Genomic DNA, 85,073 nt, shown 5'->3' on the forward strand with positions numbered 1-85,073 from the left:
GAAGAAGACGAGACTGCGCAATTGCCGGCCCGCATGCCATGGGTGCTGCTGCGGGCAATTGCCGTCATCGAGCTCTATATCCGCGAGAGATGGGTAGAGCCGCCTTCGCTGCGCAAAAAGCCGATTGGCGTGCTCTATCACCAGACGATGAGCACGCTCAAAAGCATCGGCGAAGCCGAGCCCGCCGAGCTGGCGCGGGCGGTGTTGACCCTGCCGGCTTTCCGCGGCGTCGAGCCGGAGGAATACCGGAAGCTGCTGCAATATTTGCTGGCGACCGATCATATCCAGCAGACGGAGGAAGGCACGCTGATCATCGGGCTCGGCGGCGAGAAGATCGTGAACAATTTCCGCTTCTATGCGGTGTTCAAGGATGATGAAGAGCATGTTGTGTACGACGGCTCCGAGGAGATCGGCAGTATCACGACCGTGCCGCCGCCGGGCTATTGCTTCACCTTGGCCGGGAAGCTGTGGAAGGTCGAGGAGGTCGACAACAAGCACAAGGCAGTGTACGTGAAATCTTCACGAGGCAAGGTGGACACGCTGTGGGTTGGCGGCGGCGGGGATATTCATACCCGGGTACTGCAGAAGATGCGGCAGGTGCTGGAGGAGTATACGCTGTATCCTTATCTGGCACCCGGCGCGGTGAACCGGCTGGAGCGTGCACGGCGGCTGGCCCGGGAGAGCGGACTGCTCACCAGTCCGGTTATTCCAGCAGGCGGGGATTCGCTGTTCATTTTGCCATGGGCGGGAAGCAAGCAATTCCGTACCCTGGAGCGGCTGCTGAAAAATAATCTCCACAGCTCCATGGGGCTGCGGCAGGTTGTGCCAATGGAGCCTTACTATATGGTGGTCTCCGGCAGAGCGGAAGCAGAGGAGTTGCTGTCGGCGATTCATACGGAGCTTGCTGAGATGGAGGATACCGAATCGATCCTTGCCGCTGGAGAAGCGCCATATCTGGGCAAATATGATGAATTCGTGCCTCCGGAGCTGGTGCGGCGTGCTTTTGCGACAGACGGGCTGGATGCGGAGGGCTTGAGCAAGGCGTTGAAGGAGCAGGGGCAGGAGAGAAACCAGTAAAAGAGCTTGTAAAAGGAGCATGTAAAGGAGCTTGTAGAGAAGTTGGGGCATCCGATGTTGCGCTGTTTGAACCAAGGATCGAGAGGGAAAGGAAGATCCCGTACCTTGTGGATTAAAGATAGATGGGGAGGATAATCAATGGCTGGAAAAGTAAAGCTGCTCGCGCCGCAATTGCCTGCAGAGGAGGATCTGGCTGTCCGTGATTGGGAGGATTTGCTGGACGATCCGGATTATGAGCTGATAGAAGCTAAAATTAGCGGGGCAAAATATGAGCGCGCGAGTTTGGAACGCTGTATTTTGGCAAAAACAATGTTAGTAGGGTGTTCATTTGCCGGGACGGTATTTGAACGTCTGGATTTGACGGATGTAGTGCTGGAGCATTGTGACTTATCGAATGCCAAATTCAGCAGAGGTGTTATTCACCGGGCGCATTTCAAAGACTGCAAGCTGACAGGCATCGATCTGACCAAGGTCAATCTCGGGCATGTGACCTTCGAGAACTGTGTGATGAATCTGACGGATCTGGCGGAATCGTCGTTGAAGCAGGTGCGATTTACCGGATGTGTATTGGAAAATGCCAGCTTCTATGGCTGCAAGCTAAAGGATGTGGAGCTTGAGCATTGCGACTTGAATGATGCTGATTTCAATCAGACGATCTTGAAGGGAATTGACATCAGCACCTGTACATATGACCGGATCGACATGCCGATTCAGGCCTTGGCCGGATGCACTGTATCGCCTGCCCAAGCGGTCGGTTTCGCCAAGCTGCTGGGGTTAAAAGTGAAGGAGTAGCAAGTAGATTAATAGGATGATGAAGGAGATATGACGTGACTTTTTGAACACAGGCGAAGCATTGTGCGTTGGTAACTGCGTGCGGTGTAAAGTCTCTTGCTTCTTGAGTCCGAAAGCATCGGAAGACAGAACTCCAATGGGAATTGGGGCGCTGTCTTTTTTTGTACTATTTTTTAATGGAAGAACATTTGGTGAAAGGGGAGAGGCAGAAGATGAGGTTGTTGCTGGGAAATACGGGTGATGGAGCAATATGGGCGAAAATGGATCGGTTCAGTCATGAAGGACTGGTACGGATTCGCAAAATTTCTGGCGGAAAATGGGTCGAGCAGGCAAAGCATTGGCGATTTGGCTACAGCAAGGAACTGGTGGAAGAGATTTATAGCTTGTTTGCTGAGCAGGAGGTTGTTCCGAGTAAGGAACTGCTGCGGGACGCTGTCTTTCAGCGGGGGAGAAGGGATGGAATCGAGAAGAAGGCTGGAGAGGCTGCTGTCAATGAGGGAATGAAGGAAATGACGGGACAGATAGGAACGAGGAGAATGGAGAGACTGATAGGACTAATAGGATCAATAGGACCGGTGAGAATAGAGAGATTAATAAGAGTAAACCCAGTAATATCGACCTTATCGATATTACCGATAAGATCGGTGGTGCTGAAGAGACGGGAGAACTTGATGAGCTTGAAGAGGCTATTATGGGATGTACAGGTCAACTCTGGCGGAGCTTGGAGAAAATATTAGTATTAGGGTTGAAGGCTAAGGGATACAGTGCGAAGACCATCAAAGCCTATCGCGGACATATGCGGCGGTTTGTGGAGTATTTTTGCAGGAGATATATTGAAGAATTATGTGCTGACGGCCCACTAGTTACGAAGAAGATATTTGCAGATAAATTAGACCGTGAACAAGTGCAAAGATATGCCATCCAATTACTCGAACAAGGGCATTCGCATGCTTATGTGAACCAGGCGATCAGTGCATTGCGGTATCTGGTTGCTGATATGCTGGAGATGCCCACTGAACAGGCCAAGTACATCCGACCAAAGAAGGAAAAGAAGCTTCCTTACGTGCTCTCAGAGCAAGAGGTCTTGAAGATTCTGCGTTCGCCGGACAACCTTAAGCATCGGACAATGCTGTATTTGGCCTATGCATCCGGCCTACGGATTAGTGAGGTCGTGAGACTGCGTCCAGAAGATTTGGATTGTTCACGCGGAATCATCACTGTTCGTCAGGGAAAAGGGAAGAAGGATCGGCATACACTCTTGTCACAAGCTGCTTGGAGCCTGGTGCAGACCTATATCCGGAAGGAACGACCCGGTAAATGGCTGTTCCCGGGACAATATCCCGGCACACACATGCACGAGCGTTCCCTGCAGAAGGTGTTCACGGACGCTCTTCATCGTTCCGGGGTCAACAAAAAAGCCGGTATCCATGTGCTGAGACACTCCTTTGCTACGCACCTACTGGAGAACGGCACCGATCTGCGCTTCATTCAGGAACTGCTCGGCCACGCCAACCCAGCCACCACCGAACGCTACACCCATGTCAGCACCAAAAGCATCAGACGTATTCAGAGCCCGCTGGATCGTATTATGGGGGAGGAGGAGAGAAGGATAGAATAACGGAGAGAAGATAGGTAGAGCGGAAAAAGGAGATAGATAAAGCTGAGAAAGGAGCGAACTCATATTCCATAATCATGCAATTGAGTTATAATCAAGATGTGACGTGAGAGATGCGTAAATCCCTGCTTTATGGGGGATTTACGGCGTGCAGAGATAAGGGAGTTATCAGAAATTGGCGTAAAACTTTATAGAAGGTGAATCAAAGTGAGCAATAAGAAAGATGAAAACAATAAGGAAATGATTATACCGGAACATCATAGTGCTGTTAGGCATATTATTAATGAAGCCAACGGAAAACCGAATGATATGTTTGTTGAAAGTTTTCTACAAGCCCAAAATACTGTTGGTACATATGTGATTATGGAAGGTGATTGGGGTGGGCAGATTTATCTTTCTTGTCCAATGAACATAGTTAAATGCAATGAAGACACATTAAAAAACTTACTTATTGATTTAGATATCATAGCTTGGGATTGTAACGAGGGTGAAGGTACAGGACTATATTATGAAGTTCGCGAACCTGGAGAAGGAATTGGCGGAGGTATGGGTGGTGGAGAAATAAAAGAGGAATTGTGGATCCATAAAGAACTTAGTGATTTAAATTTATATGAAGAGATAGAGAATGTATTATCTGGAGCTAAAGAAAAAATAAAATGAATAATTTGAGGTTAATTCGAAGAAGCGCCAACATCTGATAACACAGTATTCACGCTGCGAGGGCTGACACCCCTTGGTCCACTAGAGGCATTTCGAAGAAGAGGATTCAGGTGGACAACCCTGCGAGGCTAAGTCTTCGACCCGGCGCTTCGCGCCTTAAGCCTCTCGGGTTCGTGAATACAAGAACGTTAGCCGCCACCTTTGCAAACTACATAATTAAGTAAGAAGAACCAGGAAGCAATATGTATTAATAGAAGCAGATCGATGATGATCGGTGTGTGTGGAAGTAATTCAAGAGGGCAAAGGCGGCGTCTAACATAATGTTCCCGCAAGCGGCTGTGGCCGCTGGTCCGCAAGAAGCAGTAAGAAGAATAATCAAATCGGAGTTGAATCAGTAGCGGTGGAGTCTCAGACGGACACGTCTGCAAGGCTAAGTGGCGTAGCCACCCGGCGACCCGCACGCTGCACTCGATGGGTTAGCAACTTAAGCCTTTCGACGTCGTGAACACAAATCGTTATATGAAATTCCGGCAAAACATATCCAAATACAAAATACGAACGAACATTCTATTAACAAATGGGTATATGTGGTAGAATGAGGAAGTACAATTGAATCTTGGGTGGGCATGGTTTCCCTTCGAAAGGAGGTGAAGCCATGGAAGTGAAAGATGCATTAACGATCATGTTCCTCTTCGGAACATTCATTCTTGCTCTTTTAACATACATCAATAATAACAACAAGAGAAAGTAAAAACCCACCCCAAGGTTAACGGCCGAAGGTGGGTTTTTGTTTCCTTATATGACTTAGAGGGGAATAAACCATCCAAGCCAATTGTATAGCCGAGTGTTCACAGCACTCGGTTTTCTTATACAAATGATACCATATCAAAAAGGCAATGAAAACTCCAAATGCAAAGAAATGATAAAGATCTGTATAAGACCCCTACCCATCTAAAGCAGACTTGTAAGCAAATCGATGACGGCCTGAACATCCTATAACATCGTATTCACGCTGCGGTCCCTGGCGGGGCCGTGGTCTGCAAGAGGTTTATCAGCGAAGTGGACTCAGCAGACAACCTGCACTGGCTAAGTCCGTCGGACCTGGGGCATGCGCCCCTTAAGCCAGTGAGGGTTCGTGAATACAACAACGTTATACGATAGAATCAAATGAAAAGAGAGCCGTTTGGCTCTCAATTAGAAGTTATATTTAATTCATTATGTAATTGAAGAGCATCTTTAAAACCTTGCAAGTAGATTTCACGTTCTAGGATTGTTTGAACTGAGAGGCCTGCATCATCGTAAAGAAATAGAGTTTTATGCATATCCTGAGGTAGAAGTTCATGTAACTGTTTGAAGTAAAGATTTCGATCAGATGAGAATTGATTATAAATGGTGTTGTTCTTGAGAAGGTCGCTATATAAGGCTTCAATTCGATTACGAATCAACGAATCAAGTAAGACTTCTAAAGAATTGTACATAAATGATCACCGTCCGTTATGTTTTATTTTGCGAACAAAAGTTTAACTTATTGAATATTATTTTATCATGACGAAAATTGTAGTCAAGACATATCAAAGATAATTTTGATTAAGAAAAAATATTTTCATATAATTAAAGAAAAATTCAATTCGGATATGAAGGGATACCAGATGATAAGTTATAAACCATTTCAAAAATTATTGATTGATAGGGAGATTAAGAAGCAGGATTTATTGAAAATGACGGGGATTTCTTCGGCAACGATGGCAAAGCTCAATACGAATGAATATGTATCGTTAGAAGTAATTGATAAATTATGTACGGCATTGGGATGCCAGCCTGGAGATCTTTTGGAACATGTAACAGACCAATGAAAGAATAGAATATAAGAGGATGCTGGTTAACTCGAAGATGTGATTCCGTCGTATAACATAATATTCAAGCAGCGGCTCCTTCGGAGCCTTGGTCTGCGGATGGATTTCGAAGAGGGATTTCAGCAGACAACCCCTTTGGGGTTCGTGAATACAGGAACGTTAGGCGAAACCGCTTTAGATTATTTTGTAGTAATATCTCGGGAGTGTTTATTAGAGGAGGATTTCATGGAGCAATTAGAATTATATCCGATTGAATTATATGGATTAGTTCGATCCGTTATTGGACCATTTCAATTAATAAATAATTATAGACCTAATAGCACGAGGACTGGGGTTTGGAAGATCAGTTCTAATATCGATAATAAATTTTATTATTTGAAGACTTATACTAGAAAACAGAGATGGCACCCTGAAGTTTATGCTTATAATAACTGGGTTTACCACTTGAAACCATATGTACCGGAATTAATCAAAGTTTTTGAGGGTGATGGTTGGCAAGCAATATTAATTACATCAATTGCTGGTACGATTATGAGAGAAACAGAATTGGATTTTGAAGCCGTTGATGCCGCTTATTTTAAGGCTGGTGAACTAACGAGATCAATACATAACTCGCGAGCTGGGGAATGGTTTGGCCGACCTGATAAAGATGGAAATCCAATTGAGTTGTTTCATCATAGAGATCCTGTTAACTATGTTAATAAATCAATCAGTGATATTGCAAGTAAATGCATACAAGAAGGGTTATTAGAATCTTCGGAAGTTGAATTATTGGACTGGGCACTTCAGAATGTGGATGCTTTTGAATATACAAAACCTGTCCCTATAAGTTGGGATTCAACTCCTGGGAATTGGTTAGTTGATGAAGTTGGAATTTTTACCGGAATGATCGACTTCGAAAATATGCTATGGGGTATAGATGTGGACAATTTTTCTATATTATTTGAGAGATATTTCACAGGCAATGAATCAGCTATGAAAGCTTTTTTCAAAGGCTATGGTCTTGAAGTAATTAAGGAGAAGAACATACAAATAAAAATTTGCTGCATTAAGATGGCACTGGGTGATATCTATTGGGGAACCCAATATAACTCACCAAGAGTTATAGAGTATGGAAGGAATCTGATGAATCAAATATATAATAATAGATTTATAAATTTGTGAGTTGTTCAACGAAGAAGCGGCATCGCCTAACATCGTATCTACGCTGCGGTTCTTACGAACCTTGGTCTGCAAGAGGGATTTCTAGGATGCGGATTCAGCAGACAACCCTGCACCACCTAACCGCGTCGCGGCCAGTCGCTTTGCTCCTTTAAGGTGGTGAGGATCGTAGATACCCTAACGTTAGTTGAAATTGGCTAAGTGTGTAAAGAAAGGAGCTGAAATAATTGAAAGTATTTCATATTGAAGCATTCACAAATACTCCGAACCTTGGCAATCCAGCGGGAGTAGTTTTAAGTGCTGATAATTTACAAGAAGATGAAATGTTGAATATAGCTAAACGAGTAGGGTTTAATGAAACTGTTTTTGTACACCAATCTACAGTAGCAAATTTTAAGTTGAAATATTTTACACCAGGTCATGAAATCAATCTTTGTGGGCATGCGACAATGGCAGCAATGCATTGTTTAAAGAGCAATGGTCTAATAAATGAGAATCCAATTTCAATAGAAACCAATGTTGGGATTTTACCTATTTTTTTTGAGGGTAGTAGCCAAGAATTAATTAGAATGCAACAAGGCAATCCTGAGTTTATGCCCTTTACTGGGAGTATTGAGCGATTAATGAATGCAATTGGTTTATCAATTCATGATTTGGATTCGAGGTATCCTGTAATATACGGTAGTACTGGGACTTGGACTGTATTAATACCAATTAAGAAGCTTGAGTCTTTTAACAGGATGGTTCCTAATAACAAGGAGTTCCCCAACATACTATTAGAGAACTCTCGTGCTTCTATACATCCGTTTTGTTTAGAGACTAAGTATCCGGATTCATTAATGCATGCAAGACATTTTTCTTCTCCATATTCAGGGACAGTTGAAGATCCGGTAACAGGGACTGCATCCGGAGTAATGGGAGCATATTATCTGAATTATATTATGTCAGGAACAGATTCAGTTAAATTTACTGTTGAACAGGGTCAAGAAATAAATCGAGATGGAAGAGTATTTGTGGAAGCCAATAGAATAGATCAAGAATTAATGGAAATCTATATTTCAGGCAATGCGGTGTTTGTCAAGGAAATAGAAATTTGAGAGTGTTTCGAAGAAGAGCCAACATCACCTAACACCGTATTCACGCATCGGGCCATTCGGCCCTTGGTCCGGCAGAAGTTAGAAGCGGATTCAGCGAGGCATTTCAGCTGCGAGGAAGTAGATTCCGCCGGACACACCCTCACCACCTAACCGCATCGCGGCCGGTCCCATTGGGACCTTAAGGTGGTGGGGCGTCGTGAATACAAGTACGTTAGCTAAATCATTGCAAAGAGTAATGAAAGCGGTGACATAGTAGTGATGGAAACTATATTGTATTTTGTCAGACATGCTGAATCTATATATGTTGAAGGTAAAGAAAGAACTTTTTGGAAATCGACTTCAATGCCTGATATTTATAAGCTCAGAATCAGAGGAAACGACTTAATTCAAGTAATAAGAATGTGGGAGTAGTTCGAAGAAGGCAATGACTTCAGCTAACACCATATTCACGCATCGAGCCATTCGGCCCTCGGTCCGGACAGAGGAATTTCGGAGAAGTGGGAACAGCCGGACAACCCTGCACTAGCTAAGTCCGTTGGACCCGGCGCTGGCGCGCCTTAAGCCAGTGAGTGTTCGTGAATACAATAACGTTAGTCGAAATTATTGCAATTAAATAAAATACTCTGCTGGAGGTCATTATGAACTGTACCATCCCAAACACACACAAAAGATTATTTGAAGCTCACCGTTTATGGCACCAAAGTCTTGAGAATTATTTTGATCCAGAAGGATTTAGAGTAAATATTAATGCTACTATACAAGCTTTACGAAATCTAACTTTTGCTCTTCAAGCCGAGAAAGAAAAAATTAAGGATTTTGATTCTTGGTATCCATTCTGGCAATCAAGAATGAAAAATGATCAAATTATGAAGTGGCTAAATGAAGCTAGAGTTCAAATTGTTCATCAAAGAGATCTAGAAACACAGAGTCAAGCCAATGTTCTTATTCATAGCTATTTCAATCTTATGGAGTATAAATTTACTGTACCTCCACTACTTCCGTCTGAAATAATTGCCCGCAGAGCAAAGATTTTAATTAAAGAGAAAGTCGATATACCTGAACATCAATTAAAAGAGTGTGTAGCAGTTGTTGAGAGAAGATGGGTTGCTGAAGACTTACCTGACTGGGAGATCCTTGACGCTCTTTCATATGGATTTAATTTTGTGAAGGACATCGTTCGTGACGCGCATAAACAATCGGGTAATGAATATTTTGAATGTCCACTACATGATTCATTACATTCACTTACATATGATGATATAACAGGACACTATAGCTGTATGAAAGTGAGTACAACATTTAGGACACAAAATATTGTTTTAGGCAATTTTCAAGAAAGAACATTTGAAACACATCCAGTGAAAATGACTGATGAAATGATATTAGCAGCTAAGAAAAGATATTCACCTAAAACGTTTATGCAACTTCCTGTAAACTCAAGTCCTGAACCATTTATATTTGCGGATAGCTTGAATCAAACGGCATTGCAAGTTTTGAAGAAAGACAAGTACCACCAATGGATTCAATTCATAAGAATTCCAGGGAAAGGCTGGGAATTACATTCAGTTCTACCAGAAGATAAATCAGATAAGTTTTTAATAATGAAAGAGCTTGCTCAATATGTTAAGGAAACAGAAGCTGATTGTATTATCGATATTAATGAAGCTTGGATATCTGGAGACTTGGATGCTATAAAGAGTGGCACTCCGGTTAGTGAAACAAAAGATAAGGAGGAGGCTCTGTGGATTTCTGTAATCACTTCTGATGGGAAATCAAGAAATTATACAACGAAATTTCAAAGAGGTTATTTTGGTAATATCAAATTCTCAGAAACCCAAATCTCTGAAGGTAATCCAGGATATTATTTAAAACCAATATTAGAAGTATGGCAGGATAGAAATGAAAGTAAGTCCAAATAATTTGGATTTCGAGGAAGGCAGAAACTTCGACTAACAATATATTCACGCATCGGGGCAAATCCCCTTGGTCCGGATGGAAGAGAAAAGCAAGGAAGTTGAATCAGCTGGACACATCGATCTCCCTAAGATAAGAGCTATCTAAGGGAAATCGACGTCGTGAATACAGAAACGTTAGGCGCCACCATTGCAATGATACATATTCAAGTAAGAAGAACAAGGAAGCAGTAGCATGAACATGCATCAATTGGAGCAGATCCAAAGAAGAGATGTGTGTGAAAGTAATTCAGGAGGGCAATGGCGGCGTCTAACACAATATTCCCGCAAGCGGCTGTGGCCGCTGGTCCGCAAGAAGCAGTAAGAAGAATAAGCAAGTCGGAGTAAAATCAGTAGTGGTGAAGTGTCTCAGGCGAACACGTCTGCAAGGCTAAGTGGCGAAGCCACCGGCGACCCAATTGCTGCGCAAGATGGGTTAGCAACTTAAGCCTTTCGACGTCGGGAACACAAATCGTTACCCGAAATCAATGAGATAAAATAAGAGAATGGAGAAATCTTATGTTCCGAGAAGAAGTCCTAATTTCTCCTAATTACAAGATTCGAGATTATACCGAACTTGATTTAAGAATAGATAGTGATCAGGAGACTTGGGATAAGGCGATAGATATTTTTAAAGATCGAATTGAAGGACGATTTTTATTACTAATTCAAGAGTTATCACATAAAGCTGGATTTGATTATAAGTCCTTTGAATATAGTTTTAGCTCAATGGCTCTGTGTTGTTTGCTTATAGAAACTTTATTTCAATTTTATAAAGGACTCAATGAAACGAGAAGAGGGTATAATTGGCAGGGTATGAATGTAGACGCTTTTAAACATTTTTTTAGAGAAAGTGAATATTTTAGCTCGTACATCTCTGATAATGAGTCGGAAGTCTTTTATAGAGACATCCGTTGCGGAATTTTGCATCAAGCACAAACTAAAAGAAACTCACAACTTACTATTGATCAAGATCAAATGATACATTCTATTGACAATGGAATTAGAGTTGATATAGGGATTTTTACCGATGCATTAATTCAAGAATATGAATCATATACTAGAAGAATAAAATGTGCTCAAGATGGGTCAATAACTTTGAGAGAGAACTTTATAAGGAAGATGAATTTTATTACAACAACTGTGTGAGCAAATCACATAGACGTCATTGACTTCGTGTAACAATATATTCATGCTGCGGGCATACGCCCTTGGTCCGGCAGAAGTGGATGAAGGGAAGTGGAGTCAACCGGACACACTCGGCGTTCGCCGAGCGTCATGAATACAGGAACGTTAGGTGAAATTAATGCGAAATATCAACACTTTCACTTCGGAGGTTGCAATATGGATATTTTTAGCCTGATAGCTTCACTGGTTGATTCATTGATCTGGCCAATAGTAATAGTAATTATAAGTATTAGATGAATTTAGAATGCTAAGGAATAAAGTGTCTCATGCTCATGACTTTACACAAATCTCTTACGTCGAAGCAATATATTATTACGAGGTTGCTTTAAAGATTATATCTCAACTAAAAGCTATAAAAAGATAGTTTTCAAGGTATTCAAGAAGGCATTAACTTCATCTAACGCCGCATTCACGTATCGGGGCGTTCGCCCCTCGGTCTGCCGGTAGTAGATTCATGGAAGCGATATCAGCAGACAACCCTGCACCGGCTAAGTCTAACGACCCGCGCTACGCGCTTAAACCGGTGAGGATTCGTGAATGCCTGAGCGTTAGGTGAAATTCACAAGAGAATTATATTGGGGAGGCATTTTCATGGGAGAATTGTTTAAGAGAAATCCGGACATTAACAAGAACGCTTATCCTAACTGGAGAAGAAGCGATTATTCAAGTTGGGAATTCAAAACTTATTCTGAGATGTATAAGAAAAGTGGAGATCTATTAATAAGTTCTATTGGAAGTAATATTACAAAGCAAGCTGATGAAGTAATTATTCCAAGTATTTTTCTATACCGTCATTCAACGGAGCTGATTTTGAAGGCGATTCTTTTGACACATTATTTAATGGATCAGAGTATGACAAGGGAGAAAATTCAAGAAAAAATAAAAGGACATAATTTAAAATCTTTGTGGAATAAAACAGAAAATATACTTCGCGAATATTTGAGCGAAGCTATTAAAAAAGATAAATCTCCACTTGTAACGATGAAGATTGTTATTGAAGACTTAGATAACATCGATTCGTCTTCTATGATGTTTAGATACCCTTTTGATGATAAATATGAGAATGCACAAATGATAGGAGACAAAGAACACAATTATGGTATTGATTATGAACATCTAAAACTAACTTTTAATGAAGCATATAATTATTTTGAAGGCTGTTTTTATACTATTTTCAACAAGTATGAAAATTTAGATACTATACCAATCTTGTAAGTATGCTCGTAGGAGTGTGAACATCACCTAACATAATATTCACGCTGCGGGCATACGCCCTCGGTCCGGCAGAAGTTAGAAGAGGATTCAAAGAGGCAATTCAGTAGCAAGGAAGTTTATTCAGCCGGCACACCCGTACCACCTAACCCATCGCGACCGATCACTTCGTGACCTAAAGGTGGTGGGGCGTCGTGAATACAGGAACGTTAGGTGAAAGTAATGCGAACTCAACATTAAAGGTGATGTGATGATGTCGGAAGAATTAATTGAAACAATACAATCAATGCAGGATCGAAAAGTTCGATTTGTTCGATTGGCTGGGAATTCACTAATTATATATTGTGATTGTGAACCGGGTGATCTGAACCAAGGATGTAGTATTTGGTTAGAACCAACATGGCATTTTAGGAATACTGAACGAGTGATTACCGGATCAAGAGAAGCTCAAACCGAAGATGAAGTAGAACATTCCAATATTATAGAACAATTAAGAACACTATATTTCAAGACAATAAAGAAATTATCTATAGAACCAATAACGAATGATGTAGTGATCGAAATAGATGAAGGGAGTATATTAAAAACATTTGTATCAGATCCGAATGATGAGGAATCATGGCAGATTAGAAACTTTAATAAAGGCTTAAGAATTATTGGAAACCCAAGGGCTATTCAAATTATTAAAGACCTACCGTAAGTAATTTTAATGAAGGCATTACCATCGCCTAACAACGTATTCACGCTTCGGGCCATCCGGCCCTCGGTCCGGACGGAGGAATATCGGAGAAGTGGGAACAGAGCCGGACAACCCTGCACTGTCTAAGTCCGTCGGACCCGGCGCTGGCGCGCCTTAAGCCAGTGAGGGTTCGTGAACAACGTTATAGGAAATCAGCGCAAAACATTAATTACACAATAAAAACTACTATTAAGGAGAGAAGGAAAATTTCTAAAAGCAAAAAAGTGAAAGTTTTATATATGACATCAGCAGTAATTGTAGGAGTTGGGGTTTTCTTTGGGTTATTAACAGTGCTTTTTAATAGTGGTGATGGATTTCTAAGTGAAGACAATAAGCCATTTGCTATATTTATTGCATTGGTAACTCTTGTCGGGGTAACTTTATTTATATTTCTTGGAAAGATACTATTTAAATCGTTCAAACATGTACCACAAACTGTAGGAATAATAATTATATGTTGTATATTAACTTTTCCAGCAATTCAAGTCGGATATGAGTTGAAAGATTCTTATAGAAAGTTTTATGCAAAACAACAATCAGATAAATATGTTTCTCAATTGCGAGATATCTTCTTAGAAGACAAATCTACTTTTAAATTTGATTATGAGCAGAGCAATTATGAAACCCTGTACTATGGTGATTTAAATCGGCTTGAATTTGATAAAAATGATGAAAATACATTAACAACAGATGAAATTGATAAACTATTGTTAAGTTTACCACCTAATAATAAAGGATATAGAGTTTCTATTGCATTCGGAAAGTATAAACAAGAGTATGAGAGAAAGATATCATCAATAGCAATATTCTTAGATCAGAATAAAAAGCCTACGAATTGTTATGTTGATTATGAATATTATTCATTATGTGACAAGTATAAGAAGGAGTAATTTTGTATGCATATCTACGAGGGCGCTGACATCCTATAACACCGTATTCAAGCTTCGGGCCAAAAGGCCCTTGGTCTGCAGAGGATTTTTGGGGGAAGTGGATCAGCAGACAACCCTGCACTGGCTAAGTCTTACGACCCGGCGCAAGCTCCTTAAGCCAGTGAGGGTTCGTGTATACAAGAACGTTAAGCGAAATTCCTGAAAATCATTATAAAATATTTTATGGGGGACAATTTAATGACATTGATATTAGCACAGAAGTACGATCAAGGAATAGTTATTGCAGCAGATATGCTGAGATTAATTTTAGATAACCAAAAAAACAATGTTGGTGTGTCAAATGATAGAATTCTCAAAATTCAAATACTTCATAAAGGTATAGGTATAGCTGTTTCAGGGCTTGGAAGCTTAAGTGATGCTTGTATGATAGCGATACAGAGCATCTTCAAAGCAAAACTAGACACTTCTTTTGAAGAAGTGAAAAGATGTACTCTTGAATACTTCAGATTTGCTCAGAAACAGTTCTCTACTTATGTTCCAGAACATTCAGTAGGGATGTCGTTTCTATTATTTGGAATTGATAAGAGCGGAGATATCATGATGTTCCATTACAATAGTAGGAATGGGTTTAATGAAGTTGCATTGGAATCTCATGTTGGTTTTGGAAGTGGAATAGATAAGGCAAGTAAATTTTTAGAGGAGTGCGAACTGGCCGATCCTAATAATCCCCAGATGATAGGAAATAACTTTATTCATGTAATACGTGAAACTGCAAAATTGGAAAGCACAGTTGGTGCAAATGCCCATGTTGTAATTTTCAATAAAGAGAAATGGTTTGAAATGGCCATGAATGAAAAAGATGAATTTTTAATAAAACCTCAAACTACCTCAATGCTATAAGTAAGTTATCCAAGAAGTCAGGAACATCGCTTAACATAATATTCACGCTGCGGGCCATACGGCCCTTGGCCTGTATAAGGATTTTCGAGGAAGTGGAATCAGCAGACAACCCTGCACTGGCTAAGTCCATCGGACCCGGGGCTAACGCCCCTTAAGCCAGTTAGGGTTCGTGAACACAAGAACGTTAACTGAAATACCTGCAAAAATATTAAAGAGCAAAAAAATCAATAATTCCAAATAAAATAGGAAGGTGTGGGTTCTATGGAAGTTAATTTTTATGAATTAGACATCATAGATGATGTGAAGTTAAAATATGCAGTAATTTTAACCAAATATAATGACCAGTGGATATACGTAAAACATAAGGAGAGACAAACGTGGGAGATTCCTGGAGGAAGAAGAGAACCACACGAATCTATTGAAGATACTGCAAGAAGAGAACTATATGAAGAAACAGGTGCGTTGACCTATAATTTATCTCCAGTGTGTGTGTATTCAGTAAAGCGCGAAAATGACGATGAATCTTATGGTGCTTTGTTCTGTTCGGAAGTTTTTGAACTTGGACAATTGCCATCTGATAGTGAGATAGGGCAAATTAAAATTATTCAAGGACTACCGAACGAATTGACTTATCCAGCTATACAACCAAAATTATATGATAAAGGTATAAAAAAGCTATCTATAAAAGAGTAAAAACAAATGACTAACCAGATTTATGCAGAATAATCAAAGATGGCAGGTACATCAGTTAACACCGTATTCACGCTGCGAGGCTACCGCCCTTGGTTGTCAGATGTATAATCATGGAAGAAGCTCAGACAACAAACGCCCTAGCCTAAGATAAGAGCTATCTAAGGCTGGGGCGCTTCGTGAATACAAGAACGTTATATGAAATATCTGCAAAAACTAATTTTATGAAATAAAGAGAGGAAGTATGAATGAAAAGGTATATTGAATTCTCTTTTTATCTACCGTTTTTCGATTTGATAGATGATGCATTTGAAGTGTCTAATTTAGAAGAATTAATGAATCAATTAAACATAAAGATTAATTTTATGGAATTATATGATCATTATTTATCATATGGTGAAGGAGCTAGCAGAGCAGGAAAGGGAGATATTTTTGTATTCTTTGCGAAGGATGATAGTGACGATTTTATATTAATCGATTTGTTTAGTGACTTTACTGACCAGCATAACATAGTAAAATTAGGAGTTCGCTGTGAGATTAAACATGATAATGAAAAGCGGATAAAGAATATACTTAATAATTTACATTCAAGGGCAGAGATTAAAAGTAAAATAGAAGAAAGTAATGAAGATTTACTAAAGTTAGAGATTAAGAACGAAGAGTACCCGAAAGAGATTCGTTATGGGGACCAAACATATGTGAAAAACATTCATTATAAGACCTTATAAAGCTTATGCCAGTAGTTCAAGAAGGCAGATATATCATATAACATAATATTCACGCAGCGGGCATACGCCCTTGGTCCGACATACGTCGGACACCCAGCATGCGCTGGGTCGTGAATACAGCAACGTTATGTGAAATTACCGCAAAAAATATGTAAATATAAAGGGGATAAGCATGGATAAAATCAAAGAGAATTTCAAGTTCCTTATTGATAACATAAAAAGAAAATGGAGTAATATTAGTACGGAATTAGAATCACTATTGGATGTCCTACCAGATGAATTTGAAATCGATGTTTTCAATAGAACAGTGTTAAATACTTATTTTAAACCTGATACTGAAGCGGAATTAAAGGAGTTTGAGGGGTATTTTTCTTCATTTGGAGAAATGCTAAATAAAACACTACTAGAAGAATATTCAAACGTATATTCTTTCATTGAATCTAGTACGAAATTAATCATTAAAGAAACGAACAAAGAATTAGAATACAAGAGATATAAACCAAGCCGGAAATTTAGTAGTAAATCCGAATTTTATAGAATGATTAAATTCATTGAAAATAATATTTATGAATTTAATCAGAGTGAATATACAACCATTGAAGTTATAGAGAAATACATAAGAAAGATAAGAAACAATGCGGTACATACAAATTATGATAGTATAGGGGATGAGGTAAAAAGTATGATTCTAGTTGACTACACCAATGTTGATCAAAGACTTAGAACTGTCTATTCCATTTTTGCTGATAATATTAATTCTTTATATCAAGTGGCAGAAGATTATAAATCTATTTTATTAAAGATGGCTCCTGCTAAATAATAAAAATTTATATCGTCAGTAACTCGAAGAAGGCGGCAAGATCACATAACATAATATTCACGCTGCGGGCATACGCCCTTGGCCCGGCATTCGCCGGACACCCGACATGTGTCGGGTCGTGAATACAGGAACGTTATGCGAAATCTCCTAAAAAATAATACAGGAGGAAAACATGAAGAAGAATTCTAAGAAAAGTAGGACAGAAGAAATTATTCAAGAGTATGATAATATTCGCCCTATATATGTTCAACTAACAACAAAAATAACAAGATTGTTGGAAGATCTACTACATGTGAATCATATTAAATACCATGCTATTGAATCACGCACTAAAGAAACTAGTAGTTTTAGAGAGAAGATTATTAGAAAATCAGAAAAATATATCAACCCTATTAATGAAATAACTGATTTTACTGGAATAAGATTAATTACATACTTTGTAGATGAAGTAGATAAAATTTCAGAAATTATCAAAGATGAATTTGATATTGATTTTGAGAATTCAATCGATAAGGGTAATTTACTTAATGACAATGAGTTTGGATATAGATCAGTGCATTATGTAGTCACTTTATCAAATAAAAGATCTGTATTACCTGAATGGGCTCATCTAACGAATAGAAAGTTTGAAATACAAATAAGAACTGTTCTACAACATGCATGGGCTGGAATCTCCCATACATTACAATATAAACATGAAACTGAAGTTCCTACTTCATTAAAAAGACAACTATTTCGTCTAGCTGGATTATTTGAACTCGCTGATGAAGAATTTGTTGACATAAAAGATCAACACTTTAAGATAGCAAGTCAGGTTTCCAATACTGACCAACAAGCAATAAATGATGAAATAAACTATCATACAATTCAAAGATTCTTGTATGAATCGAAACTTGTAAAAGATATACAAAACAAAGCTAATAAAATTGGATTCATATTTGAGAATCCATATGAAGAGGAAGAAGAGGAAGATGATAAGTTTGATTCTATGATAATTATTTATTGTGATATTGCTGAGATTAAAACTATTAAACAACTTGAAGACGAGTTAAGAAAGTCATATGAGCTCTCCATTTACTTTTTACGTAAGCAACGAGAAGAAATGGGGGGGGAATGGATTGTATCTAACAGTTTTTTAATATGCTTAATAATAATTTTCCTCCACTATAATAAATTCACATTAGATAAATTACAAACCCTTGGTTGGCACACACAGAATGCGAAAAGAATATTAGAAGTAACTAAAAATTTTTTGAAGGATCATCGAGAAGAAGGAGACATCGCATAACACAGCATTCACGCATCGGGCCTGATGGCCCTCGGTCCGCGCGATGTGGACAGCAATGGAAGCATAATCAGCGAACACATCCGCACTGGCTAAGGTTCCTGACGGAACCTTAGCCAGTGGGACGTCGTGAATACATAAACGTTATCCGCCACCTTTGCAAAATACATATTTAAGAAAGAGGAAGCAGGAAGCAATATGTATTAATAGAAGCAGATTGATGAAGATCGGTGTGTGTGTGGAAGTAATTCAAGAGGGCAAAGGCAGCGTCTAACCCAATGTTCCCGCAAGAGGCTGTGGCCGCTGGTCCGCAAGAAGTAGTAAGAAGAACAATCAAATCGGAGCAGAATCAGTAGCGGTGGAGAGTCTCAGGCGGACACGTCTGCAAGGCTAAGTGGCGAAGCCACCCGGCGACCTGAATCGCTGCGCTCAATGGGTTAGCAACTTAAGCCTTTCGACGTTGTGAACACAAATCGTTATAGGAAATCAGCGCAAAACAAAAATATAAACATAGCTAAACCTAAGATGAAAGGAGAATACTGATGTATGAGAACTCTGAAAGAAAGATATGATTCTTTAGAAAGATACAACTGTTTCATTGGTGGTAATGATGTGTGGCGTAGCGGGCTCTGGTAAAACTACTTTTACTCAGCAGTTAGAGAAAGATGGTTAAAAAATAACCAAATTCAATTTGAAAAAAGACTCAGGGCGTAGAATAAGCAACCCTGAGCCTTTGTTGCGTTCAATAAAATCGTAAGCCTTGGACGATAATTAAGCCCTAGATTGCCGCTGGTATAGTAGACTGTCGTTTTCCTATCCCAAAAGGCCATATTATTTAGTGCTATTGTCTTATAATAAGAATGTCTCGAGGCGGTCTTCCAGTGCTTTGAATTTGAGATATTTCCGTGTTAGTAAGATTGCGGCCTACCAAGATTAACGAAGATGTGACGTTGTTGAAATTGAAATTACCCAAGTTAGCCACATTTTGACTGCCACGGAACACCCGGAATGACCCCTGAAAGTTAATTCCCGAAAACAGTACAAGTGTTACTTGAGTGCTTTGCACAACATTTCTGAGTCGAAAGCTTGAAAGCGCATTGTCAAACCGAAACGCTCCAAGATCACGAACCGCAACCCCTCCACGTCTGAAGAGGATCCGACGACCAGAAAAATTGGTACCAGACCAAAGTGCAAGACGTACATCACTGTTTGCCAACTAAATCACTCCTTTTCTAAGGTTGATATAGTGTATTGCGGTTTTTATGAATGGTATAGACAAATAGAGCGGGGTGATAGTCTGATTTTACTAAAATAGGATAGGTGTCGGTCGTATGACAAAGAACGCTGATTTAGTCGAAGAATTCAATGAATTTTTTATGGAAGTAGAAAAAAAGTATTACCAAAGGGCTTATGTCGGAGGAGGAGGAAACCTTAAAAAAAGTTAAAACAACGATATGGAAAAGGCATATTTTTACCCTCAAGAGAAGGTTCCTACCCTGTGGCGAAAGAAGGAGATTCGATAAGGAACAACAAGCTTCCAATAGTTTTTCGAAGAAGATGTTGATATCCTATAACACCGTATTCACGCATCGGGGCTACCGCCCCTCGGTTGCCAGATGTATAATCATGGAAGAAGCTCAGACAACAAACGCCCCAGCCTAAGATAAGAGCCATCTAAGGCAGGGGCGTTTCGTGAATACAACAACGTTATCTGAAATCCCAGTTTAAAGGAGTACATAATGATACGTATTGATGATCTCGTGGGTGAAGAACAATTCTATTCTGTATCTGGACTTATTGAGTTTGAAATATTTTACAATCGAATAACGCATTTAGTAAAGTACTATAATCATTCATTGATGAGTTACTATGATTATCTCGATAAAAAGAGTCAAGAGAGAAAGTTTATTAAGGACAACATTCAAGAGATTTTAAAGTCTGCTGATTCTCAAAATATCTCTGTTACTGAGGATGAACTATTCACTTCAATCGATGATGAGATTCTGGGGATAAAGTTCAACTATCAAGAATATCAGAAAATGACATTAATTATTATTCTTTTTTCTGAAGTTGAAAAGCTTATTGACAATATCATAATTTCAGATAACACAAATAGCAGTAAGAAGATCAATGGAAAGATAGAAAAGATATTTGAAGAAAACGGTATATACGGGGAAGAGAAAACCCAAATCCTAAGTAGTATAAATTCTCTAAGACTTGTAAGGAATAAGCTTGTCCATAGATACGACCATTGGGATGACGAATTTGAGATACGTGGTCATTTATACAAGGGATTGAATCAGTTGAGTGAAGAAATTCTAGGAGACATTATTAATAATATTATCAGTTCAATTAAGAAAATAGATGAATGTTATATAAAAAATGAAATTGATTGATGAGCTTCGAAGCCTGGGACATCACATAACACCGCATTCACACATCGGCCGCTGTCGCGTCCCTCGGTCGCCCGAGGAGGAAGCAGGGGAGTATATTCAGGCGACAACCCTGCACTGGCTAAGTCTATGACCCGGCCGACCGATCCAGCGGAGCGATCGGTCGGCATCTTAAGTCAGGAGGGTTCGTGAATGCCGAAACGTTATGCGAAACCCTTGCAAATTGCTAGAAACCTTTGAAGTACATTAAAACCACATATGTAAAGGAGTTAAAGAATATATGCTGGTTAAGATGTCTCATGTAAATATGAATGATTTTAATAAGTCAAATGAGAGTTTAACTGTGTTCGGGAGAATAATCCCTAAATACGAAAATGATAAATGGAGTTATACCGAAGAGATATATTCGGAATCATATGAAAAACGATATGTCGATGAAGACATTGATAAAAGTTATGTTGATGATGCTAGCAAAGCAGTTTTTTTCTACTATGATGACAAAGACTGCGTAGGGCGGATACGACTTCGTTCTAATTGGAATGGCTATGCTCTAATGGAAGATATATCTGTCGCCAAAAAGTGGAGAGGAAGAGGCATAGGAAAAGAACTCTTGAAAGAAGGAGTTGAATGGGCGAGGAATAATGACTTTGCTGGTCTAATGCTCGAGACACAGGATGTTAATGTATCTGCATGCAGATTTTATGCAAAGAACAATTTTGTACTCGGCGCAGTAGATACTATGCTATACACTAATTTTCAGACAGCTAATGAAAAAGCGATTTTTTGGTATTTGAAATTTGAAGAAGAATAATGAATTAGGGTTTATTCGTAGATCGCATAACACCGCATTCACGCATCGGGCATTCGCCCTCGGTCCGCAAGATGGATTTTCGGGGAAGTGATTCAGCGGACAACCCTGCACTGGCTAAGTCTCCGACCCGGCAAGCCGATCTCTACGCTAGTTCGGCCAGCAGCTTAAGCCAGTGAGGGTTCATGAATGCCAGAACGTTGTATGCAATTGGGGCAAATTCGATACTGAAAGGTTGATCAGATGATGAGTAGTTACACAGACCCGAACTTTAAAAAATGCGCGATCATTACTATCGATACTCAGAACGATTTTAGTTTACCAGGAGCTGTTGCAGAAATTGCAGGCACAGTTAATGTACTGCCACACATGAAGCGAGTATTGGATGCATGTAGGAGTAGAAATATTCCTATTATGCATGTAATTCGATTATATAAGAAAGATGGCTCGAATGTTGACATTTGCCGTCGAGAATTAATTGAGACAGGTGTGCCAATTGTAACACCAGGATCTATGGGAGCAGATTTAGTTGAAATGATTAGCCCACAAAATTCAGTTCAGATAGACGACGAAGGGCTGCTCCAAGGAAGAATTCAATTAATCGCAAATAATGAATGGGTAATGTATAAGCCAAGATGGGGGGCATTTTATCAAACCGATTTAGAAGTATTTCTAAAAGAGAAGAATATAGATACGCTAATCTTTCTCGGGTGCAATTTTCCGAACTGTCCAAGAACAAGTATATATCAAGCAAGTGAAAGGGACTTTAAGGTGGTCATGGTCGAGGATGCTATATCAGGTGTTTATGATAAGGGTATTCATGAAATGATTAATATAGGAGTTAAAGTAACAAGAACAGAGGAACTTATTAGACAATTTGCAAGCACATACGAAGAAGGCCCCAACAGCATATAACAACGTATTCACGCATCTGCCATTCGGCCCTCGGTCCGGCAGAAGATTGAAGTGATTCGGTGGGGCATTTCAGAGCAGGGAAGCTCATTCAGCCGGACACACCCGCACCACCTAACCGCATCGCGGCCGTCCCTTACGGGACTCAAGTCGGTGAGGGTTCGTGAATACAAGAACGTTATATGAAATCAGCCAAGACCAATAATAAATTTATGGGAGTACTTGCGATGGAGCGGATCTATAAGCATATTGAAGAATACTCCGATCAAGAAATTGAAGAAATGCTTGAAAGACAAGAAGTAGAAGAACTAATGTACTTATCTCTTTCTGTTGGGATGTATCATCACAACTGGAAATTTGCACAAGATATTTGTCTTAGGTTAGCTCAACATGAGAACCCAATTGTAAGATCTAATGCAATTATGGGAATAGCACATGTTGCAAGAACGAAAAGGAAGTTAGATAAAAGACTCGTTAAACCAATAGTACTTAAAGAACTAAGGGAAAATAAAGAGAATAAAGGGACAATATTAGATGCAATAAGTGATATTAACCTATTTTTAAAGTGGAATCTTGCAAAAAAGCATAATTAGTAAGTCATTCGAGGAAGTGGCTGACATCATATAACATCATATCCACGCATCGGCCCTGACGGCCCTCGGTCCGCGAGAAGCTATTAGCAGAGGAGTGGTATCGCTGACACATCCGCACCGACTAACCGCATCGCGGCCGGCTGCTTTCGCAGCCTTAAGTCGGTGGGACGTCGTGATACACGAACGTTATCAGAAAGATATGCAAATTAACGTTGGAGGTAACTTATGAAGCAGAATGATAAAGTAATCGAATTGACAGCCAACGCTTACTTCGAGTCATACAAATGTTTAATGGATAGTCATATTTCGGTTTGGGACAAAAACAGAGAATCATATTCTGTCTTTTTTGTTCCAGCAATTACAACAGCTGCATTTTCATGCGAGCTTGCAATTAAGAGCATGATTCAAAAAGAGAGTGAGACTATTCCAAAGACTCATGATCTAAATAAACTCTTCTATCAACTAAATAAAAATACCAGGAAAGAAATCATAAAAAACTATTATTGCTTATAACATTAAGGCAGATTTATTTAATTCAACTGATAAAATTAATGAAGATAAATTTAAAGTTCTTCTTTTGAATTACAAAGATACTTTCACTGATTGGAGATATTTCTTTGAAGCTTTACCAAGTTTGGATTTGGATTATACGAAACAGCTTGAAGAGAGGTTTCATATGGAGAGATCAATTAGTTCTAAAATAACTCAATTTATTATATTAATGATACTTTCAGTATTTTGTTTTATATCTGGCCGTAAAGTTATTGCAATACTGGATGCAGACTTCATAAGTCATTCAGCAGTTCCCCTTAAATATTCTTTAATATTTGTCTTTTTGTTGATTGGTATTGGAATAATATTTGGATTCTTAATCAATGTTACATCTGTGTTTAGTAAAGTCATTTTGTGGTGGCCATTTATCCATTTTGCAATTCTATTGCTATGTTATTATTTGGGACAGGTATGGGAAATACTTTTAGGATTAGCCTTGTATACTGTAATAGTATTGCCAATAAACTTAATTGGTGAAGGTGTATCCTTAGGATTTCAGACGAACTGGTTAATATTTCAAAGAAATAACAAAAACATAGTTGTGGTTTTAATTGGATTGCTTTTGAATATTATTGTTATTATTTATGTTATTAATAAGATATCTAAAGATTATCTTGCAAATCTATTCATGTAATCAGAATGCCAAGGTGCTTCGTATAACACCGTATTCACGCATCGGGACTATCGTCCCTTGGTTGACAGTTGTATAATCATGGTAGTAGCTCAGTCAACAAACAACCCAGCCTAAGATAAGAGCTACCTTGGGCTGGGTTGTTTCGTGAATGCAACAACGTTAGACGAAAATTACAGAAGCATGATTTTATTGGAGGTTAATCAGGGATGATAAGGTTAAAGGAACTCGAAATTAATGTTGCTGAAAGACTGGCGGAAATTGACCGATCGGAACAAATTGATTTAATTTATGAGATTCAAGATGGCCAGATGTTAGAAGTTGCAGCAGGGCATGAGTGTCCGAATTGGAATCAACATCAGATTAGAGAAATAATAGAACGATTTAAATATGAACTTTCCAACGGTGGTAAAGCTTTTGGAGCATTTGATAAAGATCTTCTTGTTGGGTTTGCTGTACTGGCACATAAATTTAGAGGGAAGAAGAAAGACCAACTACAATTAGATCTCATGTATGTATCACGGACATATAGAAGACAAGGAATTGGTACCCAACTGATGGAGAAGATAAGTCAAGAAGCTAGAAAATGGGGAGCTGGATCGTTATATATATCATCTACGGAAACGGAATCTGCAGTCAATTTTTATAAGAGTGCTGGCTCTGAGTTGACGGATGAAATTGATCAAGAGTTATTTGAACGAGAACCTAAAGACATACACATGATAAGGATTCTTTGAGAGTAACTCAGGTAAGCTTCGTCTAACACCGTATTCACGCATCGGGTCTATCGCCCCTTGGCTGTCGGATGTATAATCATGGAAAAAGCTCAGACAACAAACGACCCAGCCTAAGATAAGAGATATCTAAGGCTGGGTCGTTTCGTAAATACAAGAACGTTATACGAAACTGGATGAAAGGATTTAAAAAATATGAACATTCAAGGAATAAATCATTTTTGTTTTTCTGTTTCCGATTTAGATAAATCTATTGAATTTTACTCGCAGGTATTTGAAGCAAAGCTTCTAGTAAAAGGAAGAAGACTGGCATATTTTGATTTGAATGGATTGTGGGTTGCATTGAATCAAGAAGATGTTTTTAGAGACCCTAGTAATAGAACTTACACCCATATAGCTTTTACAATCGATAAAGAAGACTTTGAACTAATGATAACTAAACTGAAGAACTTGAAGGTTGAAGTTTTGCCAGGGCGCGAAAGAGAAGAAAGAGATAAGAAATCGCTTTATTTTTTGGACCCAGATGGGCATATGTTTGAATTTCATACTGGGCAATTACAAGATCGTCTAGATTATTATAAAGAAGAAAAAGACCATATGTTATTTTATGAATAATATAAATTTTTGGGGTTATTCATCTAGCTTCGTATAACACCATATTCAAGCATCGGGCCATCCGACCCTCGGTCTGGCAGAAGGATTTTGGGGAAGTAGGGCAGCCGGACAAACCTGCGCTGGCTAAGTTCGTCGGACCCGGGGCATTCGCCCCTTAAGCCAGTGAGGGTTCGTGAATACAAGAACATTAAGCGAAATAACCCGAAGTATTTTCAGAGAGGAGATCTTAATGAAGTTTCCAATAATAGTTTTAGATTTAGATGGTACACTCCTCAACTCCAAAAAAGAAATATCAGATCGAAATTATAATGCCATTATGGATTGCTCGAATTTGGGGATGAAATTTATCTTTGCAACAGCACGCCCTCCAAGGGCAGTGAGATCGTTTATGAACGAGGAAATACTCAAAGTAGGTTCATTTGTTTATTACAATGGAGCCTACATTGATTGTAAACATACAGGAATTAACAAACATATATCAATTGAATCTGAAGTTACAGCAGAACTCATAGATTACTGTCTCAATTGCAATCCGGATCTTGACTTAAGTTTAGAAGTGAAAGATGAATGGATAACTTTAAGGGAATATGACTATTCAACAGTGATGCAAGTTAAAGACAATCCTATTGTAAAACCATTGGAAGAACTTAAAAGGCTTGAGGCATCAAAAATCTTGTTTTCAGGAAAAATTGATATGATTTCATTTCAAGAGAAATTTAAAATGAAATTAAACATTCTGATTACAGACAATGGAAATCTTGTTCAAGTTTCATCACCGAAGGCTTCTAAGGAAAATGCAGTAGCAGCTTTGTGTAAGGTGATGAATGTTTGTCTCGAAAACGTCATGGTTTTTGGTGATGATATTAATGATATAGGATTATTTAATATTTGTGGCTGGCCCGTGGCAATGGGGAATTCAATAGATGAATTGAAGTTAAGATCTAGAGAGATTACAGAAACTAATGATAATGATGGAGTGGCAATGATCTTGGAAAGACTTTGTGGGTAATTCATGGTTACTTCGCCTAACATCGTATCTACACTGCGTCACTGACGCTCCTTGGCCTGCCCGAGGATTTCCGAACAAGTGGGATCAGGCAGACAAACCTGCACCACCTAACCGCAATGCGGCCGGCGGCTACGTTCCCTTAAGGCTCTCGGGCTCGTGAAAACATGGTTTCCCTTTGAAAAGGAGGTGAAGCCATGGAGGTTAAAGATGGATTGACAATCATGTTCCTTTTCGGAACGTTTATCCTTGCCCTCTTAACATACATTAATTCCAACAACAAGAGAAAGTAAAAACCCACCCCAAGGTTGACGGCCAAAGGTGGGGTTTTGTTCCCTATATGACTTAGAGTGGAATAAACCATCCAAGCCAATTGTATAGCCGAGTGTTCACAGCACTCGGTTTTCTTATATAAATGATACCATATCAAAAAGGCAATGAAAACTCTGATTGCAAAGAAATGATAAGGGCATGAATAAAGACCAAACAACCTTATAAGGGCAGTATGAAGCAACTCGAAGATGGCTGGAGCATCATTAGCCTAACGTTCAGTGGTATATTTTTATGGCTCACCACAGATGCAGTCCTATCCAAAATGAGATTTTGGGTGTTTATGAGTTTGCCATACATAGTTCTATCGGTTGTACCTGCAATAATATCTTATTACTTAACAGGAAACGGAAAAAGCATTATCTTATTTGTATGCTGGATAAATCTTGTAATATCAGCTTCCGACATTATTAATTCTATTCTGATTGCTTTGAAACCTAGGCATACATTATTTTATAGAGGTCATTATAAAGTAAAGTAGAAATAATGTGGATTTTAAAGAACTTTAATAGTAATTAGAAGAAGTGGCTGACATCCGATACCATTATATTCACGCTGCGGGTCTTACGACCCCTGGTTCGCCCGATGAGGATGAACCTTGAACGAATCCAGGCGAACAACCCTGCGAGACTAACTGCGAAAGCGCAGCTGGCGACTTAGTTTCCTTAAGTCTCTCGGGATCGTAAATACGACAGCGGTTATCAGAAATTGGGGCAAGAATCAAAGACAGGGAGGTGACGTCTTGAAGCCTTTTTTTCACTTTGATACAGAAGAAGCAAGACAAAGTTTACTTGCGAGAGCAAGGAATGTTGCGCTTTGGGCAATTCAACAGTATGAATTTGATTGGAATTGTTTACGCTTCATTCAATTGTCAGATACCATTACTTACAAAATAGAAACCAATACAATGGGAAATTATTTACTTCGCATACATTCAGAAAGGGTAAACAAAGAAGAAATCATTTCTGAGATTATGTTCCTTAATGAATTAAGGAAAATAGAAGATTTAATAGCGCCTGAAGGAGTTATTAGCCGGAATGGCTCTTATGTTTTGGAATGTGAAACGGAGGATGGGTATCGGAATACCTGCGTATCAATAATGAAATGGGTCGAGGGAGAGCATTGGAGAGGGGAATTTACAGATAGTCATGTATTTAACATTGGCGTTATGATGGGGAAACTTCATGAAGTTTCTTCGAGTTTAGATGCACCATATAATTTTGTTCGACCTCACTGGGGGATTCCTAGTTTCAGGCAAGAGGTAACCAAACTAGAGCATTATTATCCCCGATTTCTATCGGGCGGATCATGGATACTTTATCAAAAAGCCATAGAAAAGATCATCCATCAATTGGGAAGCATGCAACGAGATGCTCGAAACTACGGTCTAATTCATGCGGATTTGCATTCCGGGAACATTGTATTTAACAACACGCTCCCATACCCGATTGATTTTGGGCGATGTGGTTATGGATACTTTTTGTATGATATGACAGCGGCATTGTTGGAGCCTTATCCAAAACACCGATGGTTATTAATTCAAGGCTATGAGAGTGTTATCAAACTTGATAAGGATTACATTCGCGATCTAGAATGTTTTTTCATCATGTTCATGATAGAAAACTATTGTCACCACTCGTCGGATGTTAGAGAAACTCCCAGTTTAATCGAAGAACAAAAATATGCTCTGGCTTATATCACAGAATATATAAATGACAGGTCATTCTTATTTAAAGTGATTGAACCTATAGTTCCCGAAGAATTATAGCCTTTTAGCGAACTCGGGGAAGGCCCCACCATCTGATAACACCGTATTCACGCATCGGGCTGATGCCCTCCGTCGCAGACGTGGATTCGAAAAAGCGGCTGCTGTGACAACCTCCTTCGGAGGTTCGTGAATGCGGGAGACGTTATAGGAAATTCCGGTAAAACATATTCAAACATAAAACACGAACGAACATTCTATTAATGAGTAGTTATATGTGGTAGAATAAGGAAGTACAATTGAATCTTGGGTGGGCATGGTTTCCCTTCGAAAGGAGGTGAAGCCATGGAAGTAAAAGATGCGATAACGATTATGTTCCTTTTTGGAACGTTCATTCTTGCTCTTTTGACATACATTAATAATAACAACAAGAGAAAGTAAAAACCCACCCCAAGGTTGGACGCCGAAGGTGGGTTTTTCCGTTCGCAAATGACTGAGAAGGGATTACCCATCCAAGCCAATTGTATGGACCAAGTGTTAGCGCACTTGGTCTTTATTAAATATATAGTACCACAATTGAAAAGATGTATCAAAGATTCGAAGAGTGCCCCCAACAGATAACACCATATTCACGCGGAGGGGCCATGCGGCCCCTGGGATCACCAGGAGTTAAAAACCAGAAGTGGAGTCATGCGATCAACCCTGCGAGCCTAAGTCTTCGACCTGGCGCTGGAGTGCCTTAAGGCTCTCGGGTTCGTGAATACACCAACGTTATGTAAAATTCCGGAAATACAAATAAAATATGAATAAAGAAAGCGAGAATGATGAAACATGGGAGCTTGGGGTTATGGAATTCTTGAAAATGATACTGTGTTAGATTGGGTAGAGGATCTTTTAGAAACACAAGATTTAAGTTTAATTACTGAAGCAATTGAAATGGTGCTTTCTGATAGTGAAATAGAATCATATACTGCAGAAATTGCACTAGGAGCGATAGAAATACTTGCTGCCTTGCAAGATAGACCAGGTAATGAAGAATATGATGAAGAACTTGAAAACTGGATAAACCGTCATAATGGCCAAGGCAAAGAATTATTAGTGCATTCCCAAAAAGCATTGGGGAAAATCTTAAACGAATCAGAATTAAGAGAATTAAGGGAAGGATCCGAAAAGTTTGAGGAATGGGTAAAGATTATCAAAGAATTAGAAGGAAGATTAATGTGAGGTTGATTCAAGATGTCGAGAACCTCACATTACATCGTATCTACACTGCGGGCTACGCCCTTGGTTCGCAAAAAGAGGTAATCATAGAAGTAGAATTAGGCTCACAACCCTGCGAAGCTAAGTCCGTTGGACCCGGTCGTGTACGCTCCCTTAAGCCGGAAACCCAGTGAAACCAATATTTCAAACCATATAAATTAATCATATTAGGGGGAATTTTCATGATAAAAATAAGAGAAATGACAATTAATGATTATGATGGCTCTATTGAATTATGGAAACGTACTGAAGGTATGGCACTAAGCAATGCGGATTCTAGAGACTCAATAAATTACTATTTAAATAGAAACATCGGCATGAGTTTTGTATGTGTGGACGAAGAAAAAATAATAGGAACAATATTATGTGGTCATGATGGCAGAAGAGGATATATTTATCATGTAGCAGTAGACCCTAAATATCGGGGACAATCTCTCGGTAAGAAATTAGTTGAAAATAGTCTGAAGAAAATTGAATTGGCAGGAATCGATAAGTGTCACATAATGGTCATTGCTGATAATGAAATAGGAAATAAATTTTGGACAAGAACAGAATGGATAAGAAGAGATGGAATAATATTATATTCAAGTAAGTAAAGCGAAATTAATCCAGGGAAGCGTAATCAGCTGGACAACCTTGCACCCCAACAGCGTCGTGGCCGTTCCCTCCGGTCACTTAAGCCAGTGAGGGTTCGTGAATACAGAAACGTTATGTCAAAATCATTGCAACCTGTCAGCCCTAAATAAATGGTATTCAAGGAGGAGAACAGTATCAAGATCCGCATTATTGGAGGCTGCGGTAGTGGTAAATCCTATATAGCTAAAGAATTATCAAATACATATGGAGTAAAATACTATGAACTTGACAATTTGGTATGGGATAGAAGTGCAGAAAATTTTAGATTCCCGATTGAAATCAGAGATTCAAATTTAAAGAAGATCGTGAATACAGAAGAATGGATAATCGAAGGGGTACACTATAGATGGGGGCAGGAGAGTTTTAAGGAGGCAGATTTGATTTTTATAATACAACCTAATAGAGTTTTAAGAGATTATAGAGTGATCAAAAGATTTATTAAATCAAGACTTGGTATAGAGCCATGGAATTATAAACAAACACTAAAGGATTTGTTTCAAATGCTATTTATTAGGAATAAGGACTTTGATAAGAAAAAAATAAAAGACATTTTAGAATTAACTGAGATTTACGCAGAGAAGAGATTTGTAGTACAGAATAATAAAGAAGTATTGAAGTACGTACAAGGGCATTTGGAAGTAGCTTCAAGAAGGCAATGACTTCACATAACATTATATTCGCGTCGGCGGGCTGGTTGGCGCCGTCCCTTGGTCCACCAGGGGCATTTCGAGAAGTGGAATCAGGCGGACAACCCAACACTGCCTAACCGCATCACGGTCACTCCCTTTGGTCACTTAAGGCCGTGAGGATTCGTGAATACAGGAACGTTATGCGAAAGATCCTTGCCAAAGTTAAATTTGAAAGGAAGAACAAAATGAAAAACATAAAGAATATAGTTGAATGGTGGAACAGCATTTCTGACGTGGAAGAAAAAGATATTGATGACGAATTAATCAATAGATTATTACGATGGAAAGAGATAAGACGAAATCTAGAAGGTGTTTCTACTATATTAGATATTGGTGGGGCTACAGGGGCATTTTCCATCCCATTAGCTAAAGAAGGATTTGAAGTTACCCATGTTGATATTTCACCAAGTATGTTGGAAGTAGCAAGAGAAAAAGCAAGGGGCATATCCAACATTAACTTCATTGAAGCAAATGCATGTAATTTGGATATGTTTCAAGATGCTCAGTTCGATCTTGTATTAAATATGGATGGAGCAATTTCTTTTTCTGGTGATAACGCAAGTAAGGTCATTAGTGAAAGTTGTCGTGTCGCACATAATAAGTTAATTGTTACTGTCTCAAATAGATCTTGTATGATTGCAACTTGGATCAATTACAGCCTTAGATCAACTGGCACGTTAACTCCAGCTGTATATGAAATGCTCGAAAATGGCTATTGGAATAAACATCAGTTCCCGGAGAATGAAGATATGAGTTGTTCTATACCAATGTTTAAAGCCTTTACTCTTAAAGAATTGGAGAATGAGCTTCGTGCAAATGGTATGAAAGTAATAGCAAATAGAAGTCTCGGTTCCTTGTCACATATATTTTTAATGCATTTACGAAATTCTGAATTAAGGATTAATGATTTACAAGGCGATGCATTGAATCAATTCATTGAAATCTCTGAAAAATACGACATCGAAATTATGCCAGACGGTCCAGGCTCTTTTAGAAGATCTGGAATAATTGCTGTAGCTGAAACTAGTGGTAGGCAAGGATCCTTCGCATAACACCGTATTCACGCTGCGGGCCTGACGGCCCTTGGTCTGCAAGAGGCATCTCGTGGAAGCGGATTCAGCAGACAACCCTGCACTAGCTAAGTCCGTCGGACCCGGCAACTGAAGCTGCCTTAAGTCAGTGAGGGTTCTTGAACTCAACACGTTATCGGAAATTGTTGCAAAATAAAATACAAAGGAGTCAAGTGATGATTGATATTTCAAGTACTATTCCTCATAGGTATCCGTTTTTATTTATTGATAAGGTATTGGAGGTTGAAAAAAACAAATGGGCAAAGGGATATAAACTTGTTACAAGAAATGAATGGTTTTTTTATGAAGAAGAAGCCTCTGTTCCAAGCACCTTGATAGTTGAAGCACTTGCTCAATTGGGAGCATTTGCTACGATATCTGCAGATAAGGGGCTTGGATTTCTATCTGCGCTTAAAGGAGTAGAAGTGCTAGGACAAGCGTATCCAGGGGATCGGATAGATTTATATTATGAAATTATCAAGAACAAACGAGGGTTTGTAATCGGAAAAGGAATTGCGTCAGTAAACGAACAAGTCATTTTAAAAGCAGACGAAATTATGATTTACTTACAAGCCATTTGAATGTAACTCGGAGAAGGCAACAGCATCCGATAACACAGCATTCACGCATCGGGGCTAGCGCCCCTCGGTCCACGGGAAGCAATTGCTCAAGTAGCGAAATCAGCGGACAAGAAATAACGGAGGTGAATATAATGAAGGTCATAACACTTTGTGGGTCAACAAAGTTTAAGAGAGAATTTGAACAAGCGAATAGATATTTAACCCTTAAAGGAAATATTGTTATTAGTTTAGCTTTTTTTGAGCAAAGCGAAGGAATTGAGATTGCTAAGGAACAGGCAGCATTATTTGGAAAAATCCATTTTCGTAAAATTGATATGTCAGATGAAATATTTGTTATCGATGTTGGTGGTTACATTGGCAGTAGTACAAGAAAAGAAATTGAATATGCAATTGAAAATGGAAAAATAGTTAAGTTCTATTCAAAAAGCGAATTAGTAAAACATGACAAGACAAACGAATTAATTCTGAAATAATATTGGTGGTAGTTCAAAGAAGTCGCTGACATCTCATAACATAGTATCTACGCTGCGGGCTGTTTGGCCCTTGGTCTGCAAGATGTGCTTCAGGAAGTGAATTCACAACAGACCCTGCGAGTCTAAGTACGTTGGACCCGGCGCGATGCGCCTTAAGCCTTTCGGGTTCGTGAATGCCTGAACGTTATAGGAAATCAGCGGGGAAGCTTTGAGAGAAAGGGAGTGATCAAAATCAAATTTATTCTTTTATTCGGTCCCCAAGCCGTTGGAAAAATGACAATAGGCCATGAATTAACAAAAATCACTGACTTAAAATTATTTCACAATCATATGTCAATCGAATTATTCCATCCTTTCTTTGGCTTTGGTAGTGAAACGTGGAGGCTTTCTAATCTTATAAGAAGAGAGTTGTTTGAATCATTTTCTAGTAGTAATCAATATGGACTTATTTTTACATATGTATGGGGATTTGATCTTCAAGGAGATTGGGAATTTGTGAAACAAACCTGTGATATTTTTGAATCAAAAGGATCAGAGGTTTATTTCGTTGAATTAGAAGCAGATATTGATGAAAGACTAAAAAGAAATAAAACTAGTTTTAGACTTGATCAAAAGCCAACAAAAAGAAACATCGAACAATCTGAAAAAGACATGTTGAATACTATGGAGAAACATAGACTGAATTCTTACCAAGGAGAAATTCAAAGAGAAAACTATTTAAGGATTAATAACACACATTTAAGTGCCAAAGAAGTTGCAAATCAAATAAAAGTAAAATTCAATTTGTAACAACACGATGTGAGTGGTTCGAAGAAGCCGCTAACATCCTATAACACAGTATTCACGCGGCGGGTCGGCTGGTGCCGTCCCTTGGTCCGCCAGGGGAATACGAGAGATGTTAAGTGAAATCCCAAAGGTAAACTCGGAAGTGATTATACTACTGAAGAAGGATATGACTTTTGCGCGATTAACTGGCATTGAGGTGCTCGCAGTTGTTAAAGATGCACTGGGTACCAATAATAATCGATTCAATATTTCAAGTGGAAGAATGATAGCTTTATTCTGGGGCAGCTCGAAGATGGCTGGGACATCACATAACAATGAAATCACTGCGTTCTCTGAGTCCCTGGGTCGCCAGAGGAATTTTGGGGAAGTGGTTTCAGTCGAAACCTGCACCTACTAAGCGCATGGCACCCATAGACCCCACGGCTTTTAAGTCGGTGAGAAATCGTGTGTGCGGAAACGTTATGTGGCAAGCTTAATTAATGAAGTTACCTAAATATTATGGAGGTGAAGTCATGAATAACATAAAAGAATACTACATGGGTTATGATGAAGAAAACAGGCTCAATAAAGACAATGCACATAGAGTCGAATTCGATACAACTATTCATTTGTTAAATAGATATATAAACAAAAACTCAAGAATACTCGATATTGGAGCAGGGACAGGCCGGTATACTTTTTTTTATGCAAACAAAGGTGCTTCGGTATTCTCAATGGATCTTGTTGAAAAGCATGTTGAAATAATAGAAGATAAACTAAATAAGAGCCGTGGATTGAAAATTAAGGTAGAACAGGGAGATGCTTTAGATTTATCCAGATTTGCTGATGGCGAATTCAGTACTGTACTCTGCATGGGTCCGCTATATCATTTGCATGAGCAAGAGCAACATATGAAGTGTCTAAATGAATGCAGAAGAGTATTACAACCTAATGGTATCTTGGCAGTAGCTTATATAAATAAAAGAGCGCTTATGGAGTTTGATGAGAACCCTCATTTTGTTGGTTTGGAATCAAATTATATGGAAGCTATTCTAAATGGAATGGATTTCAGAGTTAGAGAACATATTGCTACAGATGGTGTTACCCCAAAGATCGGGAGATTAGTTAATGAATTAAGTGAAAAACAATATAAACGTTGGTTAGATTTCCATATAGAAATGTATAATTCGAAAGCCGCAATTGAAAATACACTCCATGCTTTGATAATAGCAGAAAAGGTTTAGCTCAGACAACAAACGCCCCAGCCTAAGATAAGAGCTATCTAGGGCTGGGGCGTTTCGTGAATACAAGAACGTTAGCTGATATCGTCGGGATAAAAACATGTTAAGAATATCCATAATGGAGGTATGGAAATGGATCTACGCTTAACATTCAATGAGGATGCTAGACCCGCAAATAAAGCAACAACAACTTGAGAAAAAACGTTTGGGAAGATTAAATGCATTAAGACATTTCGGATTTGTTGATGTTACTGATAAGCTTTATTATGGCACAAGGACATTTAACGCAAAAGATTATACTACACTAATCAGTACATATTCAGACCACAAGGCAATGCCTGAAGAGATCCGAATACCATTCTTGAAAGAAATCGCTGATATAATTGACCGCTGTGGTGGAAAATTTACCCTTTCTGATACTATGTTATTGTGCATGGGATCAAACCATAACCACTTTAATGCTAATAAGCTTACTCTACAGTATAAGCATAATCAGAAGTTGTCTTGTTTAATAATTTTTGTATATTGCGTAAGATAAAATAAAAAGGAGATAAGAGTTGTATGACAAACCCTATTCAAAACCAAATCAAAGGTGTATTTATTCCGGTTAAAAATATTGAAAGTGCTAGGGATTGGTATTGTAGTTTACTTGGATTGTCTACCGATGGGGAGATCTATTTTGGCCATATTTATGTTTTAATGATGCAAGGAGAAACCAGCATTGTACTAGATAGCAAGATATATTCGCCAGAAAATGTATATAGAATTCCTGTATTACAATTAGCCACTGATAATATTAAAAAGGCATATCAATTTATGAGATCAAGGAATGTTGAAGTTATTACTGAAATTCAGAATGGACATTGGTTTAATATTAAAGATCCAGATGGGAATGTATTAATGATTTGTAAGTAAAGATATTTGCGGGTGAATTCCAAGATGTCGTCAGCATCAGATAACAATGCATTCACGCGACGGATCGGCAGGCGATCCTTGGTCGCCGAGAGGCATTTTGAGGAAGCGAATTCAGGCGACAACCCTGCGACCTAACCGCGTCGCGGCCACCCCCTTTGGGAGCTTAAGGTCCTTGGGTTCGTGAATGAAAGAATGTTATATGAAATTAATTTGAAATTAGTTATGGGGGGGAAGGGATTTGAGGGCTACCCAAGATGTACTTAGTATTTGGAGGAAGTTTGACAATTTTCCCATGGAAACAATAACAAAAGCTTGGTATTTTCAATTAGCTTCGGAATTTAAGCAACGAACAATTGAACAAATGAAAACACATAGAGGGCAGTATGGAACTTCAGGAAATTGTTTTGATTTAGCAATGTGGTTAATTCATGAATTCAGACAAGAGAAATTTACTAGTTATGCAATATTAACGCCAGACTCCCACGTTGCTGTGGTTGCATTAAACGAGAATGGAGATAGGTACTTATGTGATTTAGGTGATCAATGGATTGAACCGATATTAATAGAACAAAATAATGAAGATTATACGGAAGAGTTCATGGATAACTTCTTTCCAGGTGCACAAGTAAAATTGGAATCACAAGTGAATAGCCTATTAGTGACATATAGAAGACCGAACGGTAAAGAAAGTAAGCAAAAGTATATCCTAGATCCTATATCGGATGAAAGATTAATCGCTGAGGGTGAGAAGACTCAACGTTCTCTAAGGACAGCACTTGTTGAAAGGAGAATTTTTACTGATAGTCAGGTAATCCATTGGGAGTTTGACAACTATATTAGTTTCTTTAGTTCAATGGATGGAAAGCAGATTGAGAAAAAACTTCAAACTATAGAAGAATGGGCAGAACGAATCGGTAACGTAAGTGGTATAGATAAGAGGATAATAAGAAATGCTTTGGAAGTGTATACGAAGAAGTCCCCCCAGAATTAACATCATATAACACAGTATTCACACGGCGGGGCTTTCGCCCCTTGGTTGCCGGATGTATAATCATGGTAGATATAGCAGGCAACACACGACCTAGCCTAAGATAGGAGCTATCTAAGGCTGGGTCTTTTCGTGAATACAAGAACGTTATACGAAACCGGCGAGATCGAAAGGAGAAAAACTATGATACTTGGATTATATGAAGCACATTTACCAGTGAGTAATTTACATAAATCAATTGAATTTTATTCTAAATTAGGATTAGAACTTGCCTGGAAAGATGAAGATACAGCTTTCTTTTGGATTGAAAAAGAAAAGAGCTGGATTGGTCTGTGGCAAGGAGAAGAATATAAAACTTCTTATCATCCGTCATTGAGACATATAGCATTTAGGGTTAGTTATACTGATCTTAAAGATATCTTAAATTGGCTTCGATCTATCGAAATAGAACCTGTACCATTCGGAAAAAGAGATTCAGTAAATCCATTTATTCGACCAAATCAGGGAAATGCTTCAGTCTATTTTAATGATCCAGATGGAAATAGTTTAGAATTGATGTGTTTTATAAATGTCCCTGAAAAATTAAAGAATGTATCAAAAAAATTATCAATAGAAGAATGGGAGAATCTATTGAAAGAGATGAATTAATAGATCGTGTGTTGTTGGTCAGGCAGACAATACTGCGAGGCAAAGTGGCGGAGCCACCCGCTCCCGATGGCCACTTAAGCCACTCGGGTTCGTGAATGCCATAACGTTATAGAAAATAGGCATAGGGAGGAAAACATGAGTAAGTATTCTTTTATAGTTTCAAATATTCCATTACCAGAGGTAGACTTCACAGCAGCAAAGAAAATGAAATATAGAGAATACAAAAAAATAAACAAGGAAAAGGAAAGTAATTCTATTCTAAGTCAATTGGATGATGAAGCAGTGGTTCTAATTATGGACCCAACAAAGATGAATTATCTTAGCATAACCAATTGTACCAACCCACCCTATGGTTTAGAAGAATATACACAGAAAGATTATATTTATTGGCTCGAGGGTGACTCAGATAACGAAATATGGCAAGAACAACTCTATGAGTATTTGAAAGGGCTGAATAATAAAGATGGACTAGAAATATGGTCGATATGGTTCGGAGATGGACCTCAAGATATTAATGAAATGAAAATTAAATTATCAGAATCTAAGATAGCCGATTTAGAAGTATTGAAGAATTTGAGTATGAATTACTGCATAAAAATTGAATGAAGTTGATTAGCTGATTCCAGAGAGATGCCCACATTCTCTGCACCTAAGGGACATAAACATTACTACCTAATAAAAGAATTGAATTAAAGTGGAATTTGGAGGGGAAAGTCTATGATTATTAAGTACCATTGTGTGAATATTTCATCTATTAACCCGAAAGCGTTGGTTGAATTCTATAATGAAAAGTTAGGAATTCCTATAATAGAACCTGATGAAAATTATGATGGTGTTTCTTTGGGTTTTATCGGAGACGCTCCAGTCATAGTAATTTGGGATGAGTCGAAATGGGGAAAATCAAGTGAAGGGAAAGTAAACTTCGTATTCAATTGTGATGATCTTGATAGAACATATGTAGAATTGAAAGAGAAGATCGTTAATATACAACCGCCAACAACGGCAGCATGGGGAGGCAAAGAACTTACTTTTTGTGATCCTGATGGAAACAAAATACTACTTTTATAAGGGTAATCATGGAAGAAGCTCAAACAACAAACTAATTTTCTTTACATATTTTGCGCAGTAATTGTAAAGATCTATTGCGAAAAAATCCTACAATTATAGTTAAAGGAGGTGGCTAATGGATAACTTTAAAGCCCTTGAAAGCGTAGTTGAATATCTGGAGAATGAAATTTCCGGTTCAAATGAAGTTGACTTTACTGTCATTTCAAAAATTGCATGTTGCCCGGCCCCTTTATTCCAGCGAATTTTTGTATATATTACCGGAATAACAATATCCGAATACTTGATGCGTCGTCGATTGACATTGGCGGGTTATGACATAAAAAATAGCAAGGAAAAAATAATTGACATAGCTATGAAGTACGGATTTAATTCTCATTCTTCGTTTACTAGAGCATTCAAACAGCACCATAAGATTTCGCCCTCCAGTATTAGAAAGGGAGGAGTTAAGCTTAATGATTATCCTAGAGCCTCCTTCACCAATATCAGAATTGTAGGAGGAAAACGAATTATGGCAGATTTAAAAAGAATTGAATACATGGAATATGGTCCTCGAAAAATTGTGGGCATGATGAAAATGACTTCATTTCAAAAAGCAGGGGAAGAATGCTGGGGTTCAGCCTTTAATGAAGGTTTGTTTGACAAATTCTCCGAAATTGAAAATTGGATCTGCAAAGACATTGATAATTATGTTGGGCTTGGTCACATGAGTAAATTTATCGGAAAGGATAGCTTCCAGTATATCATAGGTAAATTTGTTCAACCTGATGCACCAATCCCAGAAAATATGTATTTTCAGAATATTTCAGCAGGAACAGTGGCTAATGTATGGATCGAAGCAGATAATCTTAACGATATTATTGATTCTGCATATTTAATTTGTTCCGAGGCGATTGAGAAAACAGGATATAAAATTGATCATGAAAACTTTTATTGGTGTGATGTTTACACATACGATAGATACTGCACCCCGCTAGAAAAGGGAGAGAAAATTATTCTTGATTATTTATTGCCTGTTATTAAACGTAAATAGCAAATAAACTCGGTCATCACCATAGAGCATTTCGAGGGAGCGGATTTCAGGACGGATCAACTTTTATTTGGTTGGCTCCTTTTTGAGCCGGACATTTTTTTCAGCAAATGAATTACAACCACGATCAACAAAGGAACTGTGAATCCGGTCAACTTCCATAGGGGAAGGATTACCGTGATGTGCTCCGTCAATTTTGTTTCGCTTCGGTGCATAATAAAAGCGAATAGCATATTGATGAAAGCCAGCGGAAGTATAAACACGTTCTCATCTTTTAATTTGCATGTACGTACAATTAATTGATTTAATATGAAAAGTGTAAGGCAGGCTTTCATGTAGGAGCTTACAATTAAAGCTATCCCAACAATGAACTCCACCCGCTGAATAATAGGTTGTACATTAATCACTCGCGCAACTTCTACCATCGAATACTTTCTTTCCCCGGCTAAAGGTCCGAAAACAAGGATGGTTGATATCGTGACCGCAATCAAGGTGACCAGAGCGATAACAAACGTAACCGTCAGCTTTTTAGGTAAACCCCGGGCCGGCCGGCGAACAAAAGGAAGGAGCAGGGCAAGCAAGACCGGTTCTGCGTGGGTGAAACCATAGGAAAGGTAGGCGCCATGCAGTACAGGTTTGATTCCGTCAGGGAGAATAGGTAATAGAAATTCGCCGTGATAATTGGGAAAGGATAACAGCATGGTCAAGATGATGAACAGCATTACGGCGAAGATCAAAATGGTAAACATTCTGCTCATGACTTCAATCCCTGCCCGTACCGTCATGGCCACTGTCGTGAAGATCAAGAAATCGAATATGTATTGGGGAGTTTGCCTCATTAAAGAGCTGTTGGCATATTTGCCTACTTCAAACACGATATCCGTACTCATTTCGAACATCAGCGAAATAAACGGGATAGCAATCACAATGGCTGGCAAGGTTCCCAAAATCGCTTGGCTATATTCACTAAAGGATTGTCCGGGATATTCTTTATCCAAGTAAAGGACAAGCAGCAATTGAAGCATGGCAACCGCGCCGGAGAGCAACAGAGAAATCCACACCCCGTTCTTGGCGAATCCAATTAACGGCCCGGGAAGGTTGACAATAACCGAGCCGGTTAAATAAACAAAAAACAATACGATCAATTGTTCTTGACTTACGATTTGTTTATGTTTATTCATCAAGATGCTGCTGCTCCTTTTCTAAGACTGTACGTCCAAATACTCGACAATCCGATGCCCCCAATCTTTATACAGCCATGCTGCAAGGGTATGAAGAATCGGCATTCCAAATCCTCCAATATACTCAATCCCAAGATAAATGGAGACAATAACGGTCACTCCATAGGCGATCTTGTCGCGAAGCACCATTTTCTTTATTGTGGCAAGATTATAGAACGTCATTAACAAATAACTCGAAATCACAACGATCATTTTTTCGGCCATTCGTGTGAGCTCCTTTGCTACTTATCCTGAGAAAGCGGTTTTGGCGTGGCGGTTCCGCTATTTTTGATTTCAACGTTTGCTTTAATGTCGATTTGAGTCTCAGCAAAGCGCGCTTCCCAATTCTTCTTCCACCGTTTCCATAGGGCTGGATCTTTACGATAAATCCGGTCTCCTAATCCAATCAGGTCCAATTTCTTATGTTTCATTCGGTTAAAAGTTTCTCTTAAAGATTCTTCAACGGTCCGTGCTGCCGCTTCCGTGAATTTTTTTTCATCTTCCGGAGTTTTTAATTTTGTGCACTTCATCTCTCCAAGAGCTCCCGAGATTTGAACGAATACTTGAAGATGGACGGCTTCATCTTCAATATGTGGTTTTAGTCTGGAATGGAAAGATAAGACTTCCAGAGAATTGTCATTATCACCGCTCGAATCGCTCTGAGTTTCGCACGGAACGCGGATAATTCCACCCTTGTATTTATTAAGCAGCATATGAATCGATCGGGAATCTTGAGAAGAAACGGTCCCCTGCCATTTTCCTTTTTTTAGGACGGCCATTCCGTCAGCTACTAGCTCTTCTCCTTTTTTTTCGTCTTTTGTGATATAAGGAACTAACGAAATCCCCGTCTGGCTGCGAAGACCAAGGAAGAGATCAAGTAAAGAAGTGTCGGTCGTCTTGTGATTGAACCGGTTGGAATATTTGGTGATCTGCAATAACTGTTGACTTACCGTTTTTTCGATTAAAGGCTTCATTTCCAAATATTGCGATGCTTTCCCGCGGGTAATAAAAAACGAAGAACTAAGTCTAGCCTCATGATCCCGATAAAAGAAATCTAAAATCTCACCGATCGGATAAACTTGCACTAATTGATCTTCGACAATGATGGCCTGCAAATGGCTCCATTGTGCTTTGCGTCCGGTATGAAGGATAATATCCCGAATCCCGTCAAACATCGTTTCGCCCTTTGTTTGCACATTGACATAGGAAATTGCGCCACCGCCTTCCGTTCCCGGCGAACCGCCGGAATGCACCGGCTTGTAGATTTGCACGGTAAGATCAACCATTCCGTTATCGGCTTTGTCGACAGCAAGTCCTAAGATAAAGGAACGATCCGTAAGTTCTGCCTTGTCCCAGCAACCCGGCAGCAATAGAAGGCAGACCATCAGACAGCCGGCAACCGCGATTCTTCGCATCATAAGCCTTCTTTCGAGAAAATTGCCCGTTATTTTTTGGATCCGAATATTTCCTTGCTGCGTGGTGAACGGAGTAACATTTTTAATGGGGCGCGAATGATCGTATCCAACAGTTGCTTAGGTTGAAGAGGCGCTAAAGGGGTTAGATACGGCTGGCCGAGGGATCTGAGACCCGTTAAATGCAGCAAGAGCCAGAGTAAACCGATCATCAGACCGAATCCGCCCAGAATCGTGCTTAAAATCATGAGCGGAATCTTGATAATTCTTAAAGCGGTAGCCATGTTGTATTGAGGAATGGCAAAAGAAGCGATTCCGGTTAAGGCAACGACCACGACCATCGTCGGAGAAGCAATACCCGCGGATATGGCTGCTTCACCAATAACGAGAGCGCCGACAATACTTATCGTGGCACCAATCTGTCTTGGTAAGCGCGCTCCGGCTTCCCGAAGAAGCTCAAAGAAAAATTCCATGATAGCGGCTTCAATAAATGCAGGGAAGGGAATTCCCTCGCGCGCATTCATGATGGCAAGCAAAAGGACGGTAGGAATCAATTCCGGATGAAAAGTCGTTAGTGCAATATAGATACTGGGCAAGCTTAAAGCAATAAAAAAAGCAATGATCCTCATTAAGCGAATTAGAGAGGAAATGATGCTTCTTTGGTAAAAGTCTTCCGAGGATTGATACATTTCCGTAAAAAGCCCCGGACATATCAAAATCGAACCTGTGCCTTCGACAAGCACGATGATTTTGCCGTCCAGCAAAGCCGCCGCGGCGGTATCCGGCCGTTCTGTATAGCGGTATTGAGGGAATGGAGAATACGTCGAATCCTCAACCCACTCTTCAATAAAAGAGGTATCAAGCACATTAACCTGCTTCATTCCGGAGACCCGCTTTTTTAACTCAGCCAAAACCTCCATGTTAACTGTATTTATCAAATAAGCGATCGCAACTTCCGTTTTGGTGTCCGCCCCAAACGTAAACCTTTCCAATTTTAAATTAGGCGTTTTTAGCCGCTGCCGTAGCATACCGATATTCTTTTGCAGATTTTCGACCGTACTCTCGCGCGGACCATGAACTACGGATTCCGAAACGGGTTCGGTTACTTGCCTGGTGATTAGCGAAGCAATTTTGTAAGACAAAGCCTGATCCCAGTCATTTAAGAAGATAACAAGATGCCCTGTAACAATATCATCAATGACTTCATGCAGATCGCTTACAAGCTTGGCAGAATGCGAGGAAACACCGTGGTTGCTGAAAAAGCGAATGACATCTTCGGGAATGACGGAAATTGCCGGACCTACTTCGTGGGGGACAAGGTCTTGAAGCGATGCTTTCATATAATTTAATGTCTTATTTTCGCTTAATGATTCGAAATAAGCGGAAAATGCTTTGTGTCGAAGCTCCGGTCCAAAGTGCCACTGAAAAACGGAAAAATCACCGCAATATTCAAAACGCGTTTCGAGCCACTTTAAATTAAATTCCAATTCGGGTGAAATCGGCTGGGTATCCGTTTCTGAGCGGGCACCCTCAAAGCTCGTTTGGCTCATGCTGCTAACCTCCGGAAGTGAGAACTACGCAAAATTATTTCCAGCCCAAAGGGGATTCATTCATGTTAATTAGATGACGAATCAACCGCTGCTCGTGCGGATTTTGGATTTCCTGACATAATAAACGATTATCAGCAGCAGAGGGATCGCAAAAGAAACGGTAAAATCCCAATCTACCCAGGTGGATGGGATTTTTTTCATATAAAAGACAATATCCTTCGATACCAGCTGCGAAAGTCCAAACACGAGAAAACCAACCGGGAATATCAAGGAACGGAAGCTTTTCAGGTTAAACAGTTGGGCGGAACCAAGCGTAAAGGCATAGAAATACAGGGCGGTTTTGAAAAAGGTGGTGATGACCCACACAATGGCCATTAGGGCTTCGATTCGCTGCAGAAAATTGCCGATATTGATTTTTTGGGCCAGAATATAGGCGGCGTAAAATTGATGCTCGGGTAGATAAGCCCCCAAAACGGTTATGGAAAGAAACAAAATCAGATTCAGGACGGCCGCTCCGATAATCAAGATGAGAAAGATATCCCGGTTGGTATGTTTGCTCTTTTTAACGTACGGGTACACCATTAGAAATACGATCATCTCGCCAAACGGATAACTGATGCCAAACAACACGGAGTGCAGCAATTTGGGCAAAGGCGTATGCATGATCGGGAACAGATTTTCCAGTTGGATCTGCGGAAGCAGCAGAATCATCAATGAAGCGAAAAACAGAATAAACAGCGGCAAAAATATTTCAGCGGCCCTGGCAAGCGTCTCGAGACCAAGGCGGAGGCCGTATATCACCAGGAACAGGGTCATGAAGCGAAAAACGGCGCCTGGAGTCTTTTCAAAAATTTGCGTACACATGAAATCCTCGATTTCACGAATGTAGATGGCTGTTGCTATTAGAAAGAAAATCAAATAGAACAGGCATACTGCGGTCCCGACCCATTTTCCTAATATTTTGTTAATTTTTTCGATGAGGTTCATCTGTGGATAAAAATAATGTAATTTAAGCGGAATCAGGATGCCGGCAAGCCCCAGCGGCAAGCTAATTAAACCGGCTATCCAGGCATCCTGATGCGAATCGGCTACCATGGTTAAGGGATAAATCAGCGCCATGTCGCCGACAAACACAAACAGGGCAAGCACAATCAGTTGTCTTGAAGATAAGCGTCCTTTTTCCAAGCTCATGTCCTATCATCCTTCCTCCTATAGCCTACTTTCCGACCCCGGTACGCGAATTTAAGCGCCAGTCTGTGCTAGTATGCCGGTAATGAATTGACAGTATGCTCCCGTTCTGGATTTTTTCGGAATAATAATGAGCGAATAGATTAAAATAAGCAAAAAACGCCTATTGGCGGAGAACCCGGGGGAACGAGTGTGGATAACACAATAAAGTTTGAAGGTCAATTATCGGCCTGCTTGCAGGAGAACGAAACCCTGCTGCAACAAGCGCTTGGCGGGAGCACGGATCTGGTGAAAAAGAAACTCATTTTAGGGACAAACCTGGAGATGTCCTTGTTTTTTATCGATGGTCTGGTGGATACCAGCACCCTTCACAATTCCATCCTTTACTCGCTGACCGAGCGGGGATTCTCCGCATTTGATGAACCGGAAAAGATGGATCCTGCTCAGAAACTGCAAATTCTCAAGGATTGCATTCTGATGGCCGGAGATATAACGGAAATCGCCGATTACGACAAGTTGCTTCATGAGCTTTTATCGGGGTGCATCATACTGCTGATGGAGGGAGCAAACACCGCGCTGCGGATCGCCCTACCCGGTTGGGAGGACCGCAATGTCAGCGAACCGAGCTCACAATCGGTTGTACGCGGACCGATGGAGGGGTTTACCGAGCGATTGCGGACCAACACGGCGCTGATTCGGCGGAAAATCAAGGATAGACATCTATGGCTTGAGACGTTTCAAATCGGCAAAGTAACCCAGACCGATGTGGCTATTATGTATCTGGACAACATTGTCAATGCGGAAATCGTGGCTGAAGTAAAACGGCGTCTGGCCAAGATCGACACGGACAGTATTTTGGAAAGCGGCTATATCGAAGAATTCATTCAAGATACGGCCGCTACCCCGTTTCCCACGATCTATAATTCCGACCGGCCCGATACGATCGCGGCGGGAATTTTGGAAGGAAAAGTGGCCATCCTGGTGGACGGGACGCCGTTTGTTCTGCTTGTTCCTTCCTTCTTTTTGAATTTCTTTCAATCCGCCGAAGATTATTATCAGCGGGCGGATATTGCCACTTTGCTGAGATTCATCCGTTTTTTGGCCTTATTTATCGCGATGCTGGCTCCGGCGCTCTATGTGGCCATTACTACGTATCACCAGGAAATGATTCCGACCACCCTCGTGATCAGCCTGGCCGCTCAAAGGGAGGCAGTTCCTTTTCCGGCTTTTGTCGAAGCGATGCTCATGGAGGTCATCTATGAAGTTTTACGCGAGGCAGGCGTAAGAATACCGAAGAATATCGGCCAGGCCATTTCCATTGTGGGGACCCTGGTTATTGGACAAGCTGCCGTAGAGGCGGGTTTTATCTCATCCGCCATGGTCATCATTGTGTCTGTGACGGCGATCTCCAGTTTTGTGATTCCGGAGACGGGAATGTCCATCGCCGTCCGGATCATCCGCTTTGCCCTCATGGGGCTGGCGGCGTTTATGGGATTGTTCGGCATTTTGTTCGGACTTTTCATCATCGTGCTGCATTTGGCCGGGCTACGCTCATTCGGAATGCCTTATATGAGTCCGATCGGACCTTATATTCAAAGCGATTTGAAGGATTCCGTTTTCCGTTTTCCTTGGCCGAAGTTAACAACGAGACCTAAGCAAACGGAGCCGGACGACGTGATCCGGCAAGGACAAACCGAGCGAGAGGAGTCGTAAGCCATGATGAAAACGTTGAAATCAACGCTATGCGGGTTCATGCTGATCCTTTTGCTGCCTGCCTTGCTTAGCGGATGCTGGGAAAGAAGAGAGCTCAATGAGCTGGCTTTTGTCCTGGGGTACGGATTAGATAAGGAGGGAGACCAATATAAAGTAACGATGCAGGTGGTCGTTCCTGCGGAAATCGCAACAACCACCTCAAAGGGAGGTGGAACACCGGTCACCGTTTACGAATTTAAAGTCCCAACCGTTTTTGAAGCGCTGCATAAATTTACCTTAATGAGCTCCAGGTCCAGTTACTTGGGGCATATCCGCGTGTTGGTGCTCGGTGAGGAGTTGGCCCGTGCCGGCATTGGCCCGGTGCTGGATGTCATTACAAGAAGCCGCGAGCCGCGGACGGACTTCTTCATCATCGTTGCGCGGGATGCCAAGGCCTCCCAGGTGCTACGGATATTGACGCCGCTGGACAAATTGCCGGCCAACCGGCTGTTTTATTCCTTGCAGACCTCGTCCGAGAGTACGGCCAGAACGTCACCCGTCACGATCGATAAATTGATTGCCCGTCTGGTAGCTGAGGGGAGAAACGTTGCATTGTCAAGCGTAGAGATTGTTGGAGACCGTTCCGTGAACGGGTCCGTCAAAAATCTGGAAAGCACGGTGCCCAAAGCAAGTTTGAAGATTCACGGCCTCGCTGTATTCAAGAAGGATAAGCTGATCGGATGGCTCAATGAAGAGGAAACGATTGGCTATAACTATATTATGGGTGAAGTTAAATCAAGTGCGGGCCCGGTGAAAGGAGAGGATGGAAAACCCATCGTGATGGAAGCGCTCCGGACTTCAACCAAACGTAAGGTCAAAATCATCGATGGGGAGCCGAATATTTACATTTCCGTACGCGCCACCGTTAATATTCAGGCTTCGCAGAGCACGGATAAGCTGGATGACGATCAGGTGATCCGGGAATTGGAGAAAAAGGCGGAAGAACGGATCATTTATCTCATGGAAAATGCGGCCGATCAAATTATTGAAAAATACAACTCCGATATTCTGGGGTTTGGCCAACTGATTTACCAATCCCATCCGAAGGTGTGGGAGAAGCTGAAGGAACAGAAGGAAAATTACCTGAAAACGCTGCCCGTTCATTATCAGGCTTCCGTGCATATCAACCGGATTGGGCTTATTGATAAATCATTTCAGGGTGACATAAAGGAGTGAGGCCGAATGGCAAACATGCTGGTCGTTCTGCTGGTTGCCGCATGCTGTATAGCTTTTGACCTGCCGTCCTTGCTTCGCTCCCGTCAATTCGGCCAACTTGCCGTGTTCATCTTGCTCTGGTTGGCCGGGATTGCGGCGACGTTATGCACTGTATTCAAGGTGCAGGTCCCCAGCCCGCTCTATTTGATCATTTGGTTATATACGCCCGTCAATGATTTTTTTCAGCGAATCGTGGGATAGTTACCGAAGAAGCTCGGATTACAAACGACCCAGCCTAAGATAAGAGATATCTAGGGCTGGGTCGTTTCGTGAATACAAGCAACGTTATCTGAAACCGGCGAGGAATATTTTTGCAACCAATCAAACCACACATTCGTTAGTATAAGACTACCAACATCTTATATAAGGGAGAAAATCATGAGAACTTTCGAAATATTATTAACTCTTCTGTCTTTTATCATACTGTTTCAGCAAAAAATCCCGAGAAAGATTGCGGCAGCAGCCGGAATTGCGAGCATTAGCGTATTGGCGGGACAGCTTTTTTTTGAGGGGGACAGATGGCAAATGGTTTTGATTTATCTGATCTCCGTCGCCCTCGCCTTTATCGCGATCTTCGGAAAAAGGCTTCATATCAGGATGTGGAAGCCGTTGAAATATGGCTTGTATGTTCTAACATTTGCCATGCTGGCGGTCTCCGTCTTCCTGTCTGTATATCTGCCCGTTTTCGATTTGCCTAAGCCTGACGGCGCTTATTCGGTCGGGACGAAGACGTTTCATTTGACCGACTACGGCAGAGAAGAAACGCTGACAAAAAATCCGCATGATAAAAGAGAACTGATGGTCCAAGTATGGTACCCCGCACAAGGTTTGAATGGACAGAAACAGGCACCTCTCTTTCCCGAAGACGCAAGGACATTTCACGAATATATCGAGAGGTTCGCAGATGGATTCGGCCTTCCCGCGTTTGCTTTGGACTATTGGCGCTACATCAAAACCAACTCATACGAAAACGCCACGATTTCATCAGCTGAAGCTCGATATCCAGTCGTCGTAATCAGCCACGGCTTCGGAACAAGCCGGCTGCTGCACGCTTCCCAAGCCGAGCATCTGGCAAGCCATGGATTTGTCGCAGTGGCGATCGATCATACTTACAGCACAATGGCAACGGCTTTTCTAGACGGACGGGTGACAGGCTTAACAACCGAGCAATATATGAACGGGGTTTCCGAAAACAGCAGCAAGCTCGGGAACATTTGGACACAGGACGCCGGCTTTGTCATCAACCAGTTGGATCAGTTGAATCGTGATGCCTTTGAGGGAAAACTCGAAATGGACAACATCGGGATGATGGGTCACTCATTCGGCGGTGCCACGGCGTTTAACGCCGCATATTCAAATCACAGAATTAAAGCCGGAATCAACATGGACGGCTCACTGTACAATGTCGACGGCAAGCAGGCAATTTCAAAACCGTTTCTGTTCATAGAATCGAGCAGCTTTATGAACATCAAAAACAAGGCGCTCAGCGGAAAGATTTCTGATGAAGAAATCAAAAATTCGGGTTTAACGAAAGAAGAATTCAACAAGATGATTGAGGAACTAAAGAAGGAATACAAAATCATAGATCAAGCATCAATGGTGTATATTGAAGGTACGGAGCATTACAACTTCACCGACTTGCAGCTTTATTCAAAACTTTTGAAGCAGCTCGGCATGACGGGCGACATTGACGGCGAACGAAGCGCAGATATCGTGAACCTGTACGTTTTGGATTTTTTCAACAAGCATTTAAAAGAAACCGGCGGCGGCTTGATCAGCAAGCCGAATCAGTCATATCCGGAGGTGGAGTTTCCGAAGGAATAAACCGAAAACTACAGAAAGGGTGCTGGCGGCGGCACCCTCTTTGTCTCATTAACATATACACCATGGATTGCAAGAACTAAATATTTTTTGTTCTGGTATGATACATAGACGCCGTTTCACTGAATGGGCGCTAAACTCGACATATCGAACTGTGCAGCTTGTAACTCCGCTTCATGCGTGGCGTCGCTAATATTAGCGGGAGGTTAGTTACAAATGTTGTCACACTCTGGACCGGAAGTAGTGTTTGGACAAAAGATAATCGCGAAAGTTTTTCTGCCTATTTTTAAAACTCAAACGTATGACAGGGACATTGAATGCCTTTAATCTTGGCTGCATGGCAGTAGCAGGAAACCATGATTCGGGTGCCGCCAGCTCGAAAAGGTTCATTCTCCAAGGTGAGATTTTAAAAGACTGATATACATAGAGAGAAAAGTAGCTAGAGAAAGTCGTTGACCTCAGTTAGCACGATATTCACAGAGATGCTTTTACCCCCGGGTTATCAGATGAAAAATCATGGAAGAAGCGCAGATAACAAACGCTCCAGCCTAAGGCAAAAGCTATCTAAGGCTAGGGCATTTCGTAAATACGAAAATGCTGAATCCAATAAAATCCAGACAAGAAAGAGGAACCTCATGTATAAAGTTTTTAAAGTCATATGTTTTTCTGTCCTTTTGGTATTAATGAGCGGATGTGGACATGATACACTCCAAGATGCAGTCCAAGCTAAATGGAAATCACCAGTTTTTGTGAAGAACATCGATCAAGAAAATCAATTAGTAATTTACTTGGATCAGACGAAGTATGTCTTTGGAGTTTACGAGAAAAAGAATGGGAAATATTTTTACGATAATAGTCAAAGTTCAGGATGGTCAGCAAGCACTAAGGATGGAATCCCATTCTTTGTAAGTGCTGAATACAAAAAGAATATTGGCAATTTCATATGGGGAGCAGTCTATACTGACATTCCTATTGAGAAGATATTTATTGAGTATGAGAACGGACTAACACAGGAAACGGTGGCAGTGAATAACACATTTATGCTAGAAATGCCCAGCACCTTCAATAGCACTGAGCCCATAATGTTTATGGGAGAGTTGTATGATGTAACTGCTTACGATAAGAAAGGGAATGAGATTGTAAGCTGGAGAAATTAATTTTTCAGGTCTTATTTAATACGATGACTAAAACATGGCAAAATGATGCTTATTGCTTTTAAGTGGTATGTTATTTTTTCCTTATTCATAATTTATTGTCCTTTCAAATTTACGCAAGAGAAAAGTTGCTCCTGCTTCTTGTCAAAATTATAATAGATTTTAAATAACTTAGACAATGGAGGCGGGAAGAGTGTCGGCAAGGGATCAGATGATACTTTGGGCACAGGCTGATCTGCATATTGCAGATATCCGCTTTGGACGGCTGCAGCCTGGCGAACGGTTCAGCTATCGCGCTCCGGCGGGGCTCTTTCTCATTTCGGCTTCCGGAGAGGCGCGCATTGAAGCAGGGAGCCTGCGGCATAGCTCGTTGGCTGCTCCGGTTGTTCATGCCGGAAAGGGGAGTGAAATGCGGATTGACGCCTCGCCGCAAGGCTACGAGTATTTCCTGTTCTTATATAAAGCGGTGCTGCCAACTGTTCTGCCCGGAGAGCTTGGTGATCCAGAGCAAGCTTTGCGGGACTTCCATTCGTGCTATTTAGTTCCGGCGGGAGCGGAGAGTTACTGGCGCAACATAGCGGGCCAAATCTATCAGCTATGGCAAGAGAAGCACCCGCTGTCACGGCTGGATGCCAAGCAGCAGTTCTATTCCTTCGTGTCATTGCTCCTAAAGGAACTGGAGCAGCGGGAGGGGAGAGCAGAGCAGCCTAAGCAGGCGGAAGCGAATCTGGTCGACACCGCCGTGCGGTATATGGAAGCCCATTACAGTGAGCTATGGACGCTGGCATCCTTAGCGGAACGCCTTGGAACAAGCCCACGGCAGCTGCAAAGGGGGTTCAAAACGCGCTTCGGTCACAGCCCCATGGAGCATTTAATCAGCATTCGGCTGGAGCAGGCCAAGCTGCTGCTAAGTAAGAATGAACTGCCTATCTCCCGGATCGCCGAGGAGGTTGGGTATTCGGATACCTATTATTTCAGCCGCTTGTTCAAAAAATACATGAGTTTGTCGCCCCGCAGCTACAGACAAATAGGGCTGCAGGAGCATAGACCTTCAAATGAAGCCTGTCGGATTTCTCCAACTTTTCCGTCGCAAACGGTCATTGTCCCGTTTGGTGAGGATCGGTATCATCAAGGGGGGAGTGCTTTGCAGGCGTTCCAGGCCTTATTGTCGTTGACCTTGGCATGTACAAGCGGGTTCGCCTACATGGATGCGGCCGGCAAGCTGCTGGTTCCTCATTTGCGGGGTGTGCTTGAGCTTGAACGCCAGCCGCAGCGGATTGCCGTGCTTGACTACCAATATGCCGACCAGCTGCTGGCCCTCGGCATTGTCCCGGTCGGCAGCGCCATGTGCACCATTGAGATCGGCGGATTGCCGGCCGATCTGCAAAAGCCTTTGGGGCGCATTGCGGATCTCGGGAAGAAGGAGCAGCCCGATTTGTGGGCGCTGGCGGCGCTGGAGCCGGATTTGATCGTGTGCACCTCCTTCCAGGAGGAACATTATACCGACATATCCGCGATTGCGCCGACCGTCATGCTGGACCGCAACGAAGACTGGCGACTGTCGCTGCTCCGCTTTGGAGAACTCGTTGGTCGAACCTGGCAGTCGCTGGAGCAGATCGATGCCTATAACGCCAAGCTGGAGGGGCTGCGACGCAGGATTGGCAACGGCCGGATTCGCAACGAAGGCGCTCCGGAGACGGTGGCTCTGATCCGGCCCCGGGATGGCGGAATTCGTCTGCATTCCGAAAGACATCGTACGGCACGGCTGCTGTATGATGATTTGGGCCTTGCCCTGCCGTCGCTTGCTTCGCAACAGCAGGGTACCAGCTCGCTGATTCCGCTGCAGGAGCTCTCTCAACTCAGCGCGGACCGCCTGTTCATATTGACTGACAATACGAATAGAGAGCAGATTCGGCAATGCCAGGAAAGCCAGGTCTGGAGACAGATGAGCGCGGTGCGCGCCGGTCAGGTTCGCCATTTCCATACGGCTCTCTGGACGGGGTATTATGGTCCGCTGGCTATGAGCAGGGTTGTTGACGAAATCGCCGAGGCATTGTTGCCTTCCCGCTAGTGCTTTACCAGTTGGGCCTATTAATTTGCACAATGAAGCTAGGGTGCCGGACGGAGCAAATGAAATCATTTTGTTGCAAGGGGGATATAGCAATGAACGGGGATCAATTTATCAATTCACTACGGGACAGGCGCTTATGAGCCGCCTAGTTACGCTCTCGCCGCAGGAAGCGGCGGAGCTGCAGCAGCAGTTCGGGTTAACCGCCGCTGAGGAGGCCTGTCCTCCGGATGATCCGGAGGCTTCTCTGGCCTACTCGCCATCGGCATCGATCACTGCAGCGGCGCTATTGAAGCTAGAGAGCTGCCTTCTCTACCTTGATGAACTGGCAGCCCGACTTGGCACCGATTCGCGGCCGATCGCCGCTTCGATGCTGGCCAAACGGTACGCGGCCCTGTCCGCTGTGCCGTTTTTCTATGCACTGACCTGCTATGACCGGGCGCTGGAGCTTCCGCTGGAAGCTGTGCAGCTGCGCGTCGGAAAGGGCGCTGGTGTTCCATGGCTGGAGGGGCTTTTAGTGAGCGGGGAGCTGTTTGCTACCAGCCCTGCCGGAAGGATGCGGGAGCCGTGGCGTCTTGAAGCGGCCGAGCGCTACCTCCGCCTTCATCTGACCCCGCTGTGGCAGGCGCTCTCCCGCTATTCGGGCTTGCCGGAGTTAATTCTATGGGAGAACGCGGCAGTGCGCATTTATTCCTTGTATGAAAAAAGATTGCCCGCTGGCAATAAGGCCGCAACAGCCCGTATTGCCGAGGATTTACATTTTCTGCTGAAGGAGCTGCCCGCAGAGCCATTTGGGCAGCGGCGTCAGCCGTTGGCGTTTTTTTACGGAACCGAAGGTAACACAGAAACAGCACCGAAGAGTAAATCGCCGCAGTCCCGGGTGCGGAAGACCTGTTGCTTGTACCATTGCGTATCCGCCAAAGCGGATTACTGCACGGCTTGCCCCAAGGTGGCTCGCCCGGCAAATAGTCGGCAGCTTGCTGCGGAAGCTGGAGAAGTCCGGCAGAGCAAGACGGATACGGCGTCGCAAATATGCAAAAGGGATGACGCATAAGTTCATTTTCAAGCAAGTACCCTCATGCGATAATGATAATCAATATCACTCATGATCAACTATTGATTATAGAGAACTAGGGGGAATCAGGTTCATGCAACATCTCAATAAGGACAAGCAGCACAGAGGTTTTGGGTTAAAAATGCTGTTATTATGGACGACTATGCTGGCGCTGCTGGCTGGCTGCGCGCAAAACGGAGGCAACACGGCTGCGCCGCCGCCGGCAGAGCAAACACCGACAGAGCAGACGGCAGCGCCTGCAAGCACGGATGCAGAACGGACGATCAAGCATGCGATGGGCGAAGAGGTTGTCTCCGGAACGCCGCAGCGGGTCGTTACCCTGTTCCAAGGCGCGACGGATTCGGCGCTGGCGCTTGGTGTTAAGCCGGTAGGCGCTGTGGAGTCGTGGATTGAACAGCCTTGGTACAATTATATCCGCGAGCAAATGGACGGCGTTGTAAATCTGGGCTCGGAGAACCAGCCGAATCTGGAGGAAATTGCTGCGCTTAAGCCGGATATCATTATCGCTTCCAAAACCCGGCATGAAGAAATCTATAGTCAGCTTGAGGCGATTGCTCCGACGGTCATGACCGAAGAGGTGCATATCTGGAAAGATTCACTGACCTTGACGGCTGCGGCATTGAACAAACAGGAAGAAGAAAAGGCGTTCTTGCAGCGTTGGGATAGTGAAGTCGCCGACTTCAAGGAGCAAATGGGCGACAAGCTGAAGCTGGAAGCCGGGATCGTTGATTTCCGCGCCGACCATGCACGCATTGTCTACACAGGCTTCTCCGCGCTGGTGCTGGATGAGCTGGGGATTGCCCGGCCAGCGAAGCAACAAGGCGAGGATTGGGGTGTGAAGCTGGTGTCCAAGGAGAATATTCCGCAAATGGACGCAGACATTATTTTTGACCAAACCAGCACTTCACGGGATGACGGCCGGCTTGATCTGCGCAAAGATTGGACTCAGCACCCGCTCTGGAGCAATATTAAAGCTGTCAAAAACAACCGTGTCTACGAGGTGGATACCGCGATTTGGAACAATGGTTCCGGTCCGTTGGCCGCTGAGGGAATGCTTGAGGATCTCAAAGAAATTTACGGGCTGAATAAATAGAGACTGTTGATTCTTATAGTAGATGCGGCGGCAAGCGCCTGCGGCCTTCCTTGTAGAGGAGCTGCGGCTTGCCGTTTCCGTGTTTTTGGCTCAAGGAGCCATACAAGTCAACAAGAAGGAGGATCATGGTGAAGCCACTTTTTAAACATAATAGCGGCAGACTGCTCGGGCTTCTGGCCGCGCTACTGCTGCTATTGCTCGCCTTCGTCGCCAGCATTGCGCTGGGCACAACATCGATCGCCCCCCTCAAAACGCTGCAGGCACTGATTCGTTACGATCCGACCGACAGCGATCAGATTATTATCGTTACGACACGGCTGCCGCGCGCGATGTTCGCGTTGACTGTCGGCGCTTCGCTGGCGATGGCCGGAGCGATGATGCAGGCGCTGACGCGCAACCCGCTCGCTTCGCCGGGGCTATTCGGCATCAATTCCGGCGCGGTGCTGGCCGTCGTGCTGGCGCTGACGCTATTGCCGCTGACCTCGCTGTCTCAGCTCATCTGGGCTGCTTTTGTCGGCGCAGCCGTGGCCGCGTTGCTGGTATATGTGCTCGGTTCCTTGGGCGGTGGCTTGACGCCGATCCGCTTGATCCTGGCCGGCTCGGCGCTTAGCGCGCTCTTCGGCGCGCTGACCCAGGGCGTGCTGGCGCTGGATGAATCCGGGCTGCAAAATGTGCTGTTCTGGCTGGCCGGCTCCGTTGCGGGCAAAGATATGGACACCTTGCTCCAAGTGCTGCCCTATATGCTGACCGGCGGTGTCCTGGCACTGACGCTGGCCTATTCGTTAACGATTCTCAGCGCCGGTGAGGAAGTGGCCAGAGGTCTCGGGCAGCGCACCTCGCTGGTGAAGACTCTGTCAGCGGTGGCAGTCGTCCTGCTTGCCGGCAGCGCGGTTTCCGCCGCCGGTGCTATCGGCTTCGTAGGGTTGGTTATGCCGCATTTTGCCCGCTATTTTGCCGGCAATGATTACCGGTGGGTCATTCCTTATAGCGCTGTATTCGGGGGGATTCTGCTGCTGCTGGCCGATCTTGCCGCCCGCTTCCCGGTGCAGCCGGGCGAGTTGCCGCTAGGTGTCGTCACCGGCTTGATCGGCATGCCGTTCTTCATCTATATTGCCCGCACCGAGTTCACACAAAGGAGGGGAGAGCATGACGAATCCCGTACCGATGCCTAACCGCAAACTGCCTGCTTCGGCTGCTGCCCGCAAACGAAAGACGCTCACTCTGTTGCTGTTGTTGGCGCTGCTGCTGATCATCTTTGTGCTGAGCGCCTGTCTAGGTAGTAAATGGGAGTCGCCACTGGCGGTGCTGCAGACAATCTTCTTCCGCGGCGGAGATTCCGCCTTTGTCATCGGCATGCTGCGCCTTCCCCGCCTGACGCTGGCGCTGCTAGCCGGCGCGGGACTCAGCCTGGCCGGCACGGTGCTTCAAGGCCTCATCCGCAATCCGCTCGCTTCGCCGGATGTGCTGGGGATGACCGGCGGGGCTTCCGCAGCGGCGGTGGCCTTTATTACCTTCTCCGGCGGAGCAATCAGCATTCGCTGGCTGCCTGTGGCGGCGATGGCCGGGGCACTGCTCGTGTCCGGACTGGTTTATGCGCTGTCCTGGAAAAATGGAGTAGCTCCCGCCCGCCTTGTCCTGATCGGGGTTGGCGTATCCGCAGGCATGGGGTCAGTAACGATGCTGCTACTGGCATTTAGCCCAGTCACCTCTGCCAGCAAGGCTTACATCTGGCTGATCGGCAGCGTTTACGGCGCTTCCTGGCAGCAGGTGCTTACTCTGCTGCCCTGGACGCTGATCTTCGGCGCAATCGCCTGGGCCAATGCTCGCAATTTGAACGTCCATCAACTCGGCGAACAGGTTGCTACCGGTGTTGGCGTAGCTTTACAACGGCAGCGGCTCGGGCTGATGCTCGTTACTGTGGCGCTGGCCGGTTCGGCGGTCGCAGTTGTCGGCGCGGTCGGCTTCATCGGCCTGATCGGACCGCATATTGCGCGGCGGCTGGTCGGCGCTTCCCACGGGGCGCTGCTGCCGGCATCCGCACTTATTGGCGCGTTGCTGCTGTTGCTCGCCGACACGGCCGGGCGCACGTTGTTCCAGCCGCTCGATATTCCGGCCGGTGTGTTCACGGCCGCGATTGGCGCGCCTTTTTTCATCATGCTGCTACTGCGTCAGCGTCGCCAACCCGGCGGTTCGTGAGGGGAAATAAGCCTTCACAAAGTAAAATTGCGATATGTTATTTACGAGAGGGCAGTTGCCAATATTTGCAATTGCCCGTTTTTGTTTATACGAAATTATAATGCCAAGATACCGAACGTTTGTTCTTTTCAAGAATAGTAGATGATGGTACAATAGGAAAGAGAAGGATCATTGAATCTTAGGCATGAATTTAAAATTGCAGAAAGGAAAGGAAAATTTTAATGGATCAACGTCTAATGATCGTCAAGAATAACATTGAACAAAACGGTTGTTACTGTATGAGAAGTATGAAGAATCATTCGGGTTATCTCAAGAAAATAGAATGGACTAAGGCAAACTTTGATCATGGATTAGAATACTTGCAAATCAAAGACGGGAAAAAGACATTGGGTTTTATAGAATATGCCCCTGGAGAATTCTCTTGGAGAGTCATTCATGCGGACAATTATATGGTCATTCACTGTATATGGGTGGGTTCTCCAGGAACAGGATTAGGTTCTCAGCTAGTTCAATTATGTTTGGAAGAAGCCAGACAACGGAAAATGAAAGGTGTAGCTGTATTAACGAATGCTGATACGGGATGGGCGCCTAGTAAAGAGTTATTTATAAAAAACGGCTTTGCTTTTGTTGAAAGTGGGCCTTATTCATTTGAACTATACGTATACTCGTTCGAGGATACCTCATTGCCGTATTTTCCTGCGAATTGGAATGAACGTTTGGCAAGGTTTTCTGAAGGGCTGACGATATTAAGAACAGACCAATGTCCTTATTTAGAAATAGCTACAGATAACCTCATTAAAGCAGCAAATACGGCGAATATTCATCCCCATATTATTCATCTTCAAGATCGGGCACAGATGATGGAGTTATCGCCCACACCTTACGGTGTATTCAATGTTATTTATAACGGGGAGTTAATTGCCTATCATCGAATGACAGAGAGGTCTTTTTTGAAAGCTCTCAAAGAGAATGAGTAAAGGACTTTTATGAGTAATCAAGGAAGCAATCACTTCAGATAACATAATATCCACGCTGCGGGCATACGTCCTTGGTCCGACATGCGCCGAACACCCTGCATACGCTGGGGCGTGAATACAGGAACGATATAAGCAATTGCTTGTAGCCAATATCAATGAAGATAATGTCATAAGTATGTATATGGAGGTAAGAGAAAAAGAAAATGGATATCTCTTTATTTAGATCTGGACTTAATGAAGCCTCAAAAATTCACGAAATGCAAATCAAAGCTTTTATACCATTGTTAAACAAATACCGAGATTATGAAACCAATCCTGCTAATGAACCTTTGGAACGAGTGATTGATCGATTAAAGCAAGCTTATACGGACTATTACATAATACGTAATTCTAACATTTCAGTTGGTGCAATTAGAATTCAAAGAAAAGATAATAATATTTACCGGGTAGGACCTGTATTTATTTTACCCGAATATCAAGGTAAAGGAATTGCGCAAAAAGTATTTTCTATTATCGAAGATAAGTATAACGATGCGAGGTTTTGGGAGTTAGATACTATATTACAAGAGCAGGGGAATTGTTATCTCTATGAAAAACTGGGCTACAGAAGGACAGGAGAAATAAAACAAATTAATGATGAGATGACAATTGTATCCTACGAGAAGCATTTGAAAGGTCTATAAAACCCTATTGTAAGTGGCTCAGGGAGCCAGAAATTTTGATGTTAATAATAAGGAAAACCATTCAAATGGTGTTTACTCTAATCAATCGTTCATACTTTTTAGAGAAGTAGAAGCTGGCGACACATCCAATTGGCTAAGTCAGACGACCCGGTATTTTGTGCCTTAAGCCCTTTGGATTCAGAAATACAAAAACGTTAACTGAAATAAATTGCAGTACTTGAAATCATGAAAACTTATGATATTATATTCAACAATAAGGAGCAGATCTCTGTAATGAGATTTGTTCCTTAATTTTTTTATTAGGAGATGTTATTAGTGAAAAGACCCTTTGTCGTAGTAATTAGCGGTTATTCTGGTTCAGGAAAGAGCACCTTGATCAATGCACTTTCTAATTCTCTCCCGTCATGCGTACCTATGTATTTTGATGACTATGCTTCTAAAGGTGACTTTCCGGAAGACATCAAGTCTTGGGTTGATTACGGTGGAGATCCTAACGTTATTAAAACGCCAGAATTAAAAAAACATATTATTGAGTTGATTAATGGCAACAGCGTAACACTGAATAAAGGTAATGGTTGGGCTAAGGAGTACGGAATTTCTTTTGACCCAGTATCTGTTGAGCTTCATCCGAGTGATTATATAATATTAGAAGAACCTTTCGGCAACTTAAGGGAAGAAGTGAGAGAGTTTGTTGATATGGTCATCTATTTAGATGTGAGACCAGAAATTTCACTTGCAAGAAGAGTTTATGATTTAAATAAATATTTAAAGAATGATCCAGCGACTTTGGTCCATTTGCTGGATCATTTTTTGTCTGATTATTTATATGGTGGTGTTAGGGAGATGTACCATTTAAACGGCATAAGGGTGAAAGAAAATGCTAATTTAGTTGTCGATACAAGCGGCAATCTGGATGAGGTTGCTAGAGTGGTGACCAAGGAAATACAGAAGGCTAGTAAGGCACTTTAATGGTATAATCAGGAAGAGGTGTGCTTCAGGTAACGTACTAACCGGAAGCTATTACACAACCGGGGAATCAGAACAATACGGGAAGTATGAAAGATTAAAAGTGCATCCTACACTTAGGGATATAAAATAGAATTGAAGAGCTTATATTAGGTCACAAAATTTAGACACAAATGGTGGTGTTAATTTGAGTAACCCATTGAGTAAAGAAGACAAGGATTATTTAAAGAAAAAGCACACCAAATACTTCTTATTAGTTAGAGAAATCATAAATGAATTAGATCCCGTTGGTTTAGTTGAGATGGGGGCACCAAAGGATGAACATGATACTTTGACTGGACAAGTACTAGCCTTAATTGTAAATGATGATTGAAACTTTTACGGATTCATAAAAGACTTCGCCTAACTCCCGTATTCACCCTGCGGGCTTAATTGTCCTTGGTCCGCAAGAGGCTTAAATGGATGTATAATCATGAAAGTAGCTCAGACACCAACGCCCCTAGCCTTAGATAAGAGCTATCTAGGGCTGGGGTGTTTCGTGAACACGGAAACGTTATCTGAAACCGTTGCAATTATTAGTACGAAGGGTGATTCGATGAAGTACGAAGATCTTATGGATTTCAAAAACATATTTTTCTTAGGTCTCAATGAACCTAGTTGTAATTCACTGAGCCTCTTTTTTAGCAGAAGTAAAGTAAGTGACATTCCTGAACCACTAATTATTAATGGTAAGAACCTTGGTGATAGTTATTCAGTTAATGTGGATGAAGCCTCTCCTGTCATTCAGATTGATTTTGAAAGTTATATTGGATATTCCGTCTTGAATGAATCATACACGTCATGGGATGAGTATCAAGTTTTTGCAGGGAAATCATTTAGAATATACTCAAAGTCAAGATACCTAGATTTTATTTCTATCGGAACATTTGCATCAGAAGATTATCCAGGACCATTTAAACATTATGGTGTAGTTTGTTATGATCATATAATTGATGTGGTATCAAGTAGTTGTCCAATAATAAAAGAAGCGGAACGCAGCATTTAACCAGCTAAGTCTGACGACCCGGACCTACGGTCTTTAAACTGCTTGAACGTCAGGAATGTCAAACGTTATCTGAACATCCGCAAAAAGATAAAAACCATCATTACTCAAAGACCTAATTAGTTGTGTGAGGTGAATATGATCATTTTCTTCTTTTGGCCACTCATGATTCTATCCATCATACTGTCATTAATTGGTATTTGGATGAAAAAGTCAAAGTTATTATTTGTGGCAGCGATTTTTATAATACCGATGTCTTTATATCTCGCGGCTACTCCACGTTTTATGATTTGGGGATTAATTTTTCCGTGTTTTTATATTGGATCTGCATATTTTGTTAGGATTGGAAAAACTCTACATGCAATTTTGATCAATCTACCAGTTTATTTGCTTATTGGTTGGATCGGCTTAACAGTGCTCAGTCAATGACATGAAGAGTGACGGTCGAATTATTGAACGGGTTCCATTACTATTTTTCAGAAGGCTTATATAAGGAGCACACAATGAAGAAAATACTAAGTAAAACAGGCGCATCAACAATATGTGTCATCCTACTTATCGCAATCATTACTACTATAGCGTGTTGGGATGAACTTGGGAATTTAATAAGGACGGGGAATTATGATAATACGGATCATATGGCGGAAACCATAATGGCCAAATCAGCGACTCCAGGGGTGGCTATAGTAGTATCAGAGCAGGGCAAGACAGAATTTAAAAGTTACGGTTATGCAGATATTAAGAATAAGAAGAGGGTAACTGAAGAGTCATTATTTGAATTGGGATCGACGACAAAGGCATTTACGGCTTTGGCCGTTCTTTTATTAGAAAATGAGGGCTACTTATCTCTTTCAGATTCAATTACAGACTATATTCCATCGTTTGAGCCAACCATTAAGGGTGAGAAAGCTAATATTACGATTCATCAGTTGTTAGCCCATACAAGTGGAATTCCACCGTGGAGTATTCGGTTAATTCCTGAAGGTACCACGGAAGATATGCTTGAAGAAACAGTACATAATGTGTCCGACATGGCATTAGATACGTATCCTGGGACAGCCTATAATTATGCTACAGTTAACTATGATATTTTGGCGATGATTATTGAAAATGTTACAGGCAAACGTTATCAAGATTACATGACTGAAAACATACTGCTTCCTTTAGGAATGACCGATAGTTATTTTTCAACAGGTCAGGAAAAGGAATCCGATAAACTTACCAAAGGATATCGTGTATTTTTTGGAAGAAGCTTAGAATATGATGCCCCTAGATATTATGGGAATATCGCTGCAGGATATTTGGTAACGAATTCACAAGACTTAGAACGCTGGATTAATGCCCAAATGGGGATAGGAGATATGCCAGATCATTTATCGAAAGCGATCGAACAATCTCATCAAGTCGACATCAAAACGGCGGGATACGTAGATGAAGATCAATACTATTCATTTGGATGGAGTATGGATACGAAAAATAGAGTGATTAGTCATAATGGATCTAATCCCAATTACTCCTCACAGGTTCTTATTGATTTAGAAAAGCAGCAGGCCATATTTGTTCTGGCTAATTTGAATTCAACTGCACCATCGCTAATTGCTAATAACATTTATGAGAATATGAATGGAAATCCTATGAATAAATTCAATTATGATGACGCGTATCTATTCATTGATTTGGTATTTTCATTCTTAGTGATAATAGCCGTCGTTATCTTAGGTGTCCAAGCAATTAGACTCGTTAGAGGAATAAAACTAAATATTAAAGATGAAAAGACAAGGCTCAGAAAAATGATAGGAAGTAGTATCGCACTTCTCTTAAGCATTATGCTTTTGGTACTGGTACTGATCTTGCCTTATCTATTAGACAATAATTATTTAATGATAAAGGTGTGGGTGTCGTATTCAATGTTAATCTGGATGGGGCTTACTTCTATCAATTGTATTTTATCGGTAATAATTAATATTAAAAAAATGTGGATTATTAGAAGCAGCCTATAAATAGGTATATTTCGAAAAGGCGCTGGCTGAGGCGTTCAATTTATATATGTGAAATGAGGTACTTAGTGAGGTATAATATCAGTGAAGCGGCAAGAAAGGAAATGGCGATCCCAGAAAAGTTATTCATATTGGAGACTCGATATCAGATGTAGTGGAGCAGAACGAGAACACATGGAAGGACTGCCTCAATAGATTTATCATCTGCGTGAGATTAAGAGGTTGTCCACCTTTTAATCTCACGCAGACGAGCTTACAGTACGAACAATAAAAACAAACCTGCTGCGAGGCAATAATAGGCAAAATATTTCAGGTTGCCCTTCTCCATGATGTTCATTAGCCACTTCATGGATACATAAGTGAAAATCAAGGAAGCGATGAAGGCAGCGGCATATGGCGCCCACAGCGTCGACATTTCTGAATCGTTAGCAATATCAGTGACGCTTAAAACAAGTCCGGCTAAACTAATCGGAATATAAAGAAGAAAAGAAAAACGCAGCGCAGTTTCTTGCCGCATACCTACTGCAATTGAAGTGATGACCGTGGCGCCAGAACGGCTAATCCCCGGGATAAGTGCTACCGCTTGAGCAAGTCCAACGATAATGGCATCCTTAAGCTTCAGATCCCCGTCACGCTTTACCCCTCGCAGATTGCGAATCAACCATAAAGCTGTCCCCGTAATAAGCAAGGTTAGACCAATCATTTTGGCAGATGAAAAAAACATTTCTATCTTGTCCTTAAAAAGCATACCAATGATACCCGCAGGAATTGTACCCACGACAATATAGACGATAAACATAAAATCCGAGCGATACTCGGGTTTTCGAGTGCGCAAATAACGCAGACCATTTACGGTCAGCCTGACAAGCATTTCTCGATAAATGATAACAATGGCCAGTAGCGATGCTGTATTCAAAAAGGTTTCAAAAGCCAGTCCGCGGTGTGGGAGTCCAATCAGTTGCTGCACGACAATCAAGTGTCCGCTTGAAGAAACAGGAATTGGTTCGGTAAATCCCTGTACTGCACCAAGAAGCAAATATTTGAGTAGTAATATCAAATCGTTCATTTACGTACCAACCTTTCTACGTTGCGATATCTTCTTTTTACATATTCGACATTGATGATTAGGTAAGAAGCTTATATTTGGCGGAAGAAGCGTCTTAATCCAGCATATATAAGAATGCAATGAAAAGCTAGGCCTATAAATTTGGTTAGGCCAGTCCTTCGACCTTGTTGGAAGCAAAGCGACAGACATTTGGATGCCAAGTATTCCCAGGTGAGTTGAAAATAGCGCATTCCAGATGCCTTGGTCTCGTTCAAGTAGAATAATGCTGCCGGCAAGTAATAGACCAAGCGCCGATGGATCAGAGAAGTTCAGCAAGACTAGTGAAGGAGTCATATAAGATTCCGGAATCGCATGCAAAATGCCGACATACACGGAGCAGACGATCAAATAGACCAGATAGTAACGATGCCTCCATTGATAACAAACGTCAAACAAACAAGTCGCGTTAGTCTCATGGCGTCTTTCTCCCCGCGGCGGCGATAAAGATGTTTTCGTGGCGAGTCAATGAAGAGGATTTGTCTGTTCATCATAAAAGCCGCCCTGTCGCATAGCTGCTCCGCCGCTTGCATGTTATGGGTCGTAATGACAATCGTCGCCCCAGCTTCACGTCTGGCTTCAATTAATTGTTTCAGATTGTCGGCATGTACGGGGTCGAGACCCGATGTTGGCTCGTCGAGAAACAGCACTTCCGGGTTGTTCAGAACGGAACGGCAATAATTAAGCCTCATTTTCATGCCTTTGGAAAAGGTCTCTACTTTTTTGTGGGCGGCGTCCCCCAGTCCAACCTGTTCCCGCAGTGTTTTAGGATCGGTCAGTTGATTTCGATATAGCGAGCGGAAATGCCTTAAATTCTCAAGGGCTGTAAAACGGTTGTAAAAATGAGGAAATTCATAAGCGACACCAATCCGTTCATAAAACGCGGCGTTCACAGAACGAACTTCCTGGCCTAGCACCCAGGCCGAGCCGCTATATGTCTTTAATTTCCCGATCAGAATTTGTTGAGCTGTACTCTTGCCGGCCCCCGATGGTCCCAGAAGGGCCAAAGATTTCTCCTTTCTTGATCTGAAAGTGAATGCCGTGCAGCACAGGATGTTCTGTAGCAGGATAGGTATATGTTAAGTTAGTCGCCTCGATCATAGGGGGACTCTCACCGTTCGAATCCGACAGCTAACCTCGCAAGCGACATAAGAGAGGCATCCATGCCACTTGTGTCAACCCTATTTGTTTAATGCAATTCTTCAAAAGTTCCTAGATGCTACTAAATATAGCAAACGTTATATTTTGCAGACGATATTGTAGTTTTCCGGCGAAGCGACCGAGTCTGCTTACCTCAAACAGCTACCAGGCAAGGATATGGTCATCCTCGGCAGTCCTAAGCTAATTTATATATGTGAAATGAGGTACTTAGTGAGGTATAATATCAGGGAAGCGGCAAGAAAGGAAATGGCCGTAAAAATCTAATTCAAGGATGATAATATGATGAAGCAATTTGATTTAGTCAGCCTGGACATGTTTCAAACATTAGTAAATGTTGATTCAAGAATAGAGCAGATATGGAAACCTATCATGTCGAATACCTATACATACAAAGCTGCTGAAGAGCATGCTCAACTGCTGCTAGGTTATTTTTTTGAACACTGGGTGCAGTTGAAAAATACAAAGCAATTCTTTTTAATAAAGGAAGTATATGAAAGAAGTTTTGTAAGTGTGTTTGAGCATTTAAATATTTCATACGATCCCATAGCCGCAAGTAAGATTTTGTTAGATGAACATACATTGTCGGAATTTTATGAGGACACACTGAAATGCTTAGATCGGCTCTCGATGGAGTATAAAATTTGTATTATAAGAGATGCTGACGACGCAATGATCCCAGGATTTTATCCTGATTACGGAATCGATATCTTTACTTCAGAACGATATAAATCTTACAAAAACGATGATGCTAATACTATGTTCAAAGAAATGCTTAAATTTTATAATATAGACCCTAGAAAAGTTATTCATGTTGGAGACTCGGTGTCAGATGTAGTGGGAGCAAAACGAGAAGGAATAATAGCATGTTGGTTAAATCGTAACAAGAAGATTTGGGATCATGAAGTGAAGCCTGACTTTGTAATAGAGACACTAAATGATTTAGAAGAGATTTTATAAGCAAAACATGGAAGCCGGTCACCAAGAGGAAAGAAGGGATGATATGCAAACTCAATCTGCTGTTTTAAAGATACGGCAAACTGAAGAATCAGATTTAACATTTGTTATAAGTACCGAAAACGATCAAGAAAACACGCCATATATTGGACAATGGACATTCGAACAACACTTGAACTCATTAACAAATGAAGATATGAGGCATTTGATCATTGAGAATTATAGTGGAGATAAAATTGGATATGTAATATTGACTGGATTGTTAGATTCGAATAAAGCTCTATGTATTAAGCGCATAGCTATTCAGTTGAAGGGTAAAGGATACGGTAAAGAAACATTGAAACTTATAATCAAGTGGGTTTTTGAAAATACGGGGACTCATCGATTATGGTTAGATGTTAAAGATTTTAACAGTCGTGCTAGGCATACATATGAATCAGTAGGTTTTGTCTTTGAAGGGACACTTAGAGACAGTATTTTCAAAGGAGGTAGATTCGAATCACTTTCTATAATGTCTATTCTTAGCCATGAATATAAGAGCAGGAATTAGGTACTCGGATGTATAAAGGCACTGTGATTTCTAACAGTTCAGGGAGGGGATAAAAATGCACCGGAATGATGCGGTTGATACAATCACTTTATATTTTGAATCATGGGTTGAGATTGATTTCTCGAAATTCTCGCGAGTAATACATGATGAAGCCATCGTAAGAGAATGCACAGGGGCAATTATTGAAGGTAGAGATGAATTGAGAAAGTGGTTCACTCAATGGAATGAAGATGGAAACAGAGTAGTGCATTGGATCATAGAGTATATTGGATTTGATAAAGAAAGTGTGTCGGCATTTGTTGAGTGGAGATTCAAATGTATTTTCGAAGGAAAAGAATATGAATGGAATGGCGCTAGTATTGTGTATTTTAGAGATTCATTAATTGTAGAGTTAAATGAATATGAAATGAAACAAGAAAAGTTTTTCCCGTATAGATAAGTCCAAAGGAATAACACCTGTGGAAGGACGGATGACATGTGTAATTTAAAGCTCGTAAAACCTCATCTAGATCTGAAGGATGAATACCTGTCTTTTTATCAAGAATGGAAAGACTCTGGCGAAGATATGGTGCCTTGGGTCATTAGCAGGGATCCCACTAGTTTTGAGGCAATGCTTGAATTTCTGGAGGCTCATGAGAAGGGCGTCGGGTTACCGGAGGGATGGGTTTCAGACTCCACGTTCTGGTTGATTGATGATAGAGATAGGGTGTTAGGTGCTGTAAACATAAGACATCGGTTGTCTGAATTTTTGTTTAACGCTGGCGGCCATATAGGATATGGCATTCGACCATCTGAACGAGGTAAGGGATATGCATCGGCCTTATTGAAGCTTTCGCTAGTTGAAGCGAAGAAGCTCGGGATAGAGGATGTTTTAGTTGTTTGTGATGCCTGGAACATCGCTTCAGAAAGAACCATTATTAAGAACGGTGGAAAAGCGGATAGGGATTACATTGAGGAAGATGGCAACGTAATTAGAAGATATTGGATAAAGTGTGTTCTTAAGAGAAAATACATCCAAGAACGTTATCTGAAATTAATGCATGGGGAGAAGATTATGAGGAGAAAAATAATTGTATTTTTTATCCTATCGGTAATTGCATTAATTTTTATTTTTTCTAGTGGCTATAGGCTTGATAGTCTAAGTGCCGCAAGGGCAAATAGTTTTATTCCAAAGGATGCAGTTCTGTTAGATCAGGTTAATTATGACTAGGGATCCGTTTTTGTTTTTAATTCGTCGGAAAAACCAATAACGGCAATTAGTTTGAAAAAAGCCGGCTTTCTTTGGGTTTCTAGAATTTCAGTGTATTACTTTCACAATATGGATCCTATAAAAACGATTGGCGGTGTAATATTAGCTAATGAAAATGAGAGGGCAACTGTAATGAGTATTATAGTTGACGATCCCCGAGTTACTTCATTAGAAATAGGTCCTGAAGCAGAGCGGCAAAGTAAACAGGTGATATTGGGTGAACCAATTACTTTTTCATGGAATAAATCAATAGACTGGCAAGATCTGAATCCACAAGCATTGGACGATAAGGGAAGAGTAAGATACGAATATAGATATGCTCAATCTAATTTCATCAAGGCAGAAGATTTAAGATGGTACCCGGTAGAAAGTTGAAAAAAGTAGAAGGTTGAAGCTTGTGTATTTTCGTTACATGATGCATGTATAAAAAGTGAACAAGTTTAATTCGGATGATGTGTGGATACAACTGGACAGCAGTTCCACGTATACTGCAAACCAACTTTCAAATGAACGTTTCAAAGGTGCATTACACTGTTCACTTTAGAGGCGCCAAACATTTAAGTCTAACCGATTTGCCTTATACTCGCATATATTAGCAAACACATGAAGTAGCAATAGGGGAGCTCTCATTGATAGGAGACGTAAAGCAACTCACGGCCTTCCCTTTTTGGTTAGGAATAAGTGTCACGCCTTACGCCTCCCTTTATGATGTCGATGAATGAATAGAGAAAAGCTACTTCAAAAAGGAATCTTTGACTTCATCTACGAGATCCCATTGGGACCATGCTGCTTCAAGCAGGTTACCTTGGTCATCTCGAAAATAAAAATATTTTGCTTCGCCATCCCCTAAAGAATGAATAGCCTCAACCTCTACTCCCTGACCACTCAGGTATTGATGAGTGAACTCAATATCAGGACAATTAATGGTAAATACAGGATAAGGGGAAGCATTTCTAACAATCGAAAGGGGTCTGTCATCTGATGTCTCGACAAGCACAATTGCAATTGCGTGCTTATGAGGAAAATGCAAAATGGCAATTTGAGAGCCTCTGTCTTCAAATTGATTTACTAACTGTAATCTAAGCTTGTCCCTATACCATAGAACCGTTTTCTCAATATCCGTTGTAGGTAAATAGACGTATCCAACTTGTGTAGCTAAAAGCTTCATACCTTCCTCCTTACACAGATACCATGAATCTGTGACAATAGATTTTTCAAAGCTAAGCCAGGTTGAAAGGAAATTACTTCCTGGCTTTTATTAGCGTACCGATTTCTACACGGATTCGCAAGTCTTTTATGGAGTCACGTTATGACCTTTTTGTTTACTCGCTCCTAAAGGCATATGTCGACAAATTTATCCTATCATTCACCCCTCACTTTGGTTGATAACGGCTATGATAAGGATTGCTTGCGACATTGACAAGTAAAATTTGACCCTGTATATTAAAAAATGACATGCACGTCACTTTTAATGCACAGGTATAGAGTTGGCTATCCCTAAAGCGCCAAAGGATTATGGAGAAAAATGATTGAACAGAACGAATAGAGGTGGGGGATAAACATGAAACGTAATGGTAAAAGAACCCTGATTGCAGTAGCCGGAGGTATAGCGCTCTCCGCTGTTGCGATATTTTTGTTGCTGAACATGTATCTCTCCCCCAGGGCAGATGCCGATGCTGTGCTGGAGTTTATTCAACAGAATCCGGAGAAGGCCGCGTTCACGATGCTTAACAACCAGGAGTCGCTTGTGGAATATCAGGCGGACCGGGCAATGCCGCTTGCCAGTGTGGCCAAAATAATCGTAGCGGTAGAGTATGCGCAGCAAGCAGCTCAAAATAAGATTGATCCCGATCAAAGGGTGTCGCTGGATGAGCTGAACCGCTATTACATCCCGAAGTTGGATGGAGGGGCTCAGGAGGAATGGGAACAATCTCTGAGCTCGGTCATTGACCATTCATCGGTGCCATTGAGAGAGGTTGTCAAAGGCATGATATCATTCAGCAGCAATGCCAATATGGAGTATTTAATAGAGATTCTGGGACTTGAGGCGATTAATCTTAATTTGGAAAAGCTGGGATTGCAATCACATGAGCCACTCTATCCCTTTTATTCCTCATTATTTATTCCTTATTTGTTGATGACGGATTACGAAGACTTGACAGACAAAGAAAAAATCGAGAGGGTCAAAACGGAACTGAAGGAGATGCCTCAGGATAGGTTTCGAGAGTTGGCCATGGAAGTCCATGAGAAGCTGCGGGGAGATGCGGACGGTTCCTTCCAACAAGCGGTGCAAATAGAACTTTGGTATGACGATGAAATAGATAAATTCAATTCAGATCGAATGGTTAGTGCCGCAGCAGCAGATTACGGCATATTGCTGTCCAAGATCAATAGCCGGAAATACTTTACGCCGGAGGTGCAGACATACCTGGATGAAGTGATGGAAACGGCGATGCAAAGCGAAGGAAATAAGCAGCAGTTTGACCATCTAGGATTTAAAGGCGGCTCTACGAACTACATATTGAATTCAGCGATTTATGCGATTGACAAGAAGGGAAATCATTCCGAAATTGTCCTGTTTATGAATAACCTGTCTGAAAAGGAGATGGCAAGACTTTCCCGTCATCTAAACGAATTTTTATTTCGTGCATTGACTTCCGATGAGTATCAAGTCAAAGTCTCTGAAGTATTAGCTGAAGGAGCCATGGAGGGAGAATAGTATTACACAGATTGAGGTGAGAAATGATGGCCATTGAACAGTTGGATATGGAAAGGTTATGGCAGTATTGGGAAGAAGAACTGGCGTTGACCGGACTGCATCGTCATGCCTCGCGGATTCGTCAGCAATTGTCGCCGGTCCATGATACAGAATATCGAATTGAATTGGAATGGTTTCCCGAATCGGTACAGGGGAAGAATGAGGGGAATCCTCCCGGGGCTGTCATGGTTGAACTGGATGGACGCACTTGCGCATTACGCTCCTTCCACAGCGTTCAGGAAGCGAAGAGGCTGCAAGGAATGCCAGGCATAACGCCGCAGCAAGCCAAAGCCCGTGCTCTGCAATGGGTAGAGCGCTTTGCCGGATTGACGGAGCACGCAGGCAATCTGGAGCTTGTCCAAGCGAATGATAAGGAGGAAACTGCCGTCTTTTCGTTCAGCCGGACGCGGGACGGCATTCCCTTTTATCCTCCGATGCCGATTCAGGTCAGGGTGGCGCGGAATGGCCAAGTGGTTGCTTATTCCGATTACAGCGGTCACATGGCTCAGGACATTCCCGTATACAACTCGCCGCAAGCATCGCCGTCCGCTGAACAAAAACGTCAGATCGCACTGGCAAACTTTGAGCTTATCTATGCTCCGGAGTCCAGTGAGTTTCCGACCTGGTTCTATGGCGTTGGGGAGACCTTCCTGAATACAGCAACCGGCGAGACGATGCCGTACGAGCTGCATGTTCCATTCCTGGGACAAGCTCCGTTAAACAGGCGGCTTGTTTGGAAGAACGACTCTGAGGGAGAGAATAGGGAGCCGCTTCAGACACCAAGCAGCATCGGGGAACGTGTGGTGCAGCATGTGTCGTCAAGTGAACGCAGTGATGGGGTGATCGATTGGGACGCCGTGCACCCCGATGCCGTTCCTATCAGTCGTGAGGAGCTTGAGCGTATATATGAGGCCGTATGCCGGTGGGGCAGCAGAATTTATCCCGATGAATCCGGGCAATGGAAGATGACTCGCGTCCTGCGTAAGAGCGGGATGCTCGTAGCCATCCTGGAGCGTTGCGACGCAGGCTATACGGCTGTATTTCGAGTCAAGGTGATGGTGGATCGGGAAAACTTCAACGTGATCGGCGATATGAGAGTAGGACATCTGCCCAAGAAAGCTCCGGATGTGATGGATAAGGAACAGGCGTTTCAGAGAATCGCCGCCTCGGTGGTGTCCAAGCCCTATTTCGTCTGGCATTCCCAGAAGAGGGGCTATCAATTAATGTACATGATCGATTGCTCGTGTATGGTTGATGCCCATAGTGGAGAAGTTGTAACGTAGGTCGTACATCATGAAGCATATCCCGGATTTCAAACCAATTTGGAACTAGGGAATATGAATCATAGAGGAGGACGATTCATGAGTGGTACTAGAGTGTTCTTAATTGCTGTTGTTTCCTTAGCGCTGTTGAGTGGTTGTACTGCTCATACAAATAATAATTCCTCCAATCTGTTACAGGATTCAACTGAAAATATTCGATCTTCTCAAGAAGTCGAGTCTTGGATCAACGAAGCGGAGACCCCAAGCGAACAGTTTATGATGGATCTAAGGGAGACATTGAATTTATCTTTTAAGATCTTTGACGCGATGGAGAATAATCAATATTCATTCCTAGAATCGACAAAAGCCAAAGAAATAACCATCGACAAAGAAAACAATCAGATCGTTTACAAATACTATGGTGAAGAGATTCGGTCTGATTTTCTTAAAGGATTAAATTTCAGCAACTTAGAATATTGGGGTTCTGGTTATAACGAAGATGGATCCGGCTTTCAAATTGTGTTTGCGAACTACTTTCAGGACACTCATGGCACCATTTATTTCGAGTTCATTAGAGAAGGGGATCACTGGCTGTTTAATGGCTTTACAACAAATGCCTGAGGTTGACGAACAAGACTGCGACACATGATGTTACCATCGGAAAACTCCGGAATTAAGGGGCGCATCGTAATTAGGATTCAAGAAAACAGAACAATTGTTCTTCACCTTATTGGTAGATGATGGTACAATAGGAAGGACAATTGAATCTTGAGTGGGCGTGGTTTCCCTTCAAAAGAAGGTGGAGCCATGGAAGTTAAAGAAGCATTGACGAGGATATTTTTTATTTGGATCATGCAGCCTCGCATTTCTCACTTACATTAATTCGAACAACAAGAGAAAGTAAAAACCCACCCCAAGGTTAGCGCCGAAGGTGGGTTTTTTTTGATCGCTTAGAAGGGAACCAGGATAGCCCTCATTGTACCAAGACGAGATAGCAGAAACTGAAAATGATAGTAATAAGCTAGTTTTTAGATTTAACAATGGAATTTAACCCCATTTCACATTTCCCTTACTTCTAGGTTTTTGCAGTAAATTTGTAGACGAGGAGATACGACTATGGAAAAAAATAAATTGTTAAGAATGGACAATGTCGGCATCGTTGTGGAATCTCTTGATGAGGCGATTTCTTTCTTCGAGGAAATTGGCTTGAGCCTAGAAGGGCGAACCACGGTTGAAGGTGAATGGGCAGGTCGCGTAACTGGCCTTGGTTCTCAGTGCGTAGAGATTGCTATGATGGTTACCCCAGATGGGCACAGCCGACTTGAACTTTCGAGATTTCTCACTCCACCTACGGTATCAGATCACCGGACTGCTCCTGTAAACTCCCTCGGTTATTTACGCGTCATGTTTGCAGTTAAAGACATTGACGAAATGGTATCCAGACTGACTAAGTATGGCGCACAGCTCGTTGGCGAAGTGGTTCAGTACGGGGACTCGTATCGACTCTGCTACATTCGAGGAATCGAAGGACTTTTAATCGGTTTGGCGGAACAACTAGATAAGAAATAAGAAAGACGGTTTATATAAAGCCTTTACTGAAATATCTACATGACCTACTTGCATCAATGTGTAAATATAAAAGAGGTGCTATCGTGTTATCCGAGAAAGCTAAAGAGGCGTATACTGATTATCTGGATGCATCGATTCATTATTGTAATGATAATTTATTTGATTACATTGGAACAAAATTAAAAATCGATTATGTCATTACAGATAGTATGGAGTTTAATGCTAATTGTAGCTTGTTGCCTGAAGGTTGTTACAAACTAAATATTAGGTCTGAAGTTTTTGAAAAGATATTTAAGATTCTAAATACACTCTTATACGAAAAGAATATGAAATTCTATACTATCGTACCCGGGGAGCGAAAATACGATCTTAAAAAGGCAAATATTTACTTAGAGCTTATGCATCACATTTCTTGTAGGTTAATTATCTATCACGAACTAGGGCATATCTTTAATGGACATTTAGATTATTACAATTCTCTTAGCATGAATCAACAAAAGTTATCATTGTTTATGGATTCTCGTCAGAATCAATTACTTCCTTTAGAGAGTCAGGTTCTGGAAATGGATGCAGATGCTTTTGCAGCTACAAGACTAATTGGACAATACACCTACTCTCCTAATATCAAATCGATTAACGATATTGAGACAACTTTATTAAAAAACCAACTTCATGCTTTATTGCTAGTCATTATAAGTTCATGCATTACATTCAGCATAATGGGGCTAGGATATAAAAGAGAGTCCGTGAATCACCTGGAATCTAAGTATCTTCCACTTAGAACAAGACAAGATTATTATGTTAGATGTGTCTTAAAGGCTTACAAAGTATTAAATAACGTAGACTTAGATGCAGATCTTGAATTGTTGGATATTAAATTCTATAGAGAAGTTTTATACAATATTGAACAATATGTAAACTTGTATCACCGTGAAGCCTTAGGATTCCAAGAAACGGAGATTGATTCAAGTAATAATAGAAATGAAATGGATACAGTTTTAATTAAGCACTCAGATTTTTTGGAAACTTTCTGGAAAAATGAAATGAGAGACAAATTATCACCATTCGCATATTTTCATTTGGCTGAATGATATAGGTTTGGAAGGGCCTCTTAGTCGATGTATAATCATGGAAGAGCGCAGACAACCAACGACCCATCCTGAGATTAGAGTGATCTAAAGGCTGGGTCGTTTTGCAGCTTAAAGGACGTTATTTTGAAAGATACACAAAGCTTTATGTGAGGGTGATTGGTATGAAGCAAGGAACGATTGTGTTGTTGAACGGAACTTCAAGCTCAGGAAAGACTAGTATTTCTGTTGAACTGACAAATCAGGAAGAGATTCTTTTTCATCATTTATCAATAGATGATTTCTTTAATAATTTCAATGGATTTATTGATAACAAATTTCCGGATTTTAAGCCTGCAAGAGAAGTAGATGATCACGTTGTTGCACAGATCATTTTTGACCCCATCCTCTCCATGTACTATTCGACAATTAAATTGTTTTCAGAAATGGGCTTGAATGTAATCGCAGATACGGTGATCGATAACGATAAGAGGTTTAATGAGTGTCTTGATGCATTCTTTGATCAGCCTACATTATTTATAGGCGTAATGTGCTCAAGGGAAGAACTCGTGAGAAGAGAGCAAAAAAGAGGAGATCGACAGATTGGACTAGCAAGCTCCCAGTTCGATCTAGTATATTGCTTTAAGGAATATGACCTTGAAGTAAATACTGAAGAATTGAATCCAATAGAGTGCGCCGAAAGGATATTAAGTTTTATTAAGTCGGGTCAGGATTACTCCGTATTTAAGAATTTAAGTAAAAGAAATGTTAGTAGTTGAGGAGAGAGTATATGTTGGGACATTTAGGCTTCTCATATGTAGGCTTGATTTATTTATTAATGTTATTTATTCCAAATATGATTTGGAGTAAGAGTCAAGCAACGGATAATGAAAATACTCATGAAAATAAAGTGTTAATAGGGTTGGAACGGGTTGGACAAGCAGGCTGTACAGGTAGTGTGTTAATTTTTAGCGATTTTAATATTACAGCGTTTTCGGCTTGGAGTTTGTGGCTAATAGCATCATTCTTACTGATGATTCTTTATGAAATCTGTTGGATTAGATATTTTACTAGTAAACATACAAAGGAAGAAGTTTATCGTAGTTTCTGTGGAATTCCTGTACCGCTTGCGAGTCTGCCTGTTATGGCTTTTTTATTATTAGGGATTTATGGGAAAGTTATATGGCTGATTGCATTTGCTATCATCCTTGGCATAGGACATATCGGTATACATATTCAGCATTTAAAAGCGATAAGAAGAATAAGTTGAATTATTCGTCGCATGTCTAATATCGCCGATAATAACAATTGGAGCAGATAAACATATTGAACTAGCGTACGGCTGGAGAAACATGAATGTATTCATGTGGCGGGCCGACTAAGAAGCTTTTTAACAAATTCTACATTCGACTATGTTATTTTCAACTGGGTTCTTCATCGAGAGGAAATTTTAGACGGCTTACTTGATCGGTTGAGTGACTTGGATTTTCAGGTTGAGAAAGTTACTTTAACGTGTTCAGAAGTTGCATTGCGACAAAGGATGGAGCACGATAATAGATCAACAGAGCAGATTACTTTAAGCGTCGAACGATTAAGATTGTACGAGAATATGGATACTAGTATCATTGATACAACTGAAATGCCCATTGAAGAGATGGTTAGAAGAATAGAAGAGATAATTAAGTTATAGTCAATTCTAAATTAAATAATTTTATGAATAGGAAGGAAGATGCTTTATGCAAAAAGCAATCATAGTTTGGTTCTTTTCAGAGAAGAGAAATAATTTGGATGAGCTCAATAATCTATTATCAGATGGTTGGAAAGTAATTAGTCAAAAACCAATGGGAACTGGTGAATCTAATGTTGCACTCTCATTAGTCATTGTTGAAAAATAGTATTCACGCAACAGGCTATAGCCGCTGGGTCGTTTTGGGATTACAAAGACGTTCGGAAAGAAAGGAGTTGAGCAATCTGAAGGCAAAAGCAGTATTGTTCGATTTGTTCGAAACATTGGTGACCGAATTCTCTGAAGGTAAAAGAATTTCAAATCGCAACTATGATTATTTCGAGCTTCTGGGACTTCCAAATGAAGAATATAAAAAAGAATGGAGAATACGAAGTAAAGCTCGAATGACGGGTATTCTTCCGTATTATCCTTCTGTTATTAGAGACATATTAATAAAGCGGGAGCTAAGCTATAAGGAAGAATCAATTAAATTCCTATACGAGGAGAGAATGAGAGAGAAAGAAATTCCATTTCGTGAGATTAAGCCTGAGATTATTGATCTGTTATCTTTCCTTAAGAGCGAGAAGGTTAGCCTTGGATTAGTAAGTAATTGTACAGAAGAGGAAGTAAGGTGTTGGGAGGATAGTGGTATTTCAAAATATTTTGATGTTGCAATTTTTTCTTATGAGGTTGGATATGCGAAACCGGATGAAAGGATTTACAAGTTGGCATGTAACCATCTGAAGGTTGACCCCCGGGAATCCATTTTTGTGGGCGATGGTGGTTCAGATGAATTAACGGGAGCCTATAATATCGGGTTAACACCTATTCAAGCAATGTGGTTTAATTCTTATATAGAAAGCAACTTCACTAAAGCTGCTGATCCCTTAACTTTAAAGGAAATGTTAAAGGATATTTGAATTAGATCTCGAATAAGCTGGAAAAGCGGAAGAGCAAGTCGTGGGATTTGCATGTGGCCATACAACCCAGAAGAAGACCTAGTATTAAGTAAGGAACTAACGCAAAATCGAATGATTAATCTACAAAACAGTGAGGAAAATTAAAGATGAGAATTATAGTAACTGGCGGAGCCATCATACGAGATCATCAAGATAGAATACTGCTGCAGAGAAGATCTGATTATGGTGACTGGGGACTTCCTGGCGGTGGGATGAACGCAGGTGAATCCGTTGAGGAAACGATGATTCGTGAAGTGTATGAAGAAACAGGATTAAAAGTTAAGCAATATGATTTATATACCGTATATAGTGGACCGCGTATGAAGTATAGGTATCCCGATGGGAATGAAGTTGTCTTTGTAATGTTTATATTTAATGTTAAAGCTGATCTTGAAGGGAAAACTTTTGAAGATCATATACTTATCTATCATGATGCAAACCATGAATCTCTAAGGCTTGAATTTAAACCCCTTGAAGAAATAAATATTGAAGAAATAAATATAGTGCAAAGACCAATATTTGAGGATTTGAAAAACGAAATAAAAACGATATTAAGAACTTGATGCTGGAGCATGCGATGATGGTTATATAAACATCTAGATCATCATTTAAAACAGTTTGGCGAATAGCTAATATAGACAAAAAAAACTAAAGGATGAATCTCGATGAATACTCAATTTCAAATTACACAGGCATCCATTAATGATTTAGAAGAGTTAGTTGCTATCTTTGATCAATATCGCATTTTCTATAATCAAGCCGCTGATCCGGAAGGAGCAAGCCAGTTTTTATTTGAAAGATTTGAGCATCAAGAATCCATTATTTTCATAGCTAGGGACATTCAGACCGGAAGAGCAGTAGGCTTTACCCAGCTATATCCGGTATTTTCATCTATATCAATGAAACGGTCATGGATTTTAAATGATCTATATGTAATTGAAGAATATCGAAAACGGGGGGGAGCGACACAACTTTTGAATTCGGCGAAGGAATTCGCAATTTTAACAAGAGCTAAGGGAATCGAATTATCTACATCTCACTTAAACTTAAGTGCTCAAAGCCTATACGAATCTATAGGATATAAGAAAGATGATGAATATTTTCACTATTACTTAACTATCTGAGGAGGATGCAATGGAGCTTTATCATTTCAGCAGCGAATCAAACATTGCTCTATTCAAACCAAGGGTAAAACATAATCGAAGGGATATGCCGCCGGTTGTCTGGGCGATTGATAAAGCACATGAGTTCACCTTTTTCTTTCCTAGAGACTGCCCAAGAATTGTATATACAAGATCCCAAGGTATGAAAGAAGAGGATGAGCAAAAGTTTTTCGGAGGAAGCAACTCGAATATTATTATTACAGTTGAATCTCATTGGTTTAAGGCAATTAAGGAAGCAACCATTTATCGATATACGATGCCAAGCGCAGGATTTGAATTGTTCGATGAGACGGCTGGGTATTATATATCCGAACTAACTGTAAAGCCTTTATATATGCAGCCGATGCAAAATTTAATGGAAAGAATTCTGGATTTAAATATTGATCTCAGATTTACCCCCAACCTATACCCACTTAGTGAGGCTATACTAAATTCAAGTATTACAGACTTTGGGATACATAGATTTGAGAATGCTAAGACCTTGTAAGTTAATTTGATGAAGTAGCAACTGCGACTGACGTTACTAACACTTCTATGTTGTGTAGATCTATAATTTTTGGAGGGATGGTTCAATGAAGATAGCTTTGGTCCTATTTAATGGAGTAACCATTCTGGATTTTGTCGGATTTTATGATGTCATTTACCGATTGAGCATATTTAATAAAACGAAAGATACTACATGGGATATTTGTGGATTAACTGACGAAGTAACCGATGAGCTTGGAATGCGGGTTAAAGTGAATGTCATCAGACCCGATTTATCCAAGTATGATCTCGTGTTTATTCCTGGAGGCATGGGAACCAGAAAACTAAAGGATGATAATGAATTTATTGACTGGATTCGATCTGCGGAATCTGCAACTTACAAGATCTCTGTATGCACTGGCTCGCTTCTTTTGGGTGCTGCGGGCTTCTTGAAGGACAAAAGGGCAACCACCCATCCTAATGTTTATGATCTATTGGAACCCTATTGTAAAAAAGTCATAAAGACGCGAATTGTCAAGGATGGGAACGTGATAACGGCAGGAGGAGTAGCTACCTCAATCGACTTGGGTTTATTTTTAATTGAACTGTTTGTAGGAGCGGAGGAAGTGAATATCGTAAAGAAGCAGTTAGATTATCCTTATACAGCTGTAGGAATAGTTGAGGTGTAGAGCGGCAAGATTCCGTGTTATTTTTATCATTTACAGATTGGGAACGTTTGTTCTATAATTGATCCGATTATATCAAGTAAAGGAGAGGATTTGAATGATTACAAGGATTTCAACCCCCTATAGCTATTCTTCCGCGGTTGTTGCAGGGGACTATGTGTATCTTGGCTTACATCGGGGATTTGGAGAGAACTTCACTGAACAAATACATAATACGCTCTTATATCTCAAAGGAACTCTATCTGAATGCGGCATGTCGTTGGAATCTCTGGTTAAGGTGAATGTGTACTTGAAAAATATAAAAGACTTACCTGAAATGGAGAAGGTGTTTCTCGAGTATTTTGAAATGAATAAATTCCCTGCTCGAATGACATCCACTACTGAATTTTTTGATAATGATTGCCTCATGATGATTGATGGTGTTGCGTATAAAGCAACAGAAAAAAGGGACTGAAACAACTAGAAGTGTATAAGGAGTAGAAAAGGATAATGTTTGAACCTACCCTATATAAGGTTAATTCGCTGTTTCAACATCATCAAATTAATGATGAAATTGTACAGATGGAAAGGTTATCTGGCACGACGGCGGGCTTCGTTTTGAAACTGGAATCAAAACAAGATCATACCTATATTCTGAAATTTGATAACCCTAACGAAATTCATTTAGTTGAACATTTATTTAATACATATGAGGATTCAGTATTATTACCCAAAGTCTTATTAACGGCCCAAGACAGATCCTATTTTGTGTATACCTTCATTGAGGGTACTACTCATTATAACCGTGGTTTAAAGAAAAACTGGCTCAAGATCCTAGTTAAAGATCTACTTAATAAATACGTGGAATATAAAGAAGAGAGTATTTGGGGTAGAATTGAATATCCAAGACAGACATGGAAGGAATTTAATGAAATAAGTATTGAAGAAGCCAGGATCAATTTAGGCAACATATTATCGATAGAGGATTATAATTACGTAAAACGGAAAGCTGCTCAATTATTTAATAATGATGCAGAGCAAGGAAAGAGGTTCTTATTGCATGGCGATACAGGGGTTCATAACTTTGTTTATAATAATTCAACATTAATTGGAGTTATAGATCCATCTCCTATGGTGGGACCTATTATTTATGATTTTCTTTATGCGTTTTGCTCTTCGCCTGATGATATTACTGTTGAAACCTTGTTTACCGCATCTGATATTCTCGAACAAGTAAGAATAGAAAAATCGAGGCTGATTGAAGAAGTAATTGTTCAACTCTATTGCCGAATCGGCCTTAGTGTAAAACATCATCCAGGTGATTTGTCGGATTACATGAAGGCATGGGAACATTGGATACAATTGTGTAAGAATCTCGATGAGGGCATTGCTATCATATAAGACTTATAGATGCAACACGGATAATAAATCGAGGACTCTAAAGGGATCATATATCCATAGATACTTTATTAAAGCTATTCCGGAGGGACAATGAAAAGAGTATTAGTTATTGGTTGCCCGGGATCGGGCAAGTCGACTTTTTCTTCAAGGCTTAGCAAAGAATCAAACATACCTGTAATTCATTTGGATACAATTTACTGGAAGCCAGGATGGATTAGCTGTACTGATCAGGAATTTGATGAAATACTTAGAGACTTATTACTTCGAGAAACTTATATCATGGATGGGAACTATTCAAGAACAATAGAATTTAGATTATCTTTTGCGGATACGGTTTACTTTTTTGATTATTCACGATATCTATGTCTTTACCGGGTAATAAAAAGGAGAATTATGAATCATGGTAAAACCGGAGAGTACATGGGGAAGGAATGCCAGGAAAGTATTAATTATAAATTTTTAAAGTCCGTATGGAATTTTAGAAAAAATCAACGAGTGCAAATCATGAATGTATTAGATGAGTACAAGGGAAGTAAGGATATTGTTATTTTCAGAAAGCCGAAGGAAGTAAATGACTATTTAAAGAACCTCTGCAAGTAAAAGGCGATCAAAGAAGAGGTGATGTACTAGAGAATTTGAAGAGTCCGGAATTCACAGATAAGAAATAGAGGATCTTAAATTAAAATACATATTGTTACGTATACGCAGTATCAACGCAACGGGACTATCATCCCTTTGGTGTCATGTATAATCATGGAAGATGCTCGGACAACAAACGACTCAGCCTAAAGAGCTTCTATGGCTGGGTCGTTTCTTGAATTGTTGCTTATGTTTATTCCTGGAGGCATGGGAACCAGAAAACTAATCTGTCAGATGGCTCGTCATCTCCGATAAGCATATTCAGCTTTTCAGCTTTCTACTTGTTTTTTTAGTGATGGATCCTTTCTCATGGGCTTGTTGCAATTCCTGGCTGCCCCGTTCTTTGATATGCTGAAATGCCTCATCGATAGTTTGTTTATTCTCAAGAATAGAGGTGGTCTCTTGGGACACAATTTCAGCAAAGGCGTCCTCAAAGCCTTGGGGCAAGTGCTCATAACGCTTGTTGAAATTCCGCGGTTTGGTCAATTCGTAAAATGCGGCAAGTGATCTGCCGTTCATCTCGCTTACGAATGAAGATCTGACGGAAAGCGAACCATCGGTAGTCCGTGACAACGTTTTGGCGACCTCGGGGCCATTGATGTATTTGATGAATTCCCATGCTAATTTTTTGTTAGGAGAATTGGCATTGATTCCGAATATCTCCGTAAGTCCCATGGCAATCGTAGCATCGGGTTCGGCAGGATCCACGGGAATCGTGGCAAGGCCCCAGTTGATCGTTGAACCGCTCTGATCTTCAGCTTGCTTGATCTGATTCAAGTAATAGGATCCCTCAAGGACCATCGCAGCTTGCTCCTTCAAAAACAAATCCTCTGAAAAAAAATCGCTCGACGGATCAAAAATCGCACCTGACTTGTATGCCTTAACAATATTCTCGTAAATCGTGCGCCATGCTTCCGAATCCATCGTGAGGCTTGTTCCGTCTGCACTAGTATAAAAAAGCCCGTGGGTTCGAGCAACATTACTTAATAAATCAAATATGGCATTGCTGGATGTCGTGCTGGAAGTTAGACCATAGATTCGTTCCCCGCCTGACCCATTCGTCGGAAATCGTTCAGCCAGTGCGAATAGCTCCTGCCAGGACATGCGATCTCTAGGCAATTCGATATTATACATCTGAAACAAATCCATGTTGTAATAGAGTGCACTTCCGGAGAATGTAGGAGCCAAACCGTAGAGCATACCTGCCCCTTGTTCCTTCAACGATTCCGTAACAAATGGAAGAATGCTATCGAGGTCGAATTGATCCTGCTGGATCACGGAATCCAAGGGAAACATCATACCGTTATCCACTGCATATGAATAATTACTCTCATTCAGAAGAATGACATCCGGTTGCCGTTCCTCCACGTATTGTTGCAATGCCTTATTGATATCTTCGCCGGCATAATTGAACATCCATTGCGAATTAACGACCTCGAGCTCTACGCCCGGATATTTGGTGATAAACAAGTTTCCGTATTTTTGGAAAAAGAGGCCTTCATGAACATACATGACTTTCAGCGGGCCTTCCAATTTCCCTTCCAATTTGCTGTTACCTGCATTGTTCGAGCAAGCACTTGTAAGAGCCAACAGCAGTGCTAATCCGAGAAGCACACCTCTTAGTCTTAAGCATTTGAACATACAGATTCTTCCTCCCCCTGTTCATTCACATACCATTGTGCCTGTAAGTCAAACATGTTCGCATATTCGCCATTTAAAGCGATGAGAGCATCATGATTCCCTTGCTCGATTAATTCTCCATTTTTCAATACAAGAATATGGTCTGCGATCTTACAGGATGCAAGCCGGTGCGAGATCATGAGCGTTGTTTTGCCTTTAGCTAATTCGGCAAATCGCTCGTAAAAATAAGCCTCCGAAATCGGATCGACCGCAGCGGTCGGCTCGTCAAGCAGCATAATTGGCGCGTCCTTGAAAAAAGCTCTTGCGAGAGCTATTTTTTGCCACTGACCATAAGAGAGTTCTTGTCCGCCTTCAAAGATAGGACCCAGTTCCGTGTCCAAACCATGCATAAAGCTGCTGGCAATCTGCTCTATGTCAGCTTTATGAGCGGCTGAGTAAATGAGATGGTCGCTGTCCATTTGTTCGTAATGACTTAATCCAATGTTCTCACGAATCGAAAATTGATATTGCACAAAGTCTTGAAAAATGGCTGAAATGTTGGCTTTCATAGATACGTTATCTATGTTAGCGATCGGGATGCCATCGATTAATACGGATCCGCTGCAGGGCTGATAAAGCCCTACCAGGCATTTAGCCAAGGTGCTCTTACCGGCACCATTTTCACCGACGATGGCAATCGTTTGCCCTGCTTGAATTTTAAAGGAGATATTTCGTAATCGTTGCACTTCACTGCTCGGGTAGGAGAAGCATAGGTCTCGGACCTCAATCTGATGATTCAACTTGAACGGAGCTAGGGACTGCTCCTGGTGAGGATGTTCTTCCGGGAAATCAAGAAATAAGAAAAGCTCTTTGAGAAATAAGGATTCCTCGTACATTAAAGATAAATTATAAGTAGCACTTTGGATGACGGCCTGGATTGTAATAAAGGCTTGAGATAGTGCAACATAATCCCCCAGGGAAAGATCCCCGTTACTGCACATCCATACGATATAAGCAACGCCTATCATGTTCGACAATATAATGATGAGCTGTGC

The 85,073-nt window shown here is 41.2% G+C and carries 96 protein-coding genes and 3 pseudogenes; 87 read left to right on the forward strand and 12 right to left on the reverse strand.

Annotation, left to right across the window (positions count from 1 at the left end; translation table 11 throughout):
• The 6 genes and pseudogenes from TX85_RS27305 to comI (TX85_RS27310) all read left to right on the forward strand — a co-directional run.
• Nucleotides 1–1,077: pseudogene (locus TX85_RS27305) on the forward strand (DEAD/DEAH box helicase); the annotation flags it as partial.
• Nucleotides 1,078–1,215: 138 nt separating this feature from the next.
• The gene (locus TX85_RS05570) at nt 1,216–1,869 is read left to right on the forward strand and encodes a pentapeptide repeat-containing protein (RefSeq protein WP_044478122.1); all 654 of its coding nucleotides are present in this window, start codon (nt 1,216–1,218) and stop codon (nt 1,867–1,869) included.
• Between the two features lie 176 nt (nt 1,870–2,045).
• The gene (locus tag TX85_RS05575; RefSeq protein WP_148444330.1) at nt 2,046–2,606 is read left to right on the forward strand and encodes a hypothetical protein; all 561 of its coding nucleotides are present in this window, start codon (nt 2,046–2,048) and stop codon (nt 2,604–2,606) included.
• On the forward strand, nt 2,591–3,487 hold the full coding sequence (locus TX85_RS05580; RefSeq protein WP_233500620.1) for a tyrosine-type recombinase/integrase: 897 nt from the start codon (nt 2,591–2,593) through the stop codon (nt 3,485–3,487). Before TX85_RS05575 ends, TX85_RS05580 begins: the two co-directional genes overlap by 16 nt.
• A 204-nt stretch (nt 3,488–3,691) precedes the next feature.
• Entirely contained in the window at nt 3,692–4,144 is a 453-nt protein-coding gene (locus TX85_RS05585; RefSeq protein ID WP_044478125.1) for a hypothetical protein, read from the forward strand.
• 655 nt (nt 4,145–4,799) lie between these two features.
• Nucleotides 4,800–4,895 (forward strand): competence inhibitor ComI, encoded by a 96-nt coding sequence (gene comI / locus TX85_RS27310; protein WP_019639195.1) that lies wholly within the window; start codon nt 4,800–4,802, stop codon nt 4,893–4,895.
• Between the two features lie 439 nt (nt 4,896–5,334).
• Here the strand turns inward: comI (TX85_RS27310) and TX85_RS27315 are convergent, their stop codons facing one another.
• Complete coding sequence (locus TX85_RS27315) at nt 5,335–5,622, reverse strand: hypothetical protein (RefSeq protein ID WP_044478126.1); 288 nt, start codon at nt 5,620–5,622, stop codon at nt 5,335–5,337.
• 171 nt (nt 5,623–5,793) lie between these two features.
• Here TX85_RS27315 and TX85_RS05595 point away from each other — a divergent pair, with 171 nt between their 5' ends.
• The 14 genes from TX85_RS05595 (at nt 5,794) to TX85_RS25260 (ending at nt 18,662) form a co-directional block, all read left to right on the forward strand.
• Nucleotides 5,794–5,997, forward strand: coding sequence for a helix-turn-helix domain-containing protein (locus TX85_RS05595; protein WP_044478127.1), 204 nt, complete (start codon nt 5,794–5,796; stop codon nt 5,995–5,997).
• Between the two features lie 144 nt (nt 5,998–6,141).
• Nucleotides 6,142–7,161 (forward strand): aminoglycoside phosphotransferase family protein, encoded by a 1,020-nt coding sequence (locus TX85_RS05600; RefSeq protein WP_158297301.1) that lies wholly within the window; start codon nt 6,142–6,144, stop codon nt 7,159–7,161.
• 224 nt (nt 7,162–7,385) lie between these two features.
• Nucleotides 7,386–8,255 (forward strand): PhzF family phenazine biosynthesis isomerase, encoded by an 870-nt coding sequence (locus TX85_RS05605; protein WP_044478129.1) that lies wholly within the window; start codon nt 7,386–7,388, stop codon nt 8,253–8,255.
• Between the two features lie 638 nt (nt 8,256–8,893).
• On the forward strand, nt 8,894–10,174 hold the full coding sequence (locus TX85_RS05610) for a hypothetical protein (protein WP_044478130.1): 1,281 nt from the start codon (nt 8,894–8,896) through the stop codon (nt 10,172–10,174).
• A 229-nt stretch (nt 10,175–10,403) separates the two neighbouring features.
• The gene (locus tag TX85_RS27920; protein WP_262362615.1) at nt 10,404–10,532 is read left to right on the forward strand and encodes a hypothetical protein; all 129 of its coding nucleotides are present in this window, start codon (nt 10,404–10,406) and stop codon (nt 10,530–10,532) included.
• Between the two features lie 194 nt (nt 10,533–10,726).
• Entirely contained in the window at nt 10,727–11,356 is a 630-nt protein-coding gene (locus TX85_RS05615; RefSeq protein WP_044478131.1) for a hypothetical protein, read from the forward strand.
• Nucleotides 11,357–11,986: 630 nt separating this feature from the next.
• The gene (locus TX85_RS05620) at nt 11,987–12,610 is read left to right on the forward strand and encodes a hypothetical protein (RefSeq protein WP_044478132.1); all 624 of its coding nucleotides are present in this window, start codon (nt 11,987–11,989) and stop codon (nt 12,608–12,610) included.
• A gap of 250 nt (nt 12,611–12,860) precedes the next feature.
• Nucleotides 12,861–13,307 carry a hypothetical protein gene (locus tag TX85_RS05625; protein WP_044478133.1) on the forward strand — a complete coding sequence of 149 codons (447 nt, stop codon included), beginning with the start codon at nt 12,861–12,863 and terminating at the stop codon, nt 13,305–13,307.
• Nucleotides 13,308–13,468: 161 nt separating this feature from the next.
• Nucleotides 13,469–14,236, forward strand: coding sequence for a hypothetical protein (locus TX85_RS05630; RefSeq protein WP_148444331.1), 768 nt, complete (start codon nt 13,469–13,471; stop codon nt 14,234–14,236).
• A 237-nt stretch (nt 14,237–14,473) separates the two neighbouring features.
• On the forward strand, nt 14,474–15,136 hold the full coding sequence (locus tag TX85_RS05635) for an Ntn hydrolase family protein (RefSeq protein ID WP_044478137.1): 663 nt from the start codon (nt 14,474–14,476) through the stop codon (nt 15,134–15,136).
• Between the two features lie 261 nt (nt 15,137–15,397).
• Nucleotides 15,398–15,829, forward strand: coding sequence for an NUDIX hydrolase (locus TX85_RS05640; RefSeq protein ID WP_044478138.1), 432 nt, complete (start codon nt 15,398–15,400; stop codon nt 15,827–15,829).
• A gap of 245 nt (nt 15,830–16,074) precedes the next feature.
• Nucleotides 16,075–16,554 carry a hypothetical protein gene (locus TX85_RS05645; protein ID WP_044478139.1) on the forward strand — a complete coding sequence of 160 codons (480 nt, stop codon included), beginning with the start codon at nt 16,075–16,077 and terminating at the stop codon, nt 16,552–16,554.
• Nucleotides 16,555–16,726: 172 nt separating this feature from the next.
• Nucleotides 16,727–17,374, forward strand: a complete 648-nt coding sequence (locus TX85_RS05650) for a hypothetical protein (protein ID WP_044478141.1) — start codon at nt 16,727–16,729, stop codon at nt 17,372–17,374.
• A gap of 172 nt (nt 17,375–17,546) precedes the next feature.
• Nucleotides 17,547–18,662: a GTP pyrophosphokinase gene (locus TX85_RS25260; protein WP_049894811.1), complete on the forward strand. Its 1,116-nt coding sequence runs from the start codon at nt 17,547–17,549 to the stop codon at nt 18,660–18,662.
• 838 nt (nt 18,663–19,500) lie between these two features.
• Here TX85_RS25260 and TX85_RS28055 read toward each other — a convergent pair.
• Entirely contained in the window at nt 19,501–19,875 is a 375-nt protein-coding gene (locus tag TX85_RS28055; RefSeq protein WP_071784161.1) for a hypothetical protein, read from the reverse strand.
• Nucleotides 19,876–20,398: 523 nt separating this feature from the next.
• On the opposite strand from TX85_RS28055, the gene TX85_RS05660 reads away from it, so the two are divergent.
• From TX85_RS05660 to TX85_RS05785, 29 genes and pseudogenes are all read left to right on the forward strand, one after another.
• Nucleotides 20,399–21,055: a hypothetical protein gene (locus tag TX85_RS05660; protein WP_044478142.1), complete on the forward strand. Its 657-nt coding sequence runs from the start codon at nt 20,399–20,401 to the stop codon at nt 21,053–21,055.
• A 277-nt stretch (nt 21,056–21,332) separates the two neighbouring features.
• Complete coding sequence (locus tag TX85_RS05665) at nt 21,333–21,863, forward strand: GNAT family N-acetyltransferase (protein ID WP_044478143.1); 531 nt, start codon at nt 21,333–21,335, stop codon at nt 21,861–21,863.
• A gap of 243 nt (nt 21,864–22,106) precedes the next feature.
• Nucleotides 22,107–22,775 (forward strand): cysteine hydrolase family protein, encoded by a 669-nt coding sequence (locus tag TX85_RS05670; protein WP_044479831.1) that lies wholly within the window; start codon nt 22,107–22,109, stop codon nt 22,773–22,775.
• Between the two features lie 179 nt (nt 22,776–22,954).
• Nucleotides 22,955–23,365: a hypothetical protein gene (locus TX85_RS05675; protein WP_233500621.1), complete on the forward strand. Its 411-nt coding sequence runs from the start codon at nt 22,955–22,957 to the stop codon at nt 23,363–23,365.
• A 225-nt stretch (nt 23,366–23,590) separates the two neighbouring features.
• A complete protein-coding gene (locus TX85_RS05680) occupies nt 23,591–23,878 on the forward strand; it encodes a HEPN domain-containing protein (RefSeq protein WP_044478146.1) in 288 nt (95 codons plus the stop codon).
• Nucleotides 23,879–23,942: 64 nt separating this feature from the next.
• A complete protein-coding gene (locus tag TX85_RS05685; protein WP_148444332.1) occupies nt 23,943–24,551 on the forward strand; it encodes a hypothetical protein in 609 nt (202 codons plus the stop codon).
• A 206-nt stretch (nt 24,552–24,757) separates the two neighbouring features.
• Entirely contained in the window at nt 24,758–25,285 is a 528-nt protein-coding gene (locus tag TX85_RS05690; protein WP_044478148.1) for a GNAT family N-acetyltransferase, read from the forward strand.
• 192 nt (nt 25,286–25,477) lie between these two features.
• Entirely contained in the window at nt 25,478–25,897 is a 420-nt protein-coding gene (fosB, locus tag TX85_RS05695) for a metallothiol transferase FosB (protein ID WP_044478150.1), read from the forward strand.
• A 172-nt stretch (nt 25,898–26,069) separates the two neighbouring features.
• Nucleotides 26,070–26,906 (forward strand): HAD family hydrolase, encoded by an 837-nt coding sequence (locus TX85_RS05700; RefSeq protein ID WP_148444333.1) that lies wholly within the window; start codon nt 26,070–26,072, stop codon nt 26,904–26,906.
• A 194-nt stretch (nt 26,907–27,100) separates the two neighbouring features.
• On the forward strand, nt 27,101–27,196 hold the full coding sequence (gene comI / locus TX85_RS27320) for a competence inhibitor ComI (RefSeq protein ID WP_222860697.1): 96 nt from the start codon (nt 27,101–27,103) through the stop codon (nt 27,194–27,196).
• Nucleotides 27,197–27,438: 242 nt separating this feature from the next.
• Nucleotides 27,439–27,714, forward strand: a pseudogene (locus TX85_RS25775) (DUF3267 domain-containing protein); the annotation flags it as partial.
• Nucleotides 27,715–27,975: 261 nt separating this feature from the next.
• Nucleotides 27,976–29,001 carry a phosphotransferase enzyme family protein gene (locus TX85_RS05705; protein ID WP_044478152.1) on the forward strand — a complete coding sequence of 342 codons (1,026 nt, stop codon included), beginning with the start codon at nt 27,976–27,978 and terminating at the stop codon, nt 28,999–29,001.
• A 282-nt stretch (nt 29,002–29,283) separates the two neighbouring features.
• Nucleotides 29,284–29,379, forward strand: coding sequence for a competence inhibitor ComI (gene comI / locus TX85_RS27325; RefSeq protein WP_222860698.1), 96 nt, complete (start codon nt 29,284–29,286; stop codon nt 29,377–29,379).
• A 390-nt stretch (nt 29,380–29,769) separates the two neighbouring features.
• A complete protein-coding gene (locus TX85_RS05710) occupies nt 29,770–30,162 on the forward strand; it encodes a DUF4259 domain-containing protein (RefSeq protein ID WP_044478153.1) in 393 nt (130 codons plus the stop codon).
• 218 nt (nt 30,163–30,380) lie between these two features.
• Entirely contained in the window at nt 30,381–30,794 is a 414-nt protein-coding gene (locus TX85_RS05715) for a GNAT family N-acetyltransferase (RefSeq protein ID WP_044478154.1), read from the forward strand.
• A 150-nt stretch (nt 30,795–30,944) separates the two neighbouring features.
• Nucleotides 30,945–31,493 (forward strand): P-loop NTPase family protein, encoded by a 549-nt coding sequence (locus TX85_RS05720; RefSeq protein WP_049894814.1) that lies wholly within the window; start codon nt 30,945–30,947, stop codon nt 31,491–31,493.
• A 215-nt stretch (nt 31,494–31,708) separates the two neighbouring features.
• A complete protein-coding gene (locus tag TX85_RS25265) occupies nt 31,709–32,575 on the forward strand; it encodes a class I SAM-dependent methyltransferase (protein WP_049894815.1) in 867 nt (288 codons plus the stop codon).
• A gap of 194 nt (nt 32,576–32,769) precedes the next feature.
• Nucleotides 32,770–33,174, forward strand: coding sequence for a 3-hydroxyacyl-ACP dehydratase FabZ family protein (locus TX85_RS05730; RefSeq protein WP_044478155.1), 405 nt, complete (start codon nt 32,770–32,772; stop codon nt 33,172–33,174).
• Between the two features lie 131 nt (nt 33,175–33,305).
• Nucleotides 33,306–33,647: a hypothetical protein gene (locus TX85_RS05735; protein WP_044478156.1), complete on the forward strand. Its 342-nt coding sequence runs from the start codon at nt 33,306–33,308 to the stop codon at nt 33,645–33,647.
• Nucleotides 33,648–33,878: 231 nt separating this feature from the next.
• A complete protein-coding gene (locus tag TX85_RS05740; RefSeq protein WP_044479834.1) occupies nt 33,879–34,436 on the forward strand; it encodes a DEAD/DEAH box helicase family protein in 558 nt (185 codons plus the stop codon).
• A gap of 106 nt (nt 34,437–34,542) precedes the next feature.
• Nucleotides 34,543–34,830 carry a hypothetical protein gene (locus TX85_RS27330; protein ID WP_044478157.1) on the forward strand — a complete coding sequence of 96 codons (288 nt, stop codon included), beginning with the start codon at nt 34,543–34,545 and terminating at the stop codon, nt 34,828–34,830.
• 115 nt (nt 34,831–34,945) lie between these two features.
• Nucleotides 34,946–35,656: a class I SAM-dependent methyltransferase gene (locus TX85_RS05750; RefSeq protein ID WP_049894816.1), complete on the forward strand. Its 711-nt coding sequence runs from the start codon at nt 34,946–34,948 to the stop codon at nt 35,654–35,656.
• 151 nt (nt 35,657–35,807) lie between these two features.
• Nucleotides 35,808–36,191 (forward strand): hypothetical protein, encoded by a 384-nt coding sequence (locus TX85_RS05755; protein ID WP_044478158.1) that lies wholly within the window; start codon nt 35,808–35,810, stop codon nt 36,189–36,191.
• 23 nt (nt 36,192–36,214) lie between these two features.
• Nucleotides 36,215–36,568, forward strand: coding sequence for a VOC family protein (locus TX85_RS05760; RefSeq protein ID WP_044478159.1), 354 nt, complete (start codon nt 36,215–36,217; stop codon nt 36,566–36,568).
• Nucleotides 36,569–36,860: 292 nt separating this feature from the next.
• Entirely contained in the window at nt 36,861–37,559 is a 699-nt protein-coding gene (locus TX85_RS05765; protein WP_233500622.1) for a hypothetical protein, read from the forward strand.
• Nucleotides 37,560–37,739: 180 nt separating this feature from the next.
• Complete coding sequence (locus tag TX85_RS05770) at nt 37,740–38,204, forward strand: VOC family protein (RefSeq protein WP_044478161.1); 465 nt, start codon at nt 37,740–37,742, stop codon at nt 38,202–38,204.
• Nucleotides 38,205–38,339: 135 nt separating this feature from the next.
• On the forward strand, nt 38,340–38,810 hold the full coding sequence (locus TX85_RS05775; RefSeq protein WP_044478162.1) for a hypothetical protein: 471 nt from the start codon (nt 38,340–38,342) through the stop codon (nt 38,808–38,810).
• A gap of 111 nt (nt 38,811–38,921) precedes the next feature.
• Nucleotides 38,922–39,272, forward strand: coding sequence for a VOC family protein (locus tag TX85_RS05780; protein WP_044478163.1), 351 nt, complete (start codon nt 38,922–38,924; stop codon nt 39,270–39,272).
• A 115-nt stretch (nt 39,273–39,387) separates the two neighbouring features.
• Nucleotides 39,388–40,302: a helix-turn-helix domain-containing protein gene (locus tag TX85_RS05785; protein WP_044478164.1), complete on the forward strand. Its 915-nt coding sequence runs from the start codon at nt 39,388–39,390 to the stop codon at nt 40,300–40,302.
• A gap of 56 nt (nt 40,303–40,358) precedes the next feature.
• Here the strand turns inward: TX85_RS05785 and TX85_RS05790 are convergent, their stop codons facing one another.
• From TX85_RS05790 to TX85_RS05810, 5 genes are all read right to left on the reverse strand, one after another.
• A complete protein-coding gene (locus TX85_RS05790; protein ID WP_044478165.1) occupies nt 40,359–41,480 on the reverse strand; it encodes a GerAB/ArcD/ProY family transporter in 1,122 nt (373 codons plus the stop codon).
• A 21-nt stretch (nt 41,481–41,501) separates the two neighbouring features.
• Nucleotides 41,502–41,744, reverse strand: coding sequence for a hypothetical protein (locus TX85_RS05795; RefSeq protein ID WP_044478166.1), 243 nt, complete (start codon nt 41,742–41,744; stop codon nt 41,502–41,504).
• Nucleotides 41,745–41,761: 17 nt separating this feature from the next.
• Nucleotides 41,762–42,937, reverse strand: coding sequence for a Ger(x)C family spore germination protein (locus TX85_RS05800; RefSeq protein WP_081671650.1), 1,176 nt, complete (start codon nt 42,935–42,937; stop codon nt 41,762–41,764).
• Nucleotides 42,938–42,963: 26 nt separating this feature from the next.
• The gene (locus TX85_RS05805; RefSeq protein WP_316244873.1) at nt 42,964–44,418 is read right to left on the reverse strand and encodes a spore germination protein; all 1,455 of its coding nucleotides are present in this window, start codon (nt 44,416–44,418) and stop codon (nt 42,964–42,966) included.
• 144 nt (nt 44,419–44,562) lie between these two features.
• Entirely contained in the window at nt 44,563–45,672 is a 1,110-nt protein-coding gene (locus tag TX85_RS05810) for a GerAB/ArcD/ProY family transporter (protein WP_044478170.1), read from the reverse strand.
• Nucleotides 45,673–45,861: 189 nt separating this feature from the next.
• On the opposite strand from TX85_RS05810, the gene TX85_RS05815 reads away from it, so the two are divergent.
• From TX85_RS05815 to TX85_RS05895, 17 genes are all read left to right on the forward strand, one after another.
• Complete coding sequence (locus TX85_RS05815) at nt 45,862–47,382, forward strand: spore germination protein (protein ID WP_044478171.1); 1,521 nt, start codon at nt 45,862–45,864, stop codon at nt 47,380–47,382.
• Between the two features lie 3 nt (nt 47,383–47,385).
• Nucleotides 47,386–48,597 carry a Ger(x)C family spore germination protein gene (locus TX85_RS05820; RefSeq protein ID WP_044478172.1) on the forward strand — a complete coding sequence of 404 codons (1,212 nt, stop codon included), beginning with the start codon at nt 47,386–47,388 and terminating at the stop codon, nt 48,595–48,597.
• Between the two features lie 6 nt (nt 48,598–48,603).
• Nucleotides 48,604–48,837 carry a hypothetical protein gene (locus TX85_RS05825; RefSeq protein ID WP_049894817.1) on the forward strand — a complete coding sequence of 78 codons (234 nt, stop codon included), beginning with the start codon at nt 48,604–48,606 and terminating at the stop codon, nt 48,835–48,837.
• A gap of 324 nt (nt 48,838–49,161) precedes the next feature.
• Complete coding sequence (locus TX85_RS05830) at nt 49,162–50,460, forward strand: alpha/beta hydrolase family protein (RefSeq protein WP_233500623.1); 1,299 nt, start codon at nt 49,162–49,164, stop codon at nt 50,458–50,460.
• Between the two features lie 503 nt (nt 50,461–50,963).
• Entirely contained in the window at nt 50,964–51,614 is a 651-nt protein-coding gene (locus TX85_RS05835) for a hypothetical protein (protein WP_148444334.1), read from the forward strand.
• A 208-nt stretch (nt 51,615–51,822) separates the two neighbouring features.
• The gene (locus tag TX85_RS05840) at nt 51,823–53,682 is read left to right on the forward strand and encodes an AraC family transcriptional regulator (protein ID WP_233500624.1); all 1,860 of its coding nucleotides are present in this window, start codon (nt 51,823–51,825) and stop codon (nt 53,680–53,682) included.
• A 73-nt stretch (nt 53,683–53,755) separates the two neighbouring features.
• Nucleotides 53,756–54,733 carry a ferric iron reductase gene (locus TX85_RS05845; protein ID WP_222860699.1) on the forward strand — a complete coding sequence of 326 codons (978 nt, stop codon included), beginning with the start codon at nt 53,756–53,758 and terminating at the stop codon, nt 54,731–54,733.
• A gap of 94 nt (nt 54,734–54,827) precedes the next feature.
• Nucleotides 54,828–55,847, forward strand: coding sequence for an ABC transporter substrate-binding protein (locus TX85_RS05850; RefSeq protein ID WP_101781122.1), 1,020 nt, complete (start codon nt 54,828–54,830; stop codon nt 55,845–55,847).
• A 22-nt stretch (nt 55,848–55,869) separates the two neighbouring features.
• Complete coding sequence (locus TX85_RS27925; RefSeq protein ID WP_262362616.1) at nt 55,870–55,992, forward strand: hypothetical protein; 123 nt, start codon at nt 55,870–55,872, stop codon at nt 55,990–55,992.
• Nucleotides 55,973–57,019: a FecCD family ABC transporter permease gene (locus TX85_RS05855; RefSeq protein WP_044478176.1), complete on the forward strand. Its 1,047-nt coding sequence runs from the start codon at nt 55,973–55,975 to the stop codon at nt 57,017–57,019. Before TX85_RS27925 ends, TX85_RS05855 begins: the two co-directional genes overlap by 20 nt.
• The gene (locus tag TX85_RS05860; RefSeq protein ID WP_049894819.1) at nt 56,994–58,043 is read left to right on the forward strand and encodes a FecCD family ABC transporter permease; all 1,050 of its coding nucleotides are present in this window, start codon (nt 56,994–56,996) and stop codon (nt 58,041–58,043) included. The genes TX85_RS05855 and TX85_RS05860 overlap by 26 nt, the downstream gene beginning before the upstream one ends.
• Before the next feature lie 221 nt (nt 58,044–58,264).
• Nucleotides 58,265–59,020: a GNAT family N-acetyltransferase gene (locus TX85_RS05865; RefSeq protein ID WP_044478177.1), complete on the forward strand. Its 756-nt coding sequence runs from the start codon at nt 58,265–58,267 to the stop codon at nt 59,018–59,020.
• Between the two features lie 203 nt (nt 59,021–59,223).
• Nucleotides 59,224–59,703, forward strand: coding sequence for a GNAT family N-acetyltransferase (locus TX85_RS05870; RefSeq protein WP_044478178.1), 480 nt, complete (start codon nt 59,224–59,226; stop codon nt 59,701–59,703).
• Nucleotides 59,704–60,018: 315 nt separating this feature from the next.
• Nucleotides 60,019–60,672 (forward strand): nucleoside/nucleotide kinase family protein, encoded by a 654-nt coding sequence (locus TX85_RS25270; protein WP_049894820.1) that lies wholly within the window; start codon nt 60,019–60,021, stop codon nt 60,670–60,672.
• A gap of 196 nt (nt 60,673–60,868) precedes the next feature.
• Nucleotides 60,869–61,042 (forward strand): hypothetical protein, encoded by a 174-nt coding sequence (locus TX85_RS05880; RefSeq protein ID WP_222860700.1) that lies wholly within the window; start codon nt 60,869–60,871, stop codon nt 61,040–61,042.
• Between the two features lie 99 nt (nt 61,043–61,141).
• Nucleotides 61,142–61,714 carry a hypothetical protein gene (locus TX85_RS05885; RefSeq protein WP_233500625.1) on the forward strand — a complete coding sequence of 191 codons (573 nt, stop codon included), beginning with the start codon at nt 61,142–61,144 and terminating at the stop codon, nt 61,712–61,714.
• Between the two features lie 500 nt (nt 61,715–62,214).
• Entirely contained in the window at nt 62,215–63,711 is a 1,497-nt protein-coding gene (locus tag TX85_RS05895; RefSeq protein ID WP_044478182.1) for a serine hydrolase domain-containing protein, read from the forward strand.
• Nucleotides 63,712–63,961: 250 nt separating this feature from the next.
• On the opposite strand, the gene TX85_RS05900 is transcribed toward TX85_RS05895, so the two are convergent.
• Both TX85_RS05900 and TX85_RS05905 read right to left on the reverse strand, forming a co-directional pair.
• Nucleotides 63,962–64,774 (reverse strand): undecaprenyl-diphosphate phosphatase, encoded by an 813-nt coding sequence (locus TX85_RS05900; protein WP_044478183.1) that lies wholly within the window; start codon nt 64,772–64,774, stop codon nt 63,962–63,964.
• 383 nt (nt 64,775–65,157) lie between these two features.
• Entirely contained in the window at nt 65,158–65,817 is a 660-nt protein-coding gene (locus TX85_RS05905; protein ID WP_049894821.1) for an ABC transporter ATP-binding protein, read from the reverse strand.
• A 436-nt stretch (nt 65,818–66,253) separates the two neighbouring features.
• Between TX85_RS05905 and TX85_RS05910 the strand changes: the two genes are divergently transcribed.
• From TX85_RS05910 to TX85_RS05930, 5 genes and pseudogenes are all read left to right on the forward strand, one after another.
• Nucleotides 66,254–66,928, forward strand: coding sequence for an HAD family hydrolase (locus TX85_RS05910; protein ID WP_044478186.1), 675 nt, complete (start codon nt 66,254–66,256; stop codon nt 66,926–66,928).
• 7 nt (nt 66,929–66,935) lie between these two features.
• The gene (locus tag TX85_RS05915) at nt 66,936–67,475 is read left to right on the forward strand and encodes a GNAT family N-acetyltransferase (protein ID WP_233500626.1); all 540 of its coding nucleotides are present in this window, start codon (nt 66,936–66,938) and stop codon (nt 67,473–67,475) included.
• A 55-nt stretch (nt 67,476–67,530) separates the two neighbouring features.
• Nucleotides 67,531–67,914 (forward strand): nuclear transport factor 2 family protein, encoded by a 384-nt coding sequence (locus TX85_RS05920; protein ID WP_044478188.1) that lies wholly within the window; start codon nt 67,531–67,533, stop codon nt 67,912–67,914.
• 36 nt (nt 67,915–67,950) lie between these two features.
• Nucleotides 67,951–68,466, forward strand: a pseudogene (locus TX85_RS05925) (GNAT family N-acetyltransferase); the annotation flags it as partial.
• Between the two features lie 327 nt (nt 68,467–68,793).
• On the forward strand, nt 68,794–69,099 hold the full coding sequence (locus TX85_RS05930) for a hypothetical protein (protein ID WP_222860701.1): 306 nt from the start codon (nt 68,794–68,796) through the stop codon (nt 69,097–69,099).
• A gap of 358 nt (nt 69,100–69,457) precedes the next feature.
• On the opposite strand, the gene TX85_RS05935 is transcribed toward TX85_RS05930, so the two are convergent.
• On the reverse strand, nt 69,458–69,892 hold the full coding sequence (locus TX85_RS05935) for a VOC family protein (protein ID WP_044478191.1): 435 nt from the start codon (nt 69,890–69,892) through the stop codon (nt 69,458–69,460).
• Between the two features lie 393 nt (nt 69,893–70,285).
• On the opposite strand from TX85_RS05935, the gene TX85_RS05940 reads away from it, so the two are divergent.
• The 16 genes from TX85_RS05940 (at nt 70,286) to TX85_RS06015 (ending at nt 82,359) form a co-directional block, all read left to right on the forward strand.
• On the forward strand, nt 70,286–71,443 hold the full coding sequence (locus TX85_RS05940; protein ID WP_049894822.1) for a serine hydrolase: 1,158 nt from the start codon (nt 70,286–70,288) through the stop codon (nt 71,441–71,443).
• A 23-nt stretch (nt 71,444–71,466) separates the two neighbouring features.
• The gene (locus TX85_RS05945) at nt 71,467–72,765 is read left to right on the forward strand and encodes a YcdB/YcdC domain-containing protein (protein ID WP_081671653.1); all 1,299 of its coding nucleotides are present in this window, start codon (nt 71,467–71,469) and stop codon (nt 72,763–72,765) included.
• A gap of 78 nt (nt 72,766–72,843) precedes the next feature.
• Nucleotides 72,844–73,365 (forward strand): hypothetical protein, encoded by a 522-nt coding sequence (locus TX85_RS05950; protein ID WP_044478192.1) that lies wholly within the window; start codon nt 72,844–72,846, stop codon nt 73,363–73,365.
• 495 nt (nt 73,366–73,860) lie between these two features.
• Nucleotides 73,861–74,313 carry a VOC family protein gene (locus TX85_RS05955; RefSeq protein WP_044478193.1) on the forward strand — a complete coding sequence of 151 codons (453 nt, stop codon included), beginning with the start codon at nt 73,861–73,863 and terminating at the stop codon, nt 74,311–74,313.
• Between the two features lie 83 nt (nt 74,314–74,396).
• Nucleotides 74,397–75,404, forward strand: coding sequence for a hypothetical protein (locus tag TX85_RS05960; protein WP_044478194.1), 1,008 nt, complete (start codon nt 74,397–74,399; stop codon nt 75,402–75,404).
• 161 nt (nt 75,405–75,565) lie between these two features.
• The gene (locus tag TX85_RS05965) at nt 75,566–76,159 is read left to right on the forward strand and encodes a chloramphenicol phosphotransferase CPT family protein (protein ID WP_044478195.1); all 594 of its coding nucleotides are present in this window, start codon (nt 75,566–75,568) and stop codon (nt 76,157–76,159) included.
• Between the two features lie 11 nt (nt 76,160–76,170).
• A complete protein-coding gene (locus TX85_RS05970) occupies nt 76,171–76,650 on the forward strand; it encodes a hypothetical protein (RefSeq protein WP_233500627.1) in 480 nt (159 codons plus the stop codon).
• Between the two features lie 466 nt (nt 76,651–77,116).
• Complete coding sequence (locus TX85_RS26725; protein ID WP_158297303.1) at nt 77,117–77,275, forward strand: hypothetical protein; 159 nt, start codon at nt 77,117–77,119, stop codon at nt 77,273–77,275.
• 67 nt (nt 77,276–77,342) lie between these two features.
• Nucleotides 77,343–78,026, forward strand: a complete 684-nt coding sequence (locus tag TX85_RS05980; protein ID WP_233500628.1) for an HAD family hydrolase — start codon at nt 77,343–77,345, stop codon at nt 78,024–78,026.
• Between the two features lie 146 nt (nt 78,027–78,172).
• Complete coding sequence (locus TX85_RS05985) at nt 78,173–78,628, forward strand: NUDIX domain-containing protein (protein ID WP_044478196.1); 456 nt, start codon at nt 78,173–78,175, stop codon at nt 78,626–78,628.
• A 102-nt stretch (nt 78,629–78,730) separates the two neighbouring features.
• Entirely contained in the window at nt 78,731–79,189 is a 459-nt protein-coding gene (locus TX85_RS05990) for a GNAT family N-acetyltransferase (protein WP_044478197.1), read from the forward strand.
• A gap of 10 nt (nt 79,190–79,199) precedes the next feature.
• Complete coding sequence (locus TX85_RS05995; RefSeq protein ID WP_044478198.1) at nt 79,200–79,715, forward strand: DUF6886 family protein; 516 nt, start codon at nt 79,200–79,202, stop codon at nt 79,713–79,715.
• 85 nt (nt 79,716–79,800) lie between these two features.
• A complete protein-coding gene (locus TX85_RS06000) occupies nt 79,801–80,382 on the forward strand; it encodes a DJ-1/PfpI family protein (RefSeq protein ID WP_044478199.1) in 582 nt (193 codons plus the stop codon).
• A gap of 94 nt (nt 80,383–80,476) precedes the next feature.
• Nucleotides 80,477–80,833 (forward strand): RidA family protein, encoded by a 357-nt coding sequence (locus tag TX85_RS06005; RefSeq protein ID WP_044478200.1) that lies wholly within the window; start codon nt 80,477–80,479, stop codon nt 80,831–80,833.
• Nucleotides 80,834–80,868: 35 nt separating this feature from the next.
• On the forward strand, nt 80,869–81,759 hold the full coding sequence (locus TX85_RS06010; RefSeq protein WP_049894824.1) for a phosphotransferase: 891 nt from the start codon (nt 80,869–80,871) through the stop codon (nt 81,757–81,759).
• A 90-nt stretch (nt 81,760–81,849) separates the two neighbouring features.
• Nucleotides 81,850–82,359: an AAA family ATPase gene (locus tag TX85_RS06015; RefSeq protein WP_044478202.1), complete on the forward strand. Its 510-nt coding sequence runs from the start codon at nt 81,850–81,852 to the stop codon at nt 82,357–82,359.
• A gap of 300 nt (nt 82,360–82,659) precedes the next feature.
• Here TX85_RS06015 and TX85_RS06020 read toward each other — a convergent pair whose 3' ends face one another.
• The gene (locus TX85_RS06020) at nt 82,660–84,039 is read right to left on the reverse strand and encodes an ABC transporter substrate-binding protein (RefSeq protein ID WP_044478203.1); all 1,380 of its coding nucleotides are present in this window, start codon (nt 84,037–84,039) and stop codon (nt 82,660–82,662) included.
• Nucleotides 84,024–85,073: ABC transporter ATP-binding protein (locus TX85_RS06025; protein WP_222860702.1), on the reverse strand; the 1,050-nt coding region annotated here is incomplete at its 5' end. The genes TX85_RS06025 and TX85_RS06020, both read right to left, overlap by 16 nt.

The sequence above is a fragment of the Paenibacillus antibioticophila genome, assembly GCF_000455265.1.
In the GTDB taxonomy this organism is placed as follows: domain Bacteria; phylum Bacillota; class Bacilli; order Paenibacillales; family Paenibacillaceae; genus Fontibacillus; species Fontibacillus antibioticophila.

Excerpts from the sequence above, each read along its gene's own strand:
- TX85_RS05570 (WP_044478122.1), top strand. The coding sequence starts at position 1,216 with ATGGCTGGAAAAGTAAAGCTGCTCGCGCCGCAATTGCCTGCAGAGGAG.
- TX85_RS05575 (WP_148444330.1), top strand. The coding sequence starts at position 2,046 with ATGGAAGAACATTTGGTGAAAGGGGAGAGGCAGAAGATGAGGTTGTTG.
- comI (WP_019639195.1), top strand. The coding sequence starts at position 4,800 with ATGGAAGTGAAAGATGCATTAACGATCATGTTCCTCTTCGGAACATTC.
- TX85_RS27315 (WP_044478126.1), bottom strand. The coding sequence starts at position 5,622 with ATGTACAATTCTTTAGAAGTCTTACTTGATTCGTTGATTCGTAATCGA.
- TX85_RS05595 (WP_044478127.1), top strand. The coding sequence starts at position 5,794 with ATGATAAGTTATAAACCATTTCAAAAATTATTGATTGATAGGGAGATT.
- TX85_RS05610 (WP_044478130.1), top strand. The coding sequence starts at position 8,894 with ATGAACTGTACCATCCCAAACACACACAAAAGATTATTTGAAGCTCAC.
- TX85_RS27920 (WP_262362615.1), top strand. The coding sequence starts at position 10,404 with ATGAACATGCATCAATTGGAGCAGATCCAAAGAAGAGATGTGTGTGAA.
- TX85_RS05615 (WP_044478131.1), top strand. The coding sequence starts at position 10,727 with ATGTTCCGAGAAGAAGTCCTAATTTCTCCTAATTACAAGATTCGAGAT.
- TX85_RS05620 (WP_044478132.1), top strand. The coding sequence starts at position 11,987 with ATGGGAGAATTGTTTAAGAGAAATCCGGACATTAACAAGAACGCTTAT.
- TX85_RS05625 (WP_044478133.1), top strand. The coding sequence starts at position 12,861 with ATGTCGGAAGAATTAATTGAAACAATACAATCAATGCAGGATCGAAAA.
- TX85_RS05635 (WP_044478137.1), top strand. The coding sequence starts at position 14,474 with ATGACATTGATATTAGCACAGAAGTACGATCAAGGAATAGTTATTGCA.
- TX85_RS05640 (WP_044478138.1), top strand. The coding sequence starts at position 15,398 with ATGGAAGTTAATTTTTATGAATTAGACATCATAGATGATGTGAAGTTA.
- TX85_RS05645 (WP_044478139.1), top strand. The coding sequence starts at position 16,075 with ATGAAAAGGTATATTGAATTCTCTTTTTATCTACCGTTTTTCGATTTG.
- TX85_RS05650 (WP_044478141.1), top strand. The coding sequence starts at position 16,727 with ATGGATAAAATCAAAGAGAATTTCAAGTTCCTTATTGATAACATAAAA.
- TX85_RS25260 (WP_049894811.1), top strand. The coding sequence starts at position 17,547 with ATGAAGAAGAATTCTAAGAAAAGTAGGACAGAAGAAATTATTCAAGAG.
- TX85_RS05660 (WP_044478142.1), top strand. The coding sequence starts at position 20,399 with ATGATACGTATTGATGATCTCGTGGGTGAAGAACAATTCTATTCTGTA.
- TX85_RS05665 (WP_044478143.1), top strand. The coding sequence starts at position 21,333 with ATGCTGGTTAAGATGTCTCATGTAAATATGAATGATTTTAATAAGTCA.
- TX85_RS05670 (WP_044479831.1), top strand. The coding sequence starts at position 22,107 with ATGAGTAGTTACACAGACCCGAACTTTAAAAAATGCGCGATCATTACT.
- TX85_RS05675 (WP_233500621.1), top strand. The coding sequence starts at position 22,955 with ATGAAATCAGCCAAGACCAATAATAAATTTATGGGAGTACTTGCGATG.
- TX85_RS05680 (WP_044478146.1), top strand. The coding sequence starts at position 23,591 with ATGAAGCAGAATGATAAAGTAATCGAATTGACAGCCAACGCTTACTTC.
- TX85_RS05690 (WP_044478148.1), top strand. The coding sequence starts at position 24,758 with ATGATAAGGTTAAAGGAACTCGAAATTAATGTTGCTGAAAGACTGGCG.
- fosB (WP_044478150.1), top strand. The coding sequence starts at position 25,478 with ATGAACATTCAAGGAATAAATCATTTTTGTTTTTCTGTTTCCGATTTA.
- comI (WP_222860697.1), top strand. The coding sequence starts at position 27,101 with ATGGAGGTTAAAGATGGATTGACAATCATGTTCCTTTTCGGAACGTTT.
- comI (WP_222860698.1), top strand. The coding sequence starts at position 29,284 with ATGGAAGTAAAAGATGCGATAACGATTATGTTCCTTTTTGGAACGTTC.
- TX85_RS05710 (WP_044478153.1), top strand. The coding sequence starts at position 29,770 with ATGGGAGCTTGGGGTTATGGAATTCTTGAAAATGATACTGTGTTAGAT.
- TX85_RS05715 (WP_044478154.1), top strand. The coding sequence starts at position 30,381 with ATGATAAAAATAAGAGAAATGACAATTAATGATTATGATGGCTCTATT.
- TX85_RS05720 (WP_049894814.1), top strand. The coding sequence starts at position 30,945 with ATGGTATTCAAGGAGGAGAACAGTATCAAGATCCGCATTATTGGAGGC.
- TX85_RS25265 (WP_049894815.1), top strand. The coding sequence starts at position 31,709 with ATGAAAAACATAAAGAATATAGTTGAATGGTGGAACAGCATTTCTGAC.
- TX85_RS05730 (WP_044478155.1), top strand. The coding sequence starts at position 32,770 with ATGATTGATATTTCAAGTACTATTCCTCATAGGTATCCGTTTTTATTT.
- TX85_RS05735 (WP_044478156.1), top strand. The coding sequence starts at position 33,306 with ATGAAGGTCATAACACTTTGTGGGTCAACAAAGTTTAAGAGAGAATTT.
- TX85_RS27330 (WP_044478157.1), top strand. The coding sequence starts at position 34,543 with ATGTTAAGTGAAATCCCAAAGGTAAACTCGGAAGTGATTATACTACTG.
- TX85_RS05750 (WP_049894816.1), top strand. The coding sequence starts at position 34,946 with ATGAATAACATAAAAGAATACTACATGGGTTATGATGAAGAAAACAGG.
- TX85_RS05755 (WP_044478158.1), top strand. The coding sequence starts at position 35,808 with ATGAGGATGCTAGACCCGCAAATAAAGCAACAACAACTTGAGAAAAAA.
- TX85_RS05760 (WP_044478159.1), top strand. The coding sequence starts at position 36,215 with ATGACAAACCCTATTCAAAACCAAATCAAAGGTGTATTTATTCCGGTT.
- TX85_RS05765 (WP_233500622.1), top strand. The coding sequence starts at position 36,861 with ATGGAAACAATAACAAAAGCTTGGTATTTTCAATTAGCTTCGGAATTT.
- TX85_RS05770 (WP_044478161.1), top strand. The coding sequence starts at position 37,740 with ATGATACTTGGATTATATGAAGCACATTTACCAGTGAGTAATTTACAT.
- TX85_RS05775 (WP_044478162.1), top strand. The coding sequence starts at position 38,340 with ATGAGTAAGTATTCTTTTATAGTTTCAAATATTCCATTACCAGAGGTA.
- TX85_RS05780 (WP_044478163.1), top strand. The coding sequence starts at position 38,922 with ATGATTATTAAGTACCATTGTGTGAATATTTCATCTATTAACCCGAAA.
- TX85_RS05785 (WP_044478164.1), top strand. The coding sequence starts at position 39,388 with ATGGATAACTTTAAAGCCCTTGAAAGCGTAGTTGAATATCTGGAGAAT.
- TX85_RS05790 (WP_044478165.1), bottom strand. The coding sequence starts at position 41,480 with ATGAATAAACATAAACAAATCGTAAGTCAAGAACAATTGATCGTATTG.
- TX85_RS05795 (WP_044478166.1), bottom strand. The coding sequence starts at position 41,744 with ATGGCCGAAAAAATGATCGTTGTGATTTCGAGTTATTTGTTAATGACG.
- TX85_RS05800 (WP_081671650.1), bottom strand. The coding sequence starts at position 42,937 with ATGATGCGAAGAATCGCGGTTGCCGGCTGTCTGATGGTCTGCCTTCTA.
- TX85_RS05810 (WP_044478170.1), bottom strand. The coding sequence starts at position 45,672 with ATGAGCTTGGAAAAAGGACGCTTATCTTCAAGACAACTGATTGTGCTT.
- TX85_RS05820 (WP_044478172.1), top strand. The coding sequence starts at position 47,386 with ATGATGAAAACGTTGAAATCAACGCTATGCGGGTTCATGCTGATCCTT.
- TX85_RS05825 (WP_049894817.1), top strand. The coding sequence starts at position 48,604 with ATGGCAAACATGCTGGTCGTTCTGCTGGTTGCCGCATGCTGTATAGCT.
- TX85_RS05830 (WP_233500623.1), top strand. The coding sequence starts at position 49,162 with ATGGTTTTGATTTATCTGATCTCCGTCGCCCTCGCCTTTATCGCGATC.
- TX85_RS05835 (WP_148444334.1), top strand. The coding sequence starts at position 50,964 with ATGAAAAATCATGGAAGAAGCGCAGATAACAAACGCTCCAGCCTAAGG.
- TX85_RS05840 (WP_233500624.1), top strand. The coding sequence starts at position 51,823 with ATGATACTTTGGGCACAGGCTGATCTGCATATTGCAGATATCCGCTTT.
- TX85_RS05850 (WP_101781122.1), top strand. The coding sequence starts at position 54,828 with ATGCAACATCTCAATAAGGACAAGCAGCACAGAGGTTTTGGGTTAAAA.
- TX85_RS27925 (WP_262362616.1), top strand. The coding sequence starts at position 55,870 with ATGCGGCGGCAAGCGCCTGCGGCCTTCCTTGTAGAGGAGCTGCGGCTT.
- TX85_RS05855 (WP_044478176.1), top strand. The coding sequence starts at position 55,973 with ATGGTGAAGCCACTTTTTAAACATAATAGCGGCAGACTGCTCGGGCTT.
- TX85_RS05860 (WP_049894819.1), top strand. The coding sequence starts at position 56,994 with ATGACGAATCCCGTACCGATGCCTAACCGCAAACTGCCTGCTTCGGCT.
- TX85_RS05865 (WP_044478177.1), top strand. The coding sequence starts at position 58,265 with ATGGATCAACGTCTAATGATCGTCAAGAATAACATTGAACAAAACGGT.
- TX85_RS05870 (WP_044478178.1), top strand. The coding sequence starts at position 59,224 with ATGGATATCTCTTTATTTAGATCTGGACTTAATGAAGCCTCAAAAATT.
- TX85_RS05885 (WP_233500625.1), top strand. The coding sequence starts at position 61,142 with ATGAAAGTAGCTCAGACACCAACGCCCCTAGCCTTAGATAAGAGCTAT.
- TX85_RS05895 (WP_044478182.1), top strand. The coding sequence starts at position 62,215 with ATGAAGAAAATACTAAGTAAAACAGGCGCATCAACAATATGTGTCATC.
- TX85_RS05900 (WP_044478183.1), bottom strand. The coding sequence starts at position 64,774 with ATGAACGATTTGATATTACTACTCAAATATTTGCTTCTTGGTGCAGTA.
- TX85_RS05910 (WP_044478186.1), top strand. The coding sequence starts at position 66,254 with ATGAAGCAATTTGATTTAGTCAGCCTGGACATGTTTCAAACATTAGTA.
- TX85_RS05915 (WP_233500626.1), top strand. The coding sequence starts at position 66,936 with ATGGAAGCCGGTCACCAAGAGGAAAGAAGGGATGATATGCAAACTCAA.
- TX85_RS05920 (WP_044478188.1), top strand. The coding sequence starts at position 67,531 with ATGCACCGGAATGATGCGGTTGATACAATCACTTTATATTTTGAATCA.
- TX85_RS05930 (WP_222860701.1), top strand. The coding sequence starts at position 68,794 with ATGGATCCTATAAAAACGATTGGCGGTGTAATATTAGCTAATGAAAAT.
- TX85_RS05935 (WP_044478191.1), bottom strand. The coding sequence starts at position 69,892 with ATGAAGCTTTTAGCTACACAAGTTGGATACGTCTATTTACCTACAACG.
- TX85_RS05940 (WP_049894822.1), top strand. The coding sequence starts at position 70,286 with ATGAAACGTAATGGTAAAAGAACCCTGATTGCAGTAGCCGGAGGTATA.
- TX85_RS05945 (WP_081671653.1), top strand. The coding sequence starts at position 71,467 with ATGATGGCCATTGAACAGTTGGATATGGAAAGGTTATGGCAGTATTGG.
- TX85_RS05950 (WP_044478192.1), top strand. The coding sequence starts at position 72,844 with ATGAGTGGTACTAGAGTGTTCTTAATTGCTGTTGTTTCCTTAGCGCTG.
- TX85_RS05955 (WP_044478193.1), top strand. The coding sequence starts at position 73,861 with ATGGAAAAAAATAAATTGTTAAGAATGGACAATGTCGGCATCGTTGTG.
- TX85_RS05965 (WP_044478195.1), top strand. The coding sequence starts at position 75,566 with ATGAAGCAAGGAACGATTGTGTTGTTGAACGGAACTTCAAGCTCAGGA.
- TX85_RS05970 (WP_233500627.1), top strand. The coding sequence starts at position 76,171 with ATGTTGGGACATTTAGGCTTCTCATATGTAGGCTTGATTTATTTATTA.
- TX85_RS26725 (WP_158297303.1), top strand. The coding sequence starts at position 77,117 with ATGCAAAAAGCAATCATAGTTTGGTTCTTTTCAGAGAAGAGAAATAAT.
- TX85_RS05985 (WP_044478196.1), top strand. The coding sequence starts at position 78,173 with ATGAGAATTATAGTAACTGGCGGAGCCATCATACGAGATCATCAAGAT.
- TX85_RS05990 (WP_044478197.1), top strand. The coding sequence starts at position 78,731 with ATGAATACTCAATTTCAAATTACACAGGCATCCATTAATGATTTAGAA.
- TX85_RS05995 (WP_044478198.1), top strand. The coding sequence starts at position 79,200 with ATGGAGCTTTATCATTTCAGCAGCGAATCAAACATTGCTCTATTCAAA.
- TX85_RS06000 (WP_044478199.1), top strand. The coding sequence starts at position 79,801 with ATGAAGATAGCTTTGGTCCTATTTAATGGAGTAACCATTCTGGATTTT.
- TX85_RS06005 (WP_044478200.1), top strand. The coding sequence starts at position 80,477 with ATGATTACAAGGATTTCAACCCCCTATAGCTATTCTTCCGCGGTTGTT.
- TX85_RS06010 (WP_049894824.1), top strand. The coding sequence starts at position 80,869 with ATGTTTGAACCTACCCTATATAAGGTTAATTCGCTGTTTCAACATCAT.
- TX85_RS06015 (WP_044478202.1), top strand. The coding sequence starts at position 81,850 with ATGAAAAGAGTATTAGTTATTGGTTGCCCGGGATCGGGCAAGTCGACT.
- TX85_RS06020 (WP_044478203.1), bottom strand. The coding sequence starts at position 84,039 with ATGTTCAAATGCTTAAGACTAAGAGGTGTGCTTCTCGGATTAGCACTG.